The following is a 112843-nucleotide window of genomic DNA, read 5'->3' as shown; positions in this document are numbered from 1 at the left end:
CCGCCGTCAAAGCCGGCGCGACCATGGTCACCCATCTGTTCAATGCGCAAAGCCAGATGGGTAATCGCGAGCCGGGCATCGTCGGCGCGGCCCTCGACATCGGCAGCCTGAGTGCCGGTCTCATCGCTGACGGCATCCACGTGCACGCCGCTTCGCTGGGCAATGCGCTGCGCGCCAAGCGGGGTCCGGGGCACATCTTCCTTGTCACCGATGCGATGTCGCCCACCGGCACCGACTGGACCGATTTTGTGCTGACCGGCCAGAAAGTGTTCCGCAAGGATGGTGCCCTGCGGCTCGCGGACGGCACGCTGGCCGGCGCCGATCTCACTATGATCGATGCCATCCGCTATGTGCACCGGACCATCGGGGTGCCGCTCGACGAAGTGCTGCGTATGGCGACGCTCTACCCGGCCGAAGCCCTGGGCGTGGCCGAGACGCACGGCCACCTGAAGCGCGGCGCCCGCGCCGACTTCGTCGCTCTCGGCACCGATCTCGACATCGCCAGCACCCATATCGGCGGCGACGCGGTCTTCACCGCAGCCTGAACGCAAATCGGCCGCGCCCCCCAAGGCGCGGCCGAATGCGATTCCGTTGCGTGTTGCGTGAGGGCGTGGACGTTACCCCCGTCCGATATAGGGCATCGCCGATGCCATCACCGTCATGAACTGCACATTGGCCTCAAGCGGCAGGTCGGACATGTATTGAATGGCATCGACCACATGTTTGACGTCGAATGTGGGTTCGGGCTGCAGCGTGCCGTTGGCCTGCAGCGAACCGGACGTCATGGTTGCGGTCATGTCGGTTGCGGTATTGCCGATGTCGATCTGACCGCAGGCGATGTTGAACGCCCGCCCATCGAGCGAGATCGCCTTGGTGAGGCCAGTGATCGCGTGTTTGGTGGCAGTATAGGCGGCAGCGCCGGGCCGCGGCACATAGGCAGAGATCGAGCCATTGTTGATGATCCGGCCACCCTGCGGGTTCTGGTCGCGCATCGCCCGGAAGGCGGCGCGGGCCATATAGAAGGCGCCGTTGAGGTTCACATCCACCATCTGGCGCCAGGATGCGACCTCGATTTCACCGAAATTCGCCTGCGGCGCGAACATGCCGGCATTGTTGAAAAGCACATCGACGCGGCCGAACTGATTCAGCACAGCGTCGAAATAGGTCTGCACCGCGTCCGGATCCGAAACGTCACACGTGGCCGCGTAGGCCGCGCCTGCAGCCTCGGCCGTCGCGTCGAGTTCTGCCTGCCGGCGCCCCAGGATTGCCACCCGGTAGCCGGCCTGACCCAGCCCGATTGCAGTGGCCCGACCGATGCCCGATGTCGCGCCACTGATCACCACGACTTTGCCGTCTGCCATTTCCATCCTCCTTCATGCGAGTGCCGCCATATGTTACGGCTCGCCACCCGGGTGCAAGGTGCCGACGGTCATCCGGCGTCATTGTCCCGCCGATTGCCTGTCCCCATCTGCAAAAGAGAAGTCATGTCGAACGCCCGCCAGACCATGTCACCGCAGCAAATGATAGCTTTGCTCAAGCAGGGGCTGGCGCTGCAGCAGGCGGGTCGGGCCGACGAAGCGGCCGGGGTCTATGCGAAAATTCTTGCGGCAGACAGCAATCAGCCCGACGCAAATCACCTGCTGGGCCTGGTCCGCCTGGGGCAGGAGAAGCCGGCCGAGGCCGTGAAGCACCTGCGGCTGGCGGTGCGTGGCGCGCCACGCAATGCACAATATGCGTCCAACCTGGCTGCGGCACTCAACGCGGACGACAAACCGCGCGATGCTGTGACGGTCATTGATCGCGCTTTGTCGATCGACGCAGGATTCGCCGGTGCGCATGCCAATCGCGGCATGGCGCTGAGGGCACTGGGCGCTTCTCGTGAGGCTGCAAAAAGCTATAGACAAGCGATTACAATCGACCCGTCGGTGCCGTCCTTTCATTTCAACCTTGGCAATGCTGAGCGGGAGGCGGGTGACTACCCTGCGGCAGAGGCGGCTTACCGCGCCGCGCTACGGCGCCAACCGACGCACATCGGCGCGCTTACTGGTCTCGCGCGGGTACTAGTGCTAATGCAGCATTGGACGGAGGCTGTTGCTGCATTGGAAGATTCTCCTGAGCAGCTTCATGCAGCGCCGGAGTGGCAGCTGATGATGGGACGGGCGCAGGCGCGACTAGGTGATCTTGATAGCGCTATTTCACATTATCGGACTGCAATCGCGGCACGCCCGAAGTGTGGCGAAGCACTTCACGCGCTTGCGCTCGCAAGGCGCCACGAACCGGCAGATCCGGATATCGCCAGACTGAAGTCCGTCTTTTCTGATGTGAAGGTGGCGTCGGCGGAGCGCACTTTTGCCGGATTCGGACTAGGGAAGGCTCTCTCTGACGCTGGCGAGCATCAGGAATCGATTGAGGTCTTCGAATCTACGAACGCAATGCAGCACGCGAGCCATACGGCGCCGGAGCAGCCGCTTGTCGTGCTGCATGCTCTGGCAAATCAGTTTCGAGTGCTGCCCTCCGAGTGGCAACCTTCTGCCAATTCAGCGTCACCTATTTTTCTTGTTGGCTTGCCGCGATCCGGAAAGACGACGCTGGAGCATATGTTGTCGAGATGTGACGGCCTCACTTCGGCGGGTGAATTGCGCGTGATGGGCAGGCTTCTTGCCGATCATTTGCCGTTTGCTGGCAGACCCGCGAGCCTGCCGTCCAGTGAGCTATTGGCCCATGTGGGGCGTGATTACCTTCTTCGGGCTGCCCAAAGCGCGCGCTCAGCAGGAACAACGATTGACACTATGCCATCGAACTTTCGCTTGTTGCCATTTATCGCATTCGCCTTGCCCAAAGCACTAATCGTGCACTGTGTTCGAGACCCGATCGATCATCTGATAGCTGTGTTTCAGAAGTATCTCACGGGTGCTGGCAATGAATATTCTTCCGACCTGCGCGCCCTGGTCACCTATTATCACGCGTATCGATCGATGATGGACCAATGGCGCCATCTGCTGCCTGGCCGCATCCTCGAAGTGGATGTCGCCTCACTATACGATGTTGGGCGCGCTCGAGACCTATTTGAGCAACTGGGGTTGGACCCCGCTTTCGCCACTTCATCAGAAGAATCAGAACCTCAAGCCGGCAACTGGTCGCGCTCCGAAGTGCGTATCAATGCCGCTGCCCAGAGAGAAGCATGGATCGCCCGTCACCCCGACTTGCTCAAGAATTTGGCTCGAAACCCCAGCAATTAAGCCATTCTTCACCATTCCTAACAGGCGGTAACCAAAGCTGTGCTGAATCTGCAACAGCCTAAGCGCAACCCTGCTTCATCCGCCCCAATCCAGACATTCTGCGATTGCGCCCCGGTCAGCCGTGCGTAGAGTGGGTCTTGCGAATCCATGCATGGGATCGTTTGTCGGTCGCAAACGCGACGGCAACACACACAGCAAGTGTGGTCGCGTTTCGACAAACCGTCGGGTCACCCGGCAAAACAAATGACTGACTTTGGAGGTCAACAATGAAAATCAAGAGCCTTCTTCTGGGTTCTGTGGCTGCAGCCGGTCTCTCGACTGGTGCTTTCGCTGCCGATCTGGGCGTTCTTCCCTCGTTCGACGTCTGCGACGAGCTGGGTATGTCCGGTCTGACGATTTCGTCTGACGAAAACTGCCTCGCCATTTCAGGCGGCGTCACCTACAAGTTCGCTTGGGGCGACTACTCCACGGACGGGCTCCCCACCGGCGGTGAAGTCGAAGTTCTGACGTCGGCCGACACCCTCGATATCATCACCGAGAATGGCGACACCGATTGGGATTCGCGGGTTGACGCCTGGCTGCAGTTCGTTGGCGCTGCGCCGACCGATATGGGACCGGCAAAGGCTGTCATTAAGCTCAAGGCGACCGATCAGAAAATCTATCGTAACGCGGGCGAAGATGCGATCACTGATCCGGAATTTGTTCCGGGTACTGACGCGGGCTCGACCACCGACGGCTTCGTGCTCGATCAGGCCTATGTCCAGATCGGTGATGCGAGCAGCTTCACGCTGATCGCCGGTAAGGCAGACTCGATCTACGCCGATGGCGATGACGAGCCGCTGAACTTCCTTGGCCTGTTCAACTCCGAGGCTGTCGATGCGGGTGTTGGCGGCAACGGTGGCGTGGACATCGAGACGGGCGGTCACGTGATGCAGGCACTCGTGTCTGTCGGCGATGGCGTGACCATCGGCGGCGCTCTCGAGGCCCTGAACTTCTCCGAGCCCGACAAGGCCGGCACGGCTGTTGGTGTTGTCTCCTACGCTGGTGACGGCATTTCGGCTCACGCCAGCTTTGCGGCTGACGGCGTGCTGATCGGCTCGATCGACGACTGGATGGTCAACGCTGGCTTCGACGGCACGTTCGACAACTTCCGCGTGGTTGCCGCTGCTTACTTTGACAGCAGCAGCTACTGGAACGTCCTGGCGTCCGCTTCGGCCACCTTCGACATCTTCACCCTGGCCGGCTCGGTCGAGGCGACTGAAGATGGCGATTACGGCGCAGGCGTGTCCATCGCCGCTGCCATCGTCGATGATGTCGTACTGTCGCTCGGCGCTCGTTACTACTACGAAGACACCGGCAACGACGATAGCTACGAGATTGCTGCCAAGATCGAAGCTCCGGTCACCGAGACGCTCACCGTCGCCGGTACCGTTGGCTACATCAACAGCGACTACTCTGCCTCGGACGCGCTGTACGGAGTTGCCGAACTGGCTTGGGCTCCGGGTGGTGGTTTCACCGCGACGTCCGCTGCTCGCGTCACTTCGGAAGGCGCCTACAAGCTGTCGACCGAAATCACCAAGGAATTCAACTAAGCCCTACGGCTTGATTGAACGGAAAGGCCCGGCGCAAGCCGGGCCTTTTCTTTTTAGGCGTTTGCATTTCCTCTGACCGTTCTGGCGGGGAGGGCGGATCACCTGCTGACCGGCCGTGTCTGAGTCCGAAACTGGGGACGTGCCGCTGACACACCTTCGGCGCACTTTTCCGATTCAGTGATTGCGGTTATGCCTGAAGCTGAAGTCGACGGCTTCATCCGGTGCATTTTGAGGGCAGTATGAGCGGCATCTTTCTGCGATGGGGCATTCCGGCCCTGGTTACGGTTGTCGGCGGCACGGCAGCTGCCATCACCACCAGCGGCGCGGCTATTCCCACCGATCTCGCCACACGTGCGGCTCCGATCCTCGAAAATCCACGTTTTGCTTGGGCCGAGGTGCAGTTCGGGCTGGGAGATGCGATCGTTTTCGGCACTGCGACCTCGCAGGACGATATCGATGCACTGACCGGCCAACTGGCCGACCTGCGTGGTGTGCGTGAAGTTGTGCCGCAGATCATTCTGGCCGAGTTCGTCAGTCCCTTTCCGTTCGCGGCCAGCACCAGCGATGGTCAGGTGACGCTGACGGGTGGCTATCCCGACCAGCAGGCGCACGCGGCGCTGCTCGAGCTCGCAGGTCCCGGTGCGATTGACCGGCTGCAGCCGATGTCCGGCGCGCCGGATCGTGCCGCCTGGCAGCGCGCGACCGCATTTGCCCTCGAGACCGCGCGCAAGCTCGATGCGGGGGAGGTTGCTCTCAATGATCTCGCTCTAAGTGTCACGGGCCGCGCCAACGATACCGAAAGTTACGAGGCGTTGACGCGGGTCGCACAGGCGGCGCCGGCTGACGTCGAGGTGACGCCGGGGACGATTACCCCACCATTGGCAGATCCCTTCAAATGGACCGCCAGCTATGATGGCGACCGTCTCACGCTGAGCGGTGCGACGCCGGATGACGCGCTGGCCGATCGGCTCGCCTTTGGCGCGGCCCCGATCCCGGTCACGTCGGATCTCGAACTGGCGTCCGGTGCCCCGGATGGCTTTGACGATCTGGCCGAGGCATTATTGCAAAATCTGCTGAAGCTGGAGCGCGGTACAGCAAAAATCTCCGGCGACACATCAAGCCTCGAAGGCGCGCCAGAGTCGGCGGATGTGCGCGACGCGGTACTGGCGTCGCTTGAAGCTTTCAGCACCGAAATCACGCTGGAGCCGGCGCGAGTCGCGAGCTTCACCCTGGACGCGACGAAGACTGCTGCCGACGGTCTGGTCTTTACCGGATTCGTGCCGGATGCCGAGGGCAGGGCAGCACTGGCGGCGCTGCCGGATGCCGACGTGAGCGCGCTGGAATTGGCCCGCGGTGCACCTGATGGGTTCAAACCCGCGCTGGACCTTGGACTCGAAAAGCTGGCTGAAATGAGTGAAGGCACGCTATCGATCGACGGCGACACGCTCTCCATCTCGGGTCGCGCCACGACCTCGGCTGATTTCATTTCCTTGTCAGAGGCACTGCGTCCCGAAGCGCAGCAGGATGTGGCTCTGGGGACGATCGCGCTATCGCCGCCGCTCGTCGAAACCTATCGTTTCCGCGCGGACAAATCCGCCGACGGCACCATCACACTGTCCGGTTTCGCGCCGGATGACGCAACGCGTGCGCGTATAGCGGCAGCCGCCGGGACGGATGCCGCGGGGCTCGATTTCGCCGATGGGGCGCCCGAGGGGTTTGAGGCGGAGGCGCTGGCCGGTCTTTCCGCGCTCGCCGAACTCGATCGCGGCACCGTGCAGTATGACGGCGCGGCCTGGAGCGTCACCGGTGCTATCGACGCACTTGAGCTTCCCGAGCAGGTCGCGGCGCTTGAGGCGGACGGCTGGTCGCTGAAAGTGACCCAGCCGAAACTGCCGATCATCGATCCTTATGTCTGGCGGGCGCGGAAGGCTGCCGACGGCACGATCAGTCTGACCGGGTTCCTGCCGACCGAAGCCTTGAAGGATAAACTGGCCGCCGACGGCGGTGACGCGCTCAACGACAGCACCAGCTTGGGCGCCGGAGCACCCGATGGCTTTGCCGCTGCGGCACGTGCCGGTTTCGCGGCCTTGCAGCGGATGGAAGACGGCAGCCTGGGTTTCGCCGGCGGCGCCTGGACGCTGTCAGGTTCGGTGGACACGGCCGAAAGCCGCTACGCGCTGGAAGAAGCGTTGATTCCGGTCATCGATCCGGCCGACTGGCGAATCGCGCTGCAGGTCGAAGGCGCTGCGCCTGTCGTCGCGCCCTTCACCTGGTCGGCGAGCCGCGCTGCGGATGGCGCCGTAACGATGGCCGGCTATGTGCCCAGCGAGAATCTGCGCGACCGGTTGTCCGGTCTGGCTGGGGCGACCGTAAGCGATTCGACCCTGATAGGATCCGGCGAGCCGCGCGGCTTCGCCGATGCAGCCGCGGCCGCGCTCGAAGCGCTGTCGCATCTCGATACGGGCACGGTGGCGTATGACGGCGAGGGCTGGTCGATCTCCGGACAGCCGAAGTCCGAGGCGGATGCTGACGCGGTGGAGACCGCGCTGGCCGAAGCGCCGGATGCCGAATGGCAGATGAACCTTGCAGCCGTGCCCCAGAGCCTGCCGCAACAGGTGGAAGACGCGGTTGCGGAGGTTCTGGATGAACCCGCAGCAGAAGTGGCGGTCGACGAACCGTCCGACACGGATACGACCGACACGGCCAGCGACGACTCCGAACCCGGCGCCACTGAGACGGAACCGGAAATGCCAGCCGAAACCGCTGAGGCACCGGAACCCGAGGCGGATCCGGCACCGGCTGAAGCGGACGCTATGACGGTGGAGACCGAAAGCCCGGTCGAAGCGCCTGCGGAAGATCTTGAACAGCCCGTCGACACGGCCGATGTGCCGCCCGAGGCAATCGCACCGGAGGAGACAGACGACGCGGCCCAGGCCGCTGAGCCGGTCGACGAGCCCGTCCCGGAAACCTCTGCGCCCGATACGACACCGGAAGCAGCTGAGACTGCCGAACCGGCAGCGCCGGCCGAGCAGGAGGTCGCCGCGCTGCCCGAGGCTCCGGCATTCGAGACCGATCGCGATTATGTCTTTGAAGCCAACAAGAGCCTCGGCGGCCCCATTGCCTTCGCGGGCGAAGTGCCGGCCGAGCCGATGCGGCGGCATCTGGCGGTCATCACCGGCACCGAGCCGAACGAGGAGCTGGCCGTGTCCGAAACGCTGCCCGACAACTTCGTGCTGAGTGCCGATGCGGGCAGCCGCACCCTGAAGCTCTTGTCGGATGGCCAGTTCGGGCTCGATGGCACGCAATGGGTACTCAGCGGCCGGGTCGAGACGGAAGCCGAGCGCAGTGCGGCGCTGGCCGAGCTGTCAAAGCTGCCGAGCTCCGCCGAGTGGCTCACACGGGTCACGGTGATGCCACCGGAAGACATCTGCCGTGCGCGGCTGGTCTCCTTCGCGTCGCGCAATGCCATCCTGTTCACCTCGGGCAGCGCCAATATCACCGCCGAGTCCGGCGCGGCGCTGGATGAGCTGTCTGACTATCTGCAGCTGTGTCCCGAGGCGGCAGTGGATGTGGAAGGCCATACCGATGCCGATGGCGACGACGATGCCAATCTGGCGCTGTCGGTGGCGCGCGCCGAAGCCGTAGTGAATGCGCTGATCGAACGTGGCGTCTCGCCGCGTCGGCTCTATGCCGTCGGCTATGGCGAAAGCCTGCCGATCGCCAGCAACGACACGGCTGCCGGCAAGCGGGCCAACCGCCGGATCGCTTTCTCCCTCGTCGATGAACGCTAGGAGGGCTGCGTGGCGCTGGATTCGATGCTCTATCTGCTCGAGGTCTACTGGCCATTCGTGCTCGGCGCGCTGCTGATCGGCGTCGCGACCGGCTGGTTGTCCTACGTCAAGCCGAAGGGCTGAGCCGATGTGGAATGCCGCGCACATCCTCGAAACGGCGACGCTCCTGCTGGTCGCTTTTCTGGTCGGGGCCTGTCTGGGCCTCGCAGCGAGGTTGTTGGCGGTGCGGCTGTCGGCACGCCGGCAGAAACCGGTCGTCGCGGCTGTAGCTGCCGCAAGCACTTCGCCGCCGACGGGTGACGCATCCGCGACGACATCGGAAGCGCCGGCGAACGCCACTACGGCGCCCGCAGCGGATACCCTCGTGGCATCAACTGTCGCGTTGGCGGCGACCGAAAAGCCGCCGGAGCCAGCTGAGGTGGTGCCCCCGGCAGCGGAAGGCACCGCGAAGCCCGAGGACGCTCCCGGGGTTCCGGTAGCTGCGGCTTCTGTCGAAACGCCGATCGCGCAGTCGGAGTCCGCAAGTGTACCTGTAGCGCCGATGGGCGAGGGTGCCGCGCCCGAGTCCGAGTTCATCGTCACTCTCGATGAGAACGGCATGCCGCAGTTCGAAGATGGCGCCGCCTCGCCCGAGACGCCGCCCGCTGCTGAAGGGGAGACCCCGGTCGTCGTCCCGGCAGAGGCGGGTTCTGCAGTCAGCGAAACGGCGCCGATGGAAGAGGTTGCGGCGGAAACCAGCGACGCTGAGCCGTCGCCTGGCAACCCTACCGAGGCCGTCGCAGAGGCGAAACTGGATGTGCCGGTCGAGCACGAGGTAGACGCGCGAGCTGTTGCATCGGCCGAGTTGGAAGTCCCATCGCCTGAGACTGTCACTGCGGTTGATGAGGCGGTGCTGGTCGATCAGGTCTCCGAACCCGAACCCGAACCCGAACCCGAACCCGAACCCGAACCGGCAGCTGCGTCTGAGGCGGATGTCGTGGACGTGCCGGTGCCGGATGCGCAGGACGATGCCACCCGCGTCGAAGCTCTGGAAGAAAATGCTGACGCACAGGTCACAGGTGCCCCCAATGCCTCGGATGTCACGGAGGTTGCTGCGGTTCGTGAGGAAACCGGGATAGCTGAAGGATCTGAGGCAGCCGAGAAACATCTAGCCGCGGAAGAAGCTGAAACCCCTGAGGAGCTGGTTGCGGCCACGCCCGACACCGTGGCTGAGACAACGCCCGAAGAGTCCACCTTGGAGTCGGAGGCTGTATCCGAAGATGAGCCGGCGCCTGAGCTGGAAGCTGAGACCGAGGATGAGCCGGTTTTTCAGCCGGTGACCGAGCCAGCCGCATCGGAGACCAGCGAGTCTGTTGCTGACGACGCTGCGCACAGCGAGCCACTCGCCGCTGCGACAGATACACCTGAGGAAACGGTGGAGCTCTCTCCGGAGGCTGTAGCGACGTCTGAGCCGGCGCCTGCGTTCGAAGCTGAGACCGAGGATGAGCCGGTTTTTCAGCCGGTGCCCGAGGCAGCCGCATGGGAGGCCAGCGAGTCTGTTGCTGACGACACTGGGCACAGCGAGCCGCTTGCCGCTGCGACAGATGCGCCGGAAGAAACCATGGAGATCGGCGGTCCTCCGCCAGAGTCTGTAGCGACGCCTGAGCCTGAGCGTGAGCCTGAGCCTGAGCCTGAGCCTGAGCCTGAGCTTGAGGCCGGTGACGGTGCCGCGGCAGATGAATCGGAAATCGAGGCCTCTATTGCGCCTTCGGCGCTCTCGAACGAACGGGAGGCTGGCGCCGAACAGCCTTCCCCCGAAGAGCACGTGACGGATGCGCAGGTCGTGGAGCAGCAAGATGACCCAGGGCCGTTGACGCAACCAGAGCCAGAAGCTGCGCCTCAGACCGCGTCAGAGGCTGAATCAGAGACGCCAACGCGGACCACCGCCGAAACGCCAACGGGCGAGGCAGGTACCTCTACAGACGAGCCGCCCGCATCTGCCGAGGACGATGCCGTCATCGACCAGGAAACGGCAGCGATGATCGCCATCGAGGGCGCCGCGCCGGCGCGGCGCGTGGCGCCAGCTCCGATGCCGCGCCGCCGCCCGACGCCGCCGCCCGACGGCGTGGATATCGGCACTGAGGCCGTGGCCAGTTCCAGGGCCGCGGTGGGTGCGGCGGCGCGCGCTGTCGAAAAGGTCACCGGTAGCGCCCAGAGCGGCCGCCCTGTCGGCCTCGAGGGCCCGCGCGAAGAGGGCCCGGACGATCTCACGCGTATTCAGGGCATCGTGCCGATTGTGCAGACGGCGCTGAACAACCTGGGCATCTACCACTTTGACCAGGTGGCCGCCCTGACGCCGGAAAATGCGCGCTGGATCGAGAACTACTTTGCCATGCCCGGGCGCATCGCGCGCGAAGCCTGGCAAGAGCAGGCCAGCAAACTTCTGGGCGAGGCCGAGGGCCGCGCCGCCGAATAGGGCTAGGCGGCGGCCTTGCCCTTGCCGGTCACGATGTTGCGCACGAACTCGGCGATCGGCGCCACGTCTTCCGGCGTGTTCAGCAGTGCCGGCGACCCTTGTCCTTCCAGGACGTAGCCTTCCGCATCACGCCGCCGGCGCATCATTTCTTCAAAGGACTCGCGCCGCAATTGCTCGGTCAGCTGCGTGCGCATCAGCATCAGCGGTGCGTGCGACAGCGCATTGTAAAGCGACCACTGCGGCACGAGGATATCGTCGTGCTCGAAGCGCTCCAGCATCTTGACCAGATACGGGTCGAACAGCGGCCGCACCTTGCCGCGCCGGTCGAGATAGTGGGTGCGTGCCGCCACCATATCCAGCATGGCATCGGGCAGGGCGGGGTAGTCGGGCGCCAGCATGCGGCGGAACATGGCGCGGAAACCGGCCTCGCTGCGGTTGCCATCAAGATCGCGCAGATTGTTACGCAGGCGAACGAGACCTCTTGGGTCCGACAGCGGCCCGGAATCGAGCAGCACCGTGCCGGCCACCAGTCCGGGGCGTTGGCCGGCCAGGGCCATGACTACCTGGCCGCCGTACCCCTGTCCGACAAAAATACCCGCATCGGCCGGAAGCAGCGCCAGAACGTCGATCAGGTCTTCGGCATCGCATGTGGTGACATACCTCGCCTTGTCGCGGCGATCGGAGGCGCGGCCACGGCCCTTGAGGTCGATCAGCACCACCGGCCAGTCGTCGCCGAAAGCGCGCTGGAAATGTCGGGCGAAATCGACGAAATCCGTCATGTTGCGCTGATAGCCGGGCACGCAAACGACCGGCACGCGTCCGCGCTGCAGCTTGCCCACGACATGGACGGCCACCTGCTCGTCCGCCGGACCGATCGTGTACCGGGTCACTGGCAGATCCGAAAAGCTCGGCAGGTCTTCAGGTGGGGTGCGGGGCTTGAAGAGCGTCAACATGGCTCAGCGATAGCAGGTTTTTCGCGCGTGCGGAGCCACCTGTTTGCGTTCAGCTCGGCATCTTGCGCAACGCCGCTTCGACCGGCAACACGGACTTACCCAACCGGGCGCGGTAGACCATGTAATTGCCCAGCACCCGTTGCACATATTTGCGCGTTTCCTGGAACGGAATCAGCTCCACCCAGATCACCGGATCGATCGACGGGTCGCGTGGATCGCCGAAGGTTCTCAGCCACTTGTTCACATTGCCGCCACCGGCATTGTAGGCCGCAGCGGCGAGCAGCAGCGAACCATCGAAGCGCTCCAGCTGCGCCTTGAGATAGGTGGAGCCCAACAGCGCATTGTATTCGCCGTCGCTGGTCAGCCGGCTCTTCGAATAGCTCAGGCCCAGCTTGCCAGCCGTCTCCTTGGCGGTCGCCGGCATCAGCTGCATCAGCCCGCGGGCGCCGGCCGAGGACACCGCATCGAGCTGAAAGCGGCTTTCCTGCCGCGCGACGGCGAACACGGCGGCAGGATCGATCGATGCGAGCCGCGTGACGGGCAAGCCGTTCTTGGGGAAATTGATCAGGTCCAGCGGCTTGCCGCGGCGCTCCGCCGTATCGGCAATGGCAATCGCCGTGTTGTGCGAGCCGAGCTGCTCCGCCAGCTGCGCCGCCAGCAGCAGTTCGCCGCCGTCCTGCAGATCGAAAGCAAAACTGCGCAGCAGCGGCAGCGCCATGTCCTTGTAGCCGTTGGCGGCAAACAGGCGGACCGCCTGCACCACCTCGCGGGCCTCGAAACGCGCTTTCGCCTCGGCCCAGTCGGGCATGTCGAGCAGTTCGGTGGCCGGCAGGCCCAGCGCCGTACGCGCCAGCTGCCCGTAATAGACCGTGCGGAAGCGCGCTGCGTCGCGATAGGCGGCGGCGGCGCCATCCGTGTCACCGAGCGCCAGCTTTGTGCGGCCCATCCAGTAGCTCGACTGGGTGATCGAATCCGGCAGCGTCGACAGCTTCCGCATCGCCTCAAAATGGGGCAGGGCGGTCTTGGGTTCGTTGAGGAAGGCGAGGGCGATCCAGCCGGCGTGGAAATGCGCCTCGACCTGCCGGCCCTCCGGTCCGTTGCGATAGCCATCGGCAGCGAGGAAGGCGCGTTTCACTTCGCCCAGAGCCAGCAACTGCCGGGTCATCGTGCGCCGCTCGTACCAGAATTCGGCGGCATCCGGCGCGCTGCCGTCGGCCTTGTCCAGCCAGGCGATCGCCTCGTCCCACAGCTTGAACTTTAGTGCCCGCTGCGCCCGCGAGAACACATAGACGGAATGCGATTGCAGCGACGGATCGACGGCGTCGAGCAGCGCCTTGGCGTTCTTGGTGTTGCGCGACACGGCATTGCGCGCCACCGCCAGCGTTTTCTGGGCGGGGGTGAGATAATCCATCAGCCGTTCAACGCCGCGCGCCCGGTCATGCATCATCAGATGCACTGCGCGGTCCCAATGCGCCTCGGGCGTCAACAACTCGCCGAGCCGTGCCAGGACCAGCTTTTCGGTGCCGGGGTCGAGGAAATTGTTGACCCAGATCGCTGTGGCTATGCGCGCGGCGCGTGCGGTCTGACCGTCCGCGACGTAGGCTCTGGCCAAAGCGATCTGTGCCGCGACCGTCTTGGGCATGGCGCCGCCCAGCCGGGCGATGATCTCGGGGCTGCTGGCGCCGGCCTTGGTCAGCGCCTGCTCCAGCCTGGTCCTGAACACGCCGGCCGCCGCGAAATCGGGCGCGTCATCCATGAATTCTGCGAGCGCGGGCGCATCGATCGCGCCACGACCGAAATAGATCGCTGCCCAATGGATCGTCCGACGCTCCACCTCGCTCGTCAGCGCTGAGGCCAACGTGTAGGCAATGCTCGTGTCGCCATCGGCAAGGGCATCAAGCGCGGCACGGAAGCCCGGTGAACCCTCAACGCCTTGCGGTGGTATGTCGACAAAGACTGCGTCGTCAGGTCCAAGATCCACCTCGCGGACCACGGGCAGCGTTACCGCGACCGGGGGGGCGGGGGGCGAGGCCAGGGTGGCCGTGGCTGCCACGGATCCGGTGGTCACCGTGTCGACGCGCTTACCCGACGACGTCGCCAAAAGTGGCGCGACCGTAGCGAACCCGATGATGACAAGTCCGGCAGCAACTCCGCCGGCCCAGTATGCTCTGGCCATCTGGCTGTCCTGTTGGTCCATTCGACATGTCCAACAAGGTGCCCCTCCTTGCGACAACCGGATGCTGCGCCGTTACGGTGAACATTCCGTTAGCCGCAAGGTCCTTGCGGGTGCGTCGCGCAATCCTGACTGACGTGCTTGTCGCGCCGCACCGGAAAAACTATGGTGCGCGACTGTGGCCACCCCAAGGAACACTTGTGGCCAGATTCTGGCCGAATGGCCCACCAACACGATCCAGACCGCCACCAGGCGGCACCCCTTTTGAGGAAAGTCTACGAAAATGTTTCGAGGTTCGATCACAGCGCTGCTCACGCCGTTCGCGGACGGAGCGCTGGATGAGAAAGCCTTTTCCAGTTTCGTCGACTGGCAGATAACCGAAGGATCGCATGGGCTTGTGCCGGTCGGCACGACAGGCGAAAGCCCCACGGTGACCCACGACGAGCATCGCCGCGTCATCGAGATCTGCGTCGAGGTGACCAATGGGCGCGTGCCGGTTATTGCCGGGGCAGGGTCCAATTCCACCGCCGAGGCGGTGTCCTTGGCCAAGTTCGCCGAAAGTGTCGGCGCCGATGGCGTGCTCTCGGTCGTGCCGTACTATAACAAGCCGACCCAAGAAGGCCTGTTCCAGCATTTTTCCGCCGTTGCCGAGGCGACCGCGCTGCCGATCGTGCTCTATTCAGTGCCGGGCCGCACCGTCACCGATATCGCGGTCGAGACCATGGCGCGGCTGCGCGACAAGCACTCCAATATCGTGGGCGTGAAGGACGCGACCACCTCGATGGAAAAGGCGAGCCTCGAGCGCGCCCGGCTCGGCAAGGATTTCATCCTGCTGTCTGGCGAGGACATGACCGCGCTGGCCTTCAACGCTCACGGCGGCCATGGCTGCATCTCGGTCACCTCCAACGTTGCGCCGAGGCTCTGCGCCCGAATGCAGGAGGCCTGCCAGCAGGGCGATTTCGCCGCCGCGCTGGCAGTGCAGGATCAACTGGTTCACCTGCACAAGGCCCTGTTCCTCGAAAACAATCCAGGCGGCGTCAAATATGCCGCCTCGAAACTCGGGCTGTGCCGCAACGAGTTCCGCCTCCCGGTCGTGCCGGTCTCGAAGTCCAACGAGGAAGCGATTGATTCCGCCCTTCGGCACGCCGGGCTGCTGAACTGACAGCCGGGTTTGCGCGTTGCCGTGCGACACACTAAGTAGAGCCGCATGGCAAAAGCACCAAACAAGCCCTCGATGATCGTGACCGGGCCCATCGCCGAGAACCGGCGGGCCCGCTACGACTATGAGATCAGCGATACTCTCGAGGCCGGCATCATGCTGACCGGCACCGAGGTAAAATCACTGCGCACCGGCAAGGCCCAGATCACCGAGGCCTATGCCTCGCCCGAGCGCGGCGAATTGTGGCTGATCAACGCCCACATTCCGGAATATCTGCAGGCCAACCGCTTCAACCATGAAGAGAAGCGGCCGCGCAAACTGCTGGTGTCGAAGAAACAGCTCGCGCGGCTGAGCCAGGATGTCGAACGTGCCGGCAACACCATCGTGCCGATGAAGCTCTATTTCAACGAGCGCGGCATGGCCAAGGTGCTGATCGGCGTGGGCAAGGGCAAGAAGAGCTTCGACAAGCGCGAAACCGAAAAGAAGCGCGACTGGAACCGCGAGAAATCGCGGCTGCTGAAGCAGGGCTGACGGTTTAGCGCCGCTTGACCGCACCCCTCGGCGGCTGAAACGCGAGGTACACGTCGACCACCCCGGCTGCCTCGCGTTTCAGCCGCGCGAAGTGACGCGCGATCCGCGCCGACCACTTGTGGGTCAGGAAGATCGCGCAGTCATCTGGTTCGGTCAACGCGGCCGCTCCTAGCGCCCGAACCGGTTGTTGCGTGGAAAGCCCGTCGGCGGCTGACGGCCAGCCGAGGCGCGGTCGCCGAGCCACTCGGTCAGGTCGCTCATCGTCTTGGTGAAGGTCCGGCCCGACGAATCCGTCCAGGTGAGGCCTGTCGCGGAATCGAAGGTCTTGAGGTCGCTCAGCCCGCCATCCTTGTAGCGCTGCAGCCGCACGCCCTTGCCGCGAGTCATCTCGGTCAACTGCGACAGCGGGAACACCAGCATCTTGCGGTTCTCGCCGATCACCGCCACCGAGTCGCCGGTGACGGGAACCATCAGCTTCGCCTCGCCGCCGGCCGGCACGTTCAGCACCTGCTTGCCCTTGCGGGTATTGGCGATCAGGCCGTCTTCGGCGACGATAAAGCCGTCGCCCTTGCGCGAGGCCACGATGCGTCTGGCGCCGGGTGTATGGACGAAGACGTCGAGGATGTCCTGCCCTTCTTCTATGTCGACCATCAGCCGCACCGGCTCGCCCTGACCGCGGCCACCTGGCAGGCGATCGCCGGAGAGCGTGTAGACCTTGCCGCCAGTCGTAAGGAGCAAAAGTTTGTCGGTGGTCTGGGCATGCAGCGACAGTTTCAACCGGTCGTCCGCCTTGAAGCCCTTTTCGTCGATCTCGGTCGTGTGGCCCTTGATCGCGCGGATCCAGCCCTTTTCGCTGAGGATCACAGTGATCGGCTCGCGCTCGATCATTGCGTTGGCGACCTCGGCATCATCGATATCGGCAGCTTCGGAGAAATCGGTGCGCCGGCCCCATAGCGGATGCGGCGTGGTGCCATCCTTCAGATAGGCCGGATAGACCTTCTTCAGATCGTTGATCTGCTTGGTGATCTCGCCCCATTGCTTGCGTTCCGAAGCCAGCAGCGCATTCAGGTGCCCCTGTTCCTCGGTGAGGGAGGTATGCTCTTTGCGCAGCTCGATCTCTTCGAGCTTGCGTAGCGAGCGCAGCCGCATGTTCAGGATCGCCTCGGCCTGCGCATCCGTCAGCTCGAAGGTGGCAATCAGCGATGCCTTGGCGTCGTCTTCCTCGCGGATGATGCGGATCACCTCGTCGAGGTTGAGATAGGCGATAATATAGCCGTCGAGCACCTCGAGCCGCCGCGCGATCTCCGCCAGCCGGTAGTTGGTGCGGCGCACCAGCACATCCTTGCGGTGCTCCAGCCAGGCGCGCAACGCCTCGCGCAGGCTCATCACCTTGGGCACCGTGCCCTTGTCGAGCACATTGAGGTTGAGCGGCACCCTGAGCTCGAGATCCGAGAGCCTGAACAGCTGTTCCATCAGAATGATTGGATCGACCGTGCCGGCGCGCGGCTCGATCACCAGCCGGATGTCGTCGGCGCTTTCGTCGCGAATGTCCTTGAGCAGCGGCAGTTTCTTGGCCAACAGCAGTTCGGCGATCTTTTCGACCAGCCGCGACTTCTGCACGCCGTAGGGGATTTCGGTGACGACGATCTGGTAGACGCCGCGTCCCTTGTCCTCGCGTGTCCAGCGCGCCCGTAGCCGGAACGAACCCCGGCCGGTCTCATACGATTGTGCGATCGAGGCGGGGCTTTCGACCATCACGCCGCCTGTCGGGAAATCCGGCCCGGGCACATACTTCATCAGCTCGGTCGAGCTGGCCTCGGGGTTGACGTTGATCAGGTGGAGCGCCGCTTCGCACAGTTCCGCAACATTGTGCGGCGGCACTGATGTCGCCATGCCCACGGCGATGCCCTGCGAGCCATTGGCCAGCAGGTTCGGGAAGTTCGAGGGTAGCACCACCGGCTCTTCGGTCGAGCCATCATAGTTCGGCTTGAAGTCAACGGCGTCTTCGGTGATGCCATCCATCAGCCGCACCGACACATCGGTCATGCGCGTCTCGGTGTAGCGCATGGCGGCGGCGCCATCGCCATCGATATTGCCGAAATTGCCCTGGCCGTCGGCCAGCGGGTAGCGCATGGAGAAATCCTGCGCCAGCCGCACCAGCGCGTCATAGATCGACTGGTCGCCATGCGGATGGAACGAACCCATCACGTCGCCGACCACCTTGGCCGATTTCTTGTAGGCCCCGTTCGGGTCGAGCCGCAGCAGGCGCATGCCATGCAGGATGCGCCTGTGCACCGGCTTCAGCCCGTCGCGGGCGTCGGGCAGGGCGCGCTGGGTAATGGTCGAGAGGGCATAGGAGAGATAGCGCTCTTCCAGCGCCTCCCGCAGGTCAACCACACTCTCGCCGGAGTCCGGCCGCTCGGTATCTGCGTCGTCAGTCATTTGCTGCCCGGATTGCGAATCATCGGGGCACTATATCCACTCTGACGGCGGGGTGTGGCCGGGGAAGCCGTGCATCCCCAGCCACAAGGTCACAGGCCGCCCCGGATCACAGGGTGCAGCGATGGTAGTTGCCGTCGTAGCCGAGGAACATGTCGGTCTCGGCGCTGTAGCTGCGGTAACGGTCCTCGCAGGCGTTCACATGCGCGTTCCAGTTGCTGTTGCCGCTGCTGTAGCTGTTGTTCGCATTATTGGCGATCGCCGCCCCGATAGCGAAGCCGAACAGGCCAGCTGCCACGGTGCCCAGGTTCGGCTGGTTCCACCGATACCACTGCTGGTACTTGCTCTTGCTCCAGTGGGAATGGTTTGAGCGCCAGTCGTCACAGCCACGCCAGTTCGGGTGGTTGTCACAGCGTTCGCTGATGTAGCGGTCCTGGCTGTTGTAGGAGCGGTTGTAGCTGGCGGCGCTGGCCGGAGCGGGTAGCACCATCACGCCGGCAAGCGTGGCAGCGAGTGCGGCTGAAACAAGTTTCTTGTTCATTTTGGTTGTCCTTGGCTCGGTTGATAGCAATGAGCGCAAAGCCAACAACCTCGCCTGCGTCGGCCGGTTGCGTTAACGTTCGGTAAGTTTGGTAAGCGGGCTGCGGCGTCTTGGGACTTTCTTCCCCGGCGTAAATCTGCGAGATTGCGGCGTTCGCGTGACTGGCGAGATCAGATGGGGCACCATCGGGGAGCGCGAACGAGCTTTGCCGCTCGCCTGGGCACCCATCGCACGGTCAAGGGAGCCCCACATGACCTCATCACCACACCCTGCGCAGCAGGCCGTCGTCTGCCTTGGAATCGCCGGAACCGGCGTGCTACAGCCAGCCGCATCCAACAGCCCTCATTTTCTGAACGGGAGATGCCAATGAGCGCCGTCCAGAGCTCACCGCTCTTTCCGCAGTTCTTCACCAACACGCTTTCTGAAACCGATCCCGAGATCGCCAAGGCCATCAAGCTCGAACTCGGCCGCCAGCAGCACGAGATCGAACTGATCGCGTCGGAAAACATCGTCTCCAAGGCGGTGCTCGAGGCGCAGGGATCCGTCCTCACCAACAAATATGCCGAAGGCTATCCGGGCCGTCGCTATTACGGCGGCTGTCAGTATGTCGATATCGCCGAGAACCTGGCGATCGAGCGCGCCAAACAGCTGTTCGGCGTCGACTTCGCCAATGTGCAGCCCAATTCGGGCTCGCAGGCCAATCAGGGCGTCTATCAGGCGCTGATTCAGCCCGGCGACACCATTCTGGGCATGTCGCTCGATGCGGGCGGTCACCTGACCCACGGCGCCAAGCCCAACCAGTCCGGCAAGTGGTTCAACGCCATCCAGTACGGCGTGCGCAAGCAGGACGGCCGCGTCGATATGGATCAGGTGCGCAGCCTGGCGAAAGAGCATCAGCCCAAGATGATCGTTGCAGGCTTTTCCGCCTATTCGCGCTTCATGGACTGGGCCGAGTTCCGTGCCATTGCCGATGAAGTCGGCGCGATCCTGTTCGTCGACATGGCCCATGTCGCCGGTCTGGTCGCGGGCGGCGCCTATCCCAGCCCGTTCCCGCACGCCCATGTCGCGACCACCACGACGCACAAGACCCTGCGCGGACCGCGTGGCGGCCTGATCCTGACCAATGACGAAGCGATTGCCAAAAAGATCAACTCGGCCATTTTCCCAGGCATTCAGGGCGGCCCGCTGATGCATGTCATCGCCGCCAAGGCCGTCGCCTTCCACGAGGCGCTGCAGCCGGAATTCAAGGCCTATGCCAGCCAGGTCGTCGCCAATGCCAAGGTGCTGGCCGCCACCCTGGTGAAAGGGGGCGTCGATATCGTCACCGGCGGCACTGAAAATCACCTGATGCTGGTCGACCTGCGCCCCAAAGGGCTCACCGGAAAGGCGACCGAAGCGGCACTCGAGCGGGCCAATATCACCTGCAACAAGAACGCCGTGCCGTTCGACCCCGAAAAGCCGGCGATCACCTCCGGCGTACGTCTGGGGACGCCCGCCGGCACGTCGCGTGGCTTCGGGGAAGCCGAGTTCCAGCTGATTGGCGAACTGATCATCGAAGTGCTCGACGGTCTGAACACCAATGGCGAGGACAACAATGGCGCCGTCGAGACCCAGGTCCGCGACAAGGTCATTGCGCTGACCGAACGCTTCCCGATCTACGCCGATTGATCGCACGGCTCTCGCCCCTTGGGGGCGGGAGCCCATTTGCGCCGTGAGAGGCTTCATGTGAGAGGCTTCCTGGCGCGCCTGTCGAACCACGAGGCCGGGCAAGCCGGCCGATGAGGATCCCATGCGCTGTCCCTATTGCGGAAATGACGACACGCAGGTCAAGGACAGTCGGCCGACCGAGGATTCGAACGCCATCCGCCGCCGCCGCGTCTGCAACATCTGCGGCGGCCGCTTCACCACATTCGAGCGCGTCCAGTTGCGCGAACTGACCGTGCTGAAGAACTCCGGCCGGCGCGTGCCCTTCGATCGCGACAAGCTCACCCGCTCGGTCGGCACGGCGCTGCGCAAGCGCGATGTCGAGCCCGAACGGGTGGAGCGCATGATCTCCGGCGTCGTCCGTCAGCTCGAAAGCCTGGGCGAAACCGAAATTTCGTCCGAACAGATCGGCCAGTTCGTGATGGAGGGGCTGAAGGGGCTGGATGACGTGGCCTTCGTCAGATTTGCCTCGGTTTACAAGAACTTCTCGGCCGCCGACGATTTCCGGTCCTTCCTCACCGAGCTCGGCGACGATACCGGTAACGACAATTAGCGGCGAATGCCGGTTGCCGCCGCATCATCGGCCCGATATCGGATATCTCACGCCGCGCACCGCAGGCGCACACTGGAACTATCGCACTCTTATGGCCAACCCGATCCCCCGCAATCCCGCCGCTTCGCGCGCCGCCAATCAGCGTGGCGCTGCCCGCCTCGCCGCCGTGCAGGCGCTTTACCAGATGGATGTCGGGCTCCAGACCCTCGAAGAGACGCTGGCGCAGTTCAGCGCCGTGCATCTGAAGCGCGAGATCGAGGGTGAAGAATATCTGCCGGCCGACGCCGACTTTTTCCGCCAGATCGTCTCCGGCGTCATCAAGGCGCAGCTCGAGGTGGATCCCGCGGTCGATGCGGCGCTGCAGGATGGCTGGCCGATGGTGCGTATCGATGCCACGCTGCGCGCCATCCTGCGTGCAGGCGCCTTTGAACTGCTGCGCCGCCAGGATATTCCGGCGCGCGTCGTCATCACCGAATATGTCGATGTCGCCAAGGCGTTTTTCGAGGACGACGCCTGGCGCATGGTCAATGGCGTGCTCGATGCCATAGCGCGCAAGGCGGGCAGGGACGAACCCCTGCGCTGATCGCCCGCCTGCGGGCAAGGCAGAAACGCGAATGACGGACCAAGAGCAAACACCCCCCGAAACCGGATCGCCCGTCCGCAACATCGCGCTGCTGTCGACGGCGCAGGCGATACTGGGTTCCAACCAGGCCATCCTGATGTCGGTCGCCGCGCTGACCGGCGCGATGATGATCACCGACAAGGCCTATGCCACGGTGCCTGTCACCCTGATGATCATCGGCACCGCTCTGGCGACGACGCCAGCGGCCTGGTCCATCCACACGCTGGGCCGGCGCAACGGCTTCATCCTCGGCTCGGCCATCGCCATCCCCGGCGCCTTGCTCGCTGCTTACGCGACCCTGACGTCCAATTTCGTGCTGTTCTGCATCGGCCTCGCCATGCTCGGCACTACCGCTGCCTTCGCCCAGCAATATCGATTCGCCGCCGCCGACAGCGTGCCCGATGCGTGGAAGCCGCGCGCCATTGCCTTCGTCATGGCCGGCGGCGTGGTGGCAGGTTTTGTCGGCCCGACCCTTAGCGCGTTCAGCAAACCGCTCATTCCCGAAGTGGATTTCGCCGGCACCTATCTGGTGATGGCCGGGCTCGCGGTACTTTCGATCGGGGTCCTGTGGTTCACCCGGCTCGCGCCGACCGTCCGCAGCGCCGAACAGCGCCGGGCAGGGCGGCCGTTAGCCCAGTTGATCCGGACCCCCGAGATCATCGTGCCCATGGTCACGGCCGCCGTCAGTTATGCGCTGATGGTGCTGGTCATGGTCGCAGCGCCCATCGCCATGGTCTATGTCTGCGGCCATACGACGGAAGCCGCCGCCTTCGCCATCCAGTGGCATATCGTGTCGATGTACGCGCCGAGCTTTTTCACCGGTTCGCTGATCAGCCGGCTCGGCCCGCAATTGACCGCCGGCCTCGGCCTGCTGGCGATTGCCGCCGCAGCCATCGTCAATCTGACCGGCATTACCGTGGCGCATTTCACTGCGGCGCTGATTCTGCTCGGTGTCGGCTGGAATTTTGGCTTTGTCGCCTCGACAGCCATGCTGGCCAAGGCTTATCGGCCCGAGGAGGCGGCGCGCGTGCAGGGGCTGAACGAGCAGGTCGTCTTCGGCACCATGGCGCTCGCCTCGATCCTGTCGGGCGTGCTGCTCGAAATGATCGGCTGGGACTCGATCAATGTGATGGCGCTGCCGTTTGCGACAGGCGCCATTCTGCTGCTCGGCTGGAGCCAGCTGCGCGGCGCGCGCCAGCCTGGCTGATGAGCGTCAGCCGGTACCCTTTAGGGTGCCGTCAGGAATGCGATGAAAGGCGAGGGCCTTAGAACGTCGACAGCAGCGAATCGAGGAAGCTGCGGTCCTGACCGTAAGACGGCGTCCGGCGGCTATCCATGGCGAAGCTCTTGCCATCCTTGACGCCCAGCCGCTCGGTATCGAGGACCTTGTTGTTCCTGTCGAAATAGACCGCCAGAACGGTACGTTCCTTGCTCAGCTCCATGCCGAACGCGGTCTCCTGCACCTTCTCGCCGATATAGTACCAAGCGGATTCGGAGCCGAAGTTGTTGGTCGCCTGAGGCGAACCGAGCACGGCGGTCACCAGCGCGGCACTCTGGCCGGGGCGGATCTGCACCAGCGCATCCTCGGACAGCGCATAGCCGCGCTGCTTGTTCTGCGTCAGACTGAGTCCGCTGGTGCCACAGGCCGTCAGCGAGACGCCAACCATCACGGCGGCGGTGATTGCAGGGAGGCGGCGGAGAACGGTGCGCAAGGGCATCAAATTGACTTTCCCGATGGCTGTCGACTATTACCGAGACGGCCATGGTCGGCCGCCGGACTGTTTAGCTGCCAAATCATTGATCTGGCAAGCAGGGTTGGTCCAAGCCCACATCAGACTTGCCGGCCGGGACGTTCTCCGACATAGCGCCAGATAGCGAACCCATGATCTTGAACCTGTTCCGAAAAACGCCAGCGCCCAATGCCGTGAATGCCGTCTACAGGTCCATTGTGGCGCAATCCCGACAGCCGATATTCTATGCCGAGTGGGGCGTGCCGGACACGGTAACGGGGCGGTTCGACATGATTTCGCTGCATCTTTCGCTGCTCTTTGCGCGGCTGCGCGCCGAACCCGAGCGCGGCACGCCGTTTGGCCAGGCGGTACTCGACCTGTTCTTCCGCGACATGGATCGCTCGCTGCGCGAGATGGGCGCGGGCGACATGGGCGTGCCGAAAAAGGTGCAAAAGATGAGCAGCATCTTTTTTGCCCTCATGACCAAGGTGAACGAGGCGCTGGAAGCCGGTGATCTGACGACCCTCGAATCAGTGCTGCGGCGCAACGTCTTTGCCGACGATGCCGAAGCAGATACCGCCCCGCTCGCCGCATATCTGCAGCGCCGGCGCCACCAGTTTGCCGAAATCCCCGTCGACGACATCATTGCCGGCCGACTCGAGTCCGCGGAGCCTGTCTGAAATGTCCGAACCTCGCCTGCACATCCCGGAAGCCATGATCCGGATCGACACCATGCCGGCCGAGGGCCGTGAGCTGGATCTGAGCATCAACGCCGAGGACCGCGCCAAGATCGCCGAACTGATCGACGTGACGTCTGTGGACAGCCTGAGCGTGCATCTGCAGGCCACGAAATTCCGCGGCGGCCTGCGGGTCACCGGCAAGCTCGAAGCCGATATCGTCCAGCCCAGCATTGTGTCGCTCGAGCCCGTGGCCCAGACACTGTCGGAGCCGGTCGATCGCATCTATCTGCCAGCGACCGGCAGGGAAATGCCGCAGCCCGAAGCCGCAGGCGCCGAAGTCTATGTCGATCTCGAAGGCGACATTCCGGACTATTTCGAGGGCAAGGAAGCCGATCTGTCCGAGCTGATTCTCGAAAGCCTGTCGCTGGGCATCGATCCCTATCCCAAGCTGGAAGGCGAAAGCCTGGGTGACTATGTGGCGGAAGATGATACAGGCGACGATCTGCCCTTCGCCGGGCTGAAGGTTCTCAAGGATCCTGACGGCGGGGCGTGATCGCGCTTCGGCCTTCGGCTTGCGTGACCCGGGTGAATGAGTATTTTGGCAGCGGCGCCGCTAAGGCCCGTTGGATCAGGCGGTTATGAACGATACCATACGGATATCCGTTGATGCGATGGGAGGCGACCGCGGGCCACGCGTGGCGCTGGAAGGCGCGCGCCTGTTCTGGAGCGAGCGCAAGAACACCAGCTTCATCTTCCATGGCCGGCAGCAGGAACTCGAGCCCCTGCTCGACGAGGTGCCGGAACTGCGGCCCATCTCGCGCATCGCGCATTCCGACAATGTCATCGCCATGGACGACAAGCCGTCCAACGCCCTGCGCAAGGGGCGTGGCAACTCCTCGATGTGGGCGGCGCTGCAATCGGTGAAGGACGGCGAGGCCGATTTCGCCATTTCCGGCGGCAATACCGGCGCGCTGATGGCCATGGCGACCTTCTGCCTGCGGCCGATCGAGGGCATTTCCCGCCCCGCCATTGCCGCCATCTGGCCCACCATCCGCACCGATATCATTGTGCTGGACGTCGGCGCCACGGTGGGCGGCGACGCCCGCCAATTGTGCGATTTTTCTATTCTCGGCGCCGCGCTGGCCCGTGCCCTGTTCGACCAGGAGCTGCCCACCATCGGCCTGCTGAATGTCGGCACAGAAGAGGTGAAGGGCCGCGATGAAGTGCGCGAAGCCGCCCGCATCCTGCAAAAGGCCAGCGGCCACGGCATGGTCTACCACGGCTTTGTCGAGGGCGACGATCTGGGCAAGGGCACCGTCGACGTCGTCGTCACCGAGGGCTTTACCGGCAACATCGCGCTCAAGACCGCCGAAGGCACGGCCCGGCAGGTCGGCACCTATATCAGCCAGGCCCTGAAGGCCGACATGGTCTCGATGCTCGGCGCGGCGATCGCCGGCCAGGCCTTCCAGGCGCTGCGCCGCAAGCTCGATCCGCGCAATATCAACGGCGGTGTGTTTCTCGGCCTCAATGGTGTCGTGATCAAGAGTCACGGGGGCACCGACGAGGTGGGCTTCAAAGGCGCCCTGGGCCTCGGCTACGAGATGGCGCGCAATGACGTCATGACCAAGATTGGCGAAGGGGTGCGCGATTTCCCCACGCTCAAGGGCGAAGCAGAGACTGCGCCACAAACTGAAACCGAGGCGAAACCCGCGTGACTGACAAGAAATCCATCATCCGCAGCGTCGGCGCCTATCTGCCGGCCCGCGTGTTGACCAATGAAGAACTGTCAAAGACGGTCGATACCTCGGACGAATGGATCGTCCAGCGCACCGGCATCCGCCAGCGGCACATCGCTGCCGACGACGAGAACACCTCCGATCTGGCAGCGGCCGCGGCGCGCCAGGCGATGCAGAATGCCGGCATCACCATCGACGATATCGACCTGATCGTCTGCGCCACGACGACGCCGGACGTGACCTTTCCCGCGACCGCCGCGATCGTTCAGCAAAAGCTCGGCATGCACCACGGCGCCGCTTTCGACATCCAGGCGGTCTGCTCCGGCTTCGTCTATGCGGTCGCCACCGCCGACAGCTATCTCAAGAACGGTCTGGGGACCCGTGCCCTGGTGATCGGCGCCGAGACGGCCTCCCGGATTCTCGACTGGAACGATCGCACCACCTGCGTGCTGTTCGGCGATGGCGCCGGCGCCGCAGTGCTGGAACTGGGTGAGTCGGGGGAGGAGCGCGGCGTCCTCGCCACCGCGCTGCGCTCGGACGGGCACTTTTGGAACAAGCTCTATACCGATGGCGGCCCGAGCTCGACACGGTCCATGGGTCATGTCCGCATGGAAGGCAAAGAGGTCTTCAAGCACGCTGTCGGCATGATCACAGACGTCGTCTACAAGGTCCTTGAAGACACCGGGCACACGATTGACGATCTCGACTGGTTCGTGCCGCATCAGGCCAACAAGCGCATCATCGACGGCGCCGGCAACAAGCTTGGATTACCGCCGGAAAAGGTCGTGGTGACCGTCGACCAGCACGCCAACACCTCTGCAGCATCCGTACCCCTGGCACTCAGCACGGCGATTGCCGACGGTCGGATAAAGCGCGGGGATCTGGTGATGATCGAAGCCATGGGCGGCGGTTTCACCTGGGGCGCGTCGCTGATCCGCTGGTAAAGCCTTACCAATCTACGCGAAATAACTGTAAAAGGTCAGTCGAAGTCACATCGATTTCGGCCTAGTCTTTGAATGACAAGGCAGATTGCCAGTCGGAATGCATCGGGTTAGTGTTTCGTTATCCGAAGGTGGGGGCGCCTGCGGGACCTTCTTTCGAAGTGTGCGAAATTTAGGGGCGGCGAATGGCACAGAAAACGGTCACCAGGGCTGATCTCGCGGAAGCGGTGTATGAGGCGGTGGGTCTGTCACGGACCGAGTCGGCTGAACTCGTTGAACGCGTACTGGAATTGATTTCAGACGCGCTTGTTGAAGGGGAGAACGTCAAGCTCTCCTCGTTCGGGTCCTTCCAGGTCCGCTCCAAGAACCAGCGGATCGGGCGCAACCCCAAGACAGGTGAGGAAGTGCCGATCCTGCCGCGGCAGGTTCTGGTGTTCAAACCCAGCAACGTGTTGAAATCGAAGATCAACAAATCTATGGTCCGGACTGGAAAATAAGCCAGTTTCCGGAACAGGGTTGAGTCCTCTTGGACAAGTCTCCTGACGCATTTCGAACGATCTCCGAAGCGGCCGACGAGCTCGACCTGCCGCAGCACGTCCTGCGTTTCTGGGAAACCCGCTTTTCCACCATCAAGCCGCTGAAGCGCGGCGGCGGCCGGCGCTATTACCGGCCCGAAGACGTGCTGCTGCTCAAGGGCATCCGGCACCTGCTGTACGATCAGGGTTTTACCATCAAGGGCGTCCAGAAGATCCTCAAGGATCAGGGCGTCCGCTATGTCATCGGCATCGGCGAGGGGCGTCCTGCCGAAGCGCTGCTGCCGGGTCCTGAGACGCCGGTCGATCTGCCCGCCGAGTCGGCCGAACAGCCGGCAGAAGCCGAAGCCGAAGCCCCGGCGGACGCGGATGGTGAGGCGCGGCCCGCCAAGTCCGGCGGGTTTTTCGGCCTCGGCAGCAAGCAGACCGGCCTCAGCCAGGCCGACAAGGACAAGCTCTCCGACGTGCTGCGCGAACTGCTCGACTGCAAGCGCGTTCTCGAACGGGCCCGCGAAGGCTGACCGGCTGAACCCCGTCACCGCCGCCACCTAGAACACCAGGGGAGGGTGCCCTGTCCAAGACCACAGCCGCCACCGCGGCGCTCACCAAGGCCGGAATCGGTTTCACCCCGCTGCCCTATGACTACGATCCCGACGCCAACAAGATCGGGCTTCATGCCGCGGCGGCCATCGGGCGCGACCCGGCCCAAGTCTTCAAGACCCTGATGGCCGAGGTCGACGGCAAACCGGTCTGCGTCGTCGTGCCATCCGACGGCGAGGTCTCGATGAAAAAGCTCGCCGCCACCTTTGCCGGCAAATCTGCCACCATGATGAAACCGGCAAACGCCGAGCGGCTCACCGGTTTCAAGGTCGGGGGCATCAGCCCCTTCGGCCAGCGCAAGCAGGTGCCGACGGCCATCGACGAGACCTGTGAGCTGTTCGACGACATCGCCATCAATGGCGGCCAGCGCGGCCTGCTGCTGGCGCTGGCGCCAGCCGATGCCATCGCCGCCGCCCAAATGCGCATCGCCGATCTGATGGCTGCGTAACGACCGCTGCCGTGCCATTCGACCGGCTGTGGCACAAATTGGAGTGCTCATGACTGTCCTGCGTATAGTTCCGAACCTTGCAGTGACGTCCATCTCTGCAACGCGCGAATTCTACATCGACCTGTTCGGCTTGGAGGTCGTGATGGACCACGGTTGGATCGCCACTCTGGCCTCCGAACAGTCCGCCTTGGTGCAATTGAGCCTGGCCACAGAGGGTGGATCCGGTACGCCGGTTCCGGACGTGTCCATCGAAGTTGACGACGTCGACGACATCTATCAACGGGCACAGTCAACAGGTTATGACATCGTCTATGAGCTGACGGACGAGCCATGGGGCGTCCGCCGTTTCTACGTGCGCGATCCCGACGGAAAGCTGCTTAACGTCCTTACCCATGTGCGTTGACCATCGCCTGCAGCATGCGTTCGGAGAGGCGCATTCGTCCCTTCCAGTCACCCCGCCACCAAATTGCCCCTTGCATCGAAAAGCGCGCTTCACTAAGGGTCTCCCCAAGTCGGGGTGTAGCGCAGCCTGGTAGCGCATTTGTCTGGGGGACAAAGGGTCGTCGGTTCAAATCCGGCCACTCCGACCATCTCTCCCCCATCTTCGAAAGGTTTTGGATTGGACAGCGCCACAAGCGATCCGGTCCCGGCTGAGTACGGCTTGGTGGAGGCAGGGCTCTCGCTCTGGCCCGGCCTCGAAGGCGCGCGTGTCACGCTGATCAACATCTCCGAAAACCATACGTTCCGGCTCGATCTGCCCAGCGGTGGCGCGCGGATCCTGCGCCTGCACCGGCCGGGCTATCAGTCGCGCGATGCGATCTCCAGCGAACTGGCCTGGCTCGACGACCTGGCCAATGGCACCGAAATCCCCGTGCCGCACCCGTTTCCCGGCAATGACGGCGAAGTGCTGCAGATCCTCGGCGATGACCGCCCGGCAGTGGTCTTCGCCTTCGAGCCCGGCGATGAGCCGACCCTCGATCAGGACCTGACGGCTCTGTTCGAAACCTTGGGCCGCTATGCCGCGACGCTGCATGAGGCGGTGGGCGATTTCCAGCCGCCGCGCGGCTTCACCCGCCCGCGGCTCGATGCCGAAACGCTGCTCGACCCTGCCGGGGCTTGGGGCGACTGGCGTCAGGCGCCGGGGGTGACCCCGGCGATCGCCGAACGGCTGGAAATCCTCGAAGACCGCCTGCGGGCGCGGCTGGCCGACTATGGCACGGTCCCGGACCGCTTCGGCCTCATCCATGCCGACATGCGCCTCGCCAATCTGCTGGTCGACTACGAGCACGTGACGCTGCTCGATTTCGACGATTGCGGCTATGGCTGGTGGCTCTACGACCTTGCCGCGAGCCTGTCCTTTCACGAGACCTCGCCGCAGGTGCCGGCGCTGATCCGCAGTTGGCTGACCGGCTACCTGTCGGTGCGCGAACTCGGGGCCGAACATATCGGCATGCTCGACGACATGATTATGCTGCGCCGGCTGTCGTTGCTCGCATGGATCGGCTCGCATCTCGAAACCGAGACGGCGCAAGAGCTTGCCGGACATTTTGCAGAGGACACGCTGGGCCTCGCCGAGCGCTACCTCAACCGCCGGCGCTGATCAGAGCCAGCGCTCGTTGATGACGATCGTGTCGCCCGGGAAAATCGGGAAGTCGAGGCTCACGGCCCCTTTGACCATCTCCTGGCCCTGGCGGCGATAGATGATCGCCTTGCTGCGCTCGGCCGTATCGGTATAGCCGCCCGCCGTGCTGATCGCCGCGCGCACCGTCATGCCATAGACGTAGCTGAACTGGCCGGCCTGGTTGACCGCGCCCTGGATGAAGAACGGCCGATAGGTCTCGATTTCCACCGCCACGCTGGGCTCGCGTATATAGCCGGCAGCCAGCGCAGAGGTGATGGCGGCGGCCGCCATCTGCGTGGTCTTGCCCCGCACCGACACCGAGCCGATCAACGGCATGGAAAGCTTGCCGGCGTCATCGACGCGATAGCTGTTGGTCAGTTCCGCTTCGCCATAAACGGTAATGCGCACCACATCGCCGGAATCCAGCGTGTAGGGGCCTTTCACTTCCACCAGATAGGTCGCCGGTGCCGCATTCATCGCGCAGGCCGCGGCGAAGGGAAGCACAAGCAGGACAAGGAATAGGCGCAGCCAGCGCATCGGAACTCCGGACTTCGATGAGCCCGCACTATCCCGCGCGCATGGTTAACATTGTGCTTAAAACCTCGGCGATTGGATGCATAACGCAACAGTGGCTTAACGGTATGCTTACCACGTTGGGGCAATGCTGATCGTGCAACAAAGGGTGCGTCATGAGTTCGGACACACGAGTTACCGATATGCGTCAGGCCGAGTCCATCGAGCCCGAGGTTACTATCAACCTGCCTTGGCGCGCCGCGCTGAACATGGCCGTGGTGACGCTGGCCCTTGTTGCACTGAGCTTTGCCATTTTGCAGTTCGTGCCGCGCAGCTTTGAGGCCAGCACCACACTGATGATCGAATCGCGCGGTGCAGGGCAGGGGGTGACAACCAACGCCGAGAGCGCCGAGACCCTCCAGCGGCTGGCCCGATCGCCCGACCTGCTCGTCGACGCCGTCGACCAGCACGGTTTGCGCACCCGTCCGGAATTTGCCGGCACGGCCAGCACGCCGCTTGCGCTTGTGACCCAGCTGATTGCCCCGGCCGCCGAGCCCCGCAATATCGACCAGACCGTAATCGATGCACTTGCCGAACGCGTCACCGTGGTACCGGGCGCGCGCGACGGCACTCTGGTGCTCTCGGTGCGTGCCGACGATGCGGAACTCGCCGCCGACCTTGCCAACACCATCGCCGGCGCCGCCATCACGCGCCGCAGCACGCTGCTCGCCAGTGAGGACGCCGAAAGCGCTGCCTGGCTCAGCGCGCAGATCGACAGCCTGCGCAGCACGGTTGCCGAGGCCGAAGCGGCCGTCAAAGCCTATCAGGCCAAGAACAACCTCCTCCTCGACGCGGGCGCGGCCAGCACTGCCGACAGCCAGCTCGCGACCGTCGCCGGGCAGATCGCCATGGCGCAGCAGCGGCGCACTGACGCCGAAACGCGTGCCGAGCTCATTCGCAGTCTCGCCAGTTCCGGCCGGTCGCTCGAAGGGGTCGCGGAAATCCGCGAGTCGGTCGTCATGCAGCGCCTGCTGGGAACACTGGCCGACCTGCAGAGCCAGCTGACCGAAAAGTCGGCGACGCTGCTCAACAACCACCCGACCATCAAGAACCTCCGCGCCCAGATCGGTCAGGTCCAGGCCCAGATCAGCGCCGAGGCCCGCCGTGTCGCCGCCGCGCTCGATGCCGAAGCCAGCGTTGCCGGAGAACTCGAAAACCGCCTGAAGGCCGAGCAGGCGCGTGCCAGCGCCGCCGCCGAAGACGCATCGGGCACAGTCGCGACCCTCGACGGCCTGCAGCGCGAGGCCAGAACGCAGCGTGCCTTGCTCGACACCTATCTGTCGGAATTCGCCGAAGCTCAGGCGCGTGCCGAATCCAGCGCCGATCTGTCGGACATGCGCGTCAGCGCCGAGGCGGTGCCGCCCAAGTCGCCGGTCTTCCCCGATATTCCGCTGACCCTCGTGACGGTTGCGCTGTTCGCGATTGCCGGGCAATTGCTGCTCCGCGTCTGGCCGACGCTGTCGCTGCTCGTGCCGCGCCGCGATGATGCCGGAGAGAGTGAAGTCGAGGCAGAGGCCCGGCAGGCCGAGATCGCCGATGTCGAACTGCCCTTCGCGCCGCTCGACACGCTGGACGACCAGATGGCCCGTGCCCTCGATCTGGCTGTCGCCAATGACGAACCGGCGCCAGCCAATGCTGCCGAGACAGATGACTCCCGCGCCGACGCCATCGCCCCCGATGCGATCGCCATTGTCGGTCGCGACGAGAACGTCACCGACGCAATCATCGATGGCCGGCTGCGCATCGTGCTGCTCTCGGCGCTCGACGACAGCGCCGACGCCGAAGCGGTCGCCACCTGGCTCATCGAAGATACGCTCGACGCCGGTCTCAGCGCCGTCATCGTCGATGCCGGCAGTGGTGCCTGCAGCCGTGATCCCGGTCTGTCCGATCTCACCGCCGGCCGCGCCGACTATGGCGATGTCGTTCATGCCGCCGGCAAGAACCTCGCCGAAGTGCCGTGGGGGCGCTTACCGCGCCACGACTTGCGCTCGCCGCGCGCCAAAACACTGCTCGAGGCGCTCGCCGACATCTATCATCTGGTGCTGGTCAACGCCGGCGATGCGGCGACGGTCGAGCAGCTGCAAGCGCTGGCTGGCGAGGCGAGTTCGGTACTGCTGATCGCCGGTCGTCAGACCCGCGCCGAATCTGTCGAAGACGCCGAATTCGCAATCACCCATAGCGGTCTGACGCTGGCAGCCACCGTCGCCGCGCCGCGGGCCCGCGCCAACGTGGCCTGAGGGCATGCCGCAACCGAGGCACACGCTCACCCGGTTTGGCGCTGAGATCGCCTGGGGCACGGGGCTGACCCATATCCTGCGCCACGCACTGCCGGTGCGTGGCATCATTTTGGCGCTTGAACGCGTGTTGCCGGAAGATCCGGCCGATTTCGCCCCCAATGCCACCCGCCAGATCAAGCCCGACTATCTGCGCGCCGTGGTGCTGCGCCTGCGCAAGCTCGGCTACGAGACGGTGAGCCTCGACGAGGCGATGACCCGGCTCGATACGGATGGCGCCAAGCCCTTCGTCGTCGTCACCTTCGACGGCGCCTATCGCGATGCGGCGCGTCATGCCCTGCCGCTGCTGCGCCAGCTCAGGTGCCCCTATGCGATCTACGTGCCCACCGCCTGGGCCGATGGCGTCGGCATGATCTGGTGGCAGGTGATCGAGGATATCGTCGCCACCCAGTCCGCCATTGCCGTCACCTATCTCGGCGACACCGAATATCTGCCGGCGGGCTCGCTCGAGGAAAAGCGCACCGCCTATGCCGAGTTGCACGCAAGGCTGAGCCGCATGGGTGAAGCCGATCGCCTCGCCGTGGTGCGCGAACTGGCCGAGCAATATGGCCACGACACCGCCGAGGCCTGCCGTGAACTGGTGCTGGATTGGCCCGAGCTCGCTACCATTGCCTCCGACCCGCTGTGCACCATGGGCAGCATGACCGTGACGGCAGGTGACCTGTCGCAGATGGCGCCGCCGGTGATCCGCAACGAGATCGAGCAGGCCAATCACATTCTCGCGGCCCAGCTCGGCGAGCCGCCGCGCCATCTCGCCTATGCGGGGGAGGTCGATGCCCGCGCCACGCGCATTTTCGCCGAGGCCGGGCTGCACTCGGCCGTGACGCGGCGCACGGGACCGGTCACCAATGCGCACCGCACCGAGCGCTATGCGCTGCCGAGGGTGCCTCTGCGCGGCGACTGGCAATCGCGCCGCCTGATCGATGTTCTGGCCGCGCCCGGGCTGCTGCCGCTGCTCGGCTATTGATCCTCGGGGCGCGACATCCAACTGATGATCCAGGCGGCGGGGAAGAACCAGCCCATGCCGGCGATCGCGAAAAAGCCGATCAGCACCCACCACACGGCGCCCTCGAGAAAGCTGAGATAGACCCAAACCGCCAGTGCCGAGTAGATCACCAGCGAGGCGGGGATCATCATCGTGCCGAGCAGTTTGCGGGTGCGCAGGGTCATGGTTCAGGTCGCCTCAGGGGGGCTGCGGCATCACGGTCGTTGTGCCGCGCGGCAAGTGGGAGTAGCTCTCCGCCGTTCTATGGAGCCATGACCCAGTGAGCGCAACCGCACAAACCGCCACACCGACCCACTCACCTGACCGCCTGCGACCGGTCCGCATCTGGCTGTATGTCGTCGCTGCGCTGGTCCTCACCATGGTGATCGTCGGTGGCGCTACGCGGCTGACCGAGTCCGGTCTGTCGATTACCTCGTGGAAGCCGGTCTCCGGCGTCATTCCGCCGCTCTCCGATGCCGACTGGCAGGCCGAGTTCGAGGCCTATCAGCAAATCCCACAGGGCCAACAGAACGCCTGGATGGGGATCGAGGATTTCAAGGGCATCTTCTGGTGGGAATGGGCGCACCGCTTCCTCGGCCGCGTGCTCGGCTTCGCCTTCGCCATTCCCTTCGTGATTTTCCTCGTGCAGCGGCGCTTCACCTGGAACCTGGCTCTGCCGCTGGCCGGACTGTTCGTCCTCGGCGGCTTTCAGGGCTTGCTCGGCTGGTGGATGGTGTCCTCCGGCCTGTCGCAGCTGACCTCGGTGTCGCAGTATCGTCTCGCGGCGCATCTGTTCGCCGCGTCATTGCTGTTCATTGCGCTCATCTGGGTCGCCCGTCGCCTGCGCCCGCTGCCCGATCCGGCACCCGTGCCATCGCCTGCTGGCTGGCCCGTGGTCGTCCTGCTGCTGCTGATCCTCTTGCAGATCGTCGCCGGGGCCTTCGTTGCCGGGCTCGACGCCGGCATGGGCTACAACACCTGGCCGCTGATGGATGGCGCCCTGATCCCTTCGGGCCTCGACGTCATGCAGCCGGGCTGGAAGAACTGGTTCGAGAATGCGCTGACGGTGCAGTTCAACCACCGCAATCTCGCCTATCTGCTCACCGCCTACGCCATTGGCCTCGTCGTCTGGCGCGCCCGCAAGACCGGGGTTTCCGGCGTCCACGGCTGGCTGCCCCGGATCGCAGTGCTGATCGTCGTCCAGGTGGTCCTCGGCATCCTGACCCTCGTCACCATGGTCCCGATCTCGCTGGCCCTCGGCCACCAGGCCCTCGCCTTCATGCTCGCCGGCGCCACAATCGCCTATCTCGCCGACTCCACCCCGCGCCGCGATTGACGGCATTTTATGTAAATCCAGACCACACGCTCAACCACGTCGCTTAGCGTGGTCTTATTCTGTCGATGTCACCGTAGTTGCAAGAAACGGCCAGTAACGGCCGTACAACATACGGGGTAGGACAATGAATATCTCTCGAGTTGTAATCGCGGTGACTGCATTGAGCACCGTCTGTGGCGGTGTGCAGGCCGGGGAGGCCTTTGTCACTCAGATTGGCGAGGCGCCGCGCCTCTCGTTTAGCGCACCATCGATCACCGCGACCGCGCCCTCGCTCAATCTTGAGGTTCCGCGGCCAGATTTGCCAATGACCGAAACGCTGCTCGCCGATTTCTCCAGCTACGTGCTGCCCACCGCGCAGCCGGGCGCCAGTCTCGCGACGATCCTGCAGAGCGGCAGCGGCAATCTCGGCGGCATTTTGCAGACCGGCGACGCGAATGGGGCACTGGTATCTCAGACCGGCGACTATAATTCGGGGCACGTGCGCCAGTCGGGTACGTTCAATTCCGCCGCCGTCTATCAGATGGGCAACGGCCGCTCCGGCGCCATCTCGCAATCAGGCAGCGGCAACCGTGCACTGATCTACCAGAGCCGCTAGCCGCCAAAAGTTGGCAGACAGATCATCAATTCGTGACGATCGCTAAGGGCGCGCGGGCGACTGCGTGCCCAAATTTGTATGTGGAAAACTGTCGGCAATGGTCTGCCGACTTCGCGTGCGCCGAATGCAAGACGTTTGATGATCCTTATCATCAGTATTTGAGTGTCGTTGTCATAGAAATATGCGGTATTTAGGCAACTATATGATGCGCGAATCTGTCAAATATGCCGCATATGTTGCTTAACAAATCATTAAGAACTAAAAACTCCCTGTCGATTGGGGCGGCAATCAATGCCTGTCTTTCGTCATCGCGTGTGCGTCGCCGCGCGATAGCTATAGAGTATTCCACAGGGAGAATATCTATGCGTTTGGTAAGTATGATAGTGGTGGCAACCGCCGCCATGACTGGCTCTGCATTCGCGACTGACGCGTTTATTGGCCAGGTTGGTGACGGCAACGAGGGCTTCAATGTTCAGCTCGGCCAGGTTTCCGGTTTGCCGTCCACCGCCGTGATCTATCAGGAGAACGACGCGACCACGACCAATGGTCACAATGCGCTCCAGGTGCAGATTGGTCCCGACAACTACGCCTACACCTATCAGGCGAGCGACTACTACGACCACACCGCCGCAAGCTGGCAGGACGGGACTGGAAACGACTCAATCAATGTTCAGCTGTCTTCCGGTGACAGCGGGGCCGATACCGACTTCCAGGCGGTGACGATTCAGCTCGGTGACAACAACACCGCGGTGAATTGGCAGGATACCGCCGACTACGGATATTCCTTCAACCTGACGGCATCGGCACCCAGCCTGGAGCCGACCTTGGGCGGTGCTGGCGCTGGGCAGTTCCTGAGCGTCGGGCTGCCTTCGGGATTCACCTTCGATTAGTGATCGTCAAGAGCAGTCGGGCGGCGGCGTGGTCGTCGCTCGACACCGCTCAAGGGGGAAGTCGACATGAGACCCGCGCCCATTCTCGTTGCGCTGGCAATTTCGCTCGTCGGCTCGGCTGACGCCAGCGAGGCCGTCATCGAGCAGGTACCGGAAACGGCGCGCACAGCCGAGTGCGCACTTTGCTACAACGCGACCGAAGAGCAGGCCGCCGCTGCCCGAGAGCAGGGCATCGACTATTACACAGCGGCTGGTCCGCCGAATGTCGTCAGCACCATTCAAGTGGGGAGCGACAACGTCGCAGTGGGCGTGTCGCTCGGCGAGAACAATTATATCGGCCAGTTTCAATTCGGCTACGGCAACCACTCCACCGTGGGTGTCATCGCAGACGATACCAGTGTCGCGGTCGTGCAGCATGGCGACAAGCTGCAGTCCAACCTGTTGATCTGGGGCAATCCGGGCGCCGCGATCGCCGTCTATCAGCCGGAGGGCTCAGATCCCGTCAATGCCGCGATCCTGACGGCAGACGATGGCACACAGGTCATCTTCCCCGGCAATGCAACCACCGTAATCCGTCAGTAGGAGTAGAGTTCATGCGTATCTTCAGAACAGCCGTACTAGCGCTGGCGATTGCTGGCCTCGCCGGGGCGACGACGGCCAGTGAGCTAGTCTACAAACCGCTGAACCCGAGCTTCGGCGGCAATCCCAATATGGCGGCTTGGCTTTTCGAAATTGCCTCTGCCCAAAGCCTGTTTTCCGGCACTGGCGGTGGCGGTGGCGCCGATTTCGGCGGCGGCATCGGTGGGCCGGTCATCATCATCAATCCCAACGACAGCGAGGTCGATGCACCGGGGGATGAGTCGACGGATACGACCCCTTAGTCCGGGTATCGGACGGGGAGATGCAGAGAGAGTGTGTGTAGGGGTGGGAGTAGTGCGTTGCGTAATCTGACAATCGGCATGAAATGGGCGATCATCGGGCTGGGGCTGACCGTGGTGACGGGGTGCGCCTCCACGGTCGGCACACAAGGGGTCATCGAGGCGCGGTTGGAGACGCGGTCTGCCGTCGCCAGCGTATTGGATGTCGTGCCGCCGCCCGCTCAGGCGGTCTCCGTCGCCGTCTACGACTTTCCCGATCGCACCGGCCAGTTTGCCCGCAACGACGATTTCGCGGAATCGTCGCGCGCCGTCACCCAGGGTGCCACATCCATCCTCATCGATGTCCTCAAGCGGGCCGGCGGGGGCAAGTGGTTCGAAGTCGTTGAGCGCGAGGGCCTGAAGTCGCTGATGACGGAGCGAGACCTGATCCAGCAGACCCGCGCCGCCTATCAGGGCTCTGGAGCCGAGCCGTTGCCCGCGCTGCGTTTTGCGGGTGTGATCCTCGAAGGCGGCATCGTTGGCTATGACAGCAATGTGTCGACCGGAGGGGCAGGGGCGGCCTACCTCGGTATCGGCTCCAACGCCGAGCACCGCACCGACATCGTCACCATCAGCCTGCGCGCCGTCAGCGTCTCGTCCGGCAAGGTGCTGACCTCGGTGACCACCACCAAGACGATCTATTCTGTCATGGTGCGAAGCGGACTGTTCATGTACGCGGCCGCAGACCGGATTGCCGAACTGGAAGGCGGCTATTCGCGCAACGAGCCGCGGCAGGTCGCGGTGCGCGAGGCCATCGAACTCGCCGTGGTGTCGATGATCGTTCAGGGTGTCGAGACCGATCAGTACAGCTTCGCCAATGCCGCCGCAGGCAAGGCCTTCATCGGTGCCTATCGCGCTCAATACATCGAGCCGCGCCTTGGGGTGAACGCCAAGCGCTACGACCGCAAGACCGCCATGCTTGACACACTGGCCGAAAGGCCCAAATCCGCGAAGCCGTGAGGTTGGGGTCGTGTGGTATTATTATACCCCACAGCTAACGTACTGTTTTATAGGTAATAAATCTTTCTGCTTGACGGGTTTCTGCGGCCTTCGTATATCGCGGCCACGAAATGCCGGGCGCTCACACGCCCAAGGTCAAGGAAGAAACAATGAGCACCTACACGGCCAAGCCCGACGAGATCCAGAAAAAGTGGATCCTCATCGACGCCAAGGACCTGGTGGTGGGCCGTCTCGCCTCCATCATCGCCATGCGTCTGCGCGGCAAGCACCTGCCGACCTATACCCCCAACATGGACACCGGTGACCATGTCGTCGTGATCAACGCCGACCGCGTCAAGCTGACGGGCAAGAAGCTCGATCAGCGTCGGTTCCACTGGCACACCGGTCATCCCGGCGGCATCAAGAACCGCACCCAGCGTCAGCTGCTCGAGGGCCGTTTCCCCGAGCGCGTGCTGGAAAACGCCGTGCGCCGCATGATCCCCTCCGGCCCGCTCGGCCGCAAGCAGATGGGCAATCTGCGCGTCTATGCCGGCGAAGCCCACCCCCATGAGGCGCAGCAGCCCGCAAAGCTCGATGTTGCCGCCTTCAACTCCAAGAACGTGAGGGTCAAGTAATGGCCGAGACCATCAACTCGCTCGAAGAGCTCGGCACGGCGTCGACCACCGTCTCCGAAGAGAACCCCGCAATCGTTTATGAGCAGAAGCTCGATGCGCAGGGCCGCGCCTATGCGACCGGCAAGCGCAAGAACGCCATTGCCCGCGTCTGGATCAAGCCGGGCAACGGCAAGGTCACCGTCAATGGCCGTGAGCTCGAAGTTTTCTTCGCCCGCCCGGTGCTGCAGATGATCCTGAAGCAGCCGATCGTCGCGACCGAGCGTGTGGACCAGTACGACATCGTCGCCACCGTCTCCGGTGGTGGTCTGTCCGGTCAGGCCGGTGCCGTGCGTCACGGGATCTCCAAGGCGTTGACCCACTTCGAGCCCGAACTGCGCGCTGTGCTCAAGAAGGGCGGCTTCCTGACCCGCGACAGCCGCGTCGTCGAGCGTAAGAAGTACGGCAAGGCCAAGGCCCGCCGCAGCTTCCAGTTCTCCAAGCGCTGATCTGCAGCCGCTTGCAAATCCGAAAGGCCCGCCTCGTGCGGGCCTTTTTCTTTTGACGGTCTCTCCCGGGTTACGCAGGGGCGCCATCGTCTGCGCGCCTCGCCCGGAAGGCCCCGGCGACCAGTGTGGCAGCGGCGAAAGAGACCACGGCAACATTGACGCCCGGACCCGCCATCAAGACTCCGAAAATCGGTGCGCCGACGGTCTGGCCCACGGCGATGGTCAAAAAGCCGACCATGAGCCCGGTTGCAGGCCGGTCGGGCAGGGCATGTGTGCCCCAGATGAGGTAAACCCCCGTCAACATCACGTAGGCCGCGCCGAAAACGGCACCGCCAACCAGCGTGGGGATGGGCCCAAGGCCGAGGCCGACCGCCAGTATGCTTGCCGCCATCAGACCCAGAAAAGCCCAGTGAACGTGGTCGAGACCGAATTTCCCGACGAGCGTTCCCGCCAGGGCGCCAACCAGTCCCCCGGCGCCGATGCATGTCCACAGCAAGCCGGTCCCTGTCGCTCCCCAGTCCAGTTGGTCCGCGACGAGCTGGCCGCCGAAGGACCACAGCGCCGTGCTCGCGGCGCCCATCAGGAAGGATGCCGAGACCAGGCGCAGGACTGGCCCTGTCAGCGGCGGCAGACCGCCCGGCCGGCCGCTGCCCGAGGCGGCGGGAAGCGACATCGCGGCTGCGACGGCCATGACCAGTGCCACGGCTGCGAAAGCGCCGAAGGCCAATCGCCATTGTCCCATGATGGCGAGCGCGATCGGCCCCGACAGTGCCACGCCCGCGCTCACGCCGGCATTGATGACCGTATTCGTCAGGTCCTGCCGGCCTTTGCTGACTGCCGCAGCGACCGCAGCGGCCATGGGCGGCGAGGCAAGGCCCGTGCTCGATCCGGCAACCACCACGGCAATCGCCAGGATCAGAGGCGACGGCGCGAGCGCGATGCCCGCCGTGCCGATCGCCGCAACCAGGGCGGCGCCGACCGCGACGGCGCGCGCGCCGAACCGTTCGGTCAGGATGGACGATGCGACGATTGCCACGCAGTAGCCGGCGAACGAGCCACCCGAGATGATCCCGCTGACGGCCGTGCCGATCCCCAGTTCGTCGTCGATCTGCGGCAGAAACAGGCCGAAGGCGAAGCGGGCAAATCCATAGCAGACGGCGATGAGCGCAAAGCCCGTCGCACCGATGCGAAGGGCGGGGCTCATGCGCGCGTCCTCTCAAGCAGAATGGCCGCCGCCGAGCGTGCTGCACTGACAGCCTCCGGTCCGCGATAGACCGCCGCGTGGGTCGCCCCCTCGAAAAGGACCAATACCTGCTCTGCGAGCACGGGGTCTTCGCGTCCCAGGTCCATCGCGACGACCTCGCCGACCCGTTGTTGGAAGGCTGCCTTGTGCAGCGCTACCGCCTCGGCAATCTCAGGCGTGTCGCCCCCGGTTTCAGCGCGCGCGCGCAGGAACAGGCAGCCCCGACACCCTTCCACCCGGACCCAGTCCTCGAGCGCGGCAAACAGGGCGTCGATGCTGTGCACCTCGAGCCGGGCCATGAAGCGCCGGTCCCGCTCGGTCAGAACGCGCGCCATCAGCGCGGACTTGCTGCCGGCGTGCTTGTAAAGCGTGCGGCTCGACATCCCCGCAGCGTCCGTCAGCCGGTCCATGCCGGTGGCTGTATAGCCGTGCCGGTCGAACAGCCGCTCGGCGGCGTCAGTGAGTTTGCTGGCCATATCCATGCGGACTCCTCGTGCATCCATCGGTCCAATGTAAAACGATCGTTTTACATTTCAAGGTGGCAGGGACCGTGCGTGGCCTTTTCTGCAAAGCTGCCAACCGCGGGGCCGGTCCAATGACCGCTGTTCTCGTCGATGAGAGGCATTCGTTTTCGCAGGAAGCCGGAATCGATTTCTTGCCTTTCGGCCCGAAGCACTGGATTTCCAACGTGGTTTTGCCTATCGCTGAGGCAGTACAAGAGGCTGAGGAGCCGGACCGTCACAGTGGTAAAGTCCGTTCTCATCGTCACCGACGCCTGGCGCCCGCAGATCAACGGCGTGGTGCGCTCGATCGAGCGGATCGTCGAGGAACTGGAGCGCCGCGGCATTGCGGTCACCATGCTGACCCCGGCCGACTTCAAGACTTTCCCCATGCCCGGCTATGGTGAGATCCGCCTGTCGCGCACGCTGATGGGCCCGGTTTATGCCCGCATCGAAGCGGCAAATCCCGACGCCATCCATATCGCCACCGAAGGACCGCTGGGCCTCATCGCGCGGCGCTGGTGCCGGCGGAACCGGTTCCCGTTCTCGACCGCCTATCACACCCAGTTTCCCGAATATCTGCGGGCCCGCCTGCCGGTGCCTCTGCGCGTCAGCTACCGCTTCCTGCGCTGGTTCCACGGCGCGGCTAGCCATTGCCTCGTCGGCACGCCGCACCTGAAACAGCTGCTCGAGCAGCGCGGCTTCCGCAATGTCGATATCTGGCAAAAGGGCGTCGACACGGCGCTGTTCAACCCGGCGCGCCGCAAGTCATTGCCCCACGCCGGGCCGGTGTTTCTCTACGTTGGGCGCGTCGCGGTCGAAAAGAATGTCGAGGCCTTTCTCGACCTCAAACTGCCCGGCACCAAGCTGATCGTCGGCGGCGGGCCGGCACTCGAAAAGCTGCGCGCCGCCTATCCTGAAGCGGTGTTCGTTGGACCGAAGGAAGGGGAAGAGCTCGCCGGCTATTTCGCCTCCGCCGACGTCTTCGTCTTTCCCAGCAAGACCGATACCTTCGGTCTCGTGCTGCTCGAATCGCTGGCCAGCGGCACGCCGGTTGCCGCCTATCCGGTCACTGGACCTCTGGACGTCATCGGTGATGCCCCCGTCGGCGTGCTAGACGAGGACCTCGGCCGTGCTGCCACCGCCGCCCTCGAGCGCCCGCGGGACGGCTGCCGCAGCTATGCGGAGGGCTTTTCCTGGTCGGCCAGCGCCGACCAGTTCCTGCGCTTTCTCCCATCGGCTCGTGCCAGCTAATTCGTCTTGACGCTAATTAGATGAATGACTAAATAAAGGCCGACAACGACACGTATCGGCTTTTGATGGGTATCAACGCGGTCTTCGAAGCGCTCTCGCATCCGGTGCGGCGCGAAATTCTGCGCCTCTTGCGCGATGGCCCGCTCAGCGCCGGCGAACTGGCGGCCCATTTCGAGATCAGCAAACCGACGCTGTCAGTGCATTTTGCCAAGCTCCGCGAGGCCGAACTGGTCGATGTCGAACGGCGCGGGACGCGCCTCATCTATCACCTCAACCTGTCGATCCTGGAGGAGGCCCTGTCCGGCCTGCTTACATTGAGAGAACCCAAGCCATGAGCGATCACCTGACAGCAGATGGGAACCAGCCAGAGACCCGCCCCACCATCCGCTTTTTCACGCCCTTCCGCGCCGTATTGGTCGCTATCACGGTGATCGCTGCGATCTATGGCTTTGCGACCATTCCCGCCGGCGCCACTCTGCCGACCCACTGGAACGTTCGGGGTGTCGCTGACGGCTGGTTGCCGCGCGATATCGCCCTGATCCTGCCGGTCCTGCTGATTGCCGCGACCTGGGGGGTCGTGGCGCTGACGCGCCGCTTCGCCAGTCCCGAGCAGTTGGCGGCAGGCCGTCACGTCCTTTCGGCCAGTATTTCCACGGTGTTGATGGTGTTTGGCGCCCTGCAGGTCGCCGTGGTGCTCATCGGCAATGGCATCGCCGTCGATCCGGTCCGCGTTCTCTGTGCGGTCCTGGCACTCAGTTTCATGGTCATCGGCAATGCGCTGTCGAAGTCGCGCCCCAACAGCTATGCCGGCATCCGTATCCCCGCCACGCTGCGCAGCGAAGCCAACTGGCGCGCCACCCATCGCCTCGGCGGCGTACTGCAGATCGCAGGTGCCGTCGTGATGCTGGGGGCTGCAGTCTTCGTGCCCACCGCCCAGCTGCTCTTCTGGATCCTCGGCTGCACCATCATCCCGATGCTTGTAGCGGTGCTTTATGCCGTGCAACGCGACATGCGCTCCCGCTAAGCCTGATCGCTGCCCTTGACCGGCGCCATGGCGACAAACTATTTCTCGACGACACGTTCTTTGGAAACGGTTGGATGACTCAGGGAGTAGCAGCGCTTAATGCCGCCGCCGGTTTTGCCGGTGCCGCAGCCATGCGCGCTCGGGCCGCCGCTCTCTAGCTCTCCCCACTGGGCCGCAGCGCGGCCGGGGAGGGCGGACAAAAGTAAGCCATCCGGGGCTTTGCGGCCCTTAACCGAGTCAAAACCATAATTCCGCGACAATCGCAGCAAGACTGGACGATCTCAGCTAATGCGCAGTCGCGGTCCACGAGGCACCCAATGAACGAAGATTTCCATCGCATCCGTCGCCTGCCGCCCTATGTGTTCGAGCACATCAACCCGATCAAGGCCAAGGCGCGCGCCAGCGGCGTCGACATCATCGATCTGGGCATGGGCAATCCTGACCTGCCGACGCCCCAGCATATCGTCGACAAGCTCAAGGAGACGGTGAAGGACCCGCGCACCCACCGCTATTCGGCGTCCCGCGGCATTCCGGGCCTCCGCAAGGCGCAGGCGAGCTATTATGGCCGTCGTTTTGGCGTCAAGCTCAACCCCGATACCCAGGTCGTGGCGACGCTCGGCTCCAAGGAAGGCTTCGCCAATATGGCGCAGGCCATCACCGCACCGGGTGACGTGGCGCTGTGTCCCAACCCGACCTATCCCATCCATTCCTTCGGCTTTATCATGTCGGGGGGCGTCGTGCGCTCCATGCCGGCCGAGCCCGATGAGAATTTCCTGCGCGCGCTCGATCGCGCCGTGCGCCACTCGATCCCCAAGCCGATCGCGCTGATCCTCAATTATCCGTCGAACCCGACGGCCTATACGGCGAGCCTTGATTTCTACAAGGAAGTCGTCCGCTACTGCCGCGAGCATTCGATCTTCATTCTGTCCGATCTGGCCTATTCGGAGATCTATTTCGACGGCGAGGTGCCGCCTTCGGTGCTCCAGGTCGATGGTGCCATGGACATCGCCGTCGAGTTTACCTCGATGAGCAAGACCTATTCCATGCCCGGTTGGCGCATGGGCTTCGCCGTCGGCAACGAGCGCCTGATCGCGGCGCTGACGCGGGTCAAATCCTACCTCGATTACGGCGCCTTCACCCCCATCCAGGTGGCGGCAGCCGCGGCCCTCAACGGGCCCGACAACGTCGTCGACGACGTGCGTGAAATCTATCTCCACCGCCGCGACGTGATGGTCGAGAGTTTTGGGCGCGCCGGCTGGAAACTGCCGGTGCCCAAGGCGACCATGTTCGTGTGGTCACCGATCCCCGAGCAATACGCGCATCTGGGGTCGCTGGAGTTCGCTAAGCTGCTGATTCAGGAAACCGGGGTGGCCGTCGCTCCGGGCGTCGGCTTTGGCGAATATGGCGATCAGTATGTGCGTCTGGCGCTGGTCGAAAACGAGCAGCGCATCCGTCAGGCGGCCCGGAACATCAAGAAGTTCCTCGCGGCCGCCCCGACGCATGGCAATGTCGTGCCGATCAAGGCCTGATCGGCGCGACCAATTGTTTGGGGCCGGGCCCTTGTGCCCGGCCTATTCCTGTCCGGTGGTGATTTCGAAGTCGGTGAACTCGACCTCCACGGGATCGGCAAAGCGTTTGCCGTTCTTCTTGTCGTGCCGCATGAAGCTCGGCGGCGCGATCTTCACCCGCACCGTATACCGACCGTCGCCCGGCACTTTCAGGTTGATGCCATAGTGGTAGAGCCCCGGGTGCCACAGGAACGGCACGGTCACCGGGCCGATCTCCTCTCCATCGGGTGACGTCATCGTCGCGGTGATATCCAGCGCCGGGATGAACCGGTGATCGCCCGCATCGGCGACCGAGACTTCGAGATGGCAGTTTTCTTCGTCCGGCTCGCGCCAGACCAGCTCGCCGCCCTCGAGATGATACATGCCCTCGGCGCGCTCCTGCGCGATGCCGATCAGGTAATCTCCTTCGGTGGTTTTCGCGCCATTGTCAGCAACCTGTTCGACCATGTAGCTCAGCGATCGCTGATAGGCTGCGCCTTCGTCTTTCGCCATCTGCAACTGCTTGATGTCGGCCTCGTCACTGGGGCGCTCTTGGGTGTGATCTGCCACGGTCTTCTCCTGTCGTTTGGCTTCACTGGCCAAACGCGCTGGAACCGGAATGTATCCCGCGCCACCCCGAAATGCGGTGTCGAAGGCCCTTGCCTTAAAACATGATTAGAACTATCCACTTTCGAAACGATCCGAAGGTGATGCTCATGATTTTTCGACTTGTCGCTGCCGCTATGGCGCTGATGATGACGTTCCCGGCCGAGGCGCAGGAGTTTCCCGTCACAATCCCGCATGCCTTCGGCGAGACCACCATCCCGGCCGCGCCCCAGCGCATCGTCACCTGGGGCTGGGCGGCTCAGGATGCGGTCATCGCCCTTGGCGAAGTGCCGGTCGGCATCCCGTTCTTTGACTATGGTGGCGACGAAGAGGGTGGCCTGCGCTGGACGCGGGACGCGGTGGCCGACATGGGCGCGGCCTTCCCAACCATCTTGCCTATGAGCAATGAGCCGCCTGTCGAAGCCATCGCGGCCCTCAAGCCAGACCTCATTCTCGCTGTCTATTCGGGTCTGACGGCCGAGCAGTATGGTGTTTTGAGCCAGATTGCGCCGGTCGTCGCCTATCCCGATGCGCCGTGGTCGACCTCTTGGCAGCAGACCATCGCGATCACCGGGGCCGCTCTCGGCAAGCCCGAAGCCGCGGCGGGCCTCGTCGGCGACCTCGAGCAGTTCATCACCGACGAGACGGCAAAATACCCCGAGGTCGCGGGCGCAAGCTTCGCCGGCATCGCCGAATACAATGGCGAGGTGGCTGTCTACGCCGGTCTTGATTCGCGCATGAAGTTCCTCGAGGACGCCGGGCTCGTGCTGGCGCCCAGCGTGACCGAACTTGCGCAGGGGGAGAACTTTTACTTTTCGCTGAGCTATGAGCTTTTCGACCAGTTGAAGAGCGACTTGCTGATCTCCTATTTCGAAACGCCTGAGGCCGATGCGGCGTTCTTTTCCAACCCGGTGGTGGCGGCCCAGCCGCAGGTGGCCGCAGGTGCGGTCGCCCACGTGGTCGGCGCCGAACTGATCAACGCCATCTCTCCGCCCAGCGCCCTGTCGCTGCGCTGGGGCTATCCCAAGTACATTGCGCTGATCGCCGAAGCCGCACGTGCCGCGGCCGCTGAATAAGCCGGTCAATCCAAGCTTCGTCGGCAGGGCATGGCCGCTCTGCCGACTCTCCTATTGACTGATAGGCCAATTCCTACTTCAACCCTCCCGGTCTAGACCGGAGAGCGTCCAATGTCCGATATGCAGTCCTTCCGCCAAGCCGTCGAAAGCTTCATTGCCGCGCGCGGCTGGACCCCCACACGCTTCGGCCGGACCATCGCCGGTGATCCGCTGTTCGTCTTCGACCTGCGCGAGGGCCGCGAGCCGCGCTCGGAAACCCGCACGCGCATTCTGAAGGCCATGCAGGAGCAGGCCGATTCGGGCGCCGAGACGCCGCTGCGCATTGGTGTGGCCGGGCTGGGCAATGTTGGCGCCACGCTGGTGCAGATCATCCAGCGCGACGGCGAGGAGCTGACCCGCAAACTCGGTCGCCAGATCGTTGTCACCGCCGTCTGCGCCCGTTCGCGCAGCCGCGATCGTGGCATCGACACCTCCGAGCTCGCCTGGTTCGATGATCCGGTGGCGCTGGCCAAGTCGGACAAGATCGACCTGTTCGTGGAGCTGATCGGGGGCGAGGATGGTCCGGCGCTGGCCGCCGTCAGTGCGGCACTCGAACTCGGCCGACCCGTGGTCACCGCCAACAAGGCGCTGCTCGCCCGGCACGGCGTGGCGCTGACCCGCATCGCCGAAAATGCCGACACCCAGCTCGGCTTCGAAGCCGCCGTTGCCGGGGGCATTCCCGTCATCAAGACCCTGCGTGAGGGCCTGGGCTCGGCCCGTGTCGCCCGCGTCTACGGCATCATGAACGGCACCTGCAATTACATCCTCAGTCGCATGGGGACCGAGGGCATCTCCTTTGCCGATTGCCTCGCCGATGCACAAAAGCTCGGCTATGCCGAAGCCGACCCGACCTTCGACGTCCAGGGTTTCGACACCGCCCACAAGCTCGCCATTCTCTCCAGCCTCTGCTTTGGCTGCGAAATCGCGCCGGACGAAATCTTCGTTGAAGGCATCACCACGATTTCGCAGGCCGATATCAAGGTGGCCGATGACCTGGGTTACAAGATCAAGCTGCTCGGCATCGCCCAGCGCAACGCCGATGGCATCGAGCAGCGCGTGCACCCCACCATGGTGCCCAAAGCCTCGTCCATCGCCGGCGTCGACGGCGTCATGAATGCGGTGGCGCTGGAGACCGATCACGTCGCCCAGCTGCTGCTCGCCGGACCCGGCGCCGGTGGTCCGCCGACGGCGTCCTCGGTACTCTCGGACATTCTCGACATCGCCCGCGGCACGCATGTGCCGCCGCTCGGCGTGCCGTCCGAAGAGCTGACGCCCTATCGCCAGGCGTCCATGCGCGCCCATGAGGGCGGCTACTACATCCGACTAAATGTTAGGGATGTCCCGGGCGCGTTTGCGTCTATTGCTTCATGTATGGGTGCGGCGGGCATCTCTCTCGAGAGTGTCATCCAGCGTCCTGATCTGCGTGTTACGGAGCCTGGACTTGCGGGAACCGACACGCGCACCGTGGTGTTGCTCACCCATTCGACGCTCGAGCAACAGGTGCGCGATGCACTTGCGCAGATCGAAGGTGACGGCTTCACTGCGGGCACGCCGCAGATGATCCGCATCGAGCAGTTCTGATACTAACGCCCCTGCCGCGGGGCAGGGGGAGCCATGAAATACGACAACGCCGAAGCCGAACGGTCCCGCGCGGTGATCGATCGCAGCCTGACGCTCGAACTGGTGCGCGTCACCGAGGCGGCGGCCATGGCAGCCGCCGAATGGCGCGGCAAGGGCAATGAAAAGGCTGCCGACGCCGCTGCAGTCGAAGCGATGCGCGCCGAAATGGGTCGCGTCCATATCGAGGGCCGCATCGTTATCGGCGAGGGCGAGCGCGACGAAGCGCCCATGCTTTTCATCGGCGAAGAGGTGGGGGCCGGCGACGGCCCGCAGGTCGATATTGCCGTCGATCCGCTCGAGGGCACGACGCTGTGCGCCAAGAACCAGCCAGATTCGATCTGCGTGTTGGCCATGGCCGAGCGCGGCGGACTGCTGAACGCCCCTGACGTTTACATGCACAAGATCGCCATCGGCGCCGGCTATCCCGAAGGTCTGGTCGATCTCGACCAGAGTGCTCTGGAAAACGTCAATGCGCTGGCCAAGGCCAAGGGCGTGCCGGTGAGTGAAATCACCACCTGCGTGCTCGACCGCCCGCGCCATGGGCAATTGATCGACGATCTGCGCACTGCCGGTTGCGCGGTCAAGCTGATCTCGGACGGCGACATCGCCGGCATCATCCACGCGGTGAACACCGAAGACACGGGCATCGATATCTATCTGGGCTCCGGTGGGGCACCCGAGGGCGTTCTGGCCGCGGCGGCGCTGCGCTGCATCGGTGGCCAGATGCAGGGCCGCCTGATCCTCGACACCGACGACAAGCGGGCGCGTGCCCGCAAGATGGGCATCACCGAACCCGACCGGAAATATCTGACCAACGAGCTGGCCTCGGGCGACGTGCTTTTTGCCGCGACCGGCGTCACCGATGGTAGCCTTCTGCGCGGCGTGCGCTACAAGACCAACGCCATCCGCACCGATACCGTGGTGATGCGCTCCTGGAGCCAGACCGTGCGCTGGATCAGCGCCGAGCACCGCCGCTGACGGGCAGGGGCACCCTCGCGGTGCCCCACACCTCAGCGTTTGCACGCTGTTCCGGCGCCGGCCAACAGCATTTTCGTCGCCGATGCAACCGCGCATTGTCGGGCAAAAGCGCTTCTTTTGCTCGACGTCGGCCCCGTCTGTCTCTTAGCTCAGCACCTGATGCAGGAGCCCCGCCAACCCTTTCTCGATGTCGTCAGGTCCGTGCAGGGACGCATGTGGGTCGATCGGCTAGATGCGGCCGCCACCCGCACGGCCACTGCCATCGGCCAGCGTACGGCGCTGTCCGAAATTCTGGCCCGCATCGTCGCCGGCCGTGGCGTGACGCTCGATGAAGCCGAGACCTATCTGCAGCCCACCATCCGCGAGTTGATGCCGGATCCCTCGACCCTCGCGGGCATGGACGAACTGGCCGATCGGCTCGCCAAGGCGATTACCGACAGCGAGCCGGTGGCGCTGTTCGGGGATTATGATGTCGACGGCGCCGCCTCCTGCGCGCTGATGACCCGCTATCTGCGCCATTTCGGCCTCGAGCCGCAGGTCCATATCCCGGACCGGATTTTCGAAGGCTACGGGCCCAATACTGCGGCGATCGACAAACTGGTCGAGGGCGGCGCCAATCTCTTGATCACGCTCGACTGCGGCACCACCAGCGACGGTCCCATCGCCCATGCGCGAGGCCGTGGCCTCGACGTGCTGGTTATCGATCATCACCTCACCGAGCATGAGCTGCCGCCCGCCACCGCTCTGGTCAATCCCAACCGGCCCGACGACATCTCGGGCCTGGGATATCTGTGCGCAGCAGGCGTGACCTTCATGGTGCTGGTCGCCACCAATCGCATCCTGCGCCAGCGCGGCGACATCGGCCTGCCGGATCTGATGGGGTGGATCGATCTCGTTGCCCTCGCCACCGTTTGCGATGTCGTGCCGCTCAAGGGGCTCAACCGCGCATTCGTCGCCCGAGGCATCGAAGTGGCGCGGCAGGGCAGCAATGTCGGCATTGGCGCGCTGGCCCTGGCGGCGCGGCTTTCCGGCCCACTCAATCCCTATCACCTGGGCTTCATGATCGGCCCGCGCATCAACGCCGGCGGCCGCATTGGCGACGCCGCGCTCGGCACGCGGCTGCTAGCGCTCGATGACGAGCAGCAGGCCATGCTGATCGCCGCCCAGCTCAGCGACCTCAATACCGAACGCCAGCGCATCGAGATCGAAGCGGTGGAGGAGGCCTGCGCCACCGCCGACGCCGAAATCGGCAATGGCGAGGGCCCACCGGTGCTGGTGCTTGCTTCGGCCAACTGGCACCCCGGCGTCGTTGGCCTTGTCGCGGCCCGGCTGCGCGAACGTTTCGAGCGGCCGGCCTTTGCCATTGCACTCGGTCCCGATGGCGGCGGCACCGGCTCGGGCCGCTCGCTGCCCGGCGTCGATATCGGCCATGCGGTCATCGAAGCCGTTGATGCAGGTCTGGTGGTCAAGGGCGGCGGCCACGCCATGGCGGCCGGCGTCACCCTGCAGCAGGGCCAGATCGGCGCCTTCCGTGCCCATCTCGCCGACGCGCTTGGCGCCGACGTCGCAAGGGCCCGCGCGGCAAAACTACTGTCGATCGATGCAGCCATGACCACGCGCGGCGCCACCGTCGATTTCGTCCATGAGATCGAGAGGGCAGGGCCCTTCGGCTCCGGCTCGCCGCAACCGGTCTTCGCCTTTCCCGCGCACCGGGCCCGTTTCCCCGATGTCGTCGGCAAGGGCGGGCACGTCAAATTCACCCTCACCTCGGGCGATGGGGCGCGGCTCAAGGCCATCGCCTTTCGCGCCGCCGATACCCCGCTGGGCCAGCTGCTGCTGTCGGCGGGCAATGATACCTCACTGCATTTGGCCGGCACGCTCAGCCTCGATCACTGGCAGGGGCGCGAGGAGGTGCAGTTTCGCGCCATTGATGCCGCCGATCCGCGAAACTTGTAACGAAATCCGCCCGTTGCTGACGACGACGATCAACTGAAGGACGAAACAATCCAAATGTCGCCGACCACCGCCGTCATCGGTTCCGGAATTTCCGGCCTCTCCTCAGCCTGGCTGCTCGGCCTCACACGCGATGTGACGGTGTTCGAAAGCGCCGGACGCCTTGGTGGACACAGCAACACGGTGATGGCGGCAACGCCCGATGGCGAGGTCCCGGTCGATACCGGCTTCATCGTCTTCAACGAACAGAACTACCCCAACCTGTGCGCCCTGTTCGACGAACTCGGCGTCACCAGCGCCCAGAGTTCGATGAGCTTCGCCGTCTCGGTCGGCGCCGGGCGGATGGAGTATTCCGGCGAACATCTCAACGGCCTGTTCGGCCAGCGGCGCAACCTCATGCGCATCGAGCACTGGTATCTCGTCGCCGACATCCTGCGCTTTTTCCGCGAGGCCGAGCGCCAGGTCGCCGCCTTGCCCAAGGGCGCGACCATCGGCGAGTTTCTCGCCAAATACGGCTATTCCCAGGTCTTCATCGAAGATCATATCCTGCCGATCTCCGCCGCCATCTGGTCGACCCCGGCGCGCTCCATGCTGGAGTTTCCGGCAGACAGCTTCGTCGCCTTTTTCGCCAATCATGGCCTGCTGCAGGTCAACGACCGGCCCAAGTGGCGCACCGTCACCGGTGGCAGCCGGCAATATGTCGAGCGCTTCGCCGCCAGCGGACGGTTCAAGACCGTGCTGAATGCCGGCATCGCCTCGGTCATCCGCCACACCACCGGTGCTGAGATCATCTTCGAAGACGGCAGCCGGCAGCATTTCGACGAGGTGATCTTCGCCTGCCATGCCGATCAGGCGCTGGCCCTGCTCGCTGATCCGACCGATGACGAGCGCCGTTTGCTGGGCGCCTTCCGCTTCACCGAAAACCGTGCCGTGCTGCACACCGACGCCCGCTTCATGCCGCGCCGCAAGCGGCTGTGGAGCTCCTGGAACTATCTGCGCAGCCATCATGGCCCCGAGGAAAAGCTCTCCCTGAGCTACTGGATGAACAAGCTGCAGCCGCTCAAGACGACCACCGACATCTTCGTGACGCTCAACCCCGGGCACGAATTTGCCGAGGGCTCGGTGCAGTATGACGTCACCTATGAGCACCCGCTGTTCGATCGGGCCGCAATGGACGCGCAGCGCGATATCTGGCGCATTCAGGGCGTCAACGGCACCTGGTTCGCTGGCGCCTGGCTCGGCTATGGCTTCCACGAGGATGGCCTGCAGTCCGGCCTTGAGGTCGCCGAACGCCTTGGCGGGGTCGAGCGGCCCTGGAACGTTACCACCCCGCGTGGCCGGGTTGCGCACAACTGGGCGGACGCCGAGGACGTGCTGTGGGCAGCGGAGTAACCCACCTCGGCGCCATCTATGAGGGCGACGTGGTACACCGCCGCGCCCGCCCCAAACGCCACCGGCTGAGCTATCGCGTCTTCTCGATGCTGGTCGATCTCGACCAACTCGAGGCACTCGAGCGCGGCTTGCGCCTGTTCTCGGTCGACCGCTTCAACGTCTTTTCGCTCTACCGCAAGGATTTCGGCGGCCATGACCCCGCCGAGGCACCGGGGGATTTCATCCGCGCCAAGGCCGCCAGCCTCGGTATCGCCGATCGCGTGCACCGCATCCGCATGCTGGCCTATCCCCGCGTCTTCGGCTTCGCCTTCAATCCGCTCACCGTCTACTTCGTCGAGGATATCGAAGGCCGCACGATCATGCTCGTGCACGAGGTCCACAACACCTTCGGTGAGCACCATTTCTACCAGTCTTTGGTCGATGGCGACGCCCCGACGCTGACCCATGCAGCGGACAAGGCCTTTTACGTCTCGCCCTTCAATACGCTCGACGGAAAATACCGCTTCGCCATCCGCCCGCCCGGCGACGACGTCTTCCTCGGCATCGTTCTCACCACCGAGGATGGCCCCCTTTTGTCGGCGCATTTTTCGGCCCGAAAGCGGGAGCTGACCGACCGGACGCTCTTGAAACTCGCGCTTGCATATCCACTTCTGGCCGGTAAAGTGCTCGCCGGAATTCACTTCGAAGCGCTGCGTCTGTGGCTCAAGGGGCTGCCCTTGACTCTGGCTCTCAGGCGGATGCATGGCAGAGCGCGTGTGGCGCGGCGTTAGTCTGGATAGTTAAAATGGATAAGCTTGCGATCGAACCGGCACCATCGCCGTCGACGTGGACAAACCTGCTTTCGACCGTCGCTGGCTGGTTCGGCCAGCGCCTGATCGGGCGCCCCAAGCATGGCGCGGTCACCGTTACTTTCCCCAATGGCCAGTCTCGGACCTATGGCGACCCGGCAACCGGGGAGCACGCCAGCATCCGCCTGCGTAATTTCGCCGTCCTGCCAAAAACCCTGCGCCGCGGCACGGTCGGTTTTGCTCAGTCCTATATCGACGAGGATGTCGAGGTCGACGATCTCACCACGCTGTTCCGCTACTTCCTGCAGAACCGCGAAGTCCTCGATAACGAAGAGGGCTCCTGGTACGGCCGCGCCGCGCAGGACATCAGCTATCACCTGTCGCGCAACAACACCAAAGAGGGCTCCAAGAAGAACATTTCCGAGCACTACGACCTCGGCAATGACTTTTACTCAGCGTGGCTCGACAACACGATGACCTATTCCTCGGCGCTCTATACCGCCGAGGAGCAGGCCCTCGACGAGGCGCAGCGCAACAAGTATCGCCGGGTGGCGGAAATGGCCGGGGTCAAACCCGGCTCCCGCGTCCTTGAGATCGGCTGCGGCTGGGGCGGCTTCGCTGAAACCGCCGCCAAGGACTTCGGTGCCGAGGTTTATGGCATCACGCTGTCGGCCGAGCAGCTGAAATTCGCCACCGAGCGCATGCGCCGCCAGGGGCTCGACAATCTGGCGACCCTGCATTTCGAGGATTATCGCGACACCAAGGGCGAATTTGACCATGTCGCGTCGATCGAGATGATCGAGGCCGTGGGTGAAGACCATTGGCCAAGCTATTTCCGCACCGTGCATGACCGGCTCAAGCCCGGCGGCACCGCCGCCATCCAGGCCATCACCATCGATGAGCGCGACTTCAATGACTACAAGGCGCGCCCAGATTTCATCCAGCGCTTCATCTTCCCCGGCGGCATGCTGCTGACCAAGCCGGCCATGCAGGAGCAGGGCGATCGCGTCGGGCTCGAGCTCGAAACCATCGAGCATTTCGGCCAGTCCTACGCCCGCACGCTCGCCGAGTGGCGCGAGCGCTTTCTCGAGCGCTGGGACGATATCAAGAAGCTCGGCTATACCGAGGAATTCCGCCGCAAGTGGGTCTATTACCTCAGCTATTGCGAAGCGGGCTTTTCCGAGGGGTCGATCGACGTCGGCATTTATCAATACCGACGCCCGATCTGATCAAACCGGTCTAGAGCCGCCCAAGCACCGCATCACGATACATCTGGGTCACCGCCGGCCCGTCTACCGCGACGCAGATCTGCTGCTCGGCCCGGCCCTGGCGGGTGTCGCCGATGATCGTCTGGCCGATGGCCTCGCCCGCAGTGATGACGCCGAGCTGTCCGCGCTCGACCGTGTAGAGGTCGGGTTGCAGCGCATAGGCGACGGCGCTCCAGTCGTGCACGAAAAAGCCGTCGAACCCCAGCCGGGCATTGTAGAACTTCTGGTAGTGCGCCGAGACGTCGCGCACGAACTCGCCATCCGCACCGCCCTCGGCGGCAAGCCCGTCGACATCGGCGGCCGTCATCACGGTCTCTTCGGTCACGTCCAGCCCGACGATGGTCAGCGGCCAGCTGGCACCGAAAACGATGTCGGCTGCACTGGCATCGCCCCAGATATTGGCTTCGGCCACCGGGGTGACATTGCCCGAATGCCCGTTGCGGCCATAGGCGCCGCCCATCACCACGACCTCTTTGACGAGGCTGGCGATCTCCGGGTCCTGCTGCAGCGCCAGCGCCAGATTGGTCATCCGGCCGACCGCGATCAGCGTGATTTCGCCGGGTTCGGCCCGCACCAGATCGATAATCAGCTGATGCGCCGAACGCGGGTCGACGGTCGCGCTCACCTCGGGGATCGCGATATCGCCCAGCGCGTTGTCGCCATGCACGAACACCGGCGGCGGATCCGCCTCGCCCACCAGCGGCTTGCCGGCACCCTTGGCCACCGGCGCATCGAACCCGAACAGCTCTTTCAGATACAGCGCATTGTGCGTCACCGTATCGATCGCGCCATTGCCGAACACCGTCGTCACGCCGCGCAGCGCAATCCCGCTGTGCCGTACGATGGCCAGCAATGCCATCGCGTCATCGATCCCCGGATCCGTGTCAAAGATCACCTTCAGTGCCATAGTCGCGTTGTCCTCTTTTTGCAGCGCGCGACTATAGCCATGGCGGCGCCGAACGCTACTCCTTCGGCATCATCCTGTCGGTAATGGCGAAGAAAATGGGGTAGGGGAGCATACGCATCAGCTTCATCGGCCACGCCAGCCGCTTGGGGTAAGCGATCTCGAAGCGGTCCGAGCCGAACAGGCCGTCTAGCGCCCGGCGGGCCGCCTCCTTGGTTTCCATCAGGAACGGCATGGGGAAGTCGTTCTTTTCCGTCAGCTCGGACTTGAAGAACCCGGGCGCGATCATCCGCACCACGACGTTCCTGGGCTTGAGTTCGGTGCGCATGGTTTGCAGCAGGCTGATCAGCGCCGCCTTGGTGGCGTTATAGCCTGCTGCCCGCGGCAGGCCGAAATAGCCCGCGACCGATGAGATCACCGCGAACTGGCCGCCGCCCTGGCGCTCCATCTGGGACACCACCGGGTTGGCCATGCCCACCATGCCCATCAGGTTGGTCTCGACAATCTTGCCGAATTTCTCGGGATCGTAGTCGCCGACGTCCATCGGTTCCCAGGCGGCCGCGCCATAGATAAACAGGTCGATCCGTCCCAGCTCCGAGGCAACCTGCGCCACCGTGTGGTCCACCGCGGCGCGGTCGGTCACGTCCAGGGGATAGATTGCGATGTTTGGGTTGGTGCCCCGGACCCGCTCCAGCTTTTTGACCGTGCGTCCCGAAATCGCCACCGTCCAGCCGCGCTCCACCAGTTGATGCGTCATCTCGGCGCCGATACCGGAGCCACCGCCAATGATCCAGGCAATACCATTTTGTGTCTTCATGAACGTAGCAACGGCTCCCCGATCAAAACTGATCCAACTTGTACCCGAAATTATCCACCGGCGTGGAGGAAGCTGTTAGCGCAGCCTGCGAATGCGGGTTTGCCGCTATGTGCAGCGCCCAAAAGCCATGCACACTCGGGGTCTGGGAGGAGAATCTTGTCGCGCGGTGGTGGTGGCACCGCGTGGATAGCCATGGGGCGCAGATGTCCAAGTCTCTCTATCTCGTGATCAACAGTCGTGAAGCCTGGTGGGTGGATTTCGAAGGCAAGGCCGAGGGCCCCTTCGAGTCGCGTGAAAACGCGGCACTCGAAGCGCGCGACCAGGCCCGCTACGCTGCCCACAACGGCCGCGAAAGCGAAGTTCTCGTCCCCGACGAGGATGGAAAATACTGGGTCATCTGGTCCAGCCAAAGCGATGCACGCGAAGGCAGCTTCACGCCGCGGCGCTACGGAGCACCGGCGCACATATCTTGACTTGACGTATCAGGTTATTGGCCGGTAGGTGACGCCAGACGTCACTGTGTCGAGATCATCATGTTCGTGCGTATTGCTGCCGCTGTCCTGTTCACCGCCATTGCTGCGCCCGCCCTGGCCGCGGAATGGAGCTATGAGGATGGCTCGGGCCAGACCGTCACCCTCGATCACATCCCGCAGCGCATCGTCGCGCATGCTCATGCGGCCGCCGGGCTCATCCCCTTCGGTATCCGGCCGGTCGGCATCTATGTCGATGGCCCGGTGGAAGACGACAAGGCGCTGCAGGGCCTCGACCTCACTGGCATCGAGATCGTTGGCGAGGCCTGGGGCGAGATCAATGTCGAAAAGGCCGCCGCTCTGAGGCCGGATCTGATCGTCGCGGAATGGTGGCCGATGGACAGCACCTGGGGCGGCTTCGAACGCGGCGCGGACTCGTCCAGTCAGCCCATCATGAACCTCGCACCGATCACCGGCCCGGCGCAGCGGGACTCGGTCGTCACGCTGATCGAGGACTATTCGGCACTGGCCGAGAGCCTCGGCGCCGATCTCGCCGATCCGGCTATCGCCGCCGACAAATCCGCTTTCGACGCATCGCTGGCCGCTTTCAAGTCCGTGGTTGCGGCAAAGCCCGGGCTCGTCGCCATGCCGGTCTGGGCCGGCACCGACGCGCTCTATGTCGCCGCGACGGGCGGTTCGGCCGAACTCTCCGATTTCGCCAGCTGGGGGCTGCATCTCATCGACCCCGAGACGGCCGACGACCGCGGTTATTGGGAGACCCTGAGCTGGGAGAACGCCGACAAGTACCAGCCCGACCTGATCCTCGTCGACAATCGCTCCGCCGCCACCATGCAGACTGCCCTCGACCAGCCCACCTGGACGGCGATGAAGGCCGCGGCAGCGGGGCAGGTGACGGACTGGCCCGCCTTCTGGCTGCGCAACTATCGCGCCTATGCCACGGCGCTCGACACGCTCACCGCCGCTATCGCCGCAGCGGACGAGAACCTGACGGACTGACGTGAGCCTCGCCGTCGCAGCAAGCCGCCCCAACCGGCCCCCGGCGCTCGCGCTGGGGCTTGCGCTGTTGACGGTTGTTCTGGGGGTCGTGGTGCTCGCCTCGATTGCTGTCGGGGCGCGGCAGATCCCGGTCGCCGATGTCTGGGCGGCGCTCTTTGACTATAACCCCGATGAATTGAGCCATCGCATCATCCTCGACCTGCGCTTGCCGCGCACCCTCGTCGGGCTGCTCGTCGGCGCGGCGCTCGGCCTTTCAGGTGCCATCCTGCAGGGTGCGACCCGCAATCCGCTCGCCGATCCGGGCATTCTCGGCATTCAGGCCGGCGCCACGCTGGCCGTCGTCCTCGGCATTTCGTTTTTCGGCATCACCCAGCTCACGACCTATGTCTGGCTCGCCTTTCTTGGCGCGGGCCTCGCCACCATAGCGGTCTATGCCGTCGCGTCGCTCGGCCGCGAAGGCGCGACGCCGGTCAAGCTGGCGCTGGCCGGCGCAGCGCTCACAGCCGCCATCACCTCGGTCACCTCTGCCATCCTCATCACCAATGTCGAAACCCTCGACCAGATTCGCTTCTGGCAGGTCGGCGCGCTCTCGGGCCGCACGCTCGACATCCTGTTCCAGGTGCTGCCCTTCCTGCTTGGCGGCATGCTGCTCGCGCTGAGCACCGGCCGCATCCTCGATGGGCTCGCCATGGGCGACGATGTGGCGCGCGGGCTGGGGCAGAGCGTGGCGCTGTCGCGTGGGATAGCCGGGCTGGCCGCCGTTATCCTCGCTGGCGCCGCCACGGCCGCAGCCGGGCCCATCGGCTTCGTCGGGCTGACGATTCCCCACGTTGCCCGCGCCATCACCGGCCCCAACTACCGCTGGATCCTGCCCTATTCGATGGTGCTCGGACCCATCCTTCTGCTCGGCGCGGATGTCCTCGGGCGCGTGGTCGCGCGGCCCGGCGAGCTGCAGGTCGGCATACTCACGGCCGCGCTCGGCGCGCCCTTCTTCATCGCGTTGGTGCGGCGCAGAAAGCTCGCCGAACTGTGAGCACGATTGCCCCAGCCATCGCCGGCGCCAGCCCCGTCGGCAAAGTCCGTTCCACCCTCCGGCACCGCTACCGGCTGACCGTTGCAGGTCTTCTCGTCCTGCTCGCAGGGCTTGCCACCATCGCCCTGACGGTCGGCGACTACCCACTGCCCGCCGCAGACGTGCTGGCGGCGCTGCTCTCGCCCATCACTGGCAGCGGCGACAAGGCGGCCGAGTTCATCGTCCTTGGCGTCCGCCTGCCGCGTCTCACGGCGGGCCTGATGGCGGGGGCGGCGTTTGGCCTCTCCGGCGTCATCTTCCAGACCGTGCTGCGCAATCCGCTCGCCAGTCCCGATATCGTCGGCATCTCCACCGGCGCGAGCGCCGCGGCGGTCTTCGCCATCGTCATCCTCGGGTGGGGCGGCCTTGCCGTCTCGCTGGCCGCCTGTGGCGGCGCGCTGGGCATCGCGATCGCCATCTATGCGCTGGCCTGGCGCGATGGCGTCACGCCCTATCGGCTGGTGCTGGTCGGCATCGGCGCCGCCGCCATGGCCTCGTCGCTGATCTCCTGGCTCTTCACCCGCGCCCGCATCTTCGACGTGCAAAAAGCGCTCTCCTGGCTCACCGGCAGCCTCAATGGCGCAAGCTTTGCCGAGATGGCGCCGCTCGCAGGGGCTTTGCTGCTGTTGCTGCCACTGGCGCTGGTGCTGTCGCGTCAGCTGACGGCGCTGCAGCTCGGTGATGACACGGCGCGCGGTCTCGGCACGCGGGTCGAACTGGCTCGGCTGTCGCTGCTCGGCACCGCGGTCCTGCTCGCCGCCTTCGCCACCGCCGCTGTCGGTCCGATTGCTTTCGTCGCCTTCGTCTCCGGCCCGATCGCCCGGCGCATTCTCGGCCCTGCCGGCCGGCCGCTGCTGCCCTCGGCGCTGGTCGGCGCCTCTGTCACCATCGGCGCTGACCAGATCGCCCAGCACCTGCTTGGCCGCAACCAGCTGCCCGTCGGCGTCGTCACCGGCGCCCTCGGCGCGCTGTTTCTCATCTATCTGCTCGCTGCAGCAAATCGCTCGGGACAGGGAGGCTGAAGGACCGCATCATGAAACGCCCCCATCAGCTCTCCGCCCACGGCCTGTCGCTCGGCTATGGCGATCGCACCATTGTCGATCAGCTCGATCTCGCCATTCCGCCTGGCCAGTTCACCGTCATCGTCGGCGCCAATGCCTGCGGCAAGTCCACGCTGCTGCGCGGCCTGGCGCGGCTGCTTGCGCCGGCATCCGGCACCGTTCAGCTCGACGGCAAGGCCATCCACCAACTGCCGACCCGCGAGGTCGCGACCCGGCTCGGCGTCCTGCCACAGACGCCCGTGGCGCCGGACGGCATCACCGTCACCGATCTGGTCGGGCGGGGCCGCTATCCGCATCAGGGCTGGTTCCGTCACTGGAGCGCCGCCGATGACGCCATCGTTGCCGACGCGCTGACGGCCACCGGCGCCCTGGCCTTCGCCGATCGAGCCGTCGACGAGCTCTCGGGCGGCCAGCGCCAGCGCGTCTGGATCGCCATGGCGCTCGCCCAGCAGACTGAGCTGCTGCTGCTCGACGAGCCGACGACTTTTCTGGACATCAACCACCAGGTCGAAGTCCTCGATCTCGTCACCGATCTGGTCGTCGACAAGGGCCGCACGGTCGTCGCCGTGCTGCACGATCTCAATCTTGCCTGCCGCTATGCCGACCACATCGTCGCCATGCGCGCCGGCCGCATCGTCGCCGCGGGCGCGCCATCCGACGTCGTGACACCCGATCTGGTGCATGAAGTCTTCGGCGTGCATGCCCGGGTCATTGCCGATCCGGTGTCGCAAAGCCCGATGGTCGTCCCCATCGGCCGCCACCACCAGCGTCAGGCGGCGGAATAGGTTTGAGGCGCTGCCCGCTGGCCGCGCCGTCGCCGCCTAGTGTCCGGAAATGCTGATCGCCTGCGCCGTCCACGCGTCATTGCCGCGCGATTCATGGCGATGCACCGAGACCTCTTTTGGCGGGCCACTGAGGTCGCCATAGAACGTCGAGAAGGCGGAATCCGCCGCGTCGCGCCCCACGGCAATCTTGATCAGCCCGTCGAGCGGCACCAGCCGCGTCGCGTCGAACAGATACCAGCGGTCGCCCAGAAACGCCTCGAACACCGCATGGAAATCCTGCGGCTTCAGCTCATGCGCATAGGCCGAAACGAAGCGTGCCGGAATGCCCAGTGCCCGCGCAAACGTGATGCCCAGATGCGCGAAATCGCGGCACACGCCGGCCCGCTCGATGAACGTGTCATTGGCCGAGGTCATGCTGTCGCTGCTGCCGGCGCGATAATCGACATTCTCGTAGATCCAGTTGCAGATCGCCGTCACCTTGTCGTGGCCGCTGGCGATATTGCCGAATTCGCGCCAGGCGAAGCGGTTCAAGAGGTCCGACTGGCAATAGCGGCTGGGGGACAGGTGCGACAGCACCTCGAACGGCAGCTGCGAGACCGTCAGCTCGTTGATCGTCGACGGGTCGGCGATATGAGGCGTGCTGTCGACCACGGCATGATAGTGGAACACATGCGTGCCATTGGGCAGCAGCAGCCGGCGATAGCGGTTGCCGGTCTCCGGTACGGTGAAGCTCTCGGCTTCCACGCCACTCGAGACCGAAAAGTTTTCTTCGATTATTTTCTGTTCGCCGCCTTCCTGGGCCTCGATATTGAGGATCAGCAAGGTTTCCTGCGCGACGTCATATTGAAGTTCGGTTTCGACCGTGAATTTCATCTGAGTACCCATATTTCAATTGACCCAGCAATTCGCCGGCATCTTATTGGTTCCTTGGAACCTCGGGACGTGGGGCAGGTTCTACGGGGAAGGGCAGCAAGAGCGGCGCATGACTATCCTCAAAGTACGGCACGTCACCACCTATCGCTACGCCAAGCCCGTGCGGTTCGGCGAGCATCGGCTCATGTTCCGCCCGCGCGACAGTCACGACCAGCGGCTGCTCAACGCCGAACTGACCGTATCGCCGCAGACCAGCGACACCTACTGGATTCACGACGTCTTCGGAAATTCGATCACCATCTGCAATTTCGATCAGCCGGACGACGAACTGCGCTTCGAGACCAATATCGTGCTCGACCATACACCGCTGATGGTGCCGCGCTTTCAGGCCGAAAAGCGCTGCCTTGTCTGGCCATTCGAATATGACCCCGATCAACTGCCCGATCTTGCCGCCTATATGCGCCCCCATCACCCCGGTCCCGAGGTCGAGGCCTTCGCCCGCCGCTTCACCAATTCGGGCCTCGAAACCGAAACCGGCCATCTGCTGCTCACCATGACCATGGGCATCCGCGAGATTTTGAAATACTCGCGCCGCACCGATCCTGGCACCCAGACGCCGCAGCACACGCTGGCGACGGGGCAGGGCACCTGCCGGGATTTCGCCCTGCTGATGATCGAAGCCTGCCGCACGCTCGGCTTCGCCGCGCGCTTCGTCACCGGCTATATCTATGTGCCGTCCCGCGACACCGGGCAGTTGCGCGGCGGCGGCGCCACCCACGCCTGGGTCCAGGTCTTTGTGCCGGGCGCCGGCTGGGTCGAGTTCGACCCCACCAATGGCATTGTCGGTAGCAAGGATCTGGTGCGCATCGGCGTCGCGCGCGAGCCGCGCCAGGCCAAGCCTCTCAGCGGCAAATACAGCGGCGATCCGGCGGACTATCAGGGGATGACAGTCGAGGTGAACGTCACCACTGATCCCGGTTTCAATTCGGCCCGGCAGCGCGCCGCCGAAGCCGCACAGCGCCTCTCGCAACCGGCACCCATCGGCCCGTCGCGGCCGCGCACACCCTATTGGCGCCCCGGCGGCCACGCCCGTACCTGAGACAATCCCCAGCGCTCGGGATGACTAGGCTGCGCCGTTCTGCGCCGCCAGATAGGCCTCGACCTCTTCAAGCAGGCCGGAGCAATCCGCATCGACAATGCCGAGTTGGGCGAACTGGCTGATGATGTTTTCGAGATAGGCCTTGCTGGTGCCCAGCATGCCGGCGCCATGCGCCAGGAGCTGGATCTGTTCGGTCCGCGTCAGGTCCGACGCGATGTTCTCGGCATCATGATCGGCCACAAAGGTCAGCGCGGTCTGCACCCCGTCATCCAGCTCTGCCGCCACGAAGGTCGGCAGATAGGCGGGGCCGACCATTTCGCGCCGCCACAGGATTTCGGTTTCGGTCTCGATGTCCTGCTCCGCGATCCGGAAAGCGAGCCCCTCGCAGCGGTCTCCGGTATCGAGTGCCGCCATCAGTCCGGGCGCCGCCTTGGTGCCGCGCCCGCCGTTCGTGTCGAGCAGGATGAACCGCCGCGCATAGCCCGGCACCACGGCGCGCCGCACATCGGTGAACCTGAACGCCGGGTCCCACATCAGCGAGCCATAGGCGAAGACCCACAGGTCACCGCCACCATGGGCTGCGAGTGCCCGCGCCCGTGCCGCCTCGCGGTCCGCATCGGTCGATATCCAGCTGATATCGAGTTCCGGATGCGCCTCTGCCAGCGCCGCGATATCGAAAGTGCGAAAGAACGAGCTCAGCGGATCGACGATCCGGTCGCGCAGTTCGGGGTGATGCGCAAACGCCTCCACCGGCACGCCCCGGTCCGATGTCTCAGGCGTTCCTGCACTCACTGGCTTGCTCCTCGGTCTGAACGCATCGGCACACTGGCGCCGATCCGCGTGCATTGGGTGGCGCAATCAAACAGCACCAAAGCGCAGCCGAACAGCTGGCGAATTGGGCAGGTCAAACCTGCACGAAACGGATGATGAAGGAGAGTTGGTACGCCCAAGGGGAATCGAACCCCTGTTCCCGCCGTGAGAGGGCGCATTTCGTCCCTGCCAATCGTACATGTGCGTGCGCATAAGTGTCTGAAATACCATACGTATGTGGCCTACTCGTACACGCTTGTGCGCTCGCGTACGCTGTCGTATATTTGACCGATATTGGACAACTTAGGAAGCGCGCTGTGGCCAAGACTCTCAACGAAGCTGCCATCACAACCCGCAACGCTAGGGAGAAGCTACCGGCTGGCGTTCACTGGCGTGGCATCGATCCCGAAGTTCATCTTGGCTACCGCAAGGGGAAGCGCGGGGGTGTTTGGATTGTGCGCTGGCGGAATGGAGTTGGGTACAAGCAGGCCAAGGTTGGCACGGCTGACGACTCGCTTAGCGCCGGGACGTTGGATTTCCAGGCCGCCATCAAACGCGCCCGCGAGCTAGTTGAGAGCGAACGGCTAGAAGTCATCGCGCAGGCTGCAGGACCGGTGCTCACCGTTCAAGTGGCGGTGGAGCAGTACATTGCTGTTCGGGATGCACGCGACAGCAAGCGTGCCGGGCGAAAGGTCCGAAGTGATGCTAGTCAGCGCCTTGGTCGCTACGTCGTCGGCGCGCCTGCACGTGGAAAGCAGGATGAGATACCGAAGGCGACTTTGGCTAACATTGCCCTCCACAAACTAACTGAGGCCGATCTGCGCGAGTGGCAGGCAGGTCTGCCCGAGTCGCTAAAGCATGCAACGCGTGACCGTCTTGGCGGTGACCTCAAGGCAGCGCTAAACAGCGCATATTCAGCGAATCGCGAGCGGCTTGACCCGCGCTTGCCCGACATCATCAAGAACGGATTGCGGATCGACAGCGACGCCGAGGAGGCTGACCCTGTCGCTCGTGACAACCAGATCCTTGCCGATGCGGACATCGCTAGGCTGCTGCGCGCGACCCGTGAGGTTGACGCAGAGCAGGAGTGGGAGGGCGACCTATTTAGGTTGGTCCTCGTCCTTACGGCCACTGGTGCAAGATTCTCACAGGTCGCCCGCATGCGGGTGGCAGATTGCCAGCTCAAAGCTGGGCGGTTGATCGTACCTGCTAGCCGGAAGGGCAGGGGCGGTAATTCGGGCTCCCTAACCATCCCCGTTGGCCATGACGTGCTTGACGAGCTTCTTGTGGCCACGCATGGCAGGGATGCTGGCTTGCCGCTGCTTGAGCGTTGGCGACATGGTCAAGCGCCAGGGGGCGTGTCGTGGGTCCGGACGGAGCGTGGGCCGTGGCAGAGTTCGTCCGAAATGATCCGACCTTGGCAGGCGGTGAGGGAGCGCGCTGGCTTGCCCAGCGCAATTCCCTATGCGCTGAGGCACACTTCGATTGTCAGGGGTATCCGGGCCAACCTGCCTATTCGCCTTGTTGCCGCGCTGCACGACACCAGTGTCGGAATGATCGAAGCACACTATAGCCGCTGGATTGTTGATGGGCTGGAGGATATGGCGAGGGCTGCTGTAGTTCCGCTCGTTCCGCAGAGCAATGAGGCAAATGTCGTCAATTTTAAGCAATAGCAAAACGTCTCGCTAATATATTTGCAGTAGCGCACGCTGTCGTATACATATGTGTTGCTGCCAGTTGCTGGCAGCGCATGACGATCCAGTTCTGTTTGTCTCCGAACTGCGCACCCCGCCACCGTCTGGGATTCGACGGCTCATGCTGGCGGGAGCCCTAAAGTGAAAACCTCTATCAGCCGCGATGACGCATTCACGTCATCCCTCAAGCTTGCTTACACCATCGACCAAGCCGTCGAGGCCTCCGGTATCGGGCGAACAGAAATGTTCATCGCGATGAAACAGGGCAAACTGCGCGCACGGAAGCTCGGCAAACGCAACATCATCCTCGCATCGGACCTAATTGCTTTCCTCGAAAGCCTTCCGGTGAGGGAGGTGGCATAATGGAGCGCGCGAACAAAAAGTCCGGGGCGCGCCAACGCCACCGGACTTCCAATGCTGATGAGATCAGCGATACTTGCTTTTCCATAGTAACGCACGACTACCTTGCATGCAACGGCCACCACATGGCTACCGAATACAGCGGCTGGTTGCAGATTGCCAACTTGCTGGATTCAGACGGTAGCAGCCACGTGGGTCGGAAGAACGCGCCCGCTCTGCTTGCTGCCCGCATTGAGTCCGGACAGATCAGCGAAAAGAACGCCGCCTGGTTGAAGGATTTCGCTGCCCTCTGTGGCGAGGAACCGCAGCTCACGATCGACCCGCTAATTGAGGCCGCTCGACGCATCCTCTTGGTGCGGTTCCTTGCGGGAGGTGGGAATGGTTGACGTAAGCCAGCAAGACTACGGCGAGTGGCTTCTGGAGCAGCCGTGGAATCCGAGGCCGCTGCGGCGAGAGCTGCGTCCGCTGGACTACCCAATCGAGTCTCTCCCGCCTCTCATTGCGGATGCAATCAGAGAGGTGCAGGGGTACGTGCAGGCCCCCATGGCCATGACAGCAGCGTGCGCCCTATCGGTAGTGTCGGTGGCAGTGCAGCATCTCTTTGACGTACGACGCGACTCCAGACTGGTCGGACCTGCTTCACTCTATTTCTTGACGTTGGCAGAGTCAGGTGAACGCAAGACCGCCATCGACCGACTGTTCATGGAACCTCTCCACGACTGGCAGGCGCGACAGGCCCGTGCTTTCCGTGAAGCCAAGAAGGGATATGACGCTCAGTTGGAGGCATGGAGCGCTGCCGGTGACGAACTCCGGCAGATGCAGACGCAGGTTGACCACACCGCTGCACTGGGCTTCGATCTAGATCAGGTGAAGCTTCATGAAGCCGCGAAGCCTCAGGAACCGAGACTTGCCCAACTGCTGCGAGGCGACGACACTACCGAGGCGCTGCTTATCGACTTACAGCAGTACCCAATTGCTGCCGTCATCAGTTCCGAGGCTGGGGTGCTCTTCGGTTCCCACAGTATGGGCAACGAGACCGCAATGCGGAACCTCGCGACCATCAACGTTATGTGGGACGGCGGTCCCATTCGCCAGACACGTGTCAGCCGCGGGCGTGTCGAGATAGAGCGCGTCAGGGCCACCTACGGGCTCCAGGTGCAACCTGCTGTCATGAACCACTTCGTAGAGCGCACGGCCGGCTTGGCGCGGGGTATCGGCTACTTCGCGCGTTTCCTCTTCAGCCATCCTGAATCAACGCAGGGCACTCGCTACTACAATGACCCTGATGGCGACATGCCTGCCCTTAGGGCCTTCTGCGCTCGCGTGACAGCCCTGCTGGACATGCCGCCGCTGTTCGACGAGTTTGATCGTATCGATCCTCAGCCGGTGGATATGGACGCGGACGCCAGAAAGGTCTGGGTAGCCTTCCACGATGAGGTAGAGGAGCTTCTCGGATGTGACTCTGAATATTCCGGCATCAGGGATGTGGCCAATAAGGCCTCAGAGAATGCGGTACGGTTGGCCTGCTGTTGCCACATCTTCACGATGGGCAGTTCTGAGCCGATCACGCAGAAGGCGATGATTGACGCATGTAGTTTGATGCGCTGGTACCTCGATGAAGCTGTGAGGTTCGGTCAGGTGGCAGATGCCACCGAGGAGGTACGAAACGCCGAGTTGCTCGAAGAATGGTTGACGCGCCGTCAGAACCGTGGGGTCCGCATGACGGTTAACATGGTCCGCCAGAAAGGCCCGAATGCATTGCGTAGCGGCAGGAAGCTGGACGACGCCATTTCGTTGCTCGCGGATCACGACCGCATCCGAGTTACTCAAGCGCCCGGGTCAAAAACGAAGCTCATCACGATCGCGCCGCAGGTGTTCAAGGAATACAGCTGACCTTGAAGGCTAATTGCGGATCGTAGCCATCGTAGCAGGGTCATAGCAAGGGCCCTGCTATGGCGAAAACCGAGGCTACCCAAGGGTTTCCGGTGTACTTCCGGGAATCGTAGCGAAATAGCGGCTCCCGAGCCTGCGCGCTGCGCTGCTGGTGCGCTCGTAGCGGGAATCGGTCTGATAGATAGAGAGATAGCTTGTATCTTCTGTTGCCCCGCTGCGGCGCGGTTGCCACGATCCCCATTACCGAACCTGCTGCTACGGCTACGATTGCTACGATTCCAGCAAACACCAGTTAGTTTCAGCGGTTTGGTGCCGCTATGATCGTTGCAAACCTCCGGTTTTCGGCCGCTACGATTGGCTACGATTCCCTGCCATTGCCCTTGCAGCTTAGCACCGCGTACCGCGTCGCATTTTGATGTTCCCTGCTTTCGGCACAGCCGCCCCGGTAGCCAGTGAGCAGCGCTGGCCCGAGCAGTACAACTGGCGCACGCGGCCGCCGCTGTAGCCCCGGCTAGCGCGAAAGCAGCGGTGACGCAGCTTGCGACGAGGCTCTGACGGTGTAGTCACCGGGTTCGGGTAGTAGATGACCCCGCCACACACTCGCCCTCCATCGCACATTTTTCCCCGTCAGTACGTCGCCCTGCTGAGCCGCCCCGGCAGCTGTGGTTAACACAGGTTTCCGCCCTGCTACGGCCTAAACATGTGCTGGTGAAAAATATGCATCTAATTGTAATTGCTTGCAATTCCAGTTGTGCTGTCCCAGCATGTGTAATGCGCGTGTAATATCGCCGCGTGTGCATCTGCGAAATGGACTGGCCGTCAATTGCAACGAGATCGCGCCCCGACCACGAATACTAAGCTCACCCATCGTTCTGCGGTCGCTAATGGGACGCGCATGTTCGTGGAAGGGCTCGACGGGCGATCTGCCCTCGCACGTCGATACCGCGATCTCGTTGCAACCTTCACATCCGACATGGGCGGTGACCCCTCGGAGAGCCAGAAGCAGCTTATCCGCCGCGCAGCGTCGCTCAGCGTCTGGTGCGAGGCGGTAGAAGTGAAGCTGGCCAATGGCGAAGAGGTAGAGATTGGGTCGCTGACCACGGCGGCCAACTCGCTGCGGCGAATCCTGCAGGATATTGGGCTTGAGCGGCGCACGCGCGATGTGACGCCCACTATCTCCGAGTACATGCAGCAACGGGCATCAGAGAAGGGGCAGGGCGAATGACGCACGCCATCACCTTCGCTGAGGCCTGCACCGACCCGGCACTGTTCGGACCTTGGTTCAAGGGCGATAGCTGGGGTGCATGGCGGGTCATCGACAAGGCCCTGTTCGGCGAGCCGCTTACCGAGGCCCAGCTTGCCGTCTTCACCCACTTGACCGGCAGGAGCGAGGGACCGACCGAGCCAGCCACCGAGGCGTGGTTCATCGTTGGACGGCGGGGCGGCAAGGACGTGAAGGCGGCGTCCCTCGTGGCATACTTCGCGACCGTTGGCGCTGAGGCCTACGGGTACCGGGCGCACCTGACGCGCGGCGAGCGGGGTGTGGTGCAGCTACTCGCCGTTGACCGCGACCAAGCCCGTGTCTGCCTAGGCTACCTCAAGGCCATGTTCGAGCAACCGATGTTGGCCCGTATGGTCGTGAAGGACACCGCCGATGGGCTTGAGCTGAGCAACGGGCTCGGCATCGAGATCACCACTAACGACCGACGCCGTGTGCGTGGCCGCACTGTGGTCGCTGCGGTCTTTGACGAGTGCGCCTTTTGGCATGCGGAGGGCAGCGTCAATCCCGATGTGGACGTGTATGCGGCGGTGAAGCCCGCCATGGCCACAATCCCCGGTGCGATGCTGATCGGCATCAGCAGTCCACATGCTCGCAAAGGGCTGCTCTATGGGAAGTGGAAGCGTCATTGGGCGAAGCCCAGCAACGTGTTGGTCGTGCAGGCCCCTACCTGGGTGATGAACCCGAACCTAGCGCGCGACGGCGAATTTCTCAGCGAGGCATTCGAAGAGGACTCGTCATCAGCTGCCGCTGAGTTTGGCGCTGAGTTTCGCAAGGACATTGAGGCCTTCGTCTCGCTCGAAGTGGTTGAGGCGTGCGTCTCTATTGGCATCCACGAGCGCCCGCGCCAGAGCGGCGTCACCTACCGGGCGTTTGTGGACCCCTCGGGCGGTAGCAACGACTCCATGACCCTCGCCATTGCGCATCGCGAAGGCGATATGGCGGTGCTGGATGCGGTCCGCGAACGCAAGCCGCCATTCTCACCCGAAGCTGTGGTCACTGAGTTCTGCGGCTTCCTCAAGCAGTACGGCATCCATGAGGTGACGGGCGACCGCTACGCCGGCGAATGGCCACGCGAGCAATTCCGCAAGCTCGATATTGCCTACGCCCTGTCCGACAAACCACGCTCCGATCTGTATCGCGACTTGCTGCCTATCCTCAACTCGGGTCGCGCTGACCTGCTCGATAACCGAACGCTGGTCACCCAGTTTGTGGGCCTCGAGCGGCGGGTGGCGCGCGGTGGGCGTGAAAGCATCGATCACGCACCGAATGGACACGATGACGTGGCGAACGCCGTTGCCGGGGCGCTCGACCTAGTTCTGGTGCGCACCTCGTCGCAAGTCGTGGTGCTGCAAACCGGCTTCTTTTGAAAGGACCAAATGATGGCCACCCCGACGCTCATCCGCCACCCATCACTCAGCAGCAAGGCGGCACGTGACGCCCTCAATCACGTATCGGGCGGCGTCTATGACGGCGTATTGTCCACGATAGACAACCTCGCCGCGCTGCATGACGGCCTCGCGGCAGTGCGCATGCACGCTGACCCGCTGCAGACGCCGGAAGCCAATGCGATGGCGTACAAGAAGAAGTTCGACAGCGTGAAGGAGCAGGCCGAGAAGCTGCTCCACGCCCGAGTGACCGCTCTGGTTCAGCACGAGGCAAGCGTTATCGCCGACGCTCAGGTCAAGGCTGGTATCGACAAGCGGCCGCCTGCAGCGGACGCGATCTACCAAGCGCTCCGTGGCATGACCCAGAAGGAACGCGATGCGGCGGTGCTGGAGGCTATCAACGCGGGAGACCGTGTGGTCATCGCCGCAATCAGGCATTCCCCGAGCCCGCTGCTGACCGGCAAGTTCACCGTGCCCGTCGAGACGACCGTTGAGCACTATCTCAACCAGCACGCGCCCGAGCTGCACCAAGAGCAGGAGAACATCGAATCGGCGCTCCACTTCCTCAACCTCGCGGCAGGCGGGTTCTGGAAAAGCACGGGCGAGATGCGCGACCTTGCGGCCGAAGAACGCGCCGAGCAGGGCAGTACCGCCGCGAAGGAAGCCGACGCGGCATTGCAGGCAGCATTGCAGGGCAGCGTACCGGCGGCTGCTCAGGTCGACTGATTAATAGCCTCTACTCAGCTGCGACGGGGGTCGTCCGCTCCCCGCCGGATAGGGCGGCATCAATATGCTCGAGTCCTTCGATGACTTCGTAGTGCCGAATGTGGTCGAGGAGCCCGTCGCCGCGGAGAAAGCCCAGTTGCTTCGCCATGTATTCACGATGGACCGGATCAGCATCAGAGGAGATGCTATTGCGCCCTTCTTGGATAGCAATGCGGGTGGTTATTCCACTGCCCGCGAAGAAGTCCAACACCGTGGAACCCGGATAGGAGAGCGCCCGCACAATTCGCTCGATGACGGCAGCGGGCTTCTGAGTTGGGTGCCCCACACGCTCCAAGGAGTTTCCGTTCAGGCGACCCATCCGCCAAACGTTGGTCGGGTTTCGACCCTTCTCAACCGACTCGGGCTTTAGGCGGGGATCTTTGAGGTACGCGGCTTTTGTCTCCTCGTCGTAGGGCTCGCGCACTGCGTCAAGATCAAAGAAGTATTTTTTCGTCTTAGCGAACCATGCAATCTCCTCATGCCGGTTAGCAAAAAAACGCTGCGCGCTCATGCCGTTCGGATAGTTCCAGATGATGAGGTTTGCGAGAAGCATTTTGCTGTGCTCGCGCATGTAGGAAATAATAGACAACAGATCGCCTGACCCTGCCTCACCCTGGTACTGTAGGCCGCCAAACAGCGCGATGCTGCCGGTGGGAGCAAGAACCCGCTCGGATTCAGCAAGCCAGCGCTTTGCCCACTCGATGTAGTTCGTGTGGTCGTCCCAGTCCGCCAACAGGATGTTGTATGGTGGGTCACAGACAATCAGCTGGATCGATCCTGTAGGGATCTTAGAAAGTACGTCGAGGCAGTCACCGATAGCGTACACATGGCTAGTGTGGCCGGAGGCGTCACGCAGGATCCCGGCTTCGGACGAGTGCTTGGAACCGGCCTTCCTTAGCGCGTTCATCCCAAGATGACCCGAATTTCGGTGAGATCGGTTTGCCATTAAGGATGCCACTTTCACGGTAGAAATCGTAACGACCATGCCCACTTCGCTCCCGTGAAGTCGAGCCGCTTAGGGGGCGTTTTCACCAACATTCAGGTCGTCACCCAGAATGCGAAGCGAGGTAAGAGCTATCTCTAGCATTCGATCTCCCATCTCCTTCGCCTCCCAAGGGTGAGCCTTGCAGTAGAGAGATGCGATCTGGAACATATGCTCGTGATCCCCAGCTCGAACCATGATGTTCTCGCAATAATTCTGATTGATCTCGCGAGACAGACTACTCGCCGTAACGCGGTCGATGCGGTTCAGCAGCCCGGAGTCGTGATGGATTCTCACCACGCGCCCGTCTGGGCGGGTGACATCAAAAGACTCAGTCGCAAAGTTGGAACCTTGCAAGAACACCACGTATGGAAAGTGCTTCTCGTCGAGCATGAAGTTGCGAAGTTCGAGAACGTTCTTGTGCATCCTTTCGATCGCGTTTCCGGCGGACATGAAGTCTTGATTCTTAGCTTTGCCCTGAAGAACGCCAGCAATGATCTTCTCGACGTCGTTGCCTTGGTGCTTGGACTCGCCAACTAGGATCACTCGCCACCTGCCGTGCTGGTCCTTCACTTCGGCGATGCCACCGTCAGGGCGGATACTCGCGCTCTCTACGAATAACGCCTGTCCAAGTCGAGCGTCAAAACTCCTCAGCTTCTCATTGATCTGTTTCTTGCTAAGTGCGCTTCGCAGCTGAAACTCAAGGTGCGGGTACTGTTCGGACAACTTGATGAGGACGCCAGCCGTTACCTCTCTGATTGACAAGTCGTGCTTCTTCGCTGCAGCACCGAAAATCGTTAGTGGTCCGCCCCCGAGCTCTTGTTGAACGCCAAGCCGAAAGGCTTGCCCCTTGCCCTTGAACTCTACTTCCCCCGCCATATCCGACTCTCCCCCTAAGCGTCTTTCACCGCCTAAAGGGACTATCAAATGTGACTAGCGTTTTGAAGGTTCAGCTTGCCGTCAAGCGTGTACGTTCGGCATAGCCGGGCACACAGGGAGTTTCAGCTTCCAGCGCTACCAGTTACCGATCAGCAATAATACGCCGCCTCTGCCGGCGGCTAAGCCAGGGTACCAGCGATGGTGGCACAGCCTGCTGGCAGTGGCAGCACAATTGCCTAGTGCCTTCGTGAGCCGCTCGGCGTCCTCGGCTCGTGTGGTAGAATCACCGGCCACGACCTTTCCGACCTGCTTCCTTCGCGGGCAGCGAAGGGCTCGATTCGTACGCTAACGTGCGCCGCAATACGTGCCGGTAAATTGCACGCATATTGCACGTGTTACGCCAGTGGCCAGCTAAGTGCTTGAAAAGGTTGGTACGCCCAAGGGGAATCGAACCCCTGTTCCCGCCGTGAGAGGGCGGTGTCCTGACCGCTAGACGATGGGCGCGGCGAGGCTGGTATTATTGTCCCAGCGGCTCACCGTCAAGCCCACAATGGGCCCGACGGCGAAACTAGTTGCTCAGTGCTCCAGCACCTGGTCCATGGCGCCGGGCTTGTCGTGCAGCGCCAGCTTGTCGACGATGGTCTCGCTGGCCGCGTTCAGCCCGCGCACATTCACCACCTTGCCGGCGTGGCGCAGCTTCAGCACCACCTTGTCCAGCGCCTCGACGCTCGAAATGTCCCAGATATGGGCGTGTGTCACATCGATATCGACCTGCGGGGCCGGGTCATTGAAGTCGAACGAGCGGTTGAACGCCTGTGCCGAGGCAAAGAACAGCTGGCCGGCCACGGTATAGGTCGTCACCTGGTCATTGTCAGAATGTGTCTTGGTCACCGAGAACAGCTGCGAGATCTTCCACGCAAAGAACACGCCGCTCAGCAGCACGCCGAACAGCACGCCGATGGCGAGGTTGTGCGTGCCCACAACGGTGATCACCGTCGCCACCATCACGAAGCTCGAGCTGCGCGGATAGGTCCTGAGCGTCAGCAGCGAGCGCCAGCTGAACGTGTTGATCGACACCATGATCATCACCGCCACCAGCGCCGGCATGGGAATGGCGCGCACCAGGTCGCCCAGCACCACCAAGAGGATCAGCAGATAGACGCCGGCGAGGAAGGTCGACAGCCGTCCGCGGCCGCCTGAACTCACATTGATCACCGACTGCCCGATCATCGCGCAGCCCGCCATGCCGCCGATCAGCGGCGTCAGCGTATTGGCGATGCCCTGGCCATAGGTCTCCTGGCGGCGGCTCGAGGTCGTGTCGGTCATGTCGTCGATCACCGCAGCGGTCATCAGCGATTCGAGCAGGCCCACCAGCGCGATCGCCACCGAATAGGGCAGGATGATCTGCAGCGTTTCGAGGTTCAGCGGAATGTCGGGCAACAGGAAGACGGGCAGGGTGCTGGGCAGCTCGCCCATTTCACCAACCGTGCGCACATCGAGCCCCAGCGCCATCGCCAGTCCGGTCAGGACCGCGATGCAGACCAGCGGCGAGGGGATCACCGTGGTGAGGCGCGGGAACAGGTAAATGATCCCCAGCCCGCCGGCGACCATCGCATAAGTCACCCATGTGACATTGGTTAGTTCGGGCAGCTGCGCCAGAAAGATCAGGATCGCCAAGGCGTTGACGAAGCCGGTGATCACCGAGCGCGAGACGAAATTCATGAAGCGCGACAGGTTGAGCCAGCCGGCCACGATCTGCAGCAGGCCCGCAAGGAGCGACGCGGCGAACAGATATTGCAGCCCGTGGTCGCGCACCAGCGTCACCATCAGCACCGCTGTGGCCGCCGTCGCGGCCGAAATCATCCCCGGCCGGCCACCGACGAAAGCGGTAATCACGGCGATCGAGAACGAGGCATACAGCCCCACTTTCGGGTCGACCCCGGCGATGATGGAAAAGGCGATGGCCTCGGGGATCAGCGCCAGCGCCACCACGAGGCCGGAGAGCAGGTCCGGGCGCCAGTTGCCGAACCATTCGGTACGATATTGTTTAATGTTCATGTCAGTTCCAACCGCGCAGGCGTGCGCCAGCGAAAACAAGGCAGGTGATGCGCGCTGGTTGCCGGGGGATAGGCGCCCGGAGAAGCCACCCGGGCGAGGCCAGGTCCGATGATCGGCGCCCCTTATCGCCAGCAAACCCCGGTTTTGCAAGGCCGGCTGCGGCATTTTAGCCCTGTGCTGACCGCAGGGCGGTATTCGGCAACGGGTGCGAACCATCGCCCGCCCAGCCCGAAGGCTGGCAGCAAAAGAACCGACAAAGAAGGGGAGTGGCGCGCCCTAGGGGAATAGAACCCGCTAGCTAGGGATCGGAGATACATCTACAATTTCAAGAGGATAAGGAACTTTTTGCACGTGGCGCAAATGAGGGTTGGGTCACCAATTGGGTCACCAATTGAGTCGCCATCTTGGTCGTTGCATCTTTCTGTCGCTCTGCCGCAGTAAGCAACTACTTGACTGCCTCTCGACCCGAAGTGCCGAAGTGAACTTCCTAGGGCAGGAGTGGTAACAAGCTCTTCACTGAGGTACGCTGGGAGAATAGACGACACAGCCTCACAGACATTCTTTGTATGAAAACCTCTCGGTGGATCCGTCCGTCCGAACCACCCAGAAGCACTGCGTTCCGTAATCTGCGCTGCGCACCATGAAGTGGTCCACGCCGGATCCGACCTTGTTGGCCGCGTTCGAGTGACGAGATAGCAACTCCCGGAGGAACCCCTCGTCCTCTTGGCTCACCCGCTCACCCGGCGAGTAGCGCTGGAGCATTGCCCTGACATGCAAGAGAGCATCGCCCTTTTTTGCGAAGTCTATCCCCGCCAATTGCAATGGTATCGCTCTGGCCATTTTTTGCTCAATCCTCTGGTTGTGAATTTTAATCATAAAGCGATAATCAGCCATCGATAGGGGAATCGATGCCGCTAACACTTAAGTTCACCAAGGCCTATCCGAACGATTTGGCCACCGACTGCTGGCGCGGTCTGGTGATAGAAGACCATGCTGAGTTCGACACGTACCTTCGTGGCCCGGTTTGGCAGCGCGTCACCGATGCCGCGTTCGAAACAGATTTCTCCGCTGATCTTGCTGCCTTGGCGACGACGGATATGGCCAGTGACACTCTCGCCATGCTGCTGAATGCAACGGTCGAGCCGCTCGACTGGGAGATCGGCGAGGCGATGGCGGAGTGCCTGCTGATGGACGAGCATGGCGCAGTTTGGCCTTGGAATGAAAACCGCGACCGTAAGACGCCGAAGGCTTCACTACCCGGCGCTGATATCGTCGGTTTTCTTGGCGATGGATCGGATGCAGTTTTCCTGTTTGGCGAAGTGAAGACATCTTCGGACAAGAACAATCCTCCAGGCGTCATGGCTGGAAGGGGCGGTTTAGCGCATCAGATCGATGCGTTGGCCAACCACAACGACGCGCAGAACGTCCTTCTAAAGTGGCTTTACGCACGTTGCACGACGCCTGAACTGAGGCACCTCTTCAGGAGTGCAGGGGAGAAGTACCTCAGCTCCGGCGGCAAGGAGTTCGCCGTCGTGGGAGTTCTGCTGCGAGATACCCCTGCACACATGGACGACCTCCGCACTCGCGGCTCGGCTCTCGACGGCGGTGCTGACAGCCCAAGAATGCGACTGGATGCTTGGTATACTCCTCGTCCCATCGCTGACTGGCTTTCGATTGCCAAGGTGACACCATGACTTCGTGGATGATCGAAGCATTGGGCGAGGAACGGCACCGGATGGTGCACGTGGCGGTCGGCGAGCACCTCTTGGTCGATGTCGGCTTCGAACCGAATGAGCAGCCACAAGGCTACGGTTTCACCGCGAACGGCTATGGCCTCGCCGTCCACGCATTGCTGGGTAGCGGTGAGGCGGCAGCGGAATTGCGAGAAGCGGCCGAAATGGCGTTCGAAGCAACGAGAGCTTCCGAAATCCCATTCGAAACCGAAGCGCGAGCTCTCCACCTGCTGCACGCCTCCTGCTACGGTGTGCTTGGCGATCGCACGCCCGACGTGTCGCGATATCTGCGTGCCCACACACTACCGCCGGAAAGTGATGAAAACGCCAATTGGGGCGCCAGGGTCCGTCAGAGCGTATATCGTCTGTGGCTGCTGCTGCTCCGCAAGGACGGCTGGGCGGATCTGGACGCGGTGCTGGCCGAGATCGTCAGGCTGCGGGAAGCACAGAATTCCGGAGAGGCGCAGTTCCTTGACTCGTCCGAGACGCCGCGTTCCGACGCTTGGCAGCTTATGGCCTCCTACCATCTGTCTAAGGCTGCGGAACTGCTCGCCATTTATTCGGCCCAAGGCTCAGTGGCCGGTGGATTTAACATTCGAGAACAGCTTCAGGCCCAGTTCGATCGCAGCCAGATCGCCTGCGAGCGAGGCGAATTGATCGGCCTGCACGCTACGGTCAGACTGCTGTCCGAAACTGCAGAGCGTATGGTCGCCAACAGTATCTGGTCGGTCACAAGAGGCGCCAGCGTACGCATCGCCCGTTTCGTCGAGAGCATGGCCTCGAGGACCAAGGAAAAACCGGTCTTCGAGATGCTGCCGCCCCAGCGCATTGCGCTTCGGGATCAGGGCTTGATGAGTTCAGGCGCGCGTTCGGTTGTCCTCAGCCTGCCGACATCGAGTGGGAAGACCTTTATCGCCCAATTCCGCATTCTCCAGGCGCTGAACCAGTTCGAGGCTGAGAGGGGCTGGGTCGCCTATATCGCCCCAACCCGCGCCTTGGTGAACCAGATTTGTGCAAAGCTCCGTCGCGATTTCGCTCCGCTCGGCATAGTCGTGGAAAGAGTCAGCCCCGCCCTCGACATCGACGGCGTCGAGGCGGAGTTGCTCGCCGATGAAGATCCGAGCACAGGTTTCCGAGTCCTGGTAGGAACCCCCGAGAAGATCGACCTGCTGCTCCGTGGGGGCTGGGAAGCCAAGATCGGCCGGCCCCTGACACTGGTTGTAGTCGACGAGGCCCACAACCTTTCCAATGAGGGTCGCGGCTTGAGGCTCGAACTCATGCTGGCGACGATCAACCGCGAATGCAGAAACTCCCAGTTCCTGCTCATGACGCCTTTCATCGAGAACCGCGGCGAGGTCGCGCGATGGTTGTCGCCAGACAGTTTCGCGGACATGACGGTAGAGTTCAACTGGCGTCCGAACGACCGAGCCATAGTTATCGCGCAGCCTTCCAAGACGGAGCATGCGGGCGACTACCAAATATCCCTACAGACCATCCACACCTCCAAGTCCACGATAAAGATTGATGAACTCGTTCCGTTGTGCACCGGGCGGGAGCTAGGACTTACGTGGTCGCAGGTGCGCCCCTCTCTCTCCAACATTGCGGCGGTAACCGCAAGTTGCCTCAATCGTCGTGGACCAGTCATCGTGGTCGCAGGAAAGGTCAAGGATACTTGGGGTCTGGCACGCACCATGGCCGGTGACCCTAAGCTTGCCGAGAAACTAGATCAGCGACCGGGTTCCGCGGACACTACGAACATCGATTTTGTCGCCGATTTCGTTGCCGAGGAATTCGGAGCGGACTTCGAGCTCATCGAGCTGCTTAAGAAGCGCATCGGTCTGCATCACAGCGGACTGTCCGACGATACGCGCGTCCTGATGGAATGGCTCATGGAGTTAGGCGAGCTCGACACTATGGTCGCCACCACCACCATTGCCCAAGGCCTCAACTTCCCGGTCACTGCCGTAATCATGGCTGCGCATCAATATCCTTACGGCGTGGAAATGCCGCCTGAGGACTTCTGGAATCTTGCCGGACGGGCGGGTCGCGCAGACCAATCTGGCACCGGCGTCGTGGCGTTAGCCGCCACCACAGACGATCGAGCGGCGGTGCTTTCAGACTACGTGGCCCGGAACGTCTCCCGCCTGAACTCGACTCTAATCGCAATGGTGCGCGACGCCCTAGCGACAGCACCCCAACTCGAGCTCCACACGCTCTACTACAAGAGGGAGTGGTCTACGTTTCTGCAGTACCTGGCGCATTCTTACCGCCAAATTGGCAACCATGCCGAATTCGCTAGCCAGATAGAGCAGCTGCTGCGCGGCAGCTTCGGCTTCCAGAAGCTTCGTAGCGAAGACCAGGCGGTGGCGAACAGGTTGGTGGCAGCGGTGAACGACTATGCCGCGATCATACGCAACCAACCTCTGTCGCTGGTGGATACCACTGGCTTTTCATGGGAGAGCGTCAGCCGTGCTCTTGCAGAGGCACGCGCAGCCGGGATTGATTCTAACTCCTGGGATGCCTCAACCCTATTCACCGACCGCGATCGCACACTGCAGAACGCTTTCGGCGTCCTCCTTCAAATCCCAGAACTTAGGACAGAGCTAGCCGAGGTTACCGGCGGTGGCCGTGGCGATGGCGACTTGCTTGCCCGGATCGTCAAGGATTGGGTCAACGGCGCGTCATTGACAGACTTGGCGAACGAGCATTTCAGGGGCCCCACCGACAGCGCCACCGACGCCATGTCCAAGGCATGCCGGCTCGTCTACGGAAGAATGACCTCGACCGCCTCATGGGGTTTGTCCGCCATACAGAGCCTGACCATTCGCGACGGGCTCGATAAGATGACCGAGGAGGAGCAGCGCACTTTCCGGAACCTGCCCTCGAGGATTTACTACGGCGTCAATTCCGACATGGCCATCGACCTGCGCCTGATGGGCGTGCCGCGCAACGCGGCCCAACCGCTGTCCGACCATCTGTCGAACCAGAACGTCGGCACCGGCATCCAGTCCATGCGTGCTGCCCTCAATGGCCTGACCGATGCCGATTGGCGCACTGCCGTGGGCACTGCGGGACCAACCTATCAGAGAGCCTGGAAGATTCTGGAAGGCTTGGCCTGATCTGGCACCGTCCGTCGAGTAGTTGCTTGGACGGCGTCGCAGCTTATGTGACGTTTAGTTAATCAGCGTGCCTACCTAGCGCTAAACGCGGTGGCATCGCTCACGCCTTTAGCTGCGGCGCGCTGGAGCGACGGGAGATTTCGGGTCCGTGGGGCGGTCATCTAACTACTGCGCAAAACCGTCGAGCTTCAGGCTTACGGAGCTCCGATCCGTCTTCGCGAGAGCGTTGTAGCCCCCCGGCGACGTAGAAGCGAATGTTCCGCTTGTCGCTGGACCTTGCCGCTACCGGACAGTCTCTGCCTACCCCAAAAGGGGCCATCGGCAAGCCTTCAGGTGTAATGGCTGCTCTTGGCAGTTGCGCCGCTAGGCAGCTCCCGGCCCCTTGTCGGCCGCGCCGACTACGGCTTGAGCGGCGCCCGCTTGGCACTAGCCAGTTGCCGGCAGCCACTTTATGGCATTCCACCGCTCTCGAGAACCATGCCCATTGTTTGACCGCGCCGACTCTGGGGCGCGTCGAACCTCGTTTCAGGTTCGACTCTGAAAATGAGTCACCAAATGAGTCACCATTTGGGGCACCAATTGAGTCACCATTTGGCACACCGAGGGAGGTAGGTGCCGTCTCTGGTGCCTAAGTGATTGAATTTATTGACATTTCTGGAGGGAGGTTGGCGCGCCCTAGGGGAGTCGAACCCCTCTCTGCACCGTGAAAGGGTGCCGTCCTAACCGATAGACGAAGGGCGCCGCGGTGGGGACCGTATAGGGAGGTTGGACCGCCCTGTAAAGTCTCAATTTTCGGGTTTTGCCAGGTCCGTTTAGCAGCCCGAGAAAGTCACCGGCTTGCGCCAACCGCGCGGCCGGTCGCGCACGTCCACATGGATGAAGTTGCGCCCCGGATAGCAGCCCAGCCCGCCCACCTTGGAATTGCGGGCCGCGTAGGCGATCAGCTTGCGCTTGGAGACGCCGGGGATGAAGAAGTCGGCCGCCATGCACTTCATGTGATAGCTGCTTCTGGCGCCGCCGACCTTTGAATTGTGGAAGGGGTCGCGATAGCCCGAGTTCATCACGATCTTGCGGCCGAAATGATTCTCGAAGTCCCAGATCAGCGTGCGCAGCTTGGGGCTCAGGCAGAAGGCATTGACCTTCGAACTCGTCACATAGGTGCCGAAGCTCTGCTTGTAGCCTTTGTAAAGGTTCCCGCTCGATGCAAAGGGTGAGAACGGCAGGCAGCCGCTCAGCAGCACGGCACATAGCGCCGCGGCAATCGCGTTTTTCATCTTCACTTCCCCGTCCTGCCGAAATTCAGGAGGCAGGCGCCGTCCCTTGCCCGGGCGGCGCGTTGGGGGAAACTTAGGCCGGTAACGCTAATCCCGGCCTAAGCGGTTTGGTTATCGAACCCTTACCAGGACCCGGTATTGCCCATTGAGGCCCACGGCTCGGCCGGTGCCTTGGCTTCGCCGGCCTGGATGATCTCGACCGAAATATCGTCGGGCGAGCGCACGAACGCCATGTGCCCGTCGCGCGGCGGCCGGTTGATCGTGTAGCCCATGTCGGCGAGGTGCTGGCAGTAGGCGTAGATGTCCTCGACCGCATAGGCGAGATGGCCGAAATTGCGCCCGCCGGTATATTCCTCGGGGTCCCAGTTATAGGTGAGTTCCACCTGCGCGTCGTGCTGGCCGGGAGCCGCGAGGAAGATCAGCGTGAACCGCCCCTTCTCGTTCTCGGTGCGCCGCACCTCTTCGAGGCCCAACCCTTCGCAATAGAATTTCAGGCTGGCGTCGACATCCGTCACGCGCACCATAGTGTGCAGATATTTCATGCGTTTCCTCCGCTTTTTGCTGGTTCGTTGAATCGGACCAGACCCTAACAATCGCCCTGTTTCAGGGGCAATGATTCACCCGGCCGCCGTAGATGTGCACAGCCATTAACAAATTCGTAGCGGCTGCTTAACTTTTCTAGGTGAATCGGACACAGTGAACCTGCTTGTAGCGTACCCCAGCGGTGGGGCGAGTACGAAAAGGTTCGGGCATGGGGGCCAAACTTTCACCTGATCAGGGCGACGACGGTCGTTTACAAGACGGCTCCGATCGTATCGATCAATCACCGGCGACCGTGTCCGATCAGGGCATGGATGTCACCGAGATCGTTGGCACGATCAAATGGTTCGACGTCGGCAAGGGGTTTGGCTTCATCGTTCCCGATGGTGGCGGCGCCGATGTTCTGCTGCATGTCACCTGCCTGCGCCGCGACGGCTACCAGACCGCCTATGAAGGGGCCCGCGTCGTCTGCGAGGCACTGGCCCGGCCCGGTGGTCTGCAGGCCTTCCGCATTCTCTCCATGGATGAATCGACTGCCCGGCACCCGGCCACCATGCCGGCCCCGCGCACTCATGTGACCGTCGAGCCGACCAGCGGCCTCGAGCGGCTCGAGGTCAAGTGGTTCAACCGCATTCGCGGCTTCGGCTTCCTGTCTGCGGGCGAGGGCACGCCCGATATCTTCGTGCATATGGAAACCCTGCGCCGCTTCGGCATCACCGAACTGCGGCCTGGCCAGTTCGTGCTGGTCCGCTATGGCACCGGCCCCAAGGGCCTGATGGTTGCCGAAATCCGGCCCGACGGCTGGGGCGACGCGCCGTCCTCGCACTGAACCCGCACGACTGCGCCGTCACTCTGGTCGGCGCAGGGGCCTTGGGCTATCGTCGGCTCAGTTCAACGCAATCGCGCCGGCCCCGGGTCCTCTTCATGACGTCCATTTCTGCCATGCTCCGCACGCTCGTCGTGCCCTTTGCCCTCCTGCCGCTGGCGGCCTGCGCCGATGACAGCCGGCTGGTCGTCCATTCGGGCGACGCCGAACACCAGTTCACCGTCGAGGTGGTCGATACCCAGCCCGAACGCAACAAGGGGCTGATGTTCCGCACCGAGCTGGCGCCCGATGCCGGCATGCTGTTCGATTTCAACGAATCCCGCCCGGTCAGCTTCTGGATGCGCAACACCTTCATTCCGCTGGATATGATCTTCATCCGCACCGACGGCACCATCGCCAACATCCACGTCAACGCGCGCCCGCAGGATCCGACCAGCATCCCTTCGGACGGTCCGGTCGAATTCGTGCTGGAAATCCCGGGCGGCCGCTCGGTCGAGCTCGGCATCGCAGCAGGCGACACGGTCGAGCACGACCGCATTACGGGCGAGTGAGCGCCTAGAGCCGGCTCAGCACCATGCAGTCGAGCATCGCCAGCAGATGCAGGCTGGCGCCGGTCACCACGAAGCCGTGCCAGATCGCGTTCTGGAAATCGAGCTTCTCCCACAGCAGGAAGAGGACCCCCACGCTGTAGCTGATGCCGCCGGCCACCAGCAGCCACAGCGCCATCGGCGGCAGATGCGACGCCAGCATCTGCATCAGCAGCACGCCGCTCCAGCCGATCGCGAGATAAAGGATGATCGCGCCGCGCCCGAACCGGTGCGGCACCGCAAGCTTCAGCGTCATGCCCACCAGAGCCGCCACCCAAACGGCAACGCCCAGCCCGATGCTCCATGGCGTCGGCCCGAGCAGCGCCAGGAACGGCGTATAGCTGCCCGCGATGAAAACGAAGATCGCCGCCTGGTCGAGCCGTGCCAGCGTCTTTTTCGCCCGCGCCTCAATGGGGCAGAGATTGAACGCCAGCGAAATGCCCAACACCATGAACAGCGTCGCGACGTAGAGCACCAGCGCCGGCAGTTCGGTGGGCGCCGTCTGATATGCAGAGAAGGTCAGCAGCACCGCGCCGAGCCCGGCGGCCAGCATCAATCCGACGCCATGCACGATCCCGTCGGCAATCAGTTCGGCAACCGAGAACGGACGCCCGCGAGACCACCAGATACGGGGCAGGGTCGTTTCGGTCACGTGGGCTCACTCTGCTCGTTTGAAATAAGCTGTGACTTTCCGGGCATCGGGCCCTCACAGTCAAGCCTTGCACTGCCATACGCCTTGACACGTAACTCAGTTGTTACAACTCTGATCGCCAGCTAGGAGTTTTTGTATGAGTCCCGACGCGCTGTTTTCCGCACTCGGAGATCCGACCCGTTGCCGGGTCGTCGAACTGCTGGCCACCAACCCCCGACCCGTGCACGAGCTGGCTGCCGAATTCGCCATCAGCCGGCCGGCCATTTCGCGCCATTTGCGGGTGCTCAAGGAAGCCGGTCTGGTGGTGGAGCAAAAAAAGGGTCGCGAAAACGTCTATGCGCTGCAGCGCGCCCATATGAAGCCGGCACTGGTCTGGCTCGAAGGGCAGGGCGCCCGTCCCGCGCCGGCGAAAGCCAAGGTCGAGGCCAAGCCCAGGCCTGCCGCGCAGGCCGAGCCCGAGTCCGCCGCCGAAGCCCCCGCGAAATCACCCAGCAAGGCTGCGGCCAAGCCCAAGGACCGGCCGGCGCCGAAACGGGCCCGCAAACCCGCAGCCGAAAAGCCGGCCGCGCCGCCGCCACCCGCCGCCGCACCGCAGCTGTCTTTCTTCGACCTCTAGTTGGCCGGCGCGGGCCCGGGCAACACCTCGTCGATGCGGCCGGTGAGGAAATAGGCCACAAGGCCGATCCATTCACGCAGCGCCATCGTCGCGACGGCAAGGTTCTCGCCGCTGTCGTCGAGCCGGATGCCGACGGTCTCCGTGCCGTCAGACAGGAAATCGGCCGGCCACGGCACCACGTCGAACCCGGCGCGCCGGAACAGCCCAACCGCGCGGGGCATGTGAAAGCCCGAGGTGATCAGTAGCCAGGTGCCGCTTTCGATTCCGCTTGCCGCAACCAAGGCTTTCGAGAACTGCGCGTTCTCCTCCGTGTTGCGTGCTTTGGGTTCGAGCAGGATGCGGTCGTCGGCTATGCCGAAGGCTCTCAGCATCTTTTCGCCCGTTACCGCCTCGGGTTGCCGGCCGGGAGCCATGGGCCCGGCGCCGCCGGTGATGAGAACTTTCGCCTCCGGATGCCGCAGCGCGAGCCGCACGGCTTCCACCATGCGGTCGCCCGAGCGGTTGAGCTCGAAATCACCGCCAGCCGGATTGGTCGCGCTGCGCATGCCCCCGCCCAGCACCACGATCCCCGCAATCTGCGCCGGTTCGGCCGGCCGCGCGAACCGCGCTTCCAGCGGCTGGATCAGCAGATAGCCGAATGTCGTGAAGCTGCAGATCAGGATAATCGCCAGTCCGAGCACGAGACTGCCCCGCGACAGCCAGCGCCAGCGCGTGAAGCCGAACACCACGCCCACGATCAGCAACAGCGTCGCCAGCGACAGCGGCTGCGCCACGAGCCAGAACAGCCGGGTCACGTAAACGAACATGGGAAATTGCCCTCCGGCCGAACTCGCGACGTCGCTGTGCTCAGCGCTTCGGGTTGGTGACCCCGGCAGGATTCGAACCTGCGACCAACAGCTTAGAAGGCTGCTGCTCTATCCACTGAGCTACGGGGCCATGCGGCGGGTTTAGCGCAATGCGGCCGGCTTGTCAGGCCGGTTTGCTCGCCTTGGCTGCGGGAAATGCCGCAGCGACGGGGCCGGTGCGAATGCTGAACGCCGCAAGTCGGCGCCACGGTAATGCTGCCGCTTGTTAGGGTTTACATGCGTTTATGCTGGGATTTGCCGATCACGGGCGTAGAACAGCCACATGAACACGGAGCGCTATATTGTCGATTGGGTGATTTTCGTTTTCGTCGCGGGCTGCATGCTGGTTGGCCTGCCGATCCTGGCGGTATACCACCTGTTTGCCGCTCTCGGCTGGGCCTGAGACCTCAGCGCCCCGACCGGCATGCTCAGGCGGCGCTCGACGCGTCCCGCAGTGTACCGCACACCTGGCCGGCGATTTCATCGTTCTCGAACGGCTTGCCGACCCGCGGCAGCCCGGCACAATAGGCGGGAAGGCCTTCGGCGTCATGGGCGCTGCAGATGATGACCGGCACATCGAGCGCGCGGCACTCCGACAACACCGCCTCGCAGGTCTCGGAGCCGAGCCGCGTATCGACCATGGCGATATCTGGGCGGGTGTTGAACAGCGCTTCGAGCGCCGCAGCGCAATTGCTTGCCGGCCCGAGCACATCGTGCCCCATGGTCTTCAACCGGTCCAGCAGGTCCTGACCGATCAGATAGTCATCTTCAACGATCAGAATGTTCATCGCGCTTCTCTCCCAAGGGGGGAATTTGGCACGCTATTGCCAAACTGCGCTACTCACTTTGTTAAGTCAGCGTTAAGCGGCCAGCGCTGGACTCCTGCGGTGGAAAAATGACCTGTGCAGACCTGCCATGCGCTGCACCTACTGGCGGTCGGGGCATGCTACGGCCAGTCTGCCGCCGACTTCCGGAGACGACCCATGCGCGACAAATTCCACTCTCAGGCCCGCCGGTTCTTCACCAGTCTGTCGGCCATGCGCCGGGTGGATTCGGCCATCGAGGCAGGTGTCAGTCCGGCCGAACAGGATCTTCAGGCCCTCGGAATCGATCGCCACGCGCTGGCAACGCTGTTTGCCCAGCAGAAGTTCGCGGCCGGCTCAGTGCTGACGCCACACGCGGGTATCCTCGTCGCGGACAACATGAATGCCGTCGCTGTTCTGGACGCAGACGACGGCGTCGGAGCCGAGTGCCCGCAACATGCGCGCCGCGAACAGCGCGTCTGAGATGGCCTCTTCACGCTGCGCGTAGGGCCGGGGGGCCTTCGTGCCATCGACTTCATGGCCGTCGCTTTCGATAGACCAGCCGAGCCCGTCGTGTCGGACCACAATGCGCACCGCCGCCATTGCCTGCCCCTCTCTCAACGCTGAACGCCACCATATCACGACAATCGCTCGTGGTCGCGTGCTTCGAACCGTTCCCTGGTCTGCCGCCCGTTTCGGGCCATTCCACGGCAGGCGCCGCCCACTGCCTAAGCAATGGCAGCCGTACTGTTGCGCTCGACCAGCTGTGAGGTCAGAACGATATGAGTCGGGTCGGTACCCGAGATCGTGCCCTCGATGATGTCGATCAGCGCCTGTGTCGCCCGCCGCCCGATCTGTTCGCGCGGCTGATGCATGGTCGTCAGCGACGGGTCGAGCATGGCGCCGATATCGATATCGTCGAACCCCATGATCGAAATGTCGCGCGGGCACAGCACGCCGGCCGCCCGCAACCGGTGCATCAACCCGATCGCCATGTCGTCATTGCCGCAGAACACTGCGCTCGGCAGGCGGTCCAGCGACAGCAGATATTCGGCTGCCGCGACGCCAGACGGCATGGTGTAGTCGCCGTCGAAAACCCAGTCCTCGCGCACGTCCAGCCCCAGCAGCCGCATGCCGTCGAGATAGCCGAGCTTGCGCTCGCTGGTCGTGCCATGGCGTGAAGGCGCCGAAACGTGCCCGATCCTGCGATGCCCAAGTTCATACAGGTGCCGCAGGGCGCGCACCGCCGCCTGCCGGTTGTCGGTGATCACCGAATTGACCATCGGGTCGGGCACTTCGTCATAGGCGGCGACGAGGGGCAGGGGCCGTCCGCCTTCGTTCAAGCCGTGCAATTGCCGCGTGTCCAGCGCCCGGTCGAACAGCAGCAGCCCGTCGGCCCGGTTCGACAAAAGGTGGTCGCCCATCCAGCGCGTCGGGTCATCGCCAATGCCGCTTGATACCAGCACCCCGTAACCGCGGCCCTGTGCTTCCTGGATCACCGCATCGACAATCGTGGAATAGAACGGATTGCCGATCTTTGGCGCCGCCACCAGAATCGTCTGCGCCGCCTTCAGCCGCAGCGAGCGCGCGGCCAGATTCATCGTGTACCCGGTTTCCTGTATGGCCTCCATCACACGCTCGCGCGTCGCCTCGGCAACGCGCTCCGGCGCGCTGAGCACACGGCTCACGGTGGCTGCGGACACTTTGGCGTGTCTCGCAACATCTTGAATCGTCATTGCTTTTCTAGGCATGTCCATAGCGCGAGTGCCCCCCACAAAGCACCGGTCTGCACACACCTGTAAGACCTGCTTGACATGCATGCAAGGAATGGCTGACATTCGTGCAATCGATTGCAAGGCGCATTTTGCGTGCCGATGTAATCGATTGCAAAACGTCCGCTACTCCGAGGAGGAGTGGTTCGGAAGATTTCTCGAGGGCCAAACACCCTTGGAATTTCGCTGGGAGGATATCAGCATGAAGAAGTTTGCACTGGTCGCCACAATGGCGGCTGCAATGATGGGCAGCACGGCCGTTCGCGCCGCTGACCTCGAGGTCACCCATTGGTGGACCTCTGCCGGTGAAGCTGCGGCCGTGGCCGAGTTCGCCCGCGTTTTTGAAGAAGAGACAGGCAATACCTGGGTCGACAGCGCGCTGGCCGGTTCGGGCACGGGCGCCAACCCCGTCATCATCAGCCGCATCATCGGCGGCGACCCGATGGGCGCCACCCAGATGAACACCGGCCGTGACGCCGAGGAACTGATCCAGGCCGGCCTGATCCGCGATCTTACCGACGTCGTCGGCGACATGGATCTCGAGAGCTTCTACGTCGACGATTCGCTGCTCGAGCCGTGCCGCTACGAGGGTGGCCTGTACTGCCTGCCGGTCAACATCCACTCGTGGGATTGGCTGTGGCTGTCGACCAAGGCCTATGAGCAGATCGATCAGCCCGTGCCGACCAACTGGAACGAGTATGTCGAGTCCTGGCCGGCTCTCGAAGAAGCGGGCATCCTGCCCTTCGGTCTCGCCACCGGTTGGCCGTTCTCGGGCATCCCGGGCGTGCTGATGGCTGGCCTCGGTGGTTCGGACCTGGTGCTCGCGATCAACCGCGACAAGGATGCCGACGCCGTGCGCGGCCCCGAGTTCCGCAAGGTGGCCGAGGCCCTCGACGACCTGCGCAAGGTGGTGTCGCCCGAAACCATGGTCCCGTCGTTCGGCGACGTGGGCACGCAGATGCTGGAAGGCACCGCGGCGGGCAATATCCACGGTGACTGGCTGCAGGGCGACCTGCAGGTGGCCGGTGGCGTCCCGGGCGAAGACTACGAGTGCCTGCCGGGCCTCGGGCTGAATGACCAGCTCTCGGGCGGTGGCGACAGCTTCTACTTCCCCAAGCTGCCCGACGGCACCCCGCAGGACGTGCTCGACGCACAGGCCGATCTGGCCCGTCTGCTGATCTCGCCGGAAGCTCAGCTCGCCTTCAACCTGAAGAAGGGCTCGATGCCGATCCGTACCGACATCGATCTCGCCAGCGCCAATGCGTGCATGCAGAAGGCTCTCGGCCTGCTCGATAACGGCCTGCTGCCCTCGGGTGACTTCGCGCTTTCCAGCGACACCCAGCAGCAGATGCAGGATCTCAACACCGAGTTCCTCGACGACGACAGCATCACGGTCGACGACTACATCGAGCGCTATGCCTCGATCATCGAACAGGCTGACTGATCTGAAATGACGCGGACGGGGAACTTCTCCCCGTCCCGGGTTCCGGTGGTCGACCCCTAGGGTCGGCCACCTTCGTATGGAGATACGGCACCATGGCAGATACTGCCGCGCATTCGGCACGGGACAGCGGCGGCTCAGGCCGGCCGGGCTTCCTGCAACGGATTTTCGTTCACAACCTGTCGGCCAAGATCGCCGCCCTTCCGATGATGGCCACGGTGCTCGTGGTGTTCATCGGCTGCACGATCTGGACGATCTATTACTCGTTCACCAATTCCCGGTTGCTGCCGAACGGCAAGTTCGTCGGCTTCGACCAGTACGAACGGCTGTTCGCCACCTCGCGCTGGAATGTGTCGGTGTGGAATCTGGTGATCTACGGGTCGTTTTCGCTGGTCTTCACCTTGTCGATCGGCTTCCTGCTGGCCGTCCTGATGGACCAGAAGATCCGCTTCGAAAGCGCCTTCCGTACCGTGATGCTTTATCCGTTCGCGCTGTCGTTCATCGTTACCGGCCTCGTTTGGCAGTGGATCATGAACCCCACGCTCGGGCTGCAGGGCACGATGCGCAATCTGGGCTTCGAGTGGTTCACCTTCGACTGGATCGCCAATCCGCGCATGGTGCTGTTTGCGCTGCTGATCGCCGGCCTGTGGCAGGGGGTCGGCTTCTGCATGGTGCTGATGCTGGCCGGACTGCGCGGCATCGACGAGGAAATCTGGAAGGCCGCCAAGATCGACGGCATTCCGACCTGGCGCACCTATATCTCGGTGGTACTGCCGATGATGCGCGGCGTGCTCGTCACCGCCGTCGTGCTGATCGGCTCGGGCATCGTGCGCCTCTACGACCTCGTCGTGGCGCTGACCAATGGCGGGCCGGGCATCTCGTCCGAAGTGCCGGCCAAATACGTCTACAATTACATGTTCTCGGGCGGCAATATCGGCCAGGGCCTCGCCGCGGCGACCATGATGCTGGTCACCGTGCTGATCATCATGGTCCCTTGGGCCTACCTCGAATTCGGCGGAAAGGGGCGCCGCGCATGAGCCAGACCACGACCATGACGGATGCTGCGCCGACGCGCACTGCCGTCGAAGCCGGCCCGAGCGGCCCGCGGCCCAAACCGTTCTTCACCCCGCAAAAGATCATCATCTACTCGGTGCTGGTGTTCTTTTCGATCTACTTCCTGTTCCCGCTCTATGTGATGCTCACCACATCGCTGAAGACGATGCCGGAAGTGCGCTTCGGCAACATCTTCGCGCTGCCGCAGGCGCCGAGCTTCGACGCCTGGATCAAGGCCTGGACCAGCGCCTGTACGGGGCTGACCTGCGAAGGCCTGTCGCCGGGCTTTTGGAACTCGGTGAAGATCACCATTCCCTCGACCATCGTTTCGATCTTCATCGCCTCGGTGAACGGCTATGCGCTGGTCAACTGGCGCTTCAAGGGCTCGGAAGTCTTCTTTGCGATCCTGATCTTCGGCTCGTTCATTCCGTACCAGGTGTTCCTCTATCCGCTGGTGATCATCACCCGCGAACTGGGCATCTTCGGCTCGCTGCAGGCGGTGATCCTCGTGCACACCATCTTCGGCATGCCGATCCTGACGCTGCTGTTCCGTAATTACTTCGCTTCGCTGCCGGTCGAGCTGTTCAAGGCCGCCCGCGTCGACGGGGCCGGGTTCTGGCGGATCTTTTTCGAGGTGCTGGTGCCGATGTCGCTGCCGATCTTCGTCGTGGCGCTGATCCTGCAGGTCACCGGTATCTGGAACGACTTCCTGTTCGGCGTCGTCTTCGCCGGCACGCAGAACTACCCGATGACGGTGCAGCTCAACAACATCGTCAACTCGGCGCAGGGCACGCCGGAATACAACGTCAACATGGCGGCAACCGTGCTTACGGGTCTCGTGCCGCTGATCATCTACTTCGTATCGGGCAGGCTGTTCGTTCGCGGCGTCGCTGCCGGCGCTGTTAAGGGATAAACTAATGCAATCAAGCGTTTCCATTCGCGATCTGTCACTGAGCTTCGGCAGCGTGAACGTATTGAAGAACCTCGATCTCGACATTGCCGAGGGCGAGTTCATCGTGCTGCTCGGCTCGTCGGGCTGCGGCAAGTCCACGCTGCTGAACTGCATCGCCGGACTGCTCGACGTGACCGACGGGCAGATCTTCATCAAGGGCAAGAACGTCACCTGGGAGGCGCCCAAGGACCGCGGCATCGGCATGGTGTTCCAGTCCTATGCGCTGTATCCGCAGATGACGGTCGAGCGGAACCTCAGCTTCGGCCTGCGCGTGTCGGGCATGGCCAAGGACGAGATCAAGCGTCGCGTCGATCGGGCGGCCGAGATCCTGCAGATCCAGCCGCTTCTGCAGCGCAAGCCCGCCAACCTCTCCGGTGGGCAGCGCCAGCGCGTCGCCATTGGCCGGGCGCTGGTGCGCGATGTCGATGTGTTCCTGTTCGACGAGCCGCTCTCCAACCTCGACGCAAAGCTGCGTTCCGATCTGCGCGTCGAGATCAAGCGGCTGCATCATCGGCTCAAGAACACCATGATCTACGTCACCCATGACCAGATCGAGGCGCTGACCCTGGCCGACCGCATCGCCATCATGCGCGATGGGGTGATCCAGCAGCTGGCCGACCCGCACACCATCTACAACAAGCCGACCAACCTGTTCGTCGCCGGCTTCATCGGCTCGCCCTCGATGAACTTTTTCGAAGGCGACATCGTCGATGGCCAGCTCAAGGCCGCTGGTGTCGATATCCCGCTGACCAGCTATCCTTTCGAGACCGAAGCGCGGGGCAGGGCGATCCTCGGCATCCGCCCCGAGCACATCACCGTCGGGGCGGAAGCGGCGAACCTGCCCTATACGGCTGATGTCGAGGTGGAACTCGTCGAGCCCATGGGCGCCGACACGATCGCCTGGACCAGCATCGGGGCGCATCCGGTCACCTTCCGCGTCAACGCCGAAATCGACCTCAAGGCCGGGCAGACGATCAAGATCGGTTTCGATCCGGCACGCGGCTCGGTCTTCGACAAGGAGACGGAAAACCGTATGTGAGCTAACGGGGCGGACGCGAGCGCAGTCTATCGGTCAGGTGCGCGCGCGATCGGCTCGTTGGGTCGGTGGGCGTGGGGGCGTCCACCGGCCTTTGCAACCTTGACACCGGATCACCGCATGGCTGAGAACGCGACGACGCAATTGTCATGGGCGCTTGGGGAGGCGCTGGCGATTGCATGCGTTCAAGGTGCCGGGGTCGAGGAGGGCCGCCGCTCCCGCTTTCATTTCACTGCGCCTGCTGTCATCGGCCGCCATCGGATGGTCACGATACCAGCGCGTTTCGTCCAGACCGCGCGTGTGCGCAGCCTGACCGCGTTGAGTGCGGCAGGCGCCGGTGATACTGCCGCGCATCGCGCAACGGCGGGCCGTTCCGGCACCGCCTGACCCGAAAGAGGTTCGTATGGATTTTTCGTTTCAGCTCTACAGCGCCCGCAATGTGCCCCCCAATGACGCCTTCTTCGCCAGGCTGGCCAGTCTCGGCTACACCCAGGTCGAAGGCTTTGGCGGTCTCTACGACGATCCCGAAGGCCTCGCGGCATCGCTACAGCACAACCGGCTGATCATGCCTACCGCGCATTTCGGTCTGAACCAGTTGCAGGACACCGAGTCCGCGCTGAAGATCGCCGAAACGCTGGGCATCCGCTATCTCTACTGCCCGGCCATCCCTGCAGAAGAGCGCACCCAGAGCGAAGACAAGTGGGTCGCGCTGGGCGAAACCCTGGCCGAGCTCGGCGAGACCTATCGCAAGCATGGCTTCGGCTTCGGCTGGCACAATCATGCCTTCGAATTCCAGCCGCTCGACAACGGCCGGCTGCCCATGGACATCCTGCTCGAGACCGCGCCGCTGAATGACTGGGAGATGGATGTCGCCTGGGTCGTCAAGGGCGGGCAGGACCCCATCGACTGGATGAAGCGCTACGGCCAGCGCATCAATGCCGTGCACGTCAAGGACATCGCGCCCGAAGGTGAATCGATGGATGAAGACGGCTGGGCCGATGTCGGCCACGGCACGCTCGACTGGCAGGCGCTCGCCGCCGAGATCAAGGCCAGCACCAATGCCCAGTACTGGGTCATGGAACACGACAAACCCTCTGACGCGAACCGCTTTGCCGAGCGCGCCATCGCGTCCGTTGCCAACTGGGAATAAGACGAATGAATATCGGATTTCAGCTCTACTCGGCGCGCAACTACCCGCTCGCCGAGGTCCTGCCCAAGGTGAAAGCCCTCGGCTACACCCATGTGGAGGGCTACGGTTCGCTCTACACCGATCCGGCCGACCTCAAGGCCATGCTGGACGCCAACGGGCTGACCATGCCGACGGCCCACATCGGAATCGATGATCTCGAAAACACCGATAAGACTTTGAAACTCGCCGAGGTGTTGGGAATCGAGGTCGTCGTCTGCCCCTGGCTCGCGCCCGAAATGCGCCCCACCAGCGCCGATGGCTGGACCGCCTTTGGCGAGAAGCTGCAAAAGATCGGCAAGCCTTTCCAGGATGCCGGTCTCGGCTTCGGCTATCACAACCATGATTTCGAGTTCGCCAGCTATGACGGCGTCTTCGGCATGGACCTGCTGTTCGAGGCCGCGCCCGCCGTCGACATCGAAGCCGATGTCGCCTGGATCGTGCGTGGCGGCGCCGATCCGGCCGACTGGCTGCAAAAGCGCGGTGACCGGGTGATCGCCGTCCACGTCAAGGATCTGGCGCCCGCCGGCGAGAATCCCGACGAGGATGGCTGGGCCGACGTGGGGCAGGGCACCGTGCCGTGGCAGGCGCTGTGGCCGATTGTCCGCGAGCAGACCAAGGCGCGCTACTTCATCGCCGAACACGACAACCCCAGCGACATCGACCGCTTCGCCAGCCGCTCGATCGCCGCCATCAAGGCCCTCGGAGCCTAGTATCATGTCCAAGATTTACGGCGTCGGCATCATGGGTGCCGGCAATATTTCAGCCGCCTATCTGCGCCTCGCGCCGCTGTTCAAGAACCTCGATGTCCGCGCTGTCGCCGACATCCGGCCCGAGGCTTCCGGCGCGCGCGCCGAGGAGTTCGGTGTCGCCGCTCAGACGCCCGACGAGCTGCTGCAGAATTCCGAGCTCGACGTCATCGTCAATCTCACCATCCCGGCGACGCATTTCTCCGTCTCCAAGGACATCCTGTCGGCCGGCAAGCACGCCTATTCCGAAAAGCCCTTCGTGCTCAGCGTCGAAGAAGGCCTGCAGCTCAAGGCGCTGGCCGACGAATATGGCCTCAAGGTTGGCTCCGCCCCCGATACCTTCCTCGGCGGCGCCCATCAGCAGGCCCGCGCGATCATCGATTCCGGCCAGCTCGGAAAGATCGCCTCGGGCACCATGCATGTCATGAGCCGCGGCATGGAGCACTGGCATCCCAATCCGGAGTTCTTCTTCCAGCCGGGCGGCGGCCCCATCCTCGATATGGGCCCGTACTACGTTACCAACATGATCAGCCTGCTCGGCCCGGTCGCGCGCGTCACCGCCTTCACCGGCATGGCCCGTACCGAGCGTGAAGTGACCGCCGAAGGTCCGATGAAGGGCAGCTTCGTCAAGGTCCGCACGCCCACCACCATCCACGCTATTCTCGAGTTCGAAAGCGGCGCCATCGTCACCCTGGGCGCCAGCTGGGACGTGGCGGCGAACGGCCACCACAATATCGAGCTCTACGGCACCGATGGCTCGGTCTTCGTGCCCGATCCGAACTTCTTCAACGGCGACGTGACGATCACCGACCTGGCTGGAAACCGCGAACTGGTGACCCCCTGGGACCATCCCTTCGGTGTCGCCAATCAGGATTTCGACAAGCCCAATCCGCGCGCCAACTACCGCAATGCGGGCCTTTCGGACATGCTCGATTCCATCGAGACCGGCCGCAAGGCGCGCTGCGACCTCGAAGTCGCGCTGCACGCCGTCGACGTCATGACTTCGATCCTCAAGTCGGGCGAAACCGGCCAGGTCATCACCCTGTCGACGACCTGTGAACGTCCCGCCGCCTTCGGCCCGGACGATGCCCGCGCCCTGCTGAAATAACCGCACCCCGGACGGGCGGTGGCACACGCCGCCGCCCGGTCGCATGACGATTCATCACAAAGTGATCGGCGGCCTGCAGCCTTGATGGCCGGGCCCGCCAAAGACAGCCCGCAAAGGCTGCCCGCCAACCCCGGCATCCCCGCCAGCGTGATCGATATGCCCCAGACCGCCGTCCAGCGGCAGGGAAAGTGCCTTTGGCGCTACCCAACCGTTGGCAGGCTTTGCTAGAGCTTGGTAAGGGCTGATTCGACCACTTTCCGGGGCATCATCACCATATGGCACGCCTGCCGCTCGACGAGGACAATTACCCCGACCCGCTGGTGACCCGGCCCCGGGGCGGGGGCCTGTGGCGCGTCGTGGCGCTGGCAGGCTTTTTCATCCTGATCGCGGTGCTGCTCGCAACGCTCGGCGATAACATTCCGGCCGATCTCATCCTGATCTTTGTCGGCCTGCTCGCCGTCGTCGGCGTCTTCTGCCTCTTCGCCTTCGCCGCCGGGCTCTTCCATTTCGGCGCCAGCGACTCCGGCACCGGCCTTTCCCAGGCCATCGTCGACAGCCTGCCCTTCGGCGCAGTCGTCACCGATCGCACCGGCAAGGTCGCCTATGCCAATGCGCGCTATGGTGAGTTCTCCGGCGGGCTGAGCGACGGTGTGCCGGTCTCGGTGCCGCGCCTGTTTGCCGGCCAGCCCGAAGCCTCAGAAGCCATCTACCGTCTCGCCCGCGCCGCCCGCGAAGGCCGCCCGGCCATCGAGGACATCCGCCTCATCGGCGGCCTCGACGGCTCGACCAGCGGCACCAGCAAGGCCTATTGGTATCGCGTTGGCGTCCGCGCGCTCCCGGAGTTCGAGGGCAGTCGCGAGCCACTGGTGCTGTGGAGCGTCGAGGACATCACCCGCGACCGCGAGCGCCAGGACAACGCCTTCATCGAGCTGCAGCGCGCCATCGACTATCTCGATCACGCGCCCGCCGGCTTTTTCTCCTCCGATGCCTCGGGCCGCATCCAGTATCTCAATTCGACCCTCGCCGATTGGCTCGGCTATGACCTCGCCGAGTTCGAAAGCGATATCGTTCAGCTCAAGGATATCGTGCGCGGCGATGGCGCCAGCCTGTTGATGCGCGGCCGCTCGGACGGCGAGATCGGCACCGAAGTCATCGATATCGATCTCGTGCGCCGCAATGGCACCAGCTTCCCGGTACGCCTGCTGCATCGCGCTGCGCGCCTCGCCGATGGCGAACTGGGCGAAACCCGCACCCTGGTGCTCGATCGCCGGCAGGGGACCGACAAGGAAGAGGCCCTGCGCGCCGCCGAGGTCCGCTTCTCGCGCTTTTTCAATGACACGCCTTTCGCCATCGCCACCCTCGACAGCAATGGCCGGATCGTTCGCACCAACGCACCTTTCAGCCGCATCTTCGACTGGTCGGGCGGCGAGCAGTCGATCGATCTGCAGCCCATGGCCGATCTCCTCTCCGAGCAGAGCCGCGAGCCCTTCGCCGACGCCATCACCGCCGCGCTGTCGGAAAAATCCGAGATCGAGCCGGTCGATGCCAGCCTCGCCAAGGGCGGCGATCTGGCCGTCAGGCTTTACGTTTCGGGGTCCGAGGAGGTTGCCGGATCGCCCGAGCGCGTAAACGTTTATGCCCTCGACATGACCGAGCAGCGCAAGCTCGAGGCGCAGTTCGCCCAGGGCCAGAAGATGCAGGCCGTCGGCCAGCTCGCCGGTGGCGTCGCGCACGATTTCAACAACGTGCTGACCGCCATCATCGGCTTCTCCGATTTGCTGCTCTTGAAGCACAAGCCGGGCGACCCGTCCTTTGCCGACCTGATGTCGATCAAGAACAGCGCCAACCGCGCCGCCGGCCTGACGCGGCAATTGCTCGCCTTCTCACGCCGCCAGACCCTGCGGCCGCAGGTGCTCGAAATTCCGGGTCATATCGATGACCTGACGGTGCTGCTGAAGCGCCTCATCGGCGAGCAGATCACTCTCGGTGTCGAGCACGGCCCCAATGTCTGGCCGGTCAAGGCCGACCTCGTTCAGCTCGAGCAGGTGGTCGTCAATCTCGTCGTCAATGCCCGCGACGCCATGGAGTCGGGCGGCAACATCGTGCTGCGCACCCGCAATGTCACCGAGGCCGAAGCCCACACCTTCAACTACACCGGCATGCCGCCGGCCGATTACGTACTGATCGAGGTCGAGGATACCGGCACCGGCATGCCGCCGGATGTGCTCGAAAAGATCTTCGAGCCCTTCTTTTCCACCAAGGAACTGGGCAAGGGCACCGGCCTCGGCCTCTCGACCGTCTACGGCATCGTCAAGCAGTCTTCCGGCTTCATCTATCCGGATTCCGAGCTCGGCAAGGGGACGACCTTCCGCATCTTCCTGCCGCGCCACCTGCCCAGCGAGGGCGAGGCGCCGGCCAAGCTCGCCGCGGCGCCGGTCAAGGATCTCACCGGTCACGAGCGCATCCTGCTGGTCGAGGACGAGGACAGCGTCCGCGCCTTCTCCGCCCGCGCCCTGCGCGCCACCGGCTACGAGGTGTTCGAAGCCGATTCCGGCGACGAGGCACTCGACGTGCTCGACGACATGGACTGGCAGATCGATCTGATGATTTCCGACGTGGTGATGCCCGAAATGGACGGCCCCGCGCTGCTCATCAAGGTGCGCGAGAAGATGCCGGACCTCAAGGTCATCTTCGTCTCGGGCTATGCCGAGGAAAACGTCCGCCAGGACATCGCCGACGACACCTCGGTCGAGTTCCTGCCCAAGCCCTATTCGCTCGATCAGATCAACACCAAGGTCAAGGACGTCCTCGGCAAGATCGACGGCGAGTAGGGAACACCGCCGTCAGCCCGACACCCGGCGCAGCCATCAGCTGACGGCTTTTGCCTCTTCGTCCTGCATCTTCTTGACGGCCTGCCGCCGCCGCTCTTCCCACATGGCGGGGGTCTGCGGCTTGACGAACAGCGCCACCACATCGGCATTGCTTTCGCGCACCTTGGCCTCGACCCGCGCGATACAGGCCTCGATCTCCGGCGTCGACAGATGGTCCTCGAACTCTGCGCTGATCGCCGCGATCACCTGATGCGCGCCCATCTGGCTGGTCACCACGCCATTGACGGTGCGGATCGCCGGATCGGCGTTGGCGGCCGCCTCGATGGCCTGCTGCACCTGGGGCAGGGCCGTTTCGCCGACCAGCAGGTTCTTGCTCTCTCGCGCCAGAAACAGCGCCGTCATTGCCAGAAGAATACCGATCATCACCGAGGCCACGCCATCGAGCACCGGCATGTCCAGCGCCTGCGCCGCGAAGACACCGCCCAGCGCCAGGAACAGGCCCAGCAGCGCCACCGTGTCCTCCACCAGCACGGTGAAGGTCGTCGGGTCCTTGCTCAGCTTGATCGCTTCGATATAGCCAAGCTTCCCCTTCTCCTTGCGGAAGGCGCGCAGCGCCACATACCAGCTGCCGCTCTCGAACAGGATCGACAGACCCAGCACGACATAGTTGATCATCGGGCTCTCGATCGGCTCGGGATCGAGCATGTGCATGATCCCTTCATAGAGCGACACGCCGGAGCCCAGCGCGAAGATCAGCACCGCGACCACGAAACTCCAGAAATAGAGTTCGCGGCCGTATCCGAAGGGGTGGTTGTGGTCGGGCGCCTTGCCGGCGCGATGCATGCCATAAAGCAGCAGCAGCTCATTGCCGGTATCGACCAGCGAATGCACGCCCTCGCTCAGCATGGCCGAGCTGCCGGTGAGGCCGGCCGCGATGAACTTGGTCACCGCGATCAGCGAGTTACCGACGAGTGCCGCGTAAACGACGATTTTACTTGAAGATTGTGACGCCATTTGCCCCTAACGGCTCAGGGCGCAAATGGCTGCGTGTCACATCAGGCCGTACGTCCATTCGGCAGCGGCGTGCCTTCGGCCACGAGCTGCTGGTCGGCCAGCGCATCCCAGAACCCGCCGGGAATCTCGGTGTTCCACCACTTGAGGACGCCATCGAGTTCGTCGACGGATTTCGGCCCGGTCAGCACCGAGCACACCACCTCGGGCGCCACGCAGAACTGCAGCGCTGCAGCGCCGAGCGGAATGCCATGCGCATCGGCCACGGCCCTGAGCTTGCTCACCTTATCGGCGATATGCGGCGGCGCCTTTTGATAGGCGCCATTGGCCGGGCCCCAGATGTCCGTGCCCGCCAGAACGCCAGCCGCGAACGGCCCGGCGGCGATCATCGAAGTGCCGCGCTTCGCCGCCGTCGGGAACAGTTCGTCGAGCGGCGTCTGTTCGATCAGGTTGTAGCGGTTGGCGAGCAGGAACACGTCCCAGTCGCCGATGTCGAAGGCGCTCATCAGCACCGGCACTTCGTTGACGCCGAGCCCGATGGCCTTCACCGCGCCCGAACTGCGCAGCTCGTCCAGCGCCTTGTAGCCGCCGTTCGACAGATCGGCCCAATGCTGCTTGTTGCCCTCTTCGCCATGCGTCTGCACCCCGATGTCGTGCACCAGCAGCACGTCGATCGCACCGAGCCCCAGCCGCTGCAGGCTGTCCTCATAGGACCGCATGATCCCGTCATAGCCATAGTCATAGGAGATCTCGAACGGGAACGGCCGCGTCCACGGGTGCTCCACCGTCCGCTCGGCATCCGAACGCACCGGCTTCAGCTTGCGCCCGACCTTGGTCGAAAGCGCCACCCCGTCCGTGCGATAGCGCAACGCGTCGCCCATCAGGTGCTCGGCGCGGCCGAAACCGTAATGCGGCGCCGTGTCGAAATAGCCGATCTTGGCATCGAGCGCCGCGCTCACCAGCTGGCGCGCCGTGTCGTCCTTGACGTCGACCCCGTTCATCCCGGCGAGCGTCGCGCTGCCGAAGCCGAGTTCGGTGAACTCGAGGTCGGTGCGGCCCACGCGGCGCGATTTTAGGGGGGTAGCGCTCATGTCTGAAGTCTCCTTGGTCAGCGCGGCGGACACTGACATGTTAGTGCCATGCCGACAAGTCGGCAGCGCTCCCACGGATGGTCTCGTCACATGAAAAAAGCCCCGGACCAGCGGACCGGGGCTTCGATATCTCGCGCTCGGTAGGGGCCTAGAGCTGGCGCACCGTCACCTCTTCGGGCGCATCCCAGCTCACCGAATTGCGCAGCGGCAGGCCGAACTGCTCTTCGACGATCTCGAACACGTCGCCCGGTTCGGTGCGCACCCCGTCGGCAAAGCTCAGCGTCGCCGTACCGAACATATGCACATGCACTTCGCCCGGCTGGCGGAACAGCTCGTACTTGAAGTGGTGATATTCGAGGTTGGCGATCGTGTGGCTCATGTTGTCCTCGCCAGAAAGGAACGGCTTTTCCCACACCACCTCGCCGTCGCGCAAAATCCGCGACATGCCCGACACGTTGCGCGGCAGTTCGCCGACCCGCAGCTCCGGCCCGAACGAGCAGTAGCGCAGCTTGGAATGCGCCAGATAGAGGTAGTTCACCCGCTCGGTCACATGGTCCGAAAACTCATTGCCCAGCGCAAAGCCGACGCGGCAGGGCGTGCCGTCCTTGCCGATCACGTAGATCCCGGCAATCTCGGGCTCTTCGCCGGCATCCTCGGCAAAGGCCGGGGAGGGGATCGGCTGGCCCGGTCCGGCAACGATATTGCCATTGCCCTTGTAGAACCATTCGGGCTGGACGCCCGTCTGGCCCGGCGCCGGCTTGCCGCCTTCGAGACCCATGCGGAACATCTTCATCGAATCCGTCAGCGGCGCTTCTTCCGCCTGCTGGTTCGACTTGTGCATCGCGTCGCGCGTCGAGGCCGAGCCGAGATGCGTCAGTCCCGTGCCGGTGACATGCAGATGCGCGGCATCGGGATGATCGATCGGGGCCAGCAGCCGGCCTTCGGCCAAAAGCGCCGCGCGGTCGATCTCTTCGCCATGCCCATGCGCCGCCACGACATCGGCGAGGCTCTTGCCGCTGTCCGCCGCCTCGAGCGCCAGCTCATAGACCGTGCTGACGCCGGCCACGCGCCGCGTCACGCCGATCTCCGTCGCGCCCACGCCGCGCTTGCCGTCTTGATCGACGAACTGAATGAGATGCATTTCCGTCTCCCCTCGGATGAGTGCCGCGCTCGCTATAGCTTTCGCCATCGCACAATGCACCCGAAATCTTGATACACTTCCGCCTGGCGGAATGACTCCAGTGCGATGCCCTGGAGACAAGGCATTGATGCCGGGACGCCTGTGAGAAAGTTCCGGCTCCCTTCTCGCTAGCGCGACAGGTCGCGCACCGGCTTAACATGGTTGTCGAACGGCACGTGCCGGCGGCGGAAAGGCGGGCCCGGTACCAGTTCGGGCCGGCGGATCCGGTCCATCCGAAAATGCCGGAAATCACCGCGGGACGGGTCCCAGGCGACCAGATACCAAAGCGGGGGCAGGATCAGCATGGCCTGCGGCTCGACCAGCCGCTCGCTCACATTGCCCTTGGCGTCGGCATAGCGAAAGCGCAGGCATTGCGTATCGAGAAAGGCCGTCTCGAAGGCCGGGAGAAGGCCGGCGTCGATGGCGCCGATCCCGCTGGTGTCCATGCCGGGCGCCAGTTCGCCCACATAAAGGCACTCCAGAAAGCGGCGCAGGTCGCGCAATTTGTCCTGCGGCAGACTGCGCTCGATCTTTGTCAGCCCGGCATCGGCGAGCCCGGCAAAGGGCAGCCGGCCCGCCGCGCGCATCGAGACCACGCTGATCATCAGCGCAAAGACCTCCACCACGCTCAGCCGCGCCGTGGTCTGGATCGATTGCGGGTCGAGCTGCAGCCCGCCACCCCGTCCGGGTTCGGAATGGATGACAAAGCCCTCGTCGCGGAGCGCCGCGATATCGCGCAGCACCGTGCGGCGCGACGCACCCACCGCCATCGCCAGTTCCGCGACGCTGGTGCTGCCGCTGCGGCGTAGGCGGCGCACGATGGCATCTTGTCGGAGCCGGGATTTCATCGGAGCAGGGCCCATCGAATGGTGACAGATTTTGGCATCATATCCGTCCACGAAGCGATTGACCACTCCAGCAAGGATCATCGCAATGCTTCACCCCCACCCCTTTCCCCAGCCCAGCCGCGTCGCCGTCAATGGTGTCGAACTCGAAGTCTTTGAGGCGGGGCGCGAAAATGCAGGGCGGCCGATCGTCCTGTGTCACGGCTGGCCGGAACTGGCCTATTCCTGGCGCCACCAGATCCCCGCGCTGGTCGCGGCCGGCTATCACGTCATCGCGCCCAACCAGCGCGGTTTTGGCCAATCATCGCGACCCGATTCCGTCACCGACTATGACATCGCTCATCTGACCGGCGATCTCGTCGCGCTGCTCGACCATTACGGCTATGCCGACGCCACCTTCGTCGGGCACGACTGGGGCGCCATGGTGGTCTGGGGCCTCGCGCTGCTGCATCCCGATCGGGTCAATGGCGTGATCAACCTGAGCGTCCCCTATCAGCCGCGCGGCGAGCAGCCGTGGATCGAATGGATGGAGCAGGCATTCGGGCCCGACTATTACTTCGTGCACTTCAACCGCCAGCCCGGCGTCGCCGACGCCATTCTCGATACCCATGCCGCGCGGTTCCTGACCAACCTTTATCGCAAGAACCTGCCGGTCGCGCAGCCGGAGCCCGGCATGGCAATGATCAACCTGGCGATGAGCGAGGCACCGCAAGGCGATCCGCTCCTCACCCCGGCCGAAATTGAGACCTTCATTACCGCCTTCCAAGACTCGGGCTTTACCGGCGGCATCAACTGGTACCGCAATCTCGATCGCAACTGGCACCTGCTGGGCGCCGTCGATGCGGTAATCCGCCACCCCGCGCTGATGATCTATGGCGCAAAGGATGTGGTCCCGCCGCTGCCGCAGCTCAGCGATTTCGTGCCCGATGTCGAGACCGTTACGCTCGAATGTGGCCACTGGATCCAGCAGGAACAGCCCGAGGCGACAAATCACGCGATACTGCAATGGCTTGCGCGGCAGCACGCCGGGTGAGGCGAGGGCGGCAGGCGCGGGAGCGATTCCGCCTTCCGCGCCGCACCCTCATTTCCCCCCTTGACGAAATGGAAACGAAATGAGAACAAAGTAGGAATATACGGTGCACGTTGTCGCGGTTTGCGCCCCGCAGGATGAAATGAAATAAGGAGACCTCTTATGGCTGCTGTTACCCCCCTGCGGGTGGTTGAGGGATCGATGGATAAGGATAAGGCACTCGCTGCGGCGCTGAGCCAGATTGAACGGAATTTCGGCAAAGGCACGGTGATGCGCTTTGGCGAAGGCGCCATTGCGCAGGTGGAATCGATTTCCACCGGTTCGCTCGGTCTCGATATCGCGCTGGGCATCGGCGGCCTGCCGCGCGGCCGCATTGTCGAGGTCTTCGGGCCGGAAAGCTCGGGCAAGACCACGCTGGCGCTGCATGTCATCGCCGAGGCCCAGAAGAACGGCGGCATCGCTGCCTTCGTCGACGCCGAGCATGCGTTGGACCCGATCTATGCGCGCAAGCTGGGCGTGAAGGTCGACGAGCTGCTGATCTCGCAGCCCGACACGGGCGAGCAGGCGCTTGAAATCGCCGACACCCTGGTGCGCTCCGGCGCGGTCGATATCCTCGTCGTCGATTCGGTCGCGGCGCTGACGCCCAAGGCCGAACTCGAGGGTGACATGGGCGATTCCATGCCGGGCCTCCAGGCCCGTCTGATGAGCCAGGCGATGCGCAAGCTCACCGGCTCGATCTCGAAGTCCAAGGCCATGGTCATCTTCATCAACCAGATCCGCATGAAGATCGGTGTGATGTATGGCTCGCCCGAAACCACCACGGGCGGCAATGCGCTGAAGTTCTATTCCTCGGTGCGCCTCGATATCCGCCGCATCGGCGCCATCAAGGATCGCGACGAAGTCATCGGCAACCAGACCCGCGTCAAGGTCGTCAAGAACAAGCTCGCCCCGCCGTTCCGTCAGGTCGAATTCGACATCATGTATGGCGAAGGCATTTCCAAGACTGGCGAACTGCTCGATCTCGGTGTCAAATCCGGCATCGTCGAAAAGTCCGGCGCCTGGTTCTCCTTCGACAGCCAGCGTCTCGGGCAGGGACGTGAAAACTCCCGCCAGTTCCTCAAGGACAATCCGGAAGTCGCCGAGATCATCGAAAAGGGCGTCCGCGAAAGCTCGGGCCTGCTCTCCGAAGCGCTGCTGGTCGGCCCCGACGACAAGGACAGCGACGAGTAAGCGTCGCATACCGATCTTTCCAAGGGGCGCCATGGCGCCCCTTTTTCGTGTCTGACATTGCCCCACACGGTCTGGAAACGTCAGCTGCCATTCATCAACACGGCAACACCGCGGCGATTTCGCAGCACTTTTCATTGCAGCGTGCCGCGCGTCGGCATCCGGTGAGTCAATGCCGACGACAAGTCTCTGACCATGTGCGCATTTCTGCACTTTGTCCCCGCCACGGCCCCAAGCGCTACACTCGTGGCTGGACACAAAGCGGAGCGGCACAACACAGCAAAGATTCCGCCGCTTGAACGATTGTGGCCGAACCGTTCAGTCTCACGCGTCCGTCGGCCCGCGTGCCCACCCGCCTTGCTACTGTAACCGGCGCGCCCGCAGCCGCAGCGCGCGCCGCGCTGGACAGAGGCGCAGGCCCCGCGATAGAAGGCCTTTCCTGTTCATCTCGGCGGGGCTGCGGCCTCGCCGTTCGCCTGTAAAGAGCCCATCATGACCAGTGTGAACGATATCCGGTCGAGCTTTCTCGGATATTTCAGCAAGAACGGACACGAGCCCGTGGCGTCCTCGCCGCTCGTGCCGCGCAATGATCCGACGCTGATGTTCACCAATGCCGGCATGGTGCAGTTCAAGAACGTCTTCACCGGTGTCGAAAAGCGCCCCTACAGCCGTGCCGCCACCTCGCAGAAATGCGTCCGCGCTGGCGGCAAGCACAATGATCTCGACAATGTCGGTTTTACCGCGCGCCACCTGACATTCTTCGAAATGCTCGGCAATTTCTCCTTTGGCGACTACTTCAAGGACGAGGCGATCCACCACGCCTGGAACCTCGTCACCAAGGATTTCGGCCTCGACAAGTCAAAGCTGCTCGTCACCGTCTATGCCGAGGACGAGGCGGCCGCCGACATCTGGAAAAAGGTCGCCGGCTTTTCCGATGACCGGATCATCCGCATCGCCACCTCCGACAATTTCTGGTCGATGGGCGACACCGGCCCATGCGGCCCGTGCTCCGAGATCTTTATTGACCGCGGCGAGCACATCTGGGGCGGCCCCCCGGGCACGCCGGAAGAGGATGGCGACCGCTTCCTAGAATTCTGGAACCTGGTGTTCATGCAATATGAGCAGCAGGCCGATGGCACGCGCCTCGATCTGCCGCGCCCCTCGATCGATACCGGCATGGGCCTCGAGCGCATGGCCTCGATCCTGCAGGGCGTCGACAGCGTCTTTGAAACCGACATGTTCAAGCAGCTGGTCGAGGCCACGGCCTCGGCCGTGGGTGCCGCGCCGCGTGAAGAAAACCTCGCGTCCTACCGCGTCATCGCCGATCACCTGCGCTCGATGAGCTTCCTCATCGCCGAAGGCGTGCTGCCCTCGAACGAGGGGCGCGGCTATGTGCTGCGCCGCATCATGCGCCGCGCCATGCGCCACGCGACCCTGCTCGGCGCCACCGAGCCGGTGATCCACGCGATTGTCCCGACGCTGGTGCGCGAGATGGGCCAGGCCTATCCCGAGCTGGTGCGCGGCGAAGCCATGATCACCGAAACGGTCGAGCTCGAAGAGAACCGCTTCCTCAAGACCCTCGGCCGCGGCCTGCAGATCCTCGAGACCGAAACCGCTGATCTTAACGAGGGCGGCGTGCTGGCGGGCGACACTGCCTTCCGGCTCTACGACACCTATGGTTTCCCGCTCGATCTGACCCAGGACGCGCTGCGCACCCGGGGCATCAGCGTCGATCAGGCCGGTTTCGACGCCGCCATGGCCGCCCAGAAGGCCGAGGCCCGCAAGAGCTGGTCCGGTTCGGGCGAAGCCGCGACCGAGCAGGTCTGGTTCTCGGTCCTCGACAAGACCGGCACCACCGAATTCCTCGGCTATGAGACCGAAGAGGCCGAAGGCGAGGTGCTGGCGCTCGTCCGAGACGGCCAGATCGTCGATGCGCTCAACACCGGCGACGAAGGCTATCTCGTCGTCAACCAGACCCCGTTCTACGGCGAAAGCGGCGGCCAGGTTGGCGATGTCGGCTGCGTGGCCGGCGATCATGTCGCGGCAGACGTGCTCGAAACCTCGCGCCATCACGGCGTCTTCGCCCATCGCGTCAAGGTCACTGATGGCACGCTTAAGCCCGGGCAGGGCCTGAGCCTGCATGTCGATCATGCGCGCCGCTCGGGCATTCGCGCCAACCACTCGGCAACCCACCTGCTGCACGAGGCGCTGCGCCTCGTCCTCGGCGATCACGTCGCGCAGAAGGGCTCACTGGTCGCGCCCGACCGGCTGCGCTTCGACTTCGTGCACACCAAGGCGATCAGCCCGCAGGAGCTCGCCGAGATCGAAGATATCGCGAACGATATCGTTTTGCAGAACACCCCGGTCGAAACCCGCCTGATGAGCGTCGACGACGCCAAGGCCTCCGGTGCCCGGGCGCTGTTCGGCGAAAAGTACGGCGACGAGGTGCGCGTCGTGTCGATGGGCCAGCCCACGGGCAACGGGCTCGGTTGGTCGGTCGAACTGTGCGGCGGCACCCATGTGGTCCGCACCGGCGATATCGGCCTGATCTCGGTTGTCGCCGAAACCGGCGTCGCGGCCGGCGTTCGCCGCATCGAGGCGCTGACCGGCAAGGCTGCCCGTCATCGCGGCAATGACAATATCCGCATCGTCGAAAGCGCGGCGCAGCTGCTGCGTGCCCAGCCCAGCGAAGTGCTCGAGCGCATCGAAACGGCGCAGGAAAGCCTCAAGAAGGCCGAGCGGGCGCTCGGCGAAGCCAACAAGAAGCTGGCGCTCGGTGCCGGGTCCGGTGGGGCGGCTGCCGCCCCCGCCGACGAAACCGTCAAGGGCCTCACCTTTGTCGGCCGCGCCGTCGAGGGCATTTCCCCCAAGGACGTCAAGGCCCTCGTCGATACCGAAAAGCAGCGCATCGGTTCCGGTGTCGTCGTCGTCGTGCTCAAATCCGAAGATGGCAAGGGCACCGTCGCCGTTGGCGTCACCGAGGATCGTACTGCGACCTACAAGGCCGGCGACCTCGTCAAGCACGCGACGGCCGCACTCGGCGGACAGGGCGGCGGTGGCCGGCCCGATATGGCCCAGGGCGGCGGTCCCGATGGCTCCAAGGCCGAAGCCGCCATCGCGGCGGTGCGCGACGCGCTCTAGCGCCAGCGAAGGGCTTTCAACGCAAACAGTTCAGGGCGGCGGGTCGGTTCAATCGGCCCGCCGTCTTCATTTTGCCGGCGCGAGAGGATCGCGCGTTGGCGTGGCGGGGGCAGGCGGCACTTCTGGCGCAACGGCGTCGTCGCCCAGCGGCTTGCTGGCTTCGCCCATCACGCTGGCCGGGCCGAACAGCGACAGCCGCGAGAAGATGCGGATGCGGGTTTCGTCGGAGACCACGTTGAGCATGCCGCCGACGGCCACGACGACGAGGCCGCAATAGGTCACGAGATCCGGGTATTCGCCGAACAGCAGCACGCCGAAGATCACCGCCCAGGCAATCTGGCTGTACTGGGTCGGAGCGATCTGGCTGGCATTGGCACGGCGGGTCGCAGCGATGAACAGGATATTGCCAGTGCCGCCCATGGCGCCGATGGACAGCAGCAGCGCGAATTCCTGCACACTTGGCAGCTGGAATTGCGGAATCATCAGCACGCCGTTGATCAGCACGATATAGCCCAGCGGCACGCCGATCAGGCTGACGCGCTTTTCCACCGGCGCGACCTTGCGCAGCACGGTGGTGTTCACCGCAACCGCCAGCGCCGCAAACAGCGCCGCCAGGTGCCCGGGCTCGACGGCGCGGAACCCGGGTCGAACCACGAGCAGCACGCCGCAGAAGCTGGCGCCGAGGAACAGCCAGCGCGCCCAGGTCACCTCCTCCTTGAGGATGAAGCGCGACAGCCCGACGATGAACACTGGCGCGAGAAAGGCCAGCGAATAGGCCTCGGCCAGCGGAATGCTGATAAAGGCATAGATGATCGCAAGATTGCCTGCGACGCCCGACAACCCGCGCAGGTGGACCAGCCAGGGATGCTTGAGCTTGAGGAACTCGTGCCAGTGCTCGCCCTTGGGCTTGGTCAGCATGGCGGGGCCAAAGCTGAACAGCGCCGCCCAGAAGGCGATCTCGAAAACGCTCAGCTGGCTGCCGAACCCTTTGATGATGGCGTCACAGCACGAATAGAGCAGATATGCTCCAAGAGAAAAAAGGACGCCGGTGGGCATCTTGGTAACCAGCAGATACGGAGGAATCGGAGCGCGAGCCTTACGCTGAAATGTCCGGGGCGTCGATGTGCCTCGTGCGACATCGCAAACAATTTCTGAGCCCCTACGCGATCCAGCCCCAAGCCCAGGCCGGCGCGAAACGTCTGATAGCTTGACCGGGCTGATCCGGGGTTGCCAGTCTGCATGGCTCGGGGACGGGGGAATGGAGATGTTGAAGTCGATTGTCGTGCCGGCACTGGTGGCGTTGGGTCTGGCATCGCCGGCCATGGCACAGATTACCGGCTTTTCGGCCATGGCCGAGGTGCAGCAGGGTGCGCGCTACGAGGTCCGCTACGAGGGGACGGCGACCTCCATGGAATCCATCGGCTTCGCTCCGCGCGGCGGCGAAGGCATGGTCTATTCGCATTTCGGCAATGCCGAGTTCTCGATCGACGAGAACCCGGTGCGGCTCTACGCGCCTGAAACCCCGGGCGAGTATGACGTGGTCGTTTCCGATGGGGGCACCTTCACGTGGCGCCTGCCGGTCACGGTCACGGAGGCCTATGCCGAGCTGACCGGTCCCGCAGCGGCCGAACGCGGCCGGATCATCGAGATCGCGTGGACCGGGCCCGATGGGTTTGATGACGAAATTCGCATCGCCCGGCAGGGGGATCCGGACACGGTGCGGCTCGATGCGCGGCTGGTGACGACGTCACCCATGCTGGTGCAACTGCCCGACGAGGACGGCACCTACGAGCTGCGCTACGCGATGGGGGAGACCCCGGACGCCAAGGTGATCGGGCGGATGATCGTCACCGTGAGCGCCGAGGCCGCTTACGCCGCCGAACTCGAAGAGGCGGGTGGCATGGTGCCGGTTCAGGTCCCCTCGGAGGTGGCCGTAGGTGCGCCCTTCGCCGTGGGCCATGACGGGCTGCCGCAGGACTGGCAGGCGATGTTTGTCACCCCGGGCGAAAGCACGTTTCTGGACGGGCAGGGCAGCACCTTCGGCTTTCTGGTTGCCGATCCGCTGGAGCTGACGGCGCCATCGCAGCCGGGCGCCTATCAGCTGATCCTGCTGGACCCAGACCGTCTGGTGCGGGCCCGCGTCGATGCGCAGGTCGTGCCCGCCACCGCACGGCTCGAAATCGCCGAAGACGATCGCAAGCTTCCGGCCATGGTGGTGCGCTGGCAGGGGCCGGGCGGCAATTTCGATCGCATCGGTCTTTTCAGGCCCGGCGAAGAGGGGCCGCTCGAGGTGAGTTATGTGCTCTCGTCCGACGACACGGTCTACATGGACCGGCCCAGCGCACCGGGCACTTACGAATTGCGCTATCTGCAAAGCCTCGGCGACCGGCTGATCGTGCTCGCGACGCTGCCTTATATCCTGCCGTAAGCGCATCGCGGCCGGCGGTGTTTACCGGCGCTTAACCGTCGCAACATTCCGTAAAATTGTAGCAATGCCGGTTAAGGTCTGCCGCGTTATCGTCGGTATCGGTGCCTGCCGGCGCCAACCGGTTGCCCCCGCGGCCAAGCTTTTCGGCAGCTCCCAGAACCTGTTTTGAACGTGCATTGAGGCCACTCATGTCGTCGCGCTTTCGCCCCGCACCACGCTTTCGTCCGCTGACGCTCGAAGCTTTGCAGAGGGCCCTGGCGGCCTTGGTGCTTGTTGCGGTGACACTGGCGAGTGCCCCGGCCGCCGCCATCGACAATCTTGCCAAGCCCGCCAGCATCGTCGTCGATGCGCGCTCCGGCAAAATTCTTTACGAGCACAATTCGGCCGCCAAGCGCTATCCGGCCTCGGTCACCAAGGTGATGACGCTCTACGTGCTGTTCGAGGAACTCGAGGCACGCCGCCTGTCGCTGTCATCGAAAATGAAGGTGTCGAGCTACGCCGCCTCGGCCCGGCCGACCAAGCTCGGTCTCGGTGCCGGCAAGTCGATCAGCGTCGAGGACGCCATCAAGTCGCTCGTCACCATATCGGCCAACGACATGGCCCGCGTCATTGCAGAAACCATTTCCGGGTCGGAGAGTGCCTTCGCCCAGCGCATGACGGCGACGGCCCGCCGGATGGGCATGAAGGAAACCCGCTACGCCAACGCTTCCGGCTGGCCGGACCCGAACAATTTCACCACGGTGCGCGATCAGGCGATCCTCGGCATCGCCATCCAGCAGCGCTTCCCGCAGTTCTACAAATATTTCCAGACCAGGAAGTTCGTCTTCAACGGCCGCACCTACACCAGCCATAACCATGTGCTGGGCTATATGGACGCCGTCGACGGGCTGAAGACCGGCTGGACCTCCTCCTCGGGCTCCACCATCCTCACCGCCGCCCGCCTCAACGGGCGCGAAGTGGTGTTGGCCGTGTTCGGCTATCCGGGGCACAAGGCGCGCGATGCAAAGGTGCGCGAACTGGTGAAGGCTTATCTGCCCAAGGGGAGCTCCGGCGGCAGAGTGAAGCCGATTCCGCTGGCCCCGGCACCGCGCGAAATGGACCGCCCCAGTGTCGTCGCCGTCGTCCCCATGCCGCGGCTCGATCGCTCGCGGCTGAACCCGAAGATCGTCACCGCGGCGCTGAGCGAGGACCCGATTGCCGCGCTGCTGGCGACCGAAGCCACCGCGCTGACCGCCTTTGCGCCCGAACCGGCGCCGCCGCCGGTGGTGCCGCAGCCCGTTGTGCCGCTGCAGCCCATGGATGGCACGCTGGGCGCACCGCCGTCCGCTCTCGGCCAGACCCGCGCCTCCGCACCGCTCGAGTTTATGGAGCCGGTCGAGGCCCAGCCGGCGCAGCCCGCCGCCACGCAGACCGCCTCGGCCTCCGCCTCCGGCCATTGGGTGGTGCAGATCGGCGCCGCCCCCAGCGAAGCCAACGCCAACGAGTTGCTGGGCGACGCGGTCGAGCAGATCGAGGTGCTGGCCGCCTATCGCCGCTTCGTCGAACGGTTCGAAAGCAAGGGCGCGACTTACTATCGTGCCCGCCTCGGCGGCTTCGGCTCACGCGATCAGGCCCGCGAAGCCTGCGGACATCTCGAGGAAAACGGCTTCCCCTGCCTCGTCACCGCGAGCTGACCAACCGGCCTAGCCGCCAAAGCGCGCCTTTGCGGCCGGGCCGATGATCTCGATCCGGTTGGTCCAGATTTAGCCGGCGAAATCGTCCGGCACCTGCGCCAGCGTGTCGAGGTCGTCGATGCCGGTCGAACCGGGGTCGCCGGCCGAGAACGCGCCGAGCAGTACGACCTCGGTGCCCACGGCCCGCATCCGTTCGACAAACAGGTTCGGCCAGCCCCAGGCCAGCAGGGTCAGGTTGATCGGCACCATCACGACACTGTCCTTGCACGCGTCGGGCATGAAGCCGCTCCAGCCGAGCGCTGCATATTGCATCAGGCAGTCCTTCACCTGCCGCGTGCCATAGGCAGCGAGTGGCTTGCCGTCATCGGCAAGTAGCGCCTTGGTGCGATAGGTCGGCGCGTCGCCGCCATAAACACCCCAGACCGCATCGCGCCATTCGGGATGCGCGGCAAGGCGCTCCGCCACCATGTCGCCCTCGCGGGACTCGCGGCTCTTGAAATTGATCAGGTAGCGGCCATCCGCCGGCGCAGCCTCCATCACCTCGGCGAACTCGGGCATCATGCCCACGCCCTTACCGCGGAAGGGGAAGCTCTGCCCGCCGTCGGCAGTATAGCCATAGCCGACGTCGAGCGTTTTCAGCGTCGCCATGTCGAGTTCGCGGGTAACGCCCGTCCCCTCGGTGCGGCAGTCGACGGTTCAGTCATGGATCACCGCCAACTGACCATGGTGGTGGGGTGGACGTCGAACTCGACGATATCCGCGCCAGCATCGAAGGCCGCCTGCATCGAGGGCAGCGTATTCTCGAGATAGTCGGTGGTCGGCGGATAGATGCGTTCCGCACTGCAACCGTCGCGGCCCAGTCCAGTATGGTCGAACGTCTGGTGCACGCCACGATGCGCGATCAGTTGCA

General features: G+C 63.6%; 107 protein-coding genes, 5 tRNA genes, 1 riboswitch and 1 other annotated feature (1 of these 114 cut by a window edge). Of the genes, 75 read left to right on the top strand and 37 right to left on the bottom strand.

Annotation, left to right across the window (positions count from 1 at the left end; genetic code table 11):
* Positions 1–545, top strand: the end of a protein-coding gene (gene nagA / locus ACN0TK_RS12910; protein ID WP_417309913.1) for an N-acetylglucosamine-6-phosphate deacetylase. It extends 616 nt beyond the left edge of the window; the window shows 545 of its 1161 coding nt (coding positions 617–1161); the start codon falls outside the window, past its left edge; it ends in the stop codon at positions 543–545.
* A gap of 72 nt (positions 546–617) precedes the next feature.
* On the opposite strand, the gene ACN0TK_RS12905 is transcribed toward nagA, so the two are convergent.
* Entirely contained in the window at positions 618–1361 is a 744-nt protein-coding gene (locus ACN0TK_RS12905; RefSeq protein WP_417309912.1) for an SDR family oxidoreductase, read from the bottom strand.
* A 123-nt stretch (positions 1362–1484) separates the two neighbouring features.
* Between ACN0TK_RS12905 and ACN0TK_RS12900 the strand changes: the two genes are divergently transcribed.
* The 4 genes from ACN0TK_RS12900 to ACN0TK_RS12885 all read left to right on the top strand — a co-directional run bounded on the left by ACN0TK_RS12900 (position 1485) and on the right by ACN0TK_RS12885 (position 11077).
* Positions 1485–3239: a tetratricopeptide repeat-containing sulfotransferase family protein gene (locus ACN0TK_RS12900; RefSeq protein ID WP_417309911.1), complete on the top strand. Its 1755-nt coding sequence runs from the start codon at positions 1485–1487 to the stop codon at positions 3237–3239.
* Positions 3240–3505: 266 nt separating this feature from the next.
* A complete protein-coding gene (locus tag ACN0TK_RS12895; RefSeq protein ID WP_417309910.1) occupies positions 3506–4831 on the top strand; it encodes a hypothetical protein in 1326 nt (441 codons plus the stop codon).
* Positions 4832–5070: 239 nt separating this feature from the next.
* Positions 5071–8622 carry an OmpA family protein gene (locus ACN0TK_RS12890; protein WP_417309909.1) on the top strand — a complete coding sequence of 1184 codons (3552 nt, stop codon included), beginning with the start codon at positions 5071–5073 and terminating at the stop codon, positions 8620–8622.
* 127 nt (positions 8623–8749) lie between these two features.
* Positions 8750–11077, top strand: a complete 2328-nt coding sequence (locus ACN0TK_RS12885; RefSeq protein ID WP_417309908.1) for a hypothetical protein — start codon at positions 8750–8752, stop codon at positions 11075–11077.
* A 2-nt stretch (positions 11078–11079) separates the two neighbouring features.
* Here ACN0TK_RS12885 and ACN0TK_RS12880 read toward each other — a convergent pair whose 3' ends face one another.
* Together ACN0TK_RS12880 and ACN0TK_RS12875 are read right to left on the bottom strand one after the other, a co-directional pair.
* Entirely contained in the window at positions 11080–11967 is an 888-nt protein-coding gene (locus ACN0TK_RS12880) for an alpha/beta fold hydrolase (RefSeq protein ID WP_417309907.1), read from the bottom strand.
* Positions 11968–12079: 112 nt separating this feature from the next.
* The gene (locus ACN0TK_RS12875; protein WP_417309906.1) at positions 12080–14206 is read right to left on the bottom strand and encodes a lytic transglycosylase domain-containing protein; all 2127 of its coding nucleotides are present in this window, start codon (positions 14204–14206) and stop codon (positions 12080–12082) included.
* A 280-nt stretch (positions 14207–14486) separates the two neighbouring features.
* Between ACN0TK_RS12875 and dapA the strand changes: the two genes are divergently transcribed.
* Both dapA and smpB read left to right on the top strand, forming a co-directional pair.
* The gene (dapA, locus tag ACN0TK_RS12870) at positions 14487–15365 is read left to right on the top strand and encodes a 4-hydroxy-tetrahydrodipicolinate synthase (RefSeq protein ID WP_417309905.1); all 879 of its coding nucleotides are present in this window, start codon (positions 14487–14489) and stop codon (positions 15363–15365) included.
* Positions 15366–15437: 72 nt separating this feature from the next.
* Positions 15438–15893, top strand: coding sequence for an SsrA-binding protein SmpB (gene smpB, locus ACN0TK_RS12865; RefSeq protein WP_417309942.1), 456 nt, complete (start codon positions 15438–15440; stop codon positions 15891–15893).
* Between the two features lie 4 nt (positions 15894–15897).
* Here the strand turns inward: smpB and ACN0TK_RS12860 are convergent, their stop codons facing one another.
* The 3 genes from ACN0TK_RS12860 to ACN0TK_RS12850 form a co-directional block, all read right to left on the bottom strand.
* Positions 15898–16050, bottom strand: coding sequence for a hypothetical protein (locus ACN0TK_RS12860; RefSeq protein WP_417309904.1), 153 nt, complete (start codon positions 16048–16050; stop codon positions 15898–15900).
* An 11-nt stretch (positions 16051–16061) separates the two neighbouring features.
* On the bottom strand, positions 16062–18335 hold the full coding sequence (gene parC, locus ACN0TK_RS12855) for a DNA topoisomerase IV subunit A (RefSeq protein ID WP_417309903.1): 2274 nt from the start codon (positions 18333–18335) through the stop codon (positions 16062–16064).
* A gap of 106 nt (positions 18336–18441) precedes the next feature.
* Complete coding sequence (locus ACN0TK_RS12850; RefSeq protein ID WP_417309902.1) at positions 18442–18873, bottom strand: BA14K family protein; 432 nt, start codon at positions 18871–18873, stop codon at positions 18442–18444.
* 147 nt (positions 18874–19020) lie between these two features.
* Positions 19021–19102: riboswitch (ZMP/ZTP riboswitch) on the top strand.
* Positions 19103–19239: 137 nt separating this feature from the next.
* Between ACN0TK_RS12850 and glyA the strand changes: the two genes are divergently transcribed.
* The 4 genes from glyA (at position 19240) to ACN0TK_RS12830 (ending at position 22959) form a co-directional block, all read left to right on the top strand.
* A complete protein-coding gene (glyA, locus tag ACN0TK_RS12845) occupies positions 19240–20541 on the top strand; it encodes a serine hydroxymethyltransferase (protein ID WP_417309901.1) in 1302 nt (433 codons plus the stop codon).
* Between the two features lie 121 nt (positions 20542–20662).
* On the top strand, positions 20663–21130 hold the full coding sequence (gene nrdR, locus ACN0TK_RS12840; protein ID WP_417309900.1) for a transcriptional regulator NrdR: 468 nt from the start codon (positions 20663–20665) through the stop codon (positions 21128–21130).
* Between the two features lie 91 nt (positions 21131–21221).
* The gene (gene nusB, locus ACN0TK_RS12835) at positions 21222–21713 is read left to right on the top strand and encodes a transcription antitermination factor NusB (protein ID WP_417309941.1); all 492 of its coding nucleotides are present in this window, start codon (positions 21222–21224) and stop codon (positions 21711–21713) included.
* Positions 21714–21744: 31 nt separating this feature from the next.
* The gene (locus ACN0TK_RS12830; protein WP_417309899.1) at positions 21745–22959 is read left to right on the top strand and encodes an MFS transporter; all 1215 of its coding nucleotides are present in this window, start codon (positions 21745–21747) and stop codon (positions 22957–22959) included.
* 58 nt (positions 22960–23017) lie between these two features.
* Here the strand turns inward: ACN0TK_RS12830 and ACN0TK_RS12825 are convergent, their stop codons facing one another.
* Positions 23018–23470 (bottom strand): outer membrane protein assembly factor BamE, encoded by a 453-nt coding sequence (locus ACN0TK_RS12825; protein WP_417309898.1) that lies wholly within the window; start codon positions 23468–23470, stop codon positions 23018–23020.
* A 164-nt stretch (positions 23471–23634) separates the two neighbouring features.
* On the opposite strand from ACN0TK_RS12825, the gene ACN0TK_RS12820 reads away from it, so the two are divergent.
* The 10 genes from ACN0TK_RS12820 (at position 23635) to ACN0TK_RS12775 (ending at position 30020) form a co-directional block, all read left to right on the top strand.
* Positions 23635–24162 carry a ubiquinol-cytochrome C chaperone family protein gene (locus ACN0TK_RS12820; protein ID WP_417309897.1) on the top strand — a complete coding sequence of 176 codons (528 nt, stop codon included), beginning with the start codon at positions 23635–23637 and terminating at the stop codon, positions 24160–24162.
* 1 nt (position 24163) lies between these two features.
* A complete protein-coding gene (locus ACN0TK_RS12815; protein ID WP_417309896.1) occupies positions 24164–24715 on the top strand; it encodes a YceD family protein in 552 nt (183 codons plus the stop codon).
* 85 nt (positions 24716–24800) lie between these two features.
* A complete protein-coding gene (gene plsX / locus ACN0TK_RS12810) occupies positions 24801–25877 on the top strand; it encodes a phosphate acyltransferase PlsX (protein WP_417309895.1) in 1077 nt (358 codons plus the stop codon).
* Between the two features lie 14 nt (positions 25878–25891).
* Positions 25892–26842 carry a beta-ketoacyl-ACP synthase III gene (locus tag ACN0TK_RS12805; RefSeq protein ID WP_417309940.1) on the top strand — a complete coding sequence of 317 codons (951 nt, stop codon included), beginning with the start codon at positions 25892–25894 and terminating at the stop codon, positions 26840–26842.
* A gap of 182 nt (positions 26843–27024) precedes the next feature.
* The gene (locus tag ACN0TK_RS12800; protein WP_417309894.1) at positions 27025–27336 is read left to right on the top strand and encodes an integration host factor subunit alpha; all 312 of its coding nucleotides are present in this window, start codon (positions 27025–27027) and stop codon (positions 27334–27336) included.
* A 29-nt stretch (positions 27337–27365) separates the two neighbouring features.
* A complete protein-coding gene (locus ACN0TK_RS12795) occupies positions 27366–27893 on the top strand; it encodes a MerR family transcriptional regulator (RefSeq protein WP_417309893.1) in 528 nt (175 codons plus the stop codon).
* A gap of 50 nt (positions 27894–27943) precedes the next feature.
* Positions 27944–28420 (top strand): Cys-tRNA(Pro) deacylase, encoded by a 477-nt coding sequence (gene ybaK / locus ACN0TK_RS12790; RefSeq protein ID WP_417309939.1) that lies wholly within the window; start codon positions 27944–27946, stop codon positions 28418–28420.
* 49 nt (positions 28421–28469) lie between these two features.
* Positions 28470–28823: a VOC family protein gene (locus tag ACN0TK_RS12785; RefSeq protein ID WP_417309892.1), complete on the top strand. Its 354-nt coding sequence runs from the start codon at positions 28470–28472 to the stop codon at positions 28821–28823.
* Positions 28824–28933: 110 nt separating this feature from the next.
* Positions 28934–29010: transfer RNA gene (locus ACN0TK_RS12780), tRNA-Pro, on the top strand.
* Positions 29011–29039: 29 nt separating this feature from the next.
* A complete protein-coding gene (locus ACN0TK_RS12775) occupies positions 29040–30020 on the top strand; it encodes a phosphotransferase enzyme family protein (RefSeq protein WP_417309891.1) in 981 nt (326 codons plus the stop codon).
* Here the strand turns inward: ACN0TK_RS12775 and ACN0TK_RS12770 are convergent, their stop codons facing one another.
* Entirely contained in the window at positions 30021–30578 is a 558-nt protein-coding gene (locus ACN0TK_RS12770) for a polysaccharide biosynthesis/export family protein (RefSeq protein WP_417309890.1), read from the bottom strand. It abuts the gene before it with no gap.
* A gap of 152 nt (positions 30579–30730) precedes the next feature.
* Between ACN0TK_RS12770 and ACN0TK_RS12765 the strand changes: the two genes are divergently transcribed.
* Both ACN0TK_RS12765 and ACN0TK_RS12760 read left to right on the top strand, forming a co-directional pair.
* Entirely contained in the window at positions 30731–32851 is a 2121-nt protein-coding gene (locus ACN0TK_RS12765; protein ID WP_417309889.1) for a GumC family protein, read from the top strand.
* Positions 32852–32855: 4 nt separating this feature from the next.
* A complete protein-coding gene (locus ACN0TK_RS12760; protein WP_417309888.1) occupies positions 32856–33875 on the top strand; it encodes a polysaccharide deacetylase family protein in 1020 nt (339 codons plus the stop codon).
* On the opposite strand, the gene ACN0TK_RS12755 is transcribed toward ACN0TK_RS12760, so the two are convergent.
* Positions 33869–34078, bottom strand: coding sequence for a DUF2842 domain-containing protein (locus ACN0TK_RS12755; protein ID WP_417309887.1), 210 nt, complete (start codon positions 34076–34078; stop codon positions 33869–33871). The two genes, ACN0TK_RS12760 and ACN0TK_RS12755, sit on opposite strands and share 7 nt — an antisense overlap.
* A 95-nt stretch (positions 34079–34173) precedes the next feature.
* On the opposite strand from ACN0TK_RS12755, the gene ACN0TK_RS12750 reads away from it, so the two are divergent.
* The 8 genes from ACN0TK_RS12750 to rpsI all read left to right on the top strand — a co-directional run bounded on the left by ACN0TK_RS12750 (position 34174) and on the right by rpsI (position 39690).
* Positions 34174–35229 (top strand): COX15/CtaA family protein, encoded by a 1056-nt coding sequence (locus ACN0TK_RS12750; protein WP_417309886.1) that lies wholly within the window; start codon positions 34174–34176, stop codon positions 35227–35229.
* A 304-nt stretch (positions 35230–35533) separates the two neighbouring features.
* Entirely contained in the window at positions 35534–35824 is a 291-nt protein-coding gene (locus ACN0TK_RS12745) for a hypothetical protein (RefSeq protein WP_417309885.1), read from the top strand.
* Positions 35825–36186: 362 nt separating this feature from the next.
* On the top strand, positions 36187–36714 hold the full coding sequence (locus ACN0TK_RS12740; protein ID WP_417309884.1) for a hypothetical protein: 528 nt from the start codon (positions 36187–36189) through the stop codon (positions 36712–36714).
* 66 nt (positions 36715–36780) lie between these two features.
* The gene (locus ACN0TK_RS12735) at positions 36781–37296 is read left to right on the top strand and encodes a hypothetical protein (protein WP_417309883.1); all 516 of its coding nucleotides are present in this window, start codon (positions 36781–36783) and stop codon (positions 37294–37296) included.
* Positions 37297–37307: 11 nt separating this feature from the next.
* A complete protein-coding gene (locus ACN0TK_RS12730) occupies positions 37308–37595 on the top strand; it encodes a curli assembly protein CsgF (protein WP_417309882.1) in 288 nt (95 codons plus the stop codon).
* Positions 37596–37652: 57 nt separating this feature from the next.
* Positions 37653–38591 (top strand): CsgG/HfaB family protein, encoded by a 939-nt coding sequence (locus ACN0TK_RS12725; RefSeq protein WP_417309881.1) that lies wholly within the window; start codon positions 37653–37655, stop codon positions 38589–38591.
* 149 nt (positions 38592–38740) lie between these two features.
* Positions 38741–39205, top strand: coding sequence for a 50S ribosomal protein L13 (gene rplM / locus ACN0TK_RS12720; protein ID WP_417309880.1), 465 nt, complete (start codon positions 38741–38743; stop codon positions 39203–39205).
* Positions 39205–39690 carry a 30S ribosomal protein S9 gene (gene rpsI / locus ACN0TK_RS12715; protein WP_417309879.1) on the top strand — a complete coding sequence of 162 codons (486 nt, stop codon included), beginning with the start codon at positions 39205–39207 and terminating at the stop codon, positions 39688–39690. The genes rplM and rpsI overlap by 1 nt, the downstream gene beginning before the upstream one ends.
* Before the next feature lie 70 nt (positions 39691–39760).
* On the opposite strand, the gene ACN0TK_RS12710 is transcribed toward rpsI, so the two are convergent.
* Both ACN0TK_RS12710 and ACN0TK_RS12705 read right to left on the bottom strand, forming a co-directional pair.
* Entirely contained in the window at positions 39761–40894 is a 1134-nt protein-coding gene (locus tag ACN0TK_RS12710; protein WP_417309878.1) for an MFS transporter, read from the bottom strand.
* A complete protein-coding gene (locus ACN0TK_RS12705) occupies positions 40891–41415 on the bottom strand; it encodes a TetR/AcrR family transcriptional regulator (RefSeq protein WP_417309877.1) in 525 nt (174 codons plus the stop codon). The genes ACN0TK_RS12710 and ACN0TK_RS12705 overlap by 4 nt, the downstream gene beginning before the upstream one ends.
* 261 nt (positions 41416–41676) lie before the next feature.
* Here ACN0TK_RS12705 and ACN0TK_RS12700 point away from each other — a divergent pair, with 261 nt between their 5' ends.
* The 4 genes from ACN0TK_RS12700 to ACN0TK_RS12685 all read left to right on the top strand — a co-directional run bounded on the left by ACN0TK_RS12700 (position 41677) and on the right by ACN0TK_RS12685 (position 45240).
* Positions 41677–42687 carry a glycosyltransferase family 4 protein gene (locus ACN0TK_RS12700; RefSeq protein ID WP_417309876.1) on the top strand — a complete coding sequence of 337 codons (1011 nt, stop codon included), beginning with the start codon at positions 41677–41679 and terminating at the stop codon, positions 42685–42687.
* A gap of 65 nt (positions 42688–42752) precedes the next feature.
* Positions 42753–43022, top strand: coding sequence for a metalloregulator ArsR/SmtB family transcription factor (locus tag ACN0TK_RS12695; protein WP_417309875.1), 270 nt, complete (start codon positions 42753–42755; stop codon positions 43020–43022).
* Positions 43019–43711 (top strand): SdpI family protein, encoded by a 693-nt coding sequence (locus ACN0TK_RS12690; RefSeq protein ID WP_417309874.1) that lies wholly within the window; start codon positions 43019–43021, stop codon positions 43709–43711. Before ACN0TK_RS12695 ends, ACN0TK_RS12690 begins: the two co-directional genes overlap by 4 nt.
* Positions 43712–44028: 317 nt before the next feature.
* Positions 44029–45240 carry an LL-diaminopimelate aminotransferase gene (locus ACN0TK_RS12685; RefSeq protein ID WP_417309873.1) on the top strand — a complete coding sequence of 404 codons (1212 nt, stop codon included), beginning with the start codon at positions 44029–44031 and terminating at the stop codon, positions 45238–45240.
* Between the two features lie 42 nt (positions 45241–45282).
* Here ACN0TK_RS12685 and ACN0TK_RS12680 read toward each other — a convergent pair whose 3' ends face one another.
* Complete coding sequence (locus ACN0TK_RS12680) at positions 45283–45828, bottom strand: iron transporter (RefSeq protein WP_417309872.1); 546 nt, start codon at positions 45826–45828, stop codon at positions 45283–45285.
* Between the two features lie 146 nt (positions 45829–45974).
* Here ACN0TK_RS12680 and ACN0TK_RS12675 point away from each other — a divergent pair, with 146 nt between their 5' ends.
* The 7 genes from ACN0TK_RS12675 (at position 45975) to ACN0TK_RS12645 (ending at position 54939) form a co-directional block, all read left to right on the top strand.
* Positions 45975–46940 carry an ABC transporter substrate-binding protein gene (locus ACN0TK_RS12675; RefSeq protein WP_417309871.1) on the top strand — a complete coding sequence of 322 codons (966 nt, stop codon included), beginning with the start codon at positions 45975–45977 and terminating at the stop codon, positions 46938–46940.
* A 279-nt stretch (positions 46941–47219) separates the two neighbouring features.
* Entirely contained in the window at positions 47220–48560 is a 1341-nt protein-coding gene (locus tag ACN0TK_RS12670) for a homoserine dehydrogenase (protein WP_417309938.1), read from the top strand.
* 33 nt (positions 48561–48593) lie between these two features.
* Positions 48594–49577 (top strand): class II fructose-bisphosphatase, encoded by a 984-nt coding sequence (gene glpX / locus ACN0TK_RS12665; RefSeq protein ID WP_417309870.1) that lies wholly within the window; start codon positions 48594–48596, stop codon positions 49575–49577.
* Positions 49578–49736: 159 nt separating this feature from the next.
* Complete coding sequence (gene recJ / locus ACN0TK_RS12660; protein WP_417309869.1) at positions 49737–51533, top strand: single-stranded-DNA-specific exonuclease RecJ; 1797 nt, start codon at positions 49737–49739, stop codon at positions 51531–51533.
* A 54-nt stretch (positions 51534–51587) separates the two neighbouring features.
* Positions 51588–52922: an NAD(P)/FAD-dependent oxidoreductase gene (locus ACN0TK_RS12655; protein ID WP_417309868.1), complete on the top strand. Its 1335-nt coding sequence runs from the start codon at positions 51588–51590 to the stop codon at positions 52920–52922.
* Entirely contained in the window at positions 52907–53692 is a 786-nt protein-coding gene (locus ACN0TK_RS12650) for a DUF1365 domain-containing protein (protein ID WP_417309867.1), read from the top strand. The genes ACN0TK_RS12655 and ACN0TK_RS12650 overlap by 16 nt, the downstream gene beginning before the upstream one ends.
* A gap of 14 nt (positions 53693–53706) precedes the next feature.
* Complete coding sequence (locus ACN0TK_RS12645; protein ID WP_417309866.1) at positions 53707–54939, top strand: class I SAM-dependent methyltransferase; 1233 nt, start codon at positions 53707–53709, stop codon at positions 54937–54939.
* Positions 54940–54949: 10 nt separating this feature from the next.
* Here the strand turns inward: ACN0TK_RS12645 and ACN0TK_RS12640 are convergent, their stop codons facing one another.
* Positions 54950–55885: a nucleoside hydrolase gene (locus ACN0TK_RS12640; protein WP_417309865.1), complete on the bottom strand. Its 936-nt coding sequence runs from the start codon at positions 55883–55885 to the stop codon at positions 54950–54952.
* Positions 55886–55940: 55 nt separating this feature from the next.
* Complete coding sequence (locus tag ACN0TK_RS12635) at positions 55941–56699, bottom strand: SDR family NAD(P)-dependent oxidoreductase (protein ID WP_417309864.1); 759 nt, start codon at positions 56697–56699, stop codon at positions 55941–55943.
* 203 nt (positions 56700–56902) lie between these two features.
* Here ACN0TK_RS12635 and ACN0TK_RS12630 point away from each other — a divergent pair, with 203 nt between their 5' ends.
* From ACN0TK_RS12630 to ACN0TK_RS12610, 5 genes are read left to right on the top strand one after another with little or no spacing between them, the layout of a single operon-like run.
* Positions 56903–57172: a hypothetical protein gene (locus ACN0TK_RS12630; protein ID WP_417309863.1), complete on the top strand. Its 270-nt coding sequence runs from the start codon at positions 56903–56905 to the stop codon at positions 57170–57172.
* A 60-nt stretch (positions 57173–57232) separates the two neighbouring features.
* Entirely contained in the window at positions 57233–58186 is a 954-nt protein-coding gene (locus ACN0TK_RS12625) for an ABC transporter substrate-binding protein (protein WP_417309862.1), read from the top strand.
* A gap of 1 nt (position 58187) precedes the next feature.
* A complete protein-coding gene (locus ACN0TK_RS12620; protein ID WP_417309861.1) occupies positions 58188–59219 on the top strand; it encodes a FecCD family ABC transporter permease in 1032 nt (343 codons plus the stop codon).
* Positions 59220–59224: 5 nt separating this feature from the next.
* Positions 59225–60280 (top strand): FecCD family ABC transporter permease, encoded by a 1056-nt coding sequence (locus ACN0TK_RS12615; RefSeq protein ID WP_417309937.1) that lies wholly within the window; start codon positions 59225–59227, stop codon positions 60278–60280.
* An 11-nt stretch (positions 60281–60291) separates the two neighbouring features.
* On the top strand, positions 60292–61104 hold the full coding sequence (locus ACN0TK_RS12610; RefSeq protein ID WP_417309860.1) for an ABC transporter ATP-binding protein: 813 nt from the start codon (positions 60292–60294) through the stop codon (positions 61102–61104).
* Between the two features lie 36 nt (positions 61105–61140).
* Here the strand turns inward: ACN0TK_RS12610 and ACN0TK_RS12605 are convergent, their stop codons facing one another.
* On the bottom strand, positions 61141–61977 hold the full coding sequence (locus ACN0TK_RS12605) for a transglutaminase-like domain-containing protein (protein ID WP_417309859.1): 837 nt from the start codon (positions 61975–61977) through the stop codon (positions 61141–61143).
* Between the two features lie 109 nt (positions 61978–62086).
* Here ACN0TK_RS12605 and ACN0TK_RS12600 point away from each other — a divergent pair, with 109 nt between their 5' ends.
* Positions 62087–63076, top strand: coding sequence for a transglutaminase family protein (locus tag ACN0TK_RS12600; RefSeq protein WP_417309858.1), 990 nt, complete (start codon positions 62087–62089; stop codon positions 63074–63076).
* A 24-nt stretch (positions 63077–63100) separates the two neighbouring features.
* On the opposite strand, the gene ACN0TK_RS12595 is transcribed toward ACN0TK_RS12600, so the two are convergent.
* Positions 63101–63868, bottom strand: a complete 768-nt coding sequence (locus ACN0TK_RS12595; protein ID WP_417309857.1) for a gamma-glutamylcyclotransferase — start codon at positions 63866–63868, stop codon at positions 63101–63103.
* A 146-nt stretch (positions 63869–64014) separates the two neighbouring features.
* Positions 64015–64093: transfer RNA gene (locus ACN0TK_RS12590), tRNA-Glu, on the bottom strand.
* 110 nt (positions 64094–64203) lie between these two features.
* On the opposite strand from ACN0TK_RS12590, the gene ACN0TK_RS12585 reads away from it, so the two are divergent.
* From ACN0TK_RS12585 to ACN0TK_RS12555, 7 genes are all read left to right on the top strand, one after another.
* Positions 64204–65559, top strand: coding sequence for a tyrosine-type recombinase/integrase (locus tag ACN0TK_RS12585; RefSeq protein WP_417309856.1), 1356 nt, complete (start codon positions 64204–64206; stop codon positions 65557–65559).
* A 162-nt stretch (positions 65560–65721) separates the two neighbouring features.
* Complete coding sequence (locus tag ACN0TK_RS12580) at positions 65722–65943, top strand: DNA-binding protein (RefSeq protein WP_417309855.1); 222 nt, start codon at positions 65722–65724, stop codon at positions 65941–65943.
* Positions 65943–66326, top strand: coding sequence for a hypothetical protein (locus tag ACN0TK_RS12575; RefSeq protein ID WP_417309854.1), 384 nt, complete (start codon positions 65943–65945; stop codon positions 66324–66326). The genes ACN0TK_RS12580 and ACN0TK_RS12575 overlap by 1 nt, the downstream gene beginning before the upstream one ends.
* Complete coding sequence (locus tag ACN0TK_RS12570; RefSeq protein ID WP_417309853.1) at positions 66319–67833, top strand: YfjI family protein; 1515 nt, start codon at positions 66319–66321, stop codon at positions 67831–67833. Before ACN0TK_RS12575 ends, ACN0TK_RS12570 begins: the two co-directional genes overlap by 8 nt.
* 895 nt (positions 67834–68728) lie before the next feature.
* Positions 68729–69058, top strand: coding sequence for a hypothetical protein (locus ACN0TK_RS12565; RefSeq protein ID WP_417309852.1), 330 nt, complete (start codon positions 68729–68731; stop codon positions 69056–69058).
* Complete coding sequence (locus ACN0TK_RS12560) at positions 69055–70482, top strand: hypothetical protein (RefSeq protein ID WP_417309851.1); 1428 nt, start codon at positions 69055–69057, stop codon at positions 70480–70482. The genes ACN0TK_RS12565 and ACN0TK_RS12560 overlap by 4 nt, the downstream gene beginning before the upstream one ends.
* 12 nt (positions 70483–70494) lie before the next feature.
* Positions 70495–71226, top strand: coding sequence for a hypothetical protein (locus tag ACN0TK_RS12555; protein WP_417309850.1), 732 nt, complete (start codon positions 70495–70497; stop codon positions 71224–71226).
* A gap of 10 nt (positions 71227–71236) precedes the next feature.
* On the opposite strand, the gene ACN0TK_RS12550 is transcribed toward ACN0TK_RS12555, so the two are convergent.
* From ACN0TK_RS12550 to ACN0TK_RS12530, 5 genes are all read right to left on the bottom strand, one after another.
* Positions 71237–72250, bottom strand: coding sequence for a DNA-methyltransferase (locus tag ACN0TK_RS12550; protein WP_417309849.1), 1014 nt, complete (start codon positions 72248–72250; stop codon positions 71237–71239).
* A gap of 30 nt (positions 72251–72280) precedes the next feature.
* Positions 72281–73126, bottom strand: a complete 846-nt coding sequence (locus ACN0TK_RS12545; protein ID WP_417309848.1) for an EcoRI family type II restriction endonuclease — start codon at positions 73124–73126, stop codon at positions 72281–72283.
* A 429-nt stretch (positions 73127–73555) separates the two neighbouring features.
* A tRNA-Glu gene (locus tag ACN0TK_RS12540) sits at positions 73556–73630 on the bottom strand.
* Positions 73631–73702: 72 nt separating this feature from the next.
* Positions 73703–75184, bottom strand: a complete 1482-nt coding sequence (locus tag ACN0TK_RS12535) for a SulP family inorganic anion transporter (protein WP_417309847.1) — start codon at positions 75182–75184, stop codon at positions 73703–73705.
* Positions 75185–75239: 55 nt separating this feature from the next.
* Positions 75240–75294, bottom strand: a sequence feature (sul1 is cis-regulatory element that is thought to sense ions involved in sulfur or methionine metabolism; They are found in Alphaproteobacteria).
* 439 nt (positions 75295–75733) lie between these two features.
* Complete coding sequence (locus ACN0TK_RS12530; protein WP_417309846.1) at positions 75734–76078, bottom strand: DCL family protein; 345 nt, start codon at positions 76076–76078, stop codon at positions 75734–75736.
* Between the two features lie 14 nt (positions 76079–76092).
* Between ACN0TK_RS12530 and ACN0TK_RS12525 the strand changes: the two genes are divergently transcribed.
* Positions 76093–76878: a hypothetical protein gene (locus ACN0TK_RS12525; protein WP_417309845.1), complete on the top strand. Its 786-nt coding sequence runs from the start codon at positions 76093–76095 to the stop codon at positions 76876–76878.
* Positions 76879–76886: 8 nt separating this feature from the next.
* Positions 76887–80036 (top strand): DEAD/DEAH box helicase, encoded by a 3150-nt coding sequence (locus ACN0TK_RS12520; RefSeq protein ID WP_417309844.1) that lies wholly within the window; start codon positions 76887–76889, stop codon positions 80034–80036.
* Positions 80037–80702: 666 nt separating this feature from the next.
* On the opposite strand, the gene ACN0TK_RS12515 is transcribed toward ACN0TK_RS12520, so the two are convergent.
* The 3 genes from ACN0TK_RS12515 to ACN0TK_RS12505 form a co-directional block, all read right to left on the bottom strand.
* Positions 80703–80777, bottom strand: a tRNA-Glu gene (locus tag ACN0TK_RS12515).
* Between the two features lie 71 nt (positions 80778–80848).
* Complete coding sequence (locus ACN0TK_RS12510; RefSeq protein ID WP_417309936.1) at positions 80849–81310, bottom strand: YcbK family protein; 462 nt, start codon at positions 81308–81310, stop codon at positions 80849–80851.
* Between the two features lie 122 nt (positions 81311–81432).
* Positions 81433–81852, bottom strand: coding sequence for a VOC family protein (locus ACN0TK_RS12505; protein ID WP_417309843.1), 420 nt, complete (start codon positions 81850–81852; stop codon positions 81433–81435).
* Between the two features lie 308 nt (positions 81853–82160).
* Between ACN0TK_RS12505 and ACN0TK_RS12500 the strand changes: the two genes are divergently transcribed.
* The gene (locus ACN0TK_RS12500) at positions 82161–82679 is read left to right on the top strand and encodes a cold-shock protein (RefSeq protein WP_417309935.1); all 519 of its coding nucleotides are present in this window, start codon (positions 82161–82163) and stop codon (positions 82677–82679) included.
* 95 nt (positions 82680–82774) lie between these two features.
* Entirely contained in the window at positions 82775–83227 is a 453-nt protein-coding gene (locus ACN0TK_RS12495) for a DUF192 domain-containing protein (RefSeq protein WP_417309842.1), read from the top strand.
* 4 nt (positions 83228–83231) lie between these two features.
* On the opposite strand, the gene trhA is transcribed toward ACN0TK_RS12495, so the two are convergent.
* Positions 83232–83915 carry a PAQR family membrane homeostasis protein TrhA gene (trhA, locus tag ACN0TK_RS12490; RefSeq protein WP_417309841.1) on the bottom strand — a complete coding sequence of 228 codons (684 nt, stop codon included), beginning with the start codon at positions 83913–83915 and terminating at the stop codon, positions 83232–83234.
* Positions 83916–84051: 136 nt separating this feature from the next.
* Between trhA and ACN0TK_RS12485 the strand changes: the two genes are divergently transcribed.
* Positions 84052–84531 carry a metalloregulator ArsR/SmtB family transcription factor gene (locus ACN0TK_RS12485; protein ID WP_417309840.1) on the top strand — a complete coding sequence of 160 codons (480 nt, stop codon included), beginning with the start codon at positions 84052–84054 and terminating at the stop codon, positions 84529–84531.
* Here ACN0TK_RS12485 and ACN0TK_RS12480 read toward each other — a convergent pair.
* From ACN0TK_RS12480 to ACN0TK_RS12470, 3 genes are all read right to left on the bottom strand, one after another.
* Entirely contained in the window at positions 84528–85337 is an 810-nt protein-coding gene (locus tag ACN0TK_RS12480) for a YdcF family protein (protein WP_417309839.1), read from the bottom strand. The two genes, ACN0TK_RS12485 and ACN0TK_RS12480, sit on opposite strands and share 4 nt — an antisense overlap.
* Before the next feature lie 54 nt (positions 85338–85391).
* Positions 85392–85467, bottom strand: a tRNA-Arg gene (locus ACN0TK_RS12475).
* A gap of 337 nt (positions 85468–85804) precedes the next feature.
* Positions 85805–86164, bottom strand: coding sequence for a response regulator (locus tag ACN0TK_RS12470; RefSeq protein WP_417309838.1), 360 nt, complete (start codon positions 86162–86164; stop codon positions 85805–85807).
* Positions 86165–86359: 195 nt separating this feature from the next.
* Here ACN0TK_RS12470 and ACN0TK_RS12465 point away from each other — a divergent pair, with 195 nt between their 5' ends.
* The gene (locus tag ACN0TK_RS12465; protein WP_417309837.1) at positions 86360–86662 is read left to right on the top strand and encodes a hypothetical protein; all 303 of its coding nucleotides are present in this window, start codon (positions 86360–86362) and stop codon (positions 86660–86662) included.
* A gap of 245 nt (positions 86663–86907) precedes the next feature.
* Here ACN0TK_RS12465 and ACN0TK_RS12460 read toward each other — a convergent pair whose 3' ends face one another.
* Positions 86908–87915, bottom strand: coding sequence for a LacI family DNA-binding transcriptional regulator (locus ACN0TK_RS12460; protein ID WP_417309836.1), 1008 nt, complete (start codon positions 87913–87915; stop codon positions 86908–86910).
* Between the two features lie 238 nt (positions 87916–88153).
* On the opposite strand from ACN0TK_RS12460, the gene ACN0TK_RS12455 reads away from it, so the two are divergent.
* The 9 genes from ACN0TK_RS12455 to cckA all read left to right on the top strand — a co-directional run bounded on the left by ACN0TK_RS12455 (position 88154) and on the right by cckA (position 98307).
* On the top strand, positions 88154–89395 hold the full coding sequence (locus ACN0TK_RS12455; protein ID WP_417309835.1) for an ABC transporter substrate-binding protein: 1242 nt from the start codon (positions 88154–88156) through the stop codon (positions 89393–89395).
* A 92-nt stretch (positions 89396–89487) separates the two neighbouring features.
* The gene (locus ACN0TK_RS12450) at positions 89488–90429 is read left to right on the top strand and encodes a carbohydrate ABC transporter permease (protein WP_417309834.1); all 942 of its coding nucleotides are present in this window, start codon (positions 89488–89490) and stop codon (positions 90427–90429) included.
* 14 nt (positions 90430–90443) lie between these two features.
* A complete protein-coding gene (locus ACN0TK_RS12445; protein WP_417309934.1) occupies positions 90444–91358 on the top strand; it encodes a carbohydrate ABC transporter permease in 915 nt (304 codons plus the stop codon).
* Between the two features lie 4 nt (positions 91359–91362).
* Positions 91363–92436 carry an ABC transporter ATP-binding protein gene (locus tag ACN0TK_RS12440; protein ID WP_417309833.1) on the top strand — a complete coding sequence of 358 codons (1074 nt, stop codon included), beginning with the start codon at positions 91363–91365 and terminating at the stop codon, positions 92434–92436.
* Positions 92437–92553: 117 nt separating this feature from the next.
* Complete coding sequence (locus tag ACN0TK_RS12435; RefSeq protein ID WP_417309832.1) at positions 92554–92820, top strand: hypothetical protein; 267 nt, start codon at positions 92554–92556, stop codon at positions 92818–92820.
* Positions 92821–92836: 16 nt separating this feature from the next.
* On the top strand, positions 92837–93583 hold the full coding sequence (locus ACN0TK_RS12430) for a sugar phosphate isomerase/epimerase family protein (RefSeq protein ID WP_417309831.1): 747 nt from the start codon (positions 92837–92839) through the stop codon (positions 93581–93583).
* A gap of 5 nt (positions 93584–93588) precedes the next feature.
* The gene (locus ACN0TK_RS12425) at positions 93589–94332 is read left to right on the top strand and encodes a sugar phosphate isomerase/epimerase family protein (protein ID WP_417309829.1); all 744 of its coding nucleotides are present in this window, start codon (positions 93589–93591) and stop codon (positions 94330–94332) included.
* 4 nt (positions 94333–94336) lie between these two features.
* Entirely contained in the window at positions 94337–95476 is a 1140-nt protein-coding gene (locus ACN0TK_RS12420; RefSeq protein WP_417309828.1) for a Gfo/Idh/MocA family protein, read from the top strand.
* A 275-nt stretch (positions 95477–95751) separates the two neighbouring features.
* The gene (gene cckA, locus ACN0TK_RS12415; protein ID WP_417309827.1) at positions 95752–98307 is read left to right on the top strand and encodes a cell cycle histidine kinase CckA; all 2556 of its coding nucleotides are present in this window, start codon (positions 95752–95754) and stop codon (positions 98305–98307) included.
* A gap of 36 nt (positions 98308–98343) precedes the next feature.
* On the opposite strand, the gene ACN0TK_RS12410 is transcribed toward cckA, so the two are convergent.
* The 4 genes from ACN0TK_RS12410 to ACN0TK_RS12395 form a co-directional block, all read right to left on the bottom strand.
* Positions 98344–99321 carry a cation diffusion facilitator family transporter gene (locus ACN0TK_RS12410; protein ID WP_417309826.1) on the bottom strand — a complete coding sequence of 326 codons (978 nt, stop codon included), beginning with the start codon at positions 99319–99321 and terminating at the stop codon, positions 98344–98346.
* Positions 99322–99362: 41 nt separating this feature from the next.
* Complete coding sequence (locus ACN0TK_RS12405) at positions 99363–100409, bottom strand: aldo/keto reductase (protein ID WP_417309825.1); 1047 nt, start codon at positions 100407–100409, stop codon at positions 99363–99365.
* 148 nt (positions 100410–100557) lie between these two features.
* Positions 100558–101550, bottom strand: a complete 993-nt coding sequence (gene araD1, locus ACN0TK_RS12400; RefSeq protein WP_417309824.1) for an AraD1 family protein — start codon at positions 101548–101550, stop codon at positions 100558–100560.
* A gap of 167 nt (positions 101551–101717) precedes the next feature.
* The gene (locus tag ACN0TK_RS12395; protein ID WP_417309823.1) at positions 101718–102437 is read right to left on the bottom strand and encodes a helix-turn-helix transcriptional regulator; all 720 of its coding nucleotides are present in this window, start codon (positions 102435–102437) and stop codon (positions 101718–101720) included.
* Positions 102438–102522: 85 nt separating this feature from the next.
* Here ACN0TK_RS12395 and ACN0TK_RS12390 point away from each other — a divergent pair, with 85 nt between their 5' ends.
* From ACN0TK_RS12390 to alaS, 3 genes are all read left to right on the top strand, one after another.
* A complete protein-coding gene (locus ACN0TK_RS12390) occupies positions 102523–103467 on the top strand; it encodes an alpha/beta fold hydrolase (protein WP_417309822.1) in 945 nt (314 codons plus the stop codon).
* Positions 103468–103626: 159 nt separating this feature from the next.
* A complete protein-coding gene (gene recA / locus ACN0TK_RS12385) occupies positions 103627–104694 on the top strand; it encodes a recombinase RecA (RefSeq protein ID WP_417309821.1) in 1068 nt (355 codons plus the stop codon).
* 489 nt (positions 104695–105183) lie between these two features.
* On the top strand, positions 105184–107832 hold the full coding sequence (alaS, locus tag ACN0TK_RS12380; RefSeq protein WP_417309820.1) for an alanine--tRNA ligase: 2649 nt from the start codon (positions 105184–105186) through the stop codon (positions 107830–107832).
* A gap of 66 nt (positions 107833–107898) precedes the next feature.
* On the opposite strand, the gene ACN0TK_RS12375 is transcribed toward alaS, so the two are convergent.
* A complete protein-coding gene (locus ACN0TK_RS12375) occupies positions 107899–108888 on the bottom strand; it encodes a DMT family transporter (protein WP_417309819.1) in 990 nt (329 codons plus the stop codon).
* A 208-nt stretch (positions 108889–109096) separates the two neighbouring features.
* Here ACN0TK_RS12375 and ACN0TK_RS12370 point away from each other — a divergent pair, with 208 nt between their 5' ends.
* Entirely contained in the window at positions 109097–110260 is a 1164-nt protein-coding gene (locus ACN0TK_RS12370; RefSeq protein WP_417309818.1) for a hypothetical protein, read from the top strand.
* 188 nt (positions 110261–110448) lie between these two features.
* Positions 110449–111933 (top strand): SPOR domain-containing protein, encoded by a 1485-nt coding sequence (locus tag ACN0TK_RS12365; protein WP_417309817.1) that lies wholly within the window; start codon positions 110449–110451, stop codon positions 111931–111933.
* Positions 111934–112002: 69 nt separating this feature from the next.
* On the opposite strand, the gene ACN0TK_RS12360 is transcribed toward ACN0TK_RS12365, so the two are convergent.
* Together ACN0TK_RS12360 and ACN0TK_RS12355 are read right to left on the bottom strand one after the other, a co-directional pair.
* On the bottom strand, positions 112003–112581 hold the full coding sequence (locus ACN0TK_RS12360; protein WP_417309816.1) for a hypothetical protein: 579 nt from the start codon (positions 112579–112581) through the stop codon (positions 112003–112005).
* 59 nt (positions 112582–112640) lie between these two features.
* Positions 112641–112843 (bottom strand): glycerophosphodiester phosphodiesterase family protein (locus ACN0TK_RS12355; RefSeq protein WP_417309815.1); only part of this gene is annotated, 203 nt, incomplete at its 5' end.

Source organism: Devosia sp., assembly GCF_048261455.1.
GTDB lineage: Bacteria > Pseudomonadota > Alphaproteobacteria > Rhizobiales > Devosiaceae > Devosia_A.
This window is presented reverse-complemented; position numbering and strand designations above follow the sequence as displayed.

Excerpts from the sequence above, each read along its gene's own strand:
- ACN0TK_RS12905 (WP_417309912.1), bottom strand. The coding sequence starts at position 1,361 with ATGGCAGACGGCAAAGTCGTGGTGATCAGTGGCGCGACATCGGGCATC.
- ACN0TK_RS12900 (WP_417309911.1), top strand. The coding sequence starts at position 1,485 with ATGTCGAACGCCCGCCAGACCATGTCACCGCAGCAAATGATAGCTTTG.
- ACN0TK_RS12895 (WP_417309910.1), top strand. The coding sequence starts at position 3,506 with ATGAAAATCAAGAGCCTTCTTCTGGGTTCTGTGGCTGCAGCCGGTCTC.
- ACN0TK_RS12890 (WP_417309909.1), top strand. The coding sequence starts at position 5,071 with ATGAGCGGCATCTTTCTGCGATGGGGCATTCCGGCCCTGGTTACGGTT.
- ACN0TK_RS12885 (WP_417309908.1), top strand. The coding sequence starts at position 8,750 with ATGTGGAATGCCGCGCACATCCTCGAAACGGCGACGCTCCTGCTGGTC.
- ACN0TK_RS12875 (WP_417309906.1), bottom strand. The coding sequence starts at position 14,206 with ATGGCCAGAGCATACTGGGCCGGCGGAGTTGCTGCCGGACTTGTCATC.
- dapA (WP_417309905.1), top strand. The coding sequence starts at position 14,487 with ATGTTTCGAGGTTCGATCACAGCGCTGCTCACGCCGTTCGCGGACGGA.
- smpB (WP_417309942.1), top strand. The coding sequence starts at position 15,438 with ATGATCGTGACCGGGCCCATCGCCGAGAACCGGCGGGCCCGCTACGAC.
- parC (WP_417309903.1), bottom strand. The coding sequence starts at position 18,335 with ATGACTGACGACGCAGATACCGAGCGGCCGGACTCCGGCGAGAGTGTG.
- ACN0TK_RS12850 (WP_417309902.1), bottom strand. The coding sequence starts at position 18,873 with ATGAACAAGAAACTTGTTTCAGCCGCACTCGCTGCCACGCTTGCCGGC.
- glyA (WP_417309901.1), top strand. The coding sequence starts at position 19,240 with ATGAGCGCCGTCCAGAGCTCACCGCTCTTTCCGCAGTTCTTCACCAAC.
- nrdR (WP_417309900.1), top strand. The coding sequence starts at position 20,663 with ATGCGCTGTCCCTATTGCGGAAATGACGACACGCAGGTCAAGGACAGT.
- nusB (WP_417309941.1), top strand. The coding sequence starts at position 21,222 with ATGGCCAACCCGATCCCCCGCAATCCCGCCGCTTCGCGCGCCGCCAAT.
- ACN0TK_RS12830 (WP_417309899.1), top strand. The coding sequence starts at position 21,745 with ATGACGGACCAAGAGCAAACACCCCCCGAAACCGGATCGCCCGTCCGC.
- ACN0TK_RS12825 (WP_417309898.1), bottom strand. The coding sequence starts at position 23,470 with ATGCCCTTGCGCACCGTTCTCCGCCGCCTCCCTGCAATCACCGCCGCC.
- ACN0TK_RS12820 (WP_417309897.1), top strand. The coding sequence starts at position 23,635 with ATGATCTTGAACCTGTTCCGAAAAACGCCAGCGCCCAATGCCGTGAAT.
- ACN0TK_RS12815 (WP_417309896.1), top strand. The coding sequence starts at position 24,164 with ATGTCCGAACCTCGCCTGCACATCCCGGAAGCCATGATCCGGATCGAC.
- plsX (WP_417309895.1), top strand. The coding sequence starts at position 24,801 with ATGAACGATACCATACGGATATCCGTTGATGCGATGGGAGGCGACCGC.
- ACN0TK_RS12800 (WP_417309894.1), top strand. The coding sequence starts at position 27,025 with ATGGCACAGAAAACGGTCACCAGGGCTGATCTCGCGGAAGCGGTGTAT.
- ACN0TK_RS12785 (WP_417309892.1), top strand. The coding sequence starts at position 28,470 with ATGACTGTCCTGCGTATAGTTCCGAACCTTGCAGTGACGTCCATCTCT.
- ACN0TK_RS12770 (WP_417309890.1), bottom strand. The coding sequence starts at position 30,578 with ATGCGCTGGCTGCGCCTATTCCTTGTCCTGCTTGTGCTTCCCTTCGCC.
- ACN0TK_RS12765 (WP_417309889.1), top strand. The coding sequence starts at position 30,731 with ATGAGTTCGGACACACGAGTTACCGATATGCGTCAGGCCGAGTCCATC.
- ACN0TK_RS12760 (WP_417309888.1), top strand. The coding sequence starts at position 32,856 with ATGCCGCAACCGAGGCACACGCTCACCCGGTTTGGCGCTGAGATCGCC.
- ACN0TK_RS12755 (WP_417309887.1), bottom strand. The coding sequence starts at position 34,078 with ATGACCCTGCGCACCCGCAAACTGCTCGGCACGATGATGATCCCCGCC.
- ACN0TK_RS12745 (WP_417309885.1), top strand. The coding sequence starts at position 35,534 with ATGACCGAAACGCTGCTCGCCGATTTCTCCAGCTACGTGCTGCCCACC.
- ACN0TK_RS12740 (WP_417309884.1), top strand. The coding sequence starts at position 36,187 with ATGCGTTTGGTAAGTATGATAGTGGTGGCAACCGCCGCCATGACTGGC.
- ACN0TK_RS12735 (WP_417309883.1), top strand. The coding sequence starts at position 36,781 with ATGAGACCCGCGCCCATTCTCGTTGCGCTGGCAATTTCGCTCGTCGGC.
- ACN0TK_RS12730 (WP_417309882.1), top strand. The coding sequence starts at position 37,308 with ATGCGTATCTTCAGAACAGCCGTACTAGCGCTGGCGATTGCTGGCCTC.
- rplM (WP_417309880.1), top strand. The coding sequence starts at position 38,741 with ATGAGCACCTACACGGCCAAGCCCGACGAGATCCAGAAAAAGTGGATC.
- rpsI (WP_417309879.1), top strand. The coding sequence starts at position 39,205 with ATGGCCGAGACCATCAACTCGCTCGAAGAGCTCGGCACGGCGTCGACC.
- ACN0TK_RS12710 (WP_417309878.1), bottom strand. The coding sequence starts at position 40,894 with ATGAGCCCCGCCCTTCGCATCGGTGCGACGGGCTTTGCGCTCATCGCC.
- ACN0TK_RS12705 (WP_417309877.1), bottom strand. The coding sequence starts at position 41,415 with ATGGATATGGCCAGCAAACTCACTGACGCCGCCGAGCGGCTGTTCGAC.
- ACN0TK_RS12695 (WP_417309875.1), top strand. The coding sequence starts at position 42,753 with ATGGGTATCAACGCGGTCTTCGAAGCGCTCTCGCATCCGGTGCGGCGC.
- ACN0TK_RS12690 (WP_417309874.1), top strand. The coding sequence starts at position 43,019 with ATGAGCGATCACCTGACAGCAGATGGGAACCAGCCAGAGACCCGCCCC.
- ACN0TK_RS12685 (WP_417309873.1), top strand. The coding sequence starts at position 44,029 with ATGAACGAAGATTTCCATCGCATCCGTCGCCTGCCGCCCTATGTGTTC.
- ACN0TK_RS12675 (WP_417309871.1), top strand. The coding sequence starts at position 45,975 with ATGATTTTTCGACTTGTCGCTGCCGCTATGGCGCTGATGATGACGTTC.
- ACN0TK_RS12670 (WP_417309938.1), top strand. The coding sequence starts at position 47,220 with ATGCAGGAGCAGGCCGATTCGGGCGCCGAGACGCCGCTGCGCATTGGT.
- glpX (WP_417309870.1), top strand. The coding sequence starts at position 48,594 with ATGAAATACGACAACGCCGAAGCCGAACGGTCCCGCGCGGTGATCGAT.
- recJ (WP_417309869.1), top strand. The coding sequence starts at position 49,737 with ATGCAGGAGCCCCGCCAACCCTTTCTCGATGTCGTCAGGTCCGTGCAG.
- ACN0TK_RS12655 (WP_417309868.1), top strand. The coding sequence starts at position 51,588 with ATGTCGCCGACCACCGCCGTCATCGGTTCCGGAATTTCCGGCCTCTCC.
- ACN0TK_RS12645 (WP_417309866.1), top strand. The coding sequence starts at position 53,707 with ATGGATAAGCTTGCGATCGAACCGGCACCATCGCCGTCGACGTGGACA.
- ACN0TK_RS12640 (WP_417309865.1), bottom strand. The coding sequence starts at position 55,885 with ATGGCACTGAAGGTGATCTTTGACACGGATCCGGGGATCGATGACGCG.
- ACN0TK_RS12635 (WP_417309864.1), bottom strand. The coding sequence starts at position 56,699 with ATGAAGACACAAAATGGTATTGCCTGGATCATTGGCGGTGGCTCCGGT.
- ACN0TK_RS12630 (WP_417309863.1), top strand. The coding sequence starts at position 56,903 with ATGTCCAAGTCTCTCTATCTCGTGATCAACAGTCGTGAAGCCTGGTGG.
- ACN0TK_RS12625 (WP_417309862.1), top strand. The coding sequence starts at position 57,233 with ATGTTCGTGCGTATTGCTGCCGCTGTCCTGTTCACCGCCATTGCTGCG.
- ACN0TK_RS12610 (WP_417309860.1), top strand. The coding sequence starts at position 60,292 with ATGAAACGCCCCCATCAGCTCTCCGCCCACGGCCTGTCGCTCGGCTAT.
- ACN0TK_RS12605 (WP_417309859.1), bottom strand. The coding sequence starts at position 61,977 with ATGAAATTCACGGTCGAAACCGAACTTCAATATGACGTCGCGCAGGAA.
- ACN0TK_RS12600 (WP_417309858.1), top strand. The coding sequence starts at position 62,087 with ATGACTATCCTCAAAGTACGGCACGTCACCACCTATCGCTACGCCAAG.
- ACN0TK_RS12575 (WP_417309854.1), top strand. The coding sequence starts at position 65,943 with ATGGAGCGCGCGAACAAAAAGTCCGGGGCGCGCCAACGCCACCGGACT.
- ACN0TK_RS12570 (WP_417309853.1), top strand. The coding sequence starts at position 66,319 with ATGGTTGACGTAAGCCAGCAAGACTACGGCGAGTGGCTTCTGGAGCAG.
- ACN0TK_RS12565 (WP_417309852.1), top strand. The coding sequence starts at position 68,729 with ATGTTCGTGGAAGGGCTCGACGGGCGATCTGCCCTCGCACGTCGATAC.
- ACN0TK_RS12560 (WP_417309851.1), top strand. The coding sequence starts at position 69,055 with ATGACGCACGCCATCACCTTCGCTGAGGCCTGCACCGACCCGGCACTG.
- ACN0TK_RS12555 (WP_417309850.1), top strand. The coding sequence starts at position 70,495 with ATGGCCACCCCGACGCTCATCCGCCACCCATCACTCAGCAGCAAGGCG.
- ACN0TK_RS12550 (WP_417309849.1), bottom strand. The coding sequence starts at position 72,250 with ATGGTCGTTACGATTTCTACCGTGAAAGTGGCATCCTTAATGGCAAAC.
- ACN0TK_RS12545 (WP_417309848.1), bottom strand. The coding sequence starts at position 73,126 with ATGGCGGGGGAAGTAGAGTTCAAGGGCAAGGGGCAAGCCTTTCGGCTT.
- ACN0TK_RS12535 (WP_417309847.1), bottom strand. The coding sequence starts at position 75,184 with ATGAACATTAAACAATATCGTACCGAATGGTTCGGCAACTGGCGCCCG.
- ACN0TK_RS12530 (WP_417309846.1), bottom strand. The coding sequence starts at position 76,078 with ATGGCTGATTATCGCTTTATGATTAAAATTCACAACCAGAGGATTGAG.
- ACN0TK_RS12525 (WP_417309845.1), top strand. The coding sequence starts at position 76,093 with ATGCCGCTAACACTTAAGTTCACCAAGGCCTATCCGAACGATTTGGCC.
- ACN0TK_RS12520 (WP_417309844.1), top strand. The coding sequence starts at position 76,887 with ATGATCGAAGCATTGGGCGAGGAACGGCACCGGATGGTGCACGTGGCG.
- ACN0TK_RS12510 (WP_417309936.1), bottom strand. The coding sequence starts at position 81,310 with ATGAAAAACGCGATTGCCGCGGCGCTATGTGCCGTGCTGCTGAGCGGC.
- ACN0TK_RS12505 (WP_417309843.1), bottom strand. The coding sequence starts at position 81,852 with ATGAAATATCTGCACACTATGGTGCGCGTGACGGATGTCGACGCCAGC.
- ACN0TK_RS12500 (WP_417309935.1), top strand. The coding sequence starts at position 82,161 with ATGGATGTCACCGAGATCGTTGGCACGATCAAATGGTTCGACGTCGGC.
- ACN0TK_RS12495 (WP_417309842.1), top strand. The coding sequence starts at position 82,775 with ATGACGTCCATTTCTGCCATGCTCCGCACGCTCGTCGTGCCCTTTGCC.
- ACN0TK_RS12485 (WP_417309840.1), top strand. The coding sequence starts at position 84,052 with ATGAGTCCCGACGCGCTGTTTTCCGCACTCGGAGATCCGACCCGTTGC.
- ACN0TK_RS12480 (WP_417309839.1), bottom strand. The coding sequence starts at position 85,337 with ATGTTCGTTTACGTGACCCGGCTGTTCTGGCTCGTGGCGCAGCCGCTG.
- ACN0TK_RS12470 (WP_417309838.1), bottom strand. The coding sequence starts at position 86,164 with ATGAACATTCTGATCGTTGAAGATGACTATCTGATCGGTCAGGACCTG.
- ACN0TK_RS12465 (WP_417309837.1), top strand. The coding sequence starts at position 86,360 with ATGCGCGACAAATTCCACTCTCAGGCCCGCCGGTTCTTCACCAGTCTG.
- ACN0TK_RS12460 (WP_417309836.1), bottom strand. The coding sequence starts at position 87,915 with ATGACGATTCAAGATGTTGCGAGACACGCCAAAGTGTCCGCAGCCACC.
- ACN0TK_RS12455 (WP_417309835.1), top strand. The coding sequence starts at position 88,154 with ATGAAGAAGTTTGCACTGGTCGCCACAATGGCGGCTGCAATGATGGGC.
- ACN0TK_RS12450 (WP_417309834.1), top strand. The coding sequence starts at position 89,488 with ATGGCAGATACTGCCGCGCATTCGGCACGGGACAGCGGCGGCTCAGGC.
- ACN0TK_RS12445 (WP_417309934.1), top strand. The coding sequence starts at position 90,444 with ATGACGGATGCTGCGCCGACGCGCACTGCCGTCGAAGCCGGCCCGAGC.
- ACN0TK_RS12440 (WP_417309833.1), top strand. The coding sequence starts at position 91,363 with ATGCAATCAAGCGTTTCCATTCGCGATCTGTCACTGAGCTTCGGCAGC.
- ACN0TK_RS12435 (WP_417309832.1), top strand. The coding sequence starts at position 92,554 with ATGGCTGAGAACGCGACGACGCAATTGTCATGGGCGCTTGGGGAGGCG.
- ACN0TK_RS12430 (WP_417309831.1), top strand. The coding sequence starts at position 92,837 with ATGGATTTTTCGTTTCAGCTCTACAGCGCCCGCAATGTGCCCCCCAAT.
- ACN0TK_RS12425 (WP_417309829.1), top strand. The coding sequence starts at position 93,589 with ATGAATATCGGATTTCAGCTCTACTCGGCGCGCAACTACCCGCTCGCC.
- ACN0TK_RS12420 (WP_417309828.1), top strand. The coding sequence starts at position 94,337 with ATGTCCAAGATTTACGGCGTCGGCATCATGGGTGCCGGCAATATTTCA.
- cckA (WP_417309827.1), top strand. The coding sequence starts at position 95,752 with ATGGCACGCCTGCCGCTCGACGAGGACAATTACCCCGACCCGCTGGTG.
- ACN0TK_RS12410 (WP_417309826.1), bottom strand. The coding sequence starts at position 99,321 with ATGGCGTCACAATCTTCAAGTAAAATCGTCGTTTACGCGGCACTCGTC.
- ACN0TK_RS12405 (WP_417309825.1), bottom strand. The coding sequence starts at position 100,409 with ATGAGCGCTACCCCCCTAAAATCGCGCCGCGTGGGCCGCACCGACCTC.
- araD1 (WP_417309824.1), bottom strand. The coding sequence starts at position 101,550 with ATGCATCTCATTCAGTTCGTCGATCAAGACGGCAAGCGCGGCGTGGGC.
- ACN0TK_RS12395 (WP_417309823.1), bottom strand. The coding sequence starts at position 102,437 with ATGAAATCCCGGCTCCGACAAGATGCCATCGTGCGCCGCCTACGCCGC.
- ACN0TK_RS12390 (WP_417309822.1), top strand. The coding sequence starts at position 102,523 with ATGCTTCACCCCCACCCCTTTCCCCAGCCCAGCCGCGTCGCCGTCAAT.
- recA (WP_417309821.1), top strand. The coding sequence starts at position 103,627 with ATGGCTGCTGTTACCCCCCTGCGGGTGGTTGAGGGATCGATGGATAAG.
- alaS (WP_417309820.1), top strand. The coding sequence starts at position 105,184 with ATGACCAGTGTGAACGATATCCGGTCGAGCTTTCTCGGATATTTCAGC.
- ACN0TK_RS12375 (WP_417309819.1), bottom strand. The coding sequence starts at position 108,888 with ATGCCCACCGGCGTCCTTTTTTCTCTTGGAGCATATCTGCTCTATTCG.
- ACN0TK_RS12370 (WP_417309818.1), top strand. The coding sequence starts at position 109,097 with ATGTTGAAGTCGATTGTCGTGCCGGCACTGGTGGCGTTGGGTCTGGCA.
- ACN0TK_RS12365 (WP_417309817.1), top strand. The coding sequence starts at position 110,449 with ATGTCGTCGCGCTTTCGCCCCGCACCACGCTTTCGTCCGCTGACGCTC.
- ACN0TK_RS12360 (WP_417309816.1), bottom strand. The coding sequence starts at position 112,581 with ATGGCGACGCTGAAAACGCTCGACGTCGGCTATGGCTATACTGCCGAC.